Raw genomic sequence first — 111,381 nt, forward strand, 5'->3', positions numbered from 1 at the left:
TGGCGCCGTGATCGGGGCGGCCGGGGCCGAGGTCGGCGCCGCGTTCGCGGAGGCCGGGGTGGCTCCCGCGATCCTGGGCGGCATGCTGCTGGGCGGCACCGAGAACGCGGCATACGCGGGGATCGCCAACGAAACGCCGGAGGGCATCGCCATGGCGGCCTTGACCGGCGCCGTCCTGGGCGGCGTGACCGAGGGGGTGTTCGCCGGCGGCGGCGCGATGATGGCGGAGGCCGGCAGCCGGATGGCCGGCCGAGGTTACTCCAGGCTCGAGAGCGCCGCCGACGTCGATGCTCCGGAGGGAGGCGGCTGGGAGGGGCGGGGGCCGTGCGCCAGCTTCTCCGCGGGAACGCTGGTCGCCACCACCGAGGGGACCGTGCCGGTCGAGCAGGTGCGGCCGGGCACTTACGTGCTGTCCCGGGGCGTCGAGGGGGAGCCGGCCGAGCCCAGGCTCGTCCTGCGCACCTATGAGCGCATGGCTGACGATGCCGTCCGGCTGAAGGCCGGAGGCACCCTGATCCGCACCACCGCCCAGCATCCGTTCTGGGTGGAGGGCAGGGGCTGGACACCGGCGGGCGCGCTCGCGGCTGGCGACATCGTGGCGACGCTGGATGCCGGAGGGGTGGCGGTCGAGCGGGTCGAGACGGTCTCCGGACCGGAACCCGTCTACAATTTCGCCGTCAGCGGCACCCAGTCGTACTTCGTCTCCGGCTTGAAGCTCTGGGCGCACAACGCACCGGCGAAATCCTGCGCCGTGGCCGGTAAGCCGAAGGCCTACAAGGCGGCTGGCAAGGCCAAGCAGGGGACCGGTGCCCCGGCGGCGAACAGCAACGTCCGGGGCTTGACCCTGGAGGCGCTGCCGGCGCCCAAGGCGAAGAGCTACTTCAACGTCAAGACGAGCATGAAGGAGAAGCTGTACTACGACCACGTCTTGTCGGTGAGCAAGTCCGGCTACGGCGAGGCGGCCGAGCACATGAGGCACTATATCGAGGTCCAGAAAGGCGTTCCGGTCTGGTCCGTCGAGCGCACCGGCGCGAAGGTCAGGAGGAAGTTCGCGCTCAAGGGCATTCCGACGAAACCCAAGCTCGACCGGGACGAGATCCCGATGGCGATGTTTCAGCAGGGCGGCGGAAACGGCAGCTATCTCAGCTCGGTCCGGCACATCGATTTCAGCTCGAACAGGTCCCTGGGGTCCGCGATCGGCCAAGCCTTGAAGGGCTTGCCGAACCAGACTCGTGTCCTGATCCGGATGGTCGCCTACCGGCGCCGCCGCTCCGCGGCCGGGGTGCCGCGACGCCCGCGCGTCCGGTACCGCGATGCCGGGTTCCGGCCCGTACGCCGGGCGGCGGGATCATGAGCGGAGAGACGCCCGGAGGAGAGACGCCGGAAGCCGGCTGGGACGATCACCGGCGGGCGTTCGGCGACATGCTCGGCCTCGGCGGCCCCGTGCCGGACGCGGCCCTGCGGGCGGCGCTTTACGACGGGGCCTATGCGCAGAGCCTGTTCGCCGCCCGCGAGGGCGACCCGCGGCATCTGCGCAGGCTGCTCGACGAACCGCCGGAGGTCGAGGAGATCGCGGCGAAGTCGCCCCAGGCGAGGCAGGCGAAGCTGGTCCGCCGGGCCGCCAACGCGCTGGCCCTGTGGGCAAGCGACCTGTTCGCGACCGTCGACGACGAGACGCTGCGACGGCGGCGCGATGCCTGCGCCGCGTGCGAGCATGCCGCCCGTCCGCCGGACCTGCTGGTCTATCGGCTGGCCGGCGGGCTGGAACAGACGATCTGCGAGCTGTGCGGCTGCAACCTGGTCCTGAAGACCCGTTTTCCCGAAGCAAGCTGCCCGGCGCTCCATCCGCATCTGCCCGGCATGACCCGTTGGGGGGAGCCGATCGGCGGCACTTGATCCGGGGCCGTCCCCGTGTTCCACATGCGCCTTCGGCCGCCCGTGGAAACATCCGCTTCATGAAGTACCGCCTCGCCATCTTCGACTTCGATGGAACCCTCGCCGACTCCCTTCCCTGGTTCCGGTCCGTCTTCAGCCAGGTGGCGGAGCGCTACCGGCTGAGGGCGCCGGATGCGGCGGAGTTCGAGACCTTGCGGGGACTGGGCAACCGGGAGATCCTGCGGCACCTGGAAGTTCCGGTCTGGAAGCTCCCCCTGATCGCCAGGCATATGAAGGGGCTGATGGCGGCGGATATCGAGAGCATCCCGCTGTTCGACGGCGTGCCGGAGATGCTGCGCGGCCTGAATGCTGCGGGCGTCGGGCTGGCGGTCGTCAGCTCCAACTCGGAAGCCAATGTCAGGCGGGTGCTGGGGCCTGACAACGCCGCGCTGATCGGCCATTACGGCTGCGGCGCGTCGATCTTCGGGAAGGGGACCCGGTTCAAGGCGGCGCTCCGGCAGGGCGGCGTGGCGCCGGGACAGGCGATCTGCATCGGCGACGAGGTCCGCGACGCCGAAGCCGCCCGCGCCCGGGGCATCCCGTTCGCCGCGGTGGCCTGGGGCTACGCCACGCCCGCGGTGCTGGCCGACCAGGCGCCGCTGGTGCTTTTCGAGCGGGTCGGCGAGATCGTGCCGGCCCTGGTCAGGCGGAGCGGCGGGCCTGCCGGCTGAGGCGGGCGTGGAGGTCGCGCAGGTACTTGGAATCCATGTCGGTGAACTCGCCCTCGGCGATGTCGGACTTGAAGTCCAGCAGCTCCTGCCGGGTGCCGGGCGAGAGCGTGTCGTGGGCGAGGAGCTCCTCGATGAGGGTCAGGTCGTCCGGATAGCCGCCGGGCCGCCGGGGCGGTTCGACCTCCAGGGGATCGTCGTCGGTGAAGGCGCCGTGGTAGTCGTCGTCGACGGCTCCGGGCGGCGGAACCAGCAGGTCGTTCCAGCTCACCCCGCTTTCCTTGACCCGCCGGTCGATCTCTCGCGCGCTTGCCAGGACCCCGGCCTCGTCAGGATCGCCGAGGCGGTTGAGCAGGGCGATGAAGCTGTCGCGGTCGAGATGGGGCATTCCTGGTCTCCTCTGGTGGGGCCTTCCGGCGGAACATCGGTAGAATAGCTGTGCCCTGGCGGCGGTCTTTCAACACTCCGCACAGTATGGTTTTGCCGTCCGGCGTGCTAGGGTCCGGTCGGATTCCAGAAGCACCAGAATACGAGTGGGGCCATGCCGTCGTTTGATATCGTTTCCAAGACTGAGATTGCCGAAGTCGACAACGCCCTTGACGGGGTGACCCGCGAGATCGGCCAGCGCTACGACTTCAAGGGGTCGCACTGCTCGATCGAGCGCAAGGAGAACGAGCTGACCGTCCTGGCCGACGACGACCTGAAGCTCAAGCAGATGCACGAGCTGCTGGTCGTCCACTTCACCCGGCGCAAGCTCGATCCCGGCGCGCTCGACTACGGCAAGCCGGAGAAGGCGGCCGGCAACACGGTGCGCCAGGTGATCACGGTCAAGCAGGGGATCGACAAGGATCTCGCCAAGCAGATCACCAAGGCGATCAAGGACAGCAAGATGAAGGTCCAGGCCTCGATCCAGGGCGACGAACTGCGCGTCACCGGCAAGAAGATCGACGACCTGCAATCCGCCATCGCCCTGGTCAAGGGGCTGAAGATCGAGCAGCCCCTGCAATACATCAATTTCCGCGACTGAGCCGGCTGGGCGGCGTCAGGTCGCCAGGAAGCGGCGGCGGTCGCCCTCCAGCACCAGGCAGGTCAGGTGGCCGCTGGCATAGGCCCCGGTGTCGATGCCGATGCGGTTGCTGCGGATCTCCGGCAGGTCGGTAATGGTGTGGCCGTGGACCACGATCTTGCCGTGGTCCGCGGTCGAGTTCAGGAAGTCGTCCCGGATCCACATCATGTCGTCTTTGTCCTGGCGGTTCAGCGGAACCCCCGGACGCACGCCGGCATGGGTGAAGAAGTAGTCGCCGATGGTCAGGCTGGGCCGCAGGTGGTTCAGGAAGCTGACATGGGACGGCGGGATCACGCGCCGCATCTCCTGCTGGGCGAAGGAGATCCGCTCCTCGGGCGTCAGGCCCGAGGGGATCTGGATGCCGTAGCTGTGCAGCGTCGCCAGGCCGCCATACTTGAACCATCCCGGACCCGCGGCCGGGCTGGTCATGAACTCCTGGAAGGCGGCCTCGTGGTTGCCGCGCAGATGCACCGCCCCGAAGGTCGGCGGCGGATCGCCGATCATCAGGTCGATCACCTGGCGGGAGTGCAGGCCGCGGTCCACGTAGTCGCCGAGGAAGACCAGGTAGTTGACCGGCCCCGGCGAGGCCCTGGCGTCGTCGGCCACCATGTCAAGCAGGCGCATCAGGAGATCCGCGCGGCCGTGGATGTCGCCGACGGCATAGACGCGGATGCCCTTGGGCACCGTCGCCGCCACCTGTTCCACATCCTGGCGCTTGCGCAGAAAACTCAACACCACGTTGCTCGATCTTTCCGGTACGCTCATCAGTCCCCCTTCTGTCACAGAAATAAGCGCTTGGGGGTCCGTGTGCGAGGGTTATGAAAGAGTTTTGCCCAGCTTTGTCGAGGGGCTGCGGCGATCCCCCAAAGCGTTACCGATACCGTGGAAACCGATCGGGCCGACCGAGAGGAAGGAAAGCTCCGCCTGTTGCTTGTCCGAACCGGTCCAGCAAAGTCCGGGCCACCAGCGCGTATCGAGGAGATTCGAGGAATGGCGTACTGCTTTACGCCGGAAGAGACCGTGCCCCAGGGAATCCGCCGCATCGCCCTGGAGCAGATCGACAAGGCCGAGGCGGCCCTGACCGGAGGCAAGGAGCGCCACAAGGCGGTGCACAATGCCCGCAAGGGGTGCAAGAAGGTCCGGGCGCTGCTGCGGCTCGCCCGCGGCGGTCTGGGCAACGCCTACGTCCGGGAGAACGGCTTCTTCCGCGATGCCCAGCGCCGGCTGTCGGCGGTGCGCGACGCGTCGGTCATGGTCGAGACCCTGGACAAGCTGGTCGGACGCCAGGGCAGCGACGGCGCCGGCGGGTTCGGGCAGGTCCGGGGCGTCCTGGTGGAGCGGTGCGAGCGGGCCTCGGCCGAGCATCTGGAGCAGGAGCGGACCACCGAGGAGGTCGCCGGCATGCTGCGCGAGGTGCGCGGGCGGGTCGAGACCTGGACCCTGCGGAACCCCGGCTTCAAGGTGCTGCGGCCCGGCCTGCACAAGGTCTACCGCGACGGGGCGAAGCGCCTGGAAGGGCTGGGCGACGCGCCGAGCGCCCATGACTTCCACGACTGGCGCAAGCAGGCGAAGTATCTGTCCTACCACCTGAGATTGTTGACGCCGGTGTGGCCGGGCACGGTCGGCGCCCTCGCCGGGGAATTCGGCGAACTGGGCAGCCTGCTGGGCGACGAGCACGACCTCGCCGTCCTGCGCGACATGCTGGAGGCCGACGAGCCGGGCTTCGGCGGGCCGACCCTGGTGCGGCCCCTGGCCGGCCTGATCGACCAGCGGCGGTCCGACCTCCAGGCGGAGAGCCGAGTCCTCGGCGCCAAGCTCTATCTCGACAAGCCCAAGGTCTTCACGGACCGGATCGAGACCTGGTGGGACATGTGGAAGGAGGAGTCCGGCCGCCGCGCGGCTTGAGGACTCAGTCCCCCGCCGCGATATGCACCTCCACGTCGTGGGCCGCCAGCACGTCGGCCAGCGGGGCGGGGGGCGCGCGGTCGGTGAACAGGGCCGAGACCTCGCCGATATGGCCCAGCCGCACCATGGCGTTGCGGCCGAACTTGCTGTGGTCCGCGCAGAGGAAGACGGTGCGGGCGTTGCGGATGATCGCCTGGGCGACCCTGACCTCGCGGTAGTCGAAGTCGAGCAGGGTGCCGTCCAGGTCGATGCCGCTGATCCCGATGATGCCGATATCGACCTTGAACTGGTTGATGAAGTCGATCGTCGCCTCGCCGATGATGCCGCCGTCGCGGTTGCGCACCAGCCCGCCGGCCACCAGCACGTCCAGGTCGGTGCCGGCCGCCAGGAAGGCCGCGACGTTCAGGTTGTTGGTGATGACGCTGAGGTTCTTGTGGCCGACCAGTTCCTGGGCGACCGCCTCCGTCGTGGTGCCGATATTGATGAACAGCGAGACGCCTTCCGGCACGTGGCGCGATACCAGCCGGCCGATCGCCCGCTTGGCCTCCGACCCCAGGGCCTTGCGCTCCACATAATCCACGTTGTGGGTGGTGGAGCGGGGAACGGCGCCGCCGTGGTGGCGCTCCAGCAGGCCCTGTTCGCAGAGCTGGTTGATGTCGCGCCGGATGGTCTGGGGAGTCACCTCGAACTGGCGCGACAGCCCGTCGATCGAGACGAAGCCCTGCCGCGCGGCGAGGTCGAGGATGCGCTGCTGGCGGGTGTCGCTCTTCACCGGGCCTCTCCCGCCGAGGGACCGCTGCCGCTGCCGATGCCGCAGCCGCGCAGCACGAACGCGACGACCTCGGCCGTCGCCTCCTCCCACGCCGCGTCGCTCAGGCTCTCCACCTCCATCACCGCCCGGATCTGGACCGCGAAGTCGGCGTAGGTCTGGGTCATGCCCCATAGCATGAAGAAGAGATGCCGGGGGTCGAGCGCCGCCATCCGCCCCTCCGCGATCCAGCCCGCGATGATCCGGGACTTGGCTTCCACCCGCTTCCTCAAGTCGATCTCCAGATAGTCGGTCAGGAACGGCGCGCCGCTCAGCAGCTCGTTGGCGAACACCTTGGACGCCAGCGGGCGGTGCCGGGAATGGCGCATCTTGGCACGGACATAGCCGGATATCGCCTCCGCCGGGTCGCTTTCCGGCCGGATCATGTCGGTGGCGTCCAGCCACAGCTCCAGGATGCCGGTCAGCACCGCCTGGTAGAGCTGTTCCTTGGTGCCGAAATAGTAATGCAGGTTGGCCTTGGGCAGCCCCGCCGCCTGGGCGATCTGCGCCATGGTGGCCCCGGCGAGCCCGGTCTCGGCGAAGACCCGCTCGGCCGCCTCCAGGATGCGCGTCTCGTTCTCCCGCCGGATGCGCCCGCGCGGAGCGGGAGCGGCGCCGGAAGCAGCCGGATTATTCATCACATCGCCCATTCGAGCATCATTCCGTCCCATAAATGGCCATTTTTGAAACAAGTTGACCAAGCGGTCAATTTGTTTATAGCATCCAACCAAAGACGCCGACAAACGGCCCGGCGGACCCGAGCCCAGGAGAGGCCCAGCGGGACCGGAACCAGGAGAGGCCCGGCGGAAAGCAACGAAGCGACCAACGGAACAGGAGCAGGCGGGATGACGAGCGTGATGGACGTGCCGGCGGACATCGCTCCCAGGCGGCTGTCGCCGCGGGAGTACGAGGCCAACTTCGAGGATGCCACGCCGCCGCTGAGCCGCAAGCAGGCGCTGATCGAGGCGGCCCGCTGCTATTACTGCTACGACGCGCCGTGCATGGAGGCCTGCCCGACCGGCATCGACATCCCCAGCTTCATCGCGAAGATCGCCGGGGACAACGTCAAGGGCTCCGCCGTGACGATCCTGGAGGAGAACATCATGGGCGGCATGTGCGCCCGGGTGTGCCCGACCGAGATCCTGTGCGAGCAGGCCTGCGTCCGCACCGCGCAGGAGCACAAGCCGGTCGCGATCGGCGCGCTCCAGCGCTACGCCACGGACTGGCTGTTCGAGCGCGGCATCCAGCCCTTCGAACGGGCGGCGCCGACCGGCCGCAAGGTCGCCGTGGTCGGCGCCGGCCCGGCCGGCCTGTCCTGCGCGCACCGGCTGGCGATGCACGGCCACGAGGTGACCGTGTTCGAGGCCCGGGAGAAGCCCGGCGGCCTGAACGAGTACGGCATCGCCGCCTACAAGGTGACCGACGGCTTCGCCGGGCGCGAGGTGGATTTCATCCTGTCGCTGGGCGGCATCACGATCGAGCACGGCAAGGCGCTGGGGCGCGACGTCACCCTGGCGGAGCTCCGGGCCGGCTATGGCGCGGTGTTCCTGGGGCTGGGCCACAACGCGGTCAACGCGCTGCGGATCGAGGGCGAGGAACTGGACGGCGTCGTCAACGCGGTCGATTTCATCGCCGCCCTGCGGCAGGCGCCGGACAAGTCCGCGCTGCCGGTCGGGCGCCGGATCGTCGTGATCGGCGGCGGCAACACCGCCATCGACGCGGCGACCCAGTCGAAGCGGCTGGGGGCGGAGGATGTCACGATCGTCTATCGCCGCGGCCCCGACTGCATGTCGGCGACGGGCGCCGAGCAGGAATGGGCGCAGACCAACGGCGTCCGGATCAAGCACTGGGCCCAGCCGCGCCGGGTGATCGGGGCGGCCGGCCATGTCCGCGAGGTCGAGTTCGAATACACCGTCCTGGACGAGGCCGGACGCCTGGCCGGCACCGGGGAGCTGTTCCGCATCCCGGCCGACATGGTGTTCAAGGCGATCGGCCAGTGCTTCGTGCCGGCCGCGGCCGGCGACGCCGAGCTGGCCGAGCTTCTGGAGTTCCGGCCCGACGGCCGGTTCGCGGTCAACGAGGATCGGCAGACCTCCCTTCCCAACGTGTTCGCCGGCGGCGACTGCGTGCCGGGCATCGACCTGACCGTGTCGGCGGTGCAGGACGGCAAGGTGGCGGCGGAAGCGATCCACCGCCTGCTGGGCGCGTCGTGACGGCCGGGATCGGAATGGGCGATACCGAATTGGGCGGTATAGGGAAGGGGAGATAGCGTCATGGCAAGTCTGGTCAGCAACTTCGTCGGCATCCGGTCGCCCAACCCGTTCTGGCTGGCCTCCGCGCCGCCGACGGACAAGGAATACAACGTCGTCCGCGCCTTCGAGGCGGGCTGGGGCGGCGTGGTGTGGAAGACGCTGGGGGAGGACCCGCCGGTCGTCAACGTGTCGTCGCGCTACGGCGCTTTCAGCTACAACGGCACCCGCGTCGCCGGGTTCAACAACATCGAGTTGATCACCGACCGGCCGCTGGAGGTCAACCTTCAGGAGATCAAGTCGGTCAAGCAGCGGTTCCCCGACCGGGCCATGGTCGTGTCGCTGATGGTCCCCTGCGAGGAGGAGAGCTGGAAGCGCATCCTGCGCCGGGTCGAGGAGACCGGGGCCGATGGCATCGAGCTGAATTTCGGCTGCCCGCACGGCATGTCGGAGCGGGGCATGGGCTCGGCGGTGGGGCAGGTGCCCGAATATGTCGAGATGGTCACCCGCTGGTGCAAGCAGCACAGCCGGATGCCGGTGATCGTCAAGCTGACGCCCAACATCACCAACATCCTGGGCCCGGCCCGGGCGGCCAAGCGCGGCGGCGCCGACGCGGTGTCGCTGATCAACACCATCCAGTCCATCATGTCGGTGGACCTGGACGCGATGGCGCCGACCCCCACGGTGGACGGCAAGGGCACCCACGGCGGCTATTGCGGCCCGGCGGTCAAGCCGATCGCCATGCGCATGGTGGCCGACATCGCCCGCGACCCGGAATGCCAGGGGATGGCGATCAGCGGCATCGGCGGCGTCTCCACCTGGCGGGACGCGGCGGAGTTCATCAGCCTGGGCGCCGCCACGGTCCAGGTCTGCACCGCCGCGATGCACCACGGCTTCCGCATCGTCGAGGAGATGGCCGACGGGCTGGCCAACTGGATGGACGGCCGGGGCTTCGGGGAGGTGAAGGACTTCACCGGCATGGCGATCCCCAACTATGTCCATTGGGAGGACCTGAACCTCAACTACAAGATCGTCGCCCACATCGACCAGGACAGCTGCATCAAGTGCGGCTTGTGCCACATCGCCTGCGAGGACACCGCGCACCAGGCGATTGGCGCCCTGCGGACGGCGGGCGCCCGGCGCTACGAGGTGATCGAGGAGGAATGCGTCGGCTGTAACCTGTGCATGCATGTCTGCCCGGTCGAGAACTGCATCACCATGGAGCGGCGCGACGAGGGCAAGCCCTTCCTTACCTGGAAGGACCATCCCAACAACCCGATGCGGCGGGAGGCGGCGGAGTAGGGAGCGGGGCGGGCGGCGGGGCGGAGGGTGCCGGGGCGACGGTGACCCTCCGATGAGTACGCCGCAGGGGTCAATGCAGGTCATCATCGGTCATGTCATGTCGGGATGACGTAGGCGCGGTAGAGCGAAGCGGCGGGATTCGCGCGTGGATGGACGGATCAAGTCCACGGCTGTCCGGCACGGTTCTTGCCGGTCAACCATTGAGAACATGTCCAGCGACTGTTTTCTCCTTCGTTTCGTCATCCGCGGGCTTGACCCGCGGATCGCAAGGCACGGAGGCATCGATGCTTCCCGCGGACGATGGCCGGATCAAGTCCGGCCATGACGGGAGAGGGGTGATCACCGTGCCGGAGAGGGGCCGAGGGCGCCGGGGCGACGGTGACGCCCCCCGGGGAAGGCCGCGAATGTCAGCATTCGTCATCATGGCTCATCCCGCCGCGGCGGGAAGTGCGGGCCATTGGCTGCGCGGGAGCAGCCGGCCTTTCCGGTCGAAGTAGCGCAGGGCCTGGCTGGTTTGGGAGAGCCGGCAGGCGATCTCGGGGAGGTGGTCCTCCAGGTAGGCCATGCAGCGCAGCATCCGGCGTGCCGTGGCGACGGCGGACTCGCTGTCCTCGTGGTTGTAGTCGATTTCCTCGGGCGGCGGGGCCGGTTCGGGTTCCGGCTCCGGTGGCGGTTCGGGCGGTGCCGCGGGAGCATCGTCGTCGGCGTCGAAAACGGCGAAGGGATCGCGGGACGTGGGCAGGAGGTTGCGGAAGCGGGCGATCCGATCGACGGCCCGCAGCACGGCGAAGTGGTTCTGCTTTTCCAGGGCGTCAAGCATCACCCTCTTGAGCGCGCCGACCAGTTCGTCCGTCTCCTCGCGCCGGCGGGTGTCTTCGGCGTCGATCAGCTCCGCCACGCGCGCCGCGACGCGGGCATCGCGCATCAGCCGCGACCCGGCTTGGCGGGCACTGTCCCAGGCATAGCCGGAAAGCCGGGCGGCCGCCGTCAGGCTGCGGCCGGAGGCGACATGGCGGGCGAAGGCCTCCTGCCGGTGGGGGAGGTCCTGTTCTGCGGCGGTATCGGGCATGCGGGCGTGCTCCGGGTGGACGGGTGGTGCTTGGGGGTAGGTATATTGTCTTAGACTGTCGAGGATATCAATCCTTTACGGTGGGGGTGTCGCGGGGCGGAAGACGCTGCGGCGGGACGCCGGCCGCCGGACCGCGTGCGGGATGGTGGAGATTTGTTCGACCGGAGCGGGAGGATCGCTTCGACGCCTTCCGATTGCCGCCCCCGTGCGGGGTTGGCCGCGCCGCTTGCGGTTGAGGCGGAGAATACGCCTAAACTTCTCATCAAGATTGACTTATGCGGACTCCCGTCGCAGAGTCCGCATGCCCATGCACCCGCAGGGCGGTCGGACGAGGAGCCTTGGAACTCCTCAGCCCGACCTGACCACCGATCACTCTGCTTAAGGAACGAAATCGATGGCTGCGACCAGCTTTAGCACAACCGGCGCGTATCTGCGCCACTCATTGTTCTCCGCCGCCGCAGTGGTCCCGACCGCTGCGGCGGCGGGAACACCCGTTCCCGATCCGTCCCCGCGCGCCGGCTGAACCGCCGCGCCTGACCCTATCCGGCTGAACGGCGGCGGCTTCCGCCGCGACCGTTTTCCCGTATCCGGACCATGACCGGGCCGCACGGCACGGAACGCCGGCGGCCGCCCGCTCACGGCCCGAACCCGGCACGATTCCGGCCTGTTCCGTACAGCCCGGCGGCGGAGGCACGACTCGACATGCAGCACGACGACGACCTGGACCGGGCGGCGGACGCCCCCTCACGCCTGCTCGACACCGCCCTTGGCATCGTCGAGGCCCTGAGGGACTACAGCATCACCGTGACCGAAGCGGAGCCGACCGACGCCATGGTGGCGGCCGGCATGGCGGTGTCCGGCCTCGGCGCGGAACAGGTCCGCGCGATCTTCAGGGCGATGCTCGCCGCCAACGCGCACCCGCCCGGCCGGATGCAGTAGGCGCCGGCATGGCCCGGCCGTTGGAGACCTTGACCATGGTTGTCCGTTTCGATCCGGTGGAATACCGGTATCCCTGTTGCGCGTGGCTGACCGGCCACCCGCCGCTCGACCATCTGCTGACCGTCTGGCGCGGCAACCAGAACCGGCGCGAGGGCCGGCCGCCGCGCTGGTCGGAGATCCGCAGGCATTTCTGGAACCCCGACGCCGGGGAGCCGGCGTGCATGGACTTCATGCTGGTGTACGATCCCGGCGGCATGCGTCCGCCGGCCTGCGACACCATGATGCCCGTGGCCTCCGCCCTGCTCGGCCTGCCCTTGTTCTTCGCCGGGACGGATTGGCGCGACGGGGCGCGGACGCGCAAGGTCGCCCCGTTCGTCCGCCGGGTGGCGCGGAGCCAACGCGCGATGAGGGGTTTCCTGACGCCGGGGGCGCGCGCAGTGCATGCGCGGGCCGGGAGGCTGCTGGCCGTGGCCGGCGTGCCGCTCGCGCCGGAGGCGGGTGGTGTGGGGGAGGGGGTACGCGGGAGGTTGGTGCTTATGACGGTGGCGTGGGCGGAGAGGTGAAGGGAGGGGCGGAAAAGCACGAGGGGAGGCGCGGGGCGAGGTCTATTCCTGGAGGTCCGGAAGCGGTTTGGTTGGAGCAATGAGCGATCCAATGCCGGAGCGCTTCCGGCCGAAATCACTCTGACCCCATTTTTGAAAAATGACTCTGGCCCCTTTTTTGAGTGCGTTCAGATGATCGGTTTGCCGTAGGTCGGCCTCGGCCGAAGGCCGACCTACGCCGCAACCGCTCCGCTGAAGAAACATCAGTCGCCGTCAAAGCCGATCGACAGGGCGATACGCCGCCTGATTTCCGCCAGTTGAGCGTCGGTTATCCTGGATGCGGTCGTTTGTATCCGCCGCTTCGACGTCGCGGTGACATGGTGGGCGATAGCCCAGGAAACCTTGGCGCACCCATTCTCCGGCGTCGGAGCGATGGACACGGACAGGGACGGCATGGCCAGTTTCGGATCGTCGGTAAGCGGCACCAGAATGACGTTTGGATAGGCCGGGTCGAACAGGTCGCTGTCCTCCACCACGACGGCGGGCCGCTTCTTGTTCGCCTCCTTGGGAAGCGCGTCCCGCCAGTCCGCGATCACGATGGCGCCGGCCGTCACGCTCATCGCTTGCCACCTTCGGCCGTCGGCGTGCCCCAGTCGGCATAGAAAGCCTGCGCCTCGGGCGAGGCGGCCACATACTCGGCCACGTCCCGGCTCTCCGCCCGGATCCGTTCCTTGCGGATCCTCCTGGCCTCTCTCAGGGCTATTTCGCGGAGATATGTCGAAAGGCCGATGCCCCGCTCCCTGGCGGCGGCCTCGAGCACTTCCTGGGCGTCATCGTCCAGGCGCACTGATACGGGCGAGCCCATCCACAACCTCCGAAGCGCTTCAATGGCGTCCTCCCGGAGTGTATGGCGCTGGTGTAATACATTCAAGTGGCGGAATGTGACCGCGCGCAACGCCGGCAGCCCTATCTTCACTCCCCAACGCGGGCGTAGTCGCCCTTGTAGTAGAGCAGGGGCTTGCCGTCCGCCAGGGAGGACAGGCGCTTCACGCGGCCGACCAGGATGACGTGGTCGCCGCCGTCGTGGACGGCTTCGGTGGTGCAGTCGAGGGAGGCGAGGCAGCCTTTCAGGATGGGGGCGCCGGTCTCCCAGGCTTCCCACTCGACGCCGTCCCAGCGGTCGCCGATCGCGGTGGAGAAGCGGACGGACAGGTCGCGCTGGGTCTCGGCCAGCACGTTGACGGCGAACCGGCCGGAGGCGGTGAAGGCGTCCAGGGCGTTGGACGAACGGGCCAGGCAGAACAGGACCAGGGGCGGGTCGAGCGACACCGAGCTGAAGGAGTTGGCGGTCAGCCCGAAAGCCTCCCCGGCGTCGTTCGCCGTGGTGATCACGGTGATGCCGGTGGCGAAGCATCCAAGGGCGTTTCGGAACGCCCGCCGGTCGAAACTCATCGCGCTGGACTCTTTGCCGTGGGCTCGGGGTGCATGTCGCGTGCTTCGGTATAGCAGGCGGGGACCGCGCGCAAGCCTCATGTACCCCGGCGAACCCTGCTCCCGCACGGCCACTAAGGGCTTCTTAACGAAACTGGACGACCCTGCTGGTCGTATTCCCTGACCTTCACGCGGTGGCTGCTCCACGACATGCTGTTCATCATAGGCTCCATCACCGTCCTGGCCTGCGTGCTGGGCGGCTACGCGGCCATGGGTGGGCATCTCGCCGTGCTGTGGCAGCCGTTCGAGGTCGTCATCATCGTGGGCGCCGCGATCGGCGCCTTCATCATCTCCAACCCGAAGACGGTGCTCGGCCGCTGCGGCAAGGCGATGGTCACCCTGCTGAAGGGGTCGCGCTACAACAAGGAAAGCTACCTGGAGCTGCTCAGCCTGCAGTACCAGGTGTTCAAGATCGCCAAGACCCGCGGGCTGCTGGCGCTGGAGCAGCATATCGAGAAGCCCGAGGAGAGCTCGCTGTTCCAGCAGTTCCCCAAGTTCCACGCCGACCACCACGCCGTCGTCTTCCTGTGCGACTACCTGCGCCTGATGTCACTGGGCTCGGACAATCCGCACGAGCTGGAAAACCTGATGGACGAGGAGCTGGAGACCCATCACCAGGAGCATGCCCAGATCTCGGGCGCGATCCAGACCATGGCCGACGGCATGCCGGCGCTGGGCATCGTCGCGGCGGTGCTGGGCGTGATCAAGACCATGGGCGCCATCACCGAGCCGCCGGAAGTGCTGGGCAAGCTGATCGGCGGCGCGCTGGTCGGGACCTTCCTGGGGGTCTGGATCTCCTACGGCTTCATCGCGCCGATCGCCAGCTCGCTGAAGGCGGTGTACGAGGCCGAGGCGAAATATTTCCAGTGCATGAAGGCGGGGCTGCTGGCCCATCTGCACGGCTACGCCCCCGCCGTCTCGGTCGAATACGCCCGCAAGGCGCTGCTGTCCGACGTCCGCCCGACCTTCTACGAGGTCGAAGAGGCGACGTCGGCGCTGCCGCCGGCCTGAGGGGGCGGTCGCCATGGCGCCTCCCCCTTCCCAGTCGTCCGGTGGACAGCAGCCGGTCGTCATCATCAAGCGCAGGAAGAAGTCCCGCCACGACGCCCACCACGGCGGCGCCTGGAAAGTCGCCTATGCCGACTTCGTGACGGCGATGATGGCCTTCTTCCTGCTGCTCTGGCTGCTCAACGTCACCACGTCGGAGCAGCGCCAGGGCATCGCCGACTATTTCAGCCCGGCCAGCGTGTCGCGCTCGACCAGCGGCAGCGGCGGCGTGCTGGGCGGGCTGACCATTACGGTGCCCGGCGCCATGATCTCGCCCGGAGCCCCGCTCAACGTCGCCCAGCCGACCCCCAGCCGGGCCGGAGAGTCCGACCGGGAGCCCGACCAGACCTCCGAGGAGCTGTACGACCGCGCCGGGATCAGCGCCCGGCAGCTGGAGGAGCGGGCGCTGCGCGAGGAGATGGCGCGGCGCGAGCAGCGGCAGTTCGAGGAGGCGGAGAAGACCCTGCGCAAGGCGATCGAGGGCGTGCCGGAGCTGGCCCAGCTCGCCGAGAGCCTGATGATCGAGCAGACGCCGGAGGGGCTGCGCATCCAGATCGTCGATCAGGCGAACTATTCCATGTTCCCGCTCGGCAGCGCCCAGATGTACACGCCGACCCGCCAGCTGCTGGGGCTGGTGGCGCAGGCGGTGGGCCGCCTGCCGAACAAGCTGTCGATCAGCGGCCATACCGACGGGACCCGGTTCGCCCGGGGCGACGTGTACGGCAACTGGGAACTGTCCACCGACCGAGCCAACGCCAGCCGGCGCGCCCTGATCGCCGGCGGCATCGACGAGAGCCGGATCGAGACCGTCGTCGGCCGCGCCGACCGCGAGCACCTGTTCCAGGACGATCCCCAGTCGCCGCGCAACCGCCGCATCAGCATCGTCCTGCTGCGCGACGCCAAGCCGCCGCCGCCCCGGCGCTAGGGCGGGGCGGGCGGGGAGGGAGGGGCTTCAGGCCGCCTTGACGCTCGCGATCACGAAGCCGCTGTTCGGCATCGTGGGCATGCGCGACAGGGGGATGTCGAGGTCCTGGCCGGGCACGTCGTAGCGCATCGCGGTGGTCAGCATCCGCACCGCCCGCTTGATCAGCTCGATCGTGATCCATTCTCCCGCGCAGCGGTGGTCCAGCCCGAAGTCGCCGCCGCCCTGGGGGATGAAGTTGAACGGGCTGCCGTCCCAGCCGACGAACCGTTCGGGATCGAACCTGCCGGGGTCCTTCCAGGTGCGGGCGTCGTGGTTGGTGCCGTAGAGGTCGAGCAGCACCCAGTCGTTCCGGCCGAAGCGGTGGCCGCGCCACTCGAACGGCTCCATCACCCGGCCGCCGACCAGCGGGAAGAAGGGGTAGAAGCGCCGGACCTCCTGGACGAACATCTCCAGGTACCGGTCGTCGCCGGCCGCCTCGCCGCGCGTTTCGGGATACTGGTGGAGGGCCAGCGCCGCGAAGGTGACGAAGCGGTGGACGGCGACCGTCGGCCGCAGGATGTTGAGCAGTTCCACCGCCGCCGCGTCCGGCGGGAGCTGTCCGCCGTCCCGGCCCCGGAAGCGGGCGATGACCTCCAGCGCGGTCCCCGGGGTCACCGGCAGGTCGCCGCGCCGGACCCGCTCGATCAGGTCCCGCGCCCAGTTCTCCGTCCGGCGGCGCAGCATCAGGCCCCGCCAGTTGCGCGGGCCCACGGCACCGGCGCCGTCCACCATGGCGCCGAACTCGCGCGTCCGCTCCGGCAGCTCGGCGTCGTCCAGGGGGACGCCCGCCCAGTCGCAGGCCGCCCGGCACAGCACGCCCTGAACCTCGTCATGGAGCACGACCCTGTCCATGCGCTCCCAGGCGGGCAGCCGGGCGCGCCAAGCCCGTTCCAGCGCGTCGCCCATCCGCCTGACCGCGTCGGGCGACATCAGCGACATGAACATGCGCTTGCGGTCGTGGTGGGCCTCGCCGTCGAGCGCCTGGACGCTGCCCTTGTCCTGGAGCAGCATCAGCGTCGGCTTCGGGATGGCCTGCTTCCGCGTGAACCGGCCCGGGCTGTAGAACTCCCGCGCCGCCTCCGGGCCGCTCATGCACACGGCCGGACGCAGCATCAGGCGCGTCCCGAAGATGTCCGACCCGTGTCGGCGGCAGCGGTTGGGGATGAACCGATAGCCTTCCCTCAGCAGGGAAAGCGTACTGTCCGGGGTCTTGTCGCGGGGGATGTTCGCCATCGGATCTCCATGGGTTCGCGGTAGGGCTGCCCTGGACAACCGGCCGCCGAGGCGACCGTTTCACCTGCCGCCGGCTTTGGCGGCGGAAGGCGCGGCCGCGGCGGTCCCCAGGTAGATTCCCGGCAGGATCAGCGCGATCCCGGCGACATGGTGGAGCCGGGGCTGCTCGCCCAGCAGCAGCCAAGCCAGCCCGGCGATGTAGACCGGGACCAGGTACATCAGCAGCCCGGTCCGGCTCGGCCCGACCATCGCCACCAGCTTGCCGTAGAGCAGGTAGGCGCCGAGGCCCGGCACCAGCGCCAGGAACACCCAGATTCCGACCGTCCGCGCGTCGAACAGCGCCCGCTCGCCCAGCGCCGCCTCGATCCCCAGGAACGGCACCAGCACCAGCACTCCGCCCAGCGTGATCGCGGTGAACCTGGCCGTCAGGTCCAGGCGCGACGGCCGGTGCTTGAGGAGCACCGAGTAGAGCGCCCATCCCAGGGTCGCCAGGACGGTCCACAGGTCGCCCGCGGTGAAGGACAGGGTCGCCAGCGTCGTCGGGTCGCCGCGCGTGACGATCGCCAGAACCCCGCCGAGGCACAGGGCGATGCCGGCCGCCTGCCGGACCGATACCCGCTCGCCCCAGAAGATCCGGCCGAACACCACGATCAGGATCGGCGTGGTCGAGTAGATCAGGCCGATGTTGGTCGCCGTGGTGGTCGCCCCGGCCAGATAGACCGGCGGCCCGCAGACGCCCATGCCGAGCGCGCCCAGCAGCAGCAGCGTCGGCCATTCCGCCGCCACCGCCGACCGGCGGCGCCACAGCCCGCCCGCCGTGAAGGGAAGCAGCAGGAGCGCCGTCAGCAGCCACCGCCCGAAGGCGAGGGCCACCGGCGGGACGCTCCCCTCCACCCAGCGGGCCGCCAGCATGTTGCTGGACATCAGCAGCGGCGCGAACAGCAGCAGGACATAGGCCAGGCGCTGGGGCGTACGGTCCCCCATCAGCCCGCTCCGGTTCGGGACGACCGGGGCGGGCACGACATTATGACGCGGAGCATGGGCGGTTTCGATCTCCTTCAGGTTACCTCGCCTTAGCGAAGCTCGTCTAATTTGATATTTCAGAACAGATATATACACGCGTTGATATGCACGAGGTCGCGATGCCACACCGTAAGAAGCTTCCTAAAGTCTATGAAACCGTCGGACCCCGCGAGGTTTCGCCCCGGCAGGTCCAGGGAAACTTCGCGGTGGCGCTCGGTGGGCTGGCCGGCAACAACGCCCATGGCGCCGGCGTGATCGAGGCGCTTTACCGATGCGGCAAGAAACCCAGGCTGATCTCGTGCACCTCCGGCCAGATCCGTTTCACCTACGCCTACCTGCGCGGCCTGACCCCCGGGTCGGAGGTGAACCCCTATAGCATGCTGCAACGGCATTTCAATTCGGCCCAGCCGTTCAAGGACATGACCGACGTCAACCTGAACTACAAGCTGATGACCTGGCCGTTCCAGCACATCCGGCCCTCGGTGCCGGAGTTCTCGGCCGACATGCTGGGCAACCTGACCCGCTCCATGAAGCATTTCCTCGCCAACCCGCGCGACTTCTCGGTATGGCGCGAGATGTACCGGATGATGCCGGCGCGGACGCTGGTGTCCCAGGACACCCTGTTCGACCCGGACGTCTTCTCCGACATCGCCGCCCTGTTCAACTCCGACGGCGGACCCGACGGGCACGGCATCGGCGTGATGTTCAACGCCTATGATTTCGTCAAGGGCGAGGAATACGTCTTCATGAACGGGACCGCGGCCATCCTGACCGGCCACGCTCCCGGCGTCGGGAGCGCCAGCCGGCCCTGGATCAAGTACGAGGCGATCACCGAGGAAGCGGTGCGCAACGCGCTGCGCCTTTACGAATACGGCTTCCACGAGGAAGGCAACCTGCTCGACGGCGCCTATCTCAGGGGCCTGATCCTCAGCGAGATCCCCAACAAGGGCAACGGGATCGACACCATCGTGGTCGGCCGTCCGCTGGCGGACCGCTGGCTGGGCGACGCGCCGTCGAGCCTGATCGAACTGCGCGACATGCAGACGGAGGTGAATTTCCTGGGCAGCTATCTCGGCGAGAAGGGCCAGATCGAGCTGATCAACCAGCTGCTCCGGACCGGCCGCCCGGTGGCTCCCCCCGCCAACGCGACGCCGATCACGATCCTGGAGGTTGAGATGGACCGCCAGCGCGGCTGGTGGGAATATGTCCTGGAGGACGAGGCGGTCTTCAACAGCGCCTTCCACCGCACCCGGTCCGAGATCTGCCCGCGCCTGGAACTGCCCAAGGCGGCATGACCGTCCGGCGGGCGGATCCTTCCTGCCGGCGCCCGCGTTCCATTCGGATCGAGGCGCCCGGCAGGAGGGATCGACGCCATGGACACCGACGACCGCGAGGAACGGGTGCGGCAGCGCGCCCACGAGATCTGGATCCGCGAGGGCCGCCCGGAGGGCCGGCGGGACCTGCACTGGCAGCAGGCGAAGGAGGAGATCGAGGTGGAGGAGGGCGGCTCCCTCTCCGCCGCCGGCGAGGAGGATCCGGAGCCGATCGCGGTCCCTAGTTTTCCGGGCCGAGACGCCTGAACTCGTCCCGGATGATCCGGTAGCAGTCGCAGGCGACCTCCTCCAGCCCGGCCGGGTCAAGGATCGTGATGTTCCCGCGCGTGTAGCGGATGAAGCCGGCCTTCTGCAGGAGGTTCGCGGTGACCGTCACCCCGGCCCGCCGCACGCCGAGCATGATGGCGAGATATTCCTGCGTCAGCGGAAAGTCGTCGCCGACCCGGTCGCGGGTCATCAGCAGCCAGCGGGCACAGCGCTCGTCGATGGTGTGGAGGCGGTTGCAGGCCGCGGTCTGGGCCACCTGGTTGAAGTGCCCCTGGGCGAAGCGCAGGAGCTTGGCGCGGAGCGTGTCGCTCCGGCGGAGCGCCGTCCTCAGCGCCTGCGCCGGCATCCGCCAGCCGTCGCCCGGGATCTGCATGTCGCACTGCATGGGCATCCGGTCGGACTCCAGAAGGACGGGCGTGCCGACCATTCCCTCGTTCCCGATCGTGCCCACCTCGACCGCGCCGCCGTCGGGCAGGGTATTGATCAGGGAGGCGCAGCCCCGCTCGATGAAGAAGACGTGGGTGATCGCTTGGTCGGCGTGGACGACCGTCATCTTGTGCGGGAGCTTGACGGGCTCCAGATGGGGCCGCACCAGCGCCTCCTCTTCCGGCGAGAGGAGTTTCAGGATGTAGTTGCGGCTTTCCATTCTGCTGCCTCCGGGTCGGACTAAGGAAAACCTTCACTCCTTCAACGGACGGCGCGGCGATTCGGGCCGGCCGTTCGGTCAGGACACGTCGTCCATCAGCTCGGCGGGGTAACCGGCTTCGCGCAGCTTGGCGATTATGGCGTCGACATGGGCGGGGTCGCGGGTTTCCAGGACCACGTCGATATCGGCCATCTTGACCGGGACGTTGTGGAACAGGCGCTGGTGGTAGACCTCCACGATGTTGCCCCCGGCGTCGCCCAGGAACTGTGCGACCTTGGCGAGCGCGCCCGGCGCGTCGCTGAGGCCGATGCGCAGCCGGACCACCCGGCGCTGGCGCACCAGCCCGCGCATCAGGATCGAGGCGAGCACGCGGGCGTCGATGTTGCCGCCGCAGATCACGGTGCCGACGGTCCGGCCCTTGAACCGGGCCGGGTCGTCGAGCAGGGCCGCCACGCCGGCGGCGCCGGCCCCCTCGACCACCAGCTTCTGCTCGGTGATCAGGGTGTAGATCGCCCGTTCCAGGCATTCCTCGCCGACCAGGACGATGTCGTCGACCAGGTCGCGGACGATCTCCCGGGTGAGTTGGCCGGGCGCCTTGACGGCGATGCCCTCCGCGATGGTGGCGCCGGAGCAGGCGACGGGTTCGCCCGCCAGGGTCTGCTTCATGGAGGGGTACATTTCGGCCTCGACGCCGATCACCTCGATGCCGGGCTTCAGCGCCTTGGCGGCCGTGGCGATGCCGGCGATCAGGCCGCCGCCGCCGATCGGGACCACCAGCACGTCCAGGTCGGGGACGGCGTCCAGCATCTCCAGCCCAACGGTGCCCTGGCCGGCGATGATCAGCGGGTCGTCGTAGGGATGGACGAAGGTCAGGCCGTCGCGCGCGGCGATGTCGTGGGCGAAGGCCTCGGCGTCGCTCAGGGTCTCGCCGTGAAGCAGGACGCGGGCGCCGTATGCCTCGGTCCGCTCCACCTTGGTGAAAGGCGTCTGCGCCGGCATCACGATGGTGGCGGGGATGCCCAGCCGGGTCGCGTGATAGGCGACGCCCTGGGCGTGGTTGCCGGCCGACATGGCGATGACGCCCTGGCGAGCCGCCGCCTCGTCCAGGCTGCGCAGCTTGGCCAGGGCGCCGCGCTCCTTGAAGGAGCCGGTGTGGTGCAGGCTTTCCAGCTTCAGGAACAGGCGGGTGCCGGTCTGCTCCGACAGGCGCCGGGCCGCGACGGTCGGCGTTACCGGAAGCTCGCCGGCCAGGATCGCCGCCGCGCGCCGGATGTCGTCGAGGGCGATGGTCATGGACGGCTGCTCCGGTTCGGGTGGATCAGGGCGGACACTTAGGGCGGAGGGACCAGGGTCAGGCGGCCGAGGCCGTCGGTCGCGACCGCGTCCAGCGAACCGCCGATGGTGAAATGCTCCCCGTCGCGCCAGCGTTCCACCAGGTCGCCGTAATGGGGCGACAGCGGGTTGCCGGACTGGCCCGTGGCGATCATGAAGCGGGAGTTCTGCGGATCGGACATGTCGTAGACCGCCCGGTAGCCGGCGCCGTGGATATGGGCGAACGGGGTTTCGGCGTTGCGGATCGCGCTGCCGCCGCGGTTGACCGTCTGGTTGCCGCCGTCGGTCTCGATCCCGATGCCTAACAGGTCCTTGAGAACCGGCACCCGCGAGAGCACCTGGTGGCCGAGCGGCGCCCGGTGCTCCAGGCCCCAGCGCCACGCGGCCGGGTCGTCCCCATGGCGTTCCGCGAGCTCCGCGAGGGTCCGGTCGAGCGAGGCGGCCAGGATGTCGGGGCAGCTCTCCGTCCGGTCCGGGGTGCCGACGTCGTCGCACCAGCGCCGCGCGGTGCGGAGCATGTGGATGACCAGGCGGGGCGAGGACGACCAGACGTCGCCGAACAGCTCGCCCAACTCGTCGGCGTAGAGCGCCCGGTGCAGGTCGCGCAGCCACCATTCGAAGATCAGCGGCTCGGGCCGGTCGCGGGTCAGGGTGCCGTCCCAGGCGCGCAGCAGGTCGAGCGCGGTCCGGGCCTGCGGCGAGGAAGGTTCGATCCGCAGCATCTCCGGCAGCAGATCCTGCGCCGCGACGGAGACGTTGTCCATCAGCAGGGCTTCCGCCGCGTCCACGTCGTGGCGCTGGCCGGACCCGAGGACCTGCTCGATCCGGGCGGCGCGGTACCAGTCGTCCCAGCGGTTGGTCAGGAAATGCGGGTAGTCCGGGCCGACGATGCGGTTGTTGGCATTGACGATCCGCCCGGCCGCCGGGTTGAACGCGTGCGGCATCCGCTCGAACGGGACGGCGCCGGTCCAGCCGTACTCGTCGGTCCAGCCGGGCACCGGCACGCTGCCGTCGCCCTTGCGGCGGATCGGGACCAGCCCCGGGGTGTAGAAGCCTATGTTGCCCTGCACGTCGGCGTAGACGATGTTCTGGAGCGGCGCCTGAAAGTGCCGGAGCGCCGCCTTGAACCCTTCCCAGTCGGGTGCCCGGGCAAGGCGGTAGAGCGCTTCCGGCGTCGTGTCGCGGTCGCTGAGGCCGGTGAAGGCCAGGGCGATGACGTGGCCCTCGGGAGCGGCGCCGAGGGCGTCCGGCTCGATGTCGGACAGCACGGGGCCGTGCCGGGTGGTTCGAACGGTGAAGGTCTCGTCCGGCGCGTCCTTGACCCGGATGGTCTCGCTGCGCTGGACGAAGGGTTCGGGGCCGTCGGGCGTCAGGTACCGGGAAGGATCGGCGGGATCGAGCCGCTCGACGAATAGGTCCTGCACGTCGCCGCCGGTGGTGGTGAAGCCCCAGGAGATGCGGTCGTTGCGGCCGAGCACGTGGAACGGCACGCCGGGAACGGTGGCGCCGGTGACCGAGAAGCCCGGCGCCTCGATCCGGGCCAGGTACCACAGGATCGGGGCGCCGAGTTGGAGGTGCGGGTCGTTGGCCAGCACCGGCAGGCCGGTTCCGGTCCGCCCGCCCGCGACCACCCACTCGTTCGACGCGGTCGCGGGGCCGAGCGGCGGCGGCAGGGCGGCGGCCAGACGGTCGAAGTCCAGGTCGGGCAGGCCGGCGGTCAGGGTGACCGGGGCGGAAGCGGGATAGTCGGGGAACAGGTCGCGGACGCGGTCGGGCGGCAGGCGCCCCATCATCCGGGCGCGCAGCAGTTCCTCGGTGTAGTTGCCGCTGAGCTGGAGCGCCATCAGCTTGCCCCAGACGATGCTGTCGGCCGGGCGCCAGGGTTCCGGCTCGTAGCGGAGGACCTGGAACTCGATCGGGAGGGGGCCGCTCCGGCCGTCGAGCCAGGCGTTGACGCCGGCGGCGTAGGCTTCCAGCGCCAGCCGCACCTCCGGCGCCAGGGCTCGGACGCTGGCCTCGGCGTCGCGGTAGAATCCCAGGGTCCGCATCAGCTTGTCGTAGCGCAGGCCGCCGGCCCCGATCAGCTCGGACAGCCGGCCGGCGCCGATCCGGCGGTTCAGGTCCATCTGCCACAGCCGGTCCTGGGCGTGCACGTATCCCAGGGCGAAATAGGCGTCCTCCTGGGTCTGCGCGAAGATGTGGGGGACCGCGTTGGCGTCGCGCGCGATCTCCACCTTCGACACGAGGCCGGGCAGGGAGATCGTGCCTCCCAGGTCGGGCAGGCCGGAGCGCAGCCACAGCCAGGCCGCCGGAACGCCGAGCAGCGGGACGGCGACGACGATCGCCAGGATTGCCAGGATCGCCCGCCGTAACCGCCGCATCGCCGTCTTCCCCGCCTCAGCCCATGTTCAGGATGATCGTCTTCTTGTGGGTGAAATGTTCCAGCATGGCCTCCAGGGAAGCCTCCTTGCCGAGTCCGGACTGCTTGACGCCGCCATAGCTGAGGCCGGGCTGGACAACGAGATTCTGGTTGACCTGGACGAAGCCGGCCTCCAGCCGCTGGGTGGCGTCCAGCGCGGTGCGCAGGTCGCGGGTCCAGATGGTGGCGGCCAGCCCGTACTCGCTGTCGTTGGCCTGTTCGATCGCGCTGTCGTAGTCGGTGAAGCGGATGATGCAGGTGACCGGGCCGAAGATCTCCTCCCGCGCCAGCCGGCTGTCGTTGCCGAGGCCGGTGAAGATGACGGGGCGGACGAACAGGCCCTTGGCGAGCCTCGGGTCGTCCGGCATGGCCGAGCAGGCGTGCGCGGTGGCGCCGGGGGTCGCGGTGCCGAGCTGGATGTAGGAGTTCACCTTCTCGAACTGCTGGGGCGAGACGATGGTGCCGATGTCGGTGGCCTCGTCCAGCGGGTCGCCCATCCTCATGGCGTCGACGCGGGCCTTCAGGCGGCTGACGAACTCGTCATGGACGCTGTCATGGACGAAGATGCGGCTGGCCGCCGTGCAGCTCTGCCCCTGGCGGGTGAAGCGCATGCCGGCCACGGCGCCGTCGATCGCCTTGTCCAGGTCGGCGTCGCCCATCACGATCATGGGGCTCTTGCCGCCCAGCTCCAGCGTGACCGGGATCAGCTTCTCGGCCGCCGCCCGGTAGATGATCTTCCCGGTCTCGACCGAGCCGGTGAAGGTGACCTTGCCGACCTTGGGGTGGGCGACCAGCGGCCCGCCGCATTCCGGTCCCTGGCCGGACAGGATGTTGAACACGCCCTTGGGCAGGATCGTGTTCATGATCTGGCAGGTGCGCAGCACGGCCAGCGGCGCCTCCTCCGCCGACTTGACCACCACCGTGTTGCCCGCGACCAGCGCCGGCGCGATCTTCAGCGCCATCAGCATCATCGGGACGTTCCACGGGATGATGGCGCCGATCACGCCGATCGGGTCGCGCTGGGTGACGGTCAGCATCTTCGGGTTGAAGGGAACGGATTCGCCCTTCAGCTCGGAGCCCAGGCCGCCGTAGAAGACGAAGGCGTCGGCCAGCACGCCGGACTCGACCCGGCTCTCGGTGCGCAGCGCCTTGCCGGTCTCCAGCGCCACCAGGCGGGCCAGTTCCTCGGCATGGTCGGTCAGGCGGCGGCCGCATTCGGTGACCAGACGGCCGCGCTCGCGGGCGGTCAGCTTCGACCAGGACTTCTGCGCGGCATGGGCCGATTGGACCGCGACATCCACGTCGATCGCCTCGCCCTCCGCCGCGTCCGCGATGGTGGCGCCGGTCGCGGGATTGACCACGGCGAAGGTCCTGCCGGAGCGCGCGGGCACCAGTTCCCCGTCGATCAGCAGCTTGCCCGACAGCTCCCGTGCCAGCGCGTGGGGGTCCAGGTTGGGGGTGAGGGTTTGCGGTGCCACGATCGATCCTCCTGATTTTCTTGGCCTTCGCCGCGCCGTCGCCAGGGATCGGCGAGCGGCCGGCGGCATGGCGTCCTTGTAGCACCCGGCCGGGCTCGCGGAAACGGCTGCATTGCAGCATCACGGTCCCGGCTGTCAAGCGGGGCTATGCCGAAGAGAAGTTCAGGCTTGTGTGTAAAATGAAGTACAAATGCAGGGAGGGTGCCTTATTAACTGAGTCTTTACCCTGGAAAAATCATAAAGCGATCAATATCGCTCCCGTGGCGGGCGAGGCAGGTGACGGTCGGCTCTTTCCGTCATCGACAGAGCATTTTTCCAGTACATCCTGAACGATGGAACGCGCGCCCATGTCTTTGCCCTTCACCGCTCCCCTTGCCGCTCACGAGCATGCCGTCTATGCGGATGCGGCCGCGATGGTCGCGGCGCTTCGGCCGGAACAGCCGGTCTACTGCATCCGCCCGCACGTCCTGAGGGAAGCGGCCCGGCACTTCGTCGAGACGTTCCCCGGCAAGGTCCTCTATGCGGTGAAGTGCAACGCGGAGCCGGCGTTCCTCGATGCCCTGCACGAGGGCGGCATCCGCCACTTCGACACCGCGTCGCTGCCCGAGATCTCGGTCGTCGCCGAGCGGTTCGCCGACACCACCTCCTATTTCATGCATCCGGTCAAGCAGCGGGGCGGCATCCGCGCGGCCTACGGGCAGCACGGCGTCCGCCACTTCGTGGTCGATCATGCCGACGAACTGGCGAAGGTCATGGTGGAGACGGGCGGGGCCGCCGACGCGGTGATCGTCGTCCGGCTGGCGACGGCGCGAGGCGCCGCGATCTATGACCTGGGGGGCAAGTTCGGGGCGTCCCCGGCGCAGGCCGCGGCGTTGCTGAGGCAGGCCCACGGGGCGGGGCGCAGGGTCGGCCTGTCGTTCCATGTCGGCTCGCAGTGCCTGACGCCGGGGTCCTACACGGCGGCCCTGCGGCTCGCGGCGCACACGCTCGACCTTGCCGGCGTGCCGCTGAGCGTGATCGACGTGGGCGGCGGCTTTCCCGTCGCCTATGTCGGCCTGCACCCGCCGCCGCTGGAGGACTATGTCGCCGCGATCCGGGCCGGGCTGGCCGGGATGGACCTGCCGGCGGAGTGCGAGCTGTGGTGCGAGCCCGGCCGGGCGCTGGTCGCCGCCGGCGCGTCGCTGGTGGTCCGGGTCGAGCTTCGCCGCGACAATTTCCTGTACATCAACGACGGCGTCTACGGCAGCCTGTCCGACCTGAAATATGCCGGGCTGCGCTTCCCCATGCGCGTGCTGCGGCCGGCCGGGGACCGGGTCGAGGTGCTGGAGGAGGACCTGGGGGAGTTCAGTCTGTTCGGGCCGACCTGCGATGCGGTCGACGTGATGGAAGGCCCTTACCGGCTGGCGGCCGACGTGCGGGAGGGCGACTATATCGAGATCGGGCAGGCCGGGGCCTATACGCTGGAGCTGCGCACCGACTTCAACGGCTTCTGCCCCGACCGCTTCGTGGAGGTCGGCGACGACGCCTTCCTGCCGACGGCCGGGATGGAGCCGGTTCCGTTCCTGAGCGCCGCCGCCGAGTAGGGCGCCGGCAGGGCCGGCATCATGCCGCATGGGCGGGCAGGCGGAAATCGGGTTCCATCCGGCGCCCCGCCTCCTGCCATGGTATGCGCCGCCCGATGTCCGCCGTCCACGACTCGCTGTTCCGCGCCCTGATCGACGATCCGGTGCGGGCCGGCGTCCTGATCCGCGATTTTCTGCCGCCGGACATCGCCGCGCGGCTGGCCGACAAGCCGCCGACGCTGCTGGACGGCAGCTTCGTCGATCCGGAACTGAACCCGAGCCAGAGCGACCGGCTGTTCAGCGTCGCGCTGCGCGCCGGCGGGTTCGCGCTGCTTTACATCCTGATCGAGCACAAGAGCTTTCCCGACCCGATGACGCCGATCCAGGTGCTGCGGTACCGGGCGGAGATCTGGCGCCGCTTCGCCGAGGCGGCCGGCCGGGGCAAGCTGCGGCTGCCGCCGATCATCCCGATGGTCTTCTACCATGGCAGGGGACCGTGGAACGTGCCGACGTCGGTGACCGCCTGCCTGGACGCCGACGAGGACCTGAAGCAGGTGCCGGGCGACATGGGATACATCCTGTGCGACCTCGGGCCGATCCCCGACGCCGAGCTGTCGTCCGACGACGAGGTCCGTGCCGGGCTGCTGGCGCTCAAGCATGTCTTCCGCTCCGGCGATCCGGAAGCCCTGCTGGGGGAGATCCTGTCCGCGCTGCGCAGCGGAACGACCTTTGAGGAGCAGTTGATCCGCTATATGATCCTGACCTATCCGGCCATCACGGCAGACCTGTTGTCCAGGGTCGCGCGTCGGGTCGATCCGCATCGGGAGGGGAAATTGATATCGCTCGCTGCACAGGAATGGCTCCGCCAAGGTGAGGAGAAGGGGATCGCCATCGGTGTCGCCAAGGGGAAGGCCGATACGATCCTGATGTTTCTTGAGTCGCGGTTCGGACCGGTTCCGCCCGGGGTTGAGGATCGCGTCCGCGGATCGGCGCCGGAGGAAATGGACCGCCTGTTCCGCCGGGCCATGACGGCGTCCTCGCTCGACGAACTGTTCTCCGGCGAACCTCGGCACTGACGCGCACGCGCGCGCGTGTCCCGTCGCGCCGCCGTTGGAACGGCGGCGCCGGTGTGCTACGTTTTTATGTATGCACGCTTATCGAGAAAAGAGCCTTCGCGGGCTGAACGTCGCCGGCTTCCACCGGGTCGGCTATACCGAGTGGGGACCGGAGCGTTCCGACCGGACGGTCGTCTGCGTCCACGGGCTGACCCGCAACTCCCACGACTTCGATTGGGTGGCGCCGGTGCTGGCGGCGCAGGGCTTTCGGGTGGTCTGCCCCGACGTCGCGGGACGCGGGCGGAGCGGGTGGCTGCCGGTCGCGGCGTCCTACGGCTTTCCCCAGTATCTCGCCGACATGACGGCGCTGGTCGCCCGCCTCGACGTGGAGAGGGTGGACTGGGTCGGGACCTCGATGGGAGGCATCATCGGGATGATGCTGGCGGCCCAGCCCGACACGCCGGTCGCGCGGCTGGTGATCAACGATGTGGGAGCCTTCATCCCGGCAACGGCGCTGCAGGCGATCAATGCCTATGTCTCGGAGCAGCCGGCGTTCGACGATGTCGCCGATGTCGAGAGGGAACTGCGGGCGCGGCTGACCGGCTATGCGCCGGTGACCGACGCGCAATGGCGCCGGCTCGCCGAGGTCGAGGCTCGGCGCGACGACGACGGCAGGCTGAGGCTCGGCTACGATCCCGCCATCGGCGCCGCGATGGCGGCGGCCGGGCCGGCCAAGGACGTCGATCTCTGGCCGCTCTACGACCGCATCTCCTGTCCGACGCTGCTCCTGCGCGGCGCCGACAGCGCATTGCTGACGGCCGGCACGGCCCGCGAGATGACGGAGCGCGGACCGCGCGCCAAGCTGGTGGAATTCGCCGGGGTCGGGCATGCTCCGCCGCTCATGTCGGACGATCAGATCGCGGCCGTCCGCGATTTCCTCGTCCAAGGGACGGAGCACCGATGACAGCATTTCCGATACCGAGACCGGCGCAGTCGGCCTGCGAAGGCTTCGACGACGACCAGACCCGCCTGTTCGACAGCCTGGTTGAAATCCTGGCCGAAGAGCCGACATGGAAGCAGCGCCGCGCGGTGTTCTTCCAGATCATCGAGCGGCTGCGCAAGGCCTTCGACCGGAACCGGCAGGACCCGGACAGCCGCGGCGACATTCCGTTCATCGCCGTGCTGCCGCTCCACATCGGCGCGATCCTGGAAAAGATGGGCGAGGAGGAGATGATGTCGGTCGATCAGGCCGCATTCTACCTCCTGTCGATCCATCCCGAGCACCAGCAGGCGGCCGACCAATGGATTCAGGGCGACAAGGCCAACCTGAAGGCCATGACGAAGTTCATCGACACCAATCCCTTCTACGCCGCACTGCACCGCTCCTATGAACAGTATTCCGCCGAACCCGACGACCGCTGAGACCGCTGGCGAAGCCGGCGGCGCCACCGTGCCCGTGGACCTGACGTCCGCCGTGGCCGCGGCACCGTTCGACTTCCCGTCCTTCACGCCGCGTGCCCCCTGGTGGGGCGCCGATCTCCAGACCGTGCGCAGCGTGCTGATGCGGCAGCGCTACCGGCCGGAGGACCACCCGCAGAAGCAGATGCGATTCCGCATGCCGGACGGCACCGGCGACGTGCTCCATGCGACCCTGAACCAGCCGGCCGAACCGGCCGGTGACCTGCCGCTGGCCGTCCTGGTCCACGGGCTGACCGGCTGCACCGAGAGCCATTACATGCGGGCGAGCGCGGCGGTGCTGCTGCGCCGGGGCATGAGGGTGCTGCGCGTCAACCTGCGCGGCGCCGGGCCGTCGCGCCCGTTCTGCCAGGAGCAGTACCATGCCGGCCGGACGGAGGACCTGCGGAGCGTCCTGGCCCAGATTCCCGAGCCGCTGACCCGGTCGGGCATCGTGCTGGTCGGCTACTCGCTGGGCGCCAACCTGACGCTGAAGCTTCTGGGCGAGGGGACGCCCGCCGGGGTGGTCGCCGCCGCGGCGGTGTCGGCGCCGATCGACCTGTCCGAGACCAGCCGGCGCATGATGAGCCGCCGCAACTTCTTCTATCATCGCCGGGTCGTCGCCCGCATGAAGGAGGAAGTGCTGGGCATGCCGATCCCGGAGCAGTACAAGGCGGCCGTCCGCGAGGTGCGGAACTGCTACGAGTTCGACGACCGCTTCACCGGGCCGCGGAACGGCTGGCGCAGCGCCGACGAGTACCACCAGGTGAATTCGGCCGTCCGGTTCATGGGCGGCATCCGGGTCCCGACGCTGGTGATCCACGCGCTGGACGATCCCTGGATCCCGGCCGACGCCTATCTCAGCTTCGACTGGAACTCCAATCCCGGGCTGACCCCGCTGCTGCCGCGAAGCGGCGGCCATGTCGGGTTCCACGGGGCCGGTGCCGACCCCTGGCATGACCAGTGCCTGGTGAAATTCCTGGAGGCAGTCGTCGGCCCGCTCGGCGAGGCGAACGTCCCGCTCAGCGCCGCCGCCCGGGCTGGCTGACGTCGGTCTGGCTGAAGTCGGGCAGGCTGGGCGCCCTGGCGACCAGTCCCTCGACCATCCCGAGCGCAAGCTCCACCGCTTCCAGCAGGCCGGCGGCCTGGAGCGCCGCGTGCTCCGGCTGCGCGGTCACCCGGTCGCGGACTTCCGACAGGGTCCGCAGTTCCGGCAGGAACAGTTCGCGGGCGCCCAGCGGCAGGGCGTTCGACTTTCCAATCAGGGCATAGAAGCGGGTGCTGGTCCGGACCAGCATCACGAGGACGGCGGCGTCGAGCCGCCGGAACTGCTCCCGCAGCTCCTCCGCCTGGTCATCCTCCATGCGGCCCAGCCGCTCCTCGATCAGGGCGATCAGCGCCTGGACCTCGTCCACCTTGGCCCGGAAACGGAAATAGGCGGTGTACGAGTCGCGGCTGGCTTCGCCGTGGGCCCGGTCGGCGAGCGTGGCGGCTTCCTTCGCCTGCTTCTCCAGTGCCGACAGCATCGAGGCGATCTCGCGCCGATCCGGAGCCTTCCTGATGAAGTGTCGCCTCAACTGAACGGATCCCGAATTGCCGATGCCGGACTGCATTCACCAGTCGGTATAGGAGCTTTCAGCAAGGGGTGAAATCGCTGCCGCCTTCGGCATACCGTGGCAAATCAGCGCTCGCGTCCAGGGCCGGAACGGCGGCGCTGCACCAGCTATGGTGCCCTGGCTCGACCGCGTTCGGATCGTCGAGGGTCGCCAGGGTCACGTCGATGTTTTCGGGACCTTCCGTATAGTGGAAGGTGAGCTGGGTCCCGCAGGCGGAGCAGAACCGCCGGACCCCCTTGGGCGAGGATCGATACTCGGCAGGCTCGCCGTCGGTGAACCGGAAATCCGATGTCCGCCAGGTTCCCCAGGCGACCACGGGCGCGCCGCTGGCGCGGCGGCAGAGGCTGCAGTGGCAGAACCCCGCTCCCTCCGCCGTGAGTTCGCCGTCGATCCGGTAGCGCACGGCGCCGCACAGGCACCCTCCCGTCAATACCATCGCTTCCTCCACCAAGGCGGCTCGACATCGCCGAAAATTATCACCCTTCGGGCGTTGAACCCTTTTTGCCTCCTGGGTCGTTCCTCTTCAACGTTCTTGACCGGTCATTCAATCATGTGGGGGGAAATCGGATGCAGTGGCGTGGGCGCCGGCAGAGTGACAACATCGAGGACCGGCGCGGCATGGGTCCGGTATCCGGGTCGGGCCTGCCGGGCGGCATGCTCGGCGGCCGGGGAATGCGGCGGGGCGGCTTCGGCCTCGTGGGGACGGTGGTGATCCTGCTGCTCGGGCTCGTGTTCGGTTTCGACCCCAGCTTCCTGCTGAACGGCGGGTCCGGTGGCCCCGGTGGTGGCTATGTGGAGGCGCCGCAGCCGCGCATGGGCACCGCCCCGGGACCGAGGTCGGGCGGGGACGAGGATCTCGCCGACTTCGTCAGCGTCGTGCTGGCTGAGACGGAAGACGTCTGGGGCGACATCTTCGCCCAGTCGGGCCGGCGCTACGAGGAGCCGGTGCTGGTGCTGTTCAGCGGAACGGTCCAGTCGGCCTGCGGCTTCGCCCAGTCGGCCATGGGGCCGTTCTACTGCCCGGCCGACCGCAAGCTCTACATCGACCTGAGCTTCTACCGGGATCTGCGCACCCGGATGGGAGCGCCGGGCGATTTCGCCCAGGCCTATGTGGTCGCCCACGAGGTCGGGCACCATGTCCAGAACCTGCTGGGCGTCTCCGGTGATGTGCAGGCGGCCCAACGGCAGTCGTCGCGCAGCGACTCCAACGCGCTGTCGGTCCGCCTGGAGCTCCAGGCGGACTGCTTCGCCGGCATCTGGGCCTTCCACATGGCCCAGCAGGGACAGGTGCTGGAGCCGGGCGACATCGACGAGGCGCTGAACGCCGCCAGCGCGGTCGGCGACGACCGATTGCAGGAGCGGGCGACCGGCAGGATCACGCCCGACTCGTTCACCCACGGCAGCTCGGCCCAGCGGGTCGAGTGGTTCCGCCGCGGGCTTGAGTCGGGCGCGCCGACCTCGTGCGACACCTTCCAGGAGGGGTGACATACGGTTGAACGTCTGTCTCCGGCGTCAGTCCGCCAGTTCCAGCACCACGGGGGTGTGGTCGGAGGCTTTCTCCTCGCCGCGCGGGCCGCGGTCGATCCGGCAATCGACAAGGCGGTCGGCGGCCTGGGGCGACAGCAGGAAATGGTCGATGCGGATGCCCTGGTCGCGCGGCCAGCGGCCGGCTTGATAATCCCAGAAGGTATAGGCGCGGGATTCGTCGGGATGCACCGCGCGGAAGGCCTCGGTCAGGCCCAGGTTGAGCAGGGCGCGGAACTGGGCGCGGGTCTCGGGGCGGAACAGGGCGTCGGTCTCCCACGCCTGTGGGTCGTAGACGTCCTCGGGGGCGGGGATGACGTTGTAGTCTCCTCCCAGCACGAAGGGCTGCTCGGTCTTGAGCAGTTCCGCCGCGTGACGGCGCAGCCGTTCCATCCAGCGGAGCTTGTACGGGTACTTCTCGGTCCCGACGGGATTGCCATTGGGCAGGTAGAGCGAGGCGATGCGGACGCCGGCCACGGTGGCTTCGACATAACGGCCCTGGGTGTCCTCGGCATCGCCGGGCAGATGGTCGAGCACGTCCTCGGCCGGCTGCTTCGACAACAATGCCACTCCGTTGTAGCTCTTCTGCCCGACGACGGCGCAGCAATAGCCCAGCGCCTCGAACTCCTGTTTCGGGAAGGAGGCGGTCTCGCACTTGATCTCCTGGAACAGGACGACATCCGGGGATGCGCGCTCCAGCCACGCCAGCACGTTGGGCAGGCGGGCCTTCACGGAGTTGACGTTCCAGGTGGCGATTTTCATGGGGTGTCTTCCTTGTTGGTCAGCGGTCGCAGATCGACCTGGACGGGGTTTACGTCTCGGCCCGGCGCGTCGCGGGGAAGAGCCTTCTGGAACATGACGGTCTGTCCAGTTCCGCGTTGCCGGAACGGCACCCCTTCACGCTTGAGGAGATCGAGCGCGACGACTGGTATCCCGATCCTCTGAACTGAAGGCTGGACGCCCGCAGGCATTCAGGGAGCGTGGAAGAACGGATCATCTCCGTCGTGGGCAAGCTTCCTAGCTGCCCGGGGAAAGCTTCGCAGGTGCTGCTGGTTCGACGTCATTTCGATCAGGTCCGACATAGCGCTCGAATTTCTACAGTGCGGTCGACTCTACAGCTTCACCGTAGAAAACCCCTTGCAACAGTGGGTTAGCTTTTGCTGTCGGGCCTGCGGGCTTCATCGGGGTCTCCGTCTCGGAAGATGCGCGGTAGATCGGCCTTCGCCTGTCAGGGCGAACGCCGACGCCCCGCATCATCGCTCCGGCCATGCTGTCGGCGTCGGCCTTCGGCCGAGGCCGACCTACGGCGGACCGGGCGGAAGCAGCGTGCCGGCACTTATCCGAGGACTTCTCGCTTCGATGAGGTCGAGTGCATCGGCTTGCTCGGGCGCTCGCCTGTGCAAATTCGGGCCTTCGGGACGGCCGCCGGACCGCATCACACCGCGAAGGACGAGCCGCAGCCGCAGGACGCTGTGGCGTTGGGGTTCTTGATCTGGAAGCTGGCGCCCATCAGGTCCTCGACGAAGTCGATGATCGAGCCGTTCAGCAGGTCGAGCGAGACGTCGTCGGTCACGACCGAGGTCCCCAGGTGCTCGAACACGTAGTCGTCCTCGTTGACGGTCTTGTCGAAGCTGAAGCCGTACTGGAAGCCCGAGCAGCCGCCGCCGGATACCGTGATGCGCAGCATCAGGGCGTCGTCGCCTTCCATCTGGCGGAGCACGGCGACCCGCCGGGCGGCACTGTCGGAGATCGAGAGGGACCGGCCGCCCGGGGCCACGGCGGCGGCTGAGTCGGTCTGCGGTGTGTTGAGCGCCGTGTCGGCCATGGTCTTCTCCTTGGGTTCCGCGCGTTCTCCGCGGGAGGTCGGTCGAAAGCGGGCCTAAAAAATGCCCATGTCGGGGAGTTTCACTTGACCCTATGTAAGCAGACCTGACCGTCTGTTCAAAGGGCCGGGCGCGCGGCAGGTCAATAGGTCGCGATGGTGATTGAAATATGAACCCCACTATCGGTAGTGTCCGGGCATGATCGCCGATCAATCCCTTCTCCGGAACGCCGAACCGGGACCGGCCGCCTATGCGTGCCGCCCGGAGCTTACCCGCGGCCGGCTGAAGCCCGAGCCGGAGAGCCCGACGCGGTCGGTGTTCCAGCGCGACCGCGACCGCATCATCCATTCCGGCGCGTTCCGCAAGCTGAAATACAAGACGCAGGTCTTCGTCTACCACGAGGGCGACTATTACCGCACCCGCCTGACCCACAGCCTGGAGGTCGCCCAGATCGCCCGCTCGGTCAGCCGCACGCTGGGCCTGAACGAGGACCTGGCGGAGGCGGTGGCGCTCGCCCACGACCTTGGCCACACCTGCTTCGGCCATGCCGGGGAGGAGGCGCTGAACGAGGCCATGAAGCCCTATGGCGGCTTCAGCCACAACGACCAGACGCTGCGCATCCTGACCCGGCTGGAGCGCCGCTACGCCGAGTTCGACGGGCTGAACCTGACCTGGGAGACGCTGGAGGGAGTGGTCAAGCACAACGGCCCGCTGCTGCCCGAACTGCCCGGCCACGGCCTGCCGACGACGATCCGCGAGTTCCAGCAGGAGCTGGACCTGGAGCTGGGCACCAATCCCGGCATGGAGGCGCAGGTCGCGGCGCTGGCCGACGACATCGCCTACAACAACCACGACATCGACGACGGGCTGCGCGCCGGCCTGTTCACGCTGGAGGAGATCGCGGAGCTGCCGCTTCTGGGCGGCATCATCCGGGGCCTGCACGACCGCTATCCGGGGCTGGACCGGACCCGGCTGGTCCACGAGACGATCCGGCGCATGATCGACCACATGGTGACCGACCTGCTCGCCGAGACCCGGCGGCGGATCGCCGAGGTCGGGCCGCGCTCCGCCGCCGAGGTGCGCGCGGCGCCCCGCGCCATGGTCGCCTTCAGCGACGGGATGCGCGACCATGATCGGGTCTTGCGCGGATTCCTGAAACAGCGCATGTACCGGCATTACAAAGTGAACCGCGTCACCAGCAAGACGCGGCGCGTGGTCTCCGAGCTGTTCTCGCTGTTCATGGCCGAGCCGGAATGCCTGCCGACGGAATGGCAGGCCGACCTGGCCGCGCTGGGCGGCAACGACGAAAGATCGCGCGCCCGGCTGGTGGCCGATTATATTGCAGGCATGACCGATCGCTTCGCCCTGGCGGAGTACGAGCGGATGTTCGACATGGAATCCAAGACCTGATGAATCTGTTCAACGAGTTCGCCAAAGACCTTCGCGTCATCCTGGATGACCTCGCGGCACGCGGGCAGCTTCCGGGCGGGCTCGACCTGTCCAAGGTGACGGTGGAGCCGCCGCGCGACGCCTCCCACGGCGACCTGTCCACCAACGCCGCCCTGGTGCTGGCCAAGCAGGCGGGATTGAAGCCGCGCGCGATCGCGGACATGCTGGTGGAGCGCCTGAAGGGCCTGGACGACGTCGTCTCGGTCGAGATCGCGGGACCCGGCTTCGTGAACCTGCGCCTGTCCGACGACACTTGGCGCCAGCGGATCGGCGACATCCTGGTGGCGGGCGTCACCTACGGCAACAGCAGCGTGGGCGCCGGATCGGCGGTCAATGTCGAGTATGTCTCGGCCAACCCGACCGGCCCGCTGCACGCGGCGCACGCGCGCGGCGCGGTGGTCGGCGACGCGCTGGCGTCACTGCTGGAGAAGGCGGGCTACACCGTCACCCGCGAATATTACATCAACGACGCCGGCGCGCAGGTCGAGGTGCTGGGCCGCTCGACCTACCTGCGCTACCGCGAGGCGCTGGGCGAGACGGTCGAGATCCCGGCCGGCATGTATCCGGGCGAATACCTCAAGGACGTGGGCGCCGCCCTGGCCGGGCGGGACGGGCCGAAATGGCTCGACGTTCCCGAATCGGAATGGCTGCCCGCCGTGCGCGACTTCGCGATCGAGCAGATCCTGGCCGGGATCAAGGACGACCTGGACGCGCTCGGCGTGCGCCGGCAGGTCTTCTCGTCCGAGCGGAACCTGATCGCCAGCGGCGCGGTGGAGGACGCCTATCAGTCGCTGGTCGACCAGGGGCTGATCTATACCGGCGTGCTGGAGCCGCCGAAGGGCAAGAAGCCTGAGGACTGGGAGCCGCGGCCCCAGACGCTGTTCCGCGCCACCCAGTTCGGCGACGACGTGGACCGCCCGCTGAAGAAGTCGGACGGCAGCTGGACCTATTTCGCCAACGACATCGCCTACCACCTGGACAAGTTCCGCCGGGGCAGCCCGATCCTGATCGACGTCCTGGGCGCCGACCACGGCGGCTACGTCAAGCGCATGCAGGCGGCGACAACGGCGGTGACCGGCGGGCAGGGCTCCCTGGACGCCAAGATCTGCCAGCTGGTCCACCTTCTCCAGAACGGCGAGCCGGTCAAGATGTCGAAGCGCGCCGGCACCTTCGTGACCCTGCGCGACGTGATCGACCAAGTCGGCCGCGACGTGGTCCGCTTCATCATGCTGACCCGGCGCAACGACCAGACGCTGGAGTTCGACTTCGCCAAGGTGACCGAGCAGTCCAAGGACAACCCGGTCTTCTATGTCCAGTACGCCCATGCCCGCTGCTGCTCGGTGCTGCGCCACGCCAAGGAAGCCGACCCGGAGCGCAGCCTGAACTCGGACGACCTGGCGGCGACCGCCAACCTGTCCCGCCTGGAGGCGCCGGAGGAGCTGGCCCTGGTCAAGCTGATGGCCAACTGGCCGCGGATCGTCGAATCGGCGGCGCAGGCCCACGAGGCGCACCGCGTCGCGTTCTACCTCTACGACCTCGCGGCGGCCTTCCACGGGCTGTGGAACAAGGGCAAGGACGACACGACGATGCGTTTCCTGCTCGATGAAGACCCTGAGCTGACCACCGCCCGGCTGGCGCTGATCAAGGCGGTGTCGATCGTGATCGCATCCGGTCTGGGTGTGATGGGAGTGGAGCCTGTCGAGGAACTGCGCGGATGAGCCAGTACGATCGCCGAGACCCCTATGGCCGGGACGACCACGGACCGGAGGGCGATGGCCGGGACGAGTATGCCGCCGGCAACGGTCCCGACGCCGAGGATGCCCGGTACATGCCCCGCGACCTGCGGGTCGAGCCGCGGGTCTACCAGCGCGGCTCCTACCGGCCCAATCCCGACGCGCGGCCCGCGCGCGGCCGGCGCCGGCTGTTGGCGCCGATCCTGGCCGGCGTGGGGCTGGTGCTGTTCTTCGCGATCGTCTGGCTGACCTATACCGGCGGCCAGGACGGCGGTACCGACGGCGGCATGCCGCTGATCAAGGCCGACGGGTCCCCGGTCAAGATGCGCCCGGACCAGCCCGGCGGCATGGCCGTGCCGCACCAGGACAAGCTGATCTACGACAGGTTGAAGGCCGAGACCGGCAATACCGAGACCGCGGCGGTCGAGCGGCTGCTGCCCCCGCCGGAGACGCCGCTGCCGCGTCCCGAGCCGCCGCAGGCGGCGCCGGAGCCGGTCCCGCAGCTTCCGCCGGCGGCGGCCGGCGCGCCGGTGCCGCTGTCCCAGGACATGGCGGCGTCGGAGCAGCCGGGCCTGGTCGAGGACGAGGGGCCGGCGGAGGAAGTCCCGCCGCCCGCCGCGATCCCGGCGCCTCCGCCGCCCGTGGCCGCCGCTCCGGCACCGCCGCCGGCGCCGGCTCCCGCGGCGCGTCCGGTGCCGCTTGCACCGCCCGCGGCACCCCCGCAGACGGCGGCCCTGCCGCCGCCGGCACCCCCGGCTCCCGCGGCATCCTCGGGCGGCGGAGGGTTCCGTCTCCAGATCGCCTCGGTGAAGTCCGAGGACGGCGCGCGGGCCGAGTTCCAGCGGCTCCAGCGCCGCTATCCCGAGATCCTGGGAGGTCTGGGCGTCAACTATGTCCGGGCCGACCTGGGTGCCAAGGGTGTCTATTACCGGGTGCAGGCCGGGCCGGTGGACGAGGCCCGCGCCTCGTCGATCTGTTCGTCGCTGAAGGCCCAGAGCGTCGGGTGCATAATTGTCCGCCAGTAAGTCCGTTCTCTCCGGGAAGCGTCCCGCCGCCGTCGTCTATGGCTGTGCCGGCCTGAGCCTGAGCGAGGAAGAGCGGGAGTTCTTCCGCCTCGCCGACCCCTTCGGTTTCATCCTGTTCCGCCGCAATTGCCAGTCCCGAGACCAGGTCCGCGCCCTGGTCTCGGAGCTGCGCGCCTCGGTCGGCCGGGCTGACGCGCCGGTGCTGATCGACCAGGAGGGCGGCCGGGTCGCGCGCATGCGCCCGCCGGAATGGGCTGCCCACCCGGCGGCCCGGCGGATCGGCGACTTGGCGGTCGGCGACCCGGAGGCGGGGGCGGAGGCTGCGTGGCTGAACGCGCGGCTGCTGGCCGCGATGCTTCACGAGGTCGGCATCACGGTCGATTGCGCGCCGGTGTGCGACGTGCCGGTGGACGGCTCCCACGACGTGATCGGCGACCGGGCCTTCTCGGACGATCCGGAGCTGGTCGCGAGCCTCGCCCGGATCTCCTGCACCGGGCTGCTGGACGGCGGCGTGCTGCCGGTGATCAAGCACCTGCCGGGCCATGGCCGGGCGCTGTGCGACAGCCACCTGGAGCAGCCGCTGGTCGAGGCGGGCCGGGCGGAGCTGGCGCGCAGCGACTTCCTGCCGTTCGAGGTGGTGTCGGACATGCCGCTGGGCATGGTCGCCCATGTCGTCTACCGGGAGCTGGACCCGGTCCATCCCGCGAGCACGTCGCGCATCGTCATCCAGTCGGTGATCCGGGAGCAGATCGGCTTCGACGGGCTGCTGTTCTGCGACGACCTGTCGATGGAGGCCCTGGCCGGCACCGTCGCCGAGCGCGCCGCGGCGGTCCTGGAGGCCGGCTGCGACGTGGTCCTGCACTGCAACGGCAGGCTGGAGGAGATGCGCGACCTGCTGGGCGTGGTGCCGCCGCTGACCGACGCCGCCGCCGTGCGGTGGGAGCGGGCTTTGACCTTCCTGAAGCCGCCGGGGCGGGGTGACGTTGATGCCATGCGCGAGCGGCTGGACGGGCTGCTGGAGGGCGATGCCCTGGATCCCGGCGCGGACCTGGTGGCCTGATGCCGGATATCGGGCAGTTCCTGTTCGACGCGTCGGTCTGGGTGATCCCGGTCATCGTGGCGATCACCTTCCACGAGGCGGCCCACGGCTATGTCGCGTGGAAGCTGGGCGACGACACGGCGAAGGTGCTGGGGCGGGTGACCTTCAACCCGCTGCGCCATGTCGATCCGTTCGGCACGGTGGTGCTGCCCGCGATCATGTATTTCACCACCTCCTTCCTGTTCGGCTGGGCCAAGCCGGTTCCGGTCAATTTCAGGCGGCTGCGCAACCCGCGCTACGGCATGGTGCTGGTGGCGCTGGCCGGGCCGGCGATCAACATCGTCCTGGCCTTCTTCTCCGCCTGGGCGCTGCGCTGGGTCGGGCTGCTGCCGGACGAGGCCCTGCTGTGGGTCCAGCAGAGCCTGGTGATCGCGGTCCAGATCAACGTGATCCTGGCGGTCTTCAACATGATCCCGCTGCCGCCGCTGGACGGCGGCCGGGTCGCGGTCGGGCTGCTGCCGCGCCAGCTCGCGATGCCGATCGCCCGGATCGAGCCCTACGGGCTGTTCATCCTGATCGGCGTGCTGTTCATCCTGCCGCTGATCGGGACGCAGCTCGGATATAACCTCAGCGTGCTGCCCTGGCTGCTGGGGCCGCCGGTCGAGTATGTCATCCGGCTGCTCGGCTTCGTGACCGGACACGGCTGACGCCCCATGGCCGACCAAGCGATCCTGGAAGCGGAAGGGCAGCTGGTCCTCGACCTCGACGGGTACGAGGGGCCGATCGACGTGCTGCTGACCCTGGCGCGCGACCAGAAGGTGGACCTGACCCGGATCTCCATCCTCCAGCTCGCCGACCAGTACCTGGAGTTCGTCGCCGAGGCGCGGCGCATCCGGCTGGAGCTGGCGGCCGACTATCTGGTCATGGCGGCGTGGCTGGCCTACCTCAAGTCCCGGCTGCTGCTGCCCGAGCAGGACGAGGAGGAGCCGAGCGGCGAGGACCTGGCCCAGGCGCTGGCCTTCCAGCTCCAGCGGCTGGAGGCGATGCAGGAGGCCGGGACCAAGCTGCTCGACCGGCCCCGGCTGGGGCGCGACGTGTTCGCGCGCGGCGCTCCGGAGGGCATCCGGATCGTCACCCGGTCGATCTTCGACCTGTCGCTGTACGACCTGCTGAGGGCCTATACCGAGCACAAGCGGCGCGAGGAGTTCGGCACCTGGCGCATCCAGCCGACCGAGCTCTATTCGCTGGAGGACGCGCTGAAGCACCTGTCGGAGATGCTGGGCCGGCTGCCGGACTGGACGGACCTCGCCAATTTCGTGCCGGGGGCGGGCGGCGACACGCTGCTGAGCCGCTCGGCCCTGGCCGCCCATTTCGTCGCCAGCCTGGAGCTGACCAAGGCCGGCAAGCTGGAGCTTCGGCAGGAGGGCGTGTTCTCGCCCATATATCTGCGCCGCGTGCGGTCGCCGTCATGAACCCGCAGCTCCGATTGCTGGAGGCCCTGCTGTTCGCCTCGGCCGAACCGCTGGACGCCCGCAGCCTGGGGGCGCGGCTGGGGCAGGGTGCCGACGTTGACGCGCTGCTGGGCGAGCTGGCGGCGCATTACGCCGAGCGGGGCATCAACCTGGTGTGCACCGGCGGGCGCTGGTCGTTCCGGACGGCGCCGGATCTGGCCGAGAAGCTTCGGGTGGATGCCGAGGTGCAGCGAAAGCTGTCGCGGGCGACCGTCGAGACTCTGGCGATCATCGCCTATCACCAGCCGGTGACCCGCGCCGAGATCGAGAGCATCCGCGGGGTCGCGACCAGCAAGGGCACGCTGGACATCCTGATGGAGGCGGGCTGGATCCGTCCCGGCAAGCGCCGCGAGACGCCGGGACGGCCGCTGACCTGGATAACGACCGACGGCTTCCTCGACCATTTCGGCCTGGAGAGCCTGCGCGACCTGCCGAACCTGGAGGACCTCAAGGCTTCGGGCCTGCTGGACTCCCGGCCGGTGCTCGCCGCGGTCGGAGGCGGCGAGGCGCTGCCAGGGCGGGAGGAGGAGGGATAACGACCCCGATAACCCGGTTCCGGCCGATAGTCTGTCGTTCAGTGCGTCAGGTCGTGCATGTAGCCGAGCTTCGCGATGACCGCCGGGGATAGGATGAACGGGTAGAGGTCGGGCTGGCCCATGCTGCGGTTGAGGGCGTTGACCGCGTAGGTCAGGGGCAGCCAGTTGTCGATCAGGTCGTCGATGTCCTTCGCCTTGTGCGGGTCGAAGTCCACCTCGGCCTGAAGCTCGTGGCCCAGCCGGATCCGCGGGCGGATCTTCATGCCGAAGGAGCGCGCCGTCTCCAGCGTGTCGACGATGTGCAGGTAGTGCGCCCAGGTCTCGGCGAAGTCCTCCCAAGGATGGGCGGTCGCGTAGGTGCTGACGAAGTTGTCCTGCCAGTCGGCCGGGGGGCCGTTGTTGTAGTGGGTCTGGAGCGCCTGCCCGTAGTCCGCCCGCTCGTCGCCGAACATCTCGCGGAACTTGGCGAGGCTTTCATCGCCGGCGTCGCGGACCAGCTTGTCCCAGAAGTAATGGCCGACCTCGTGGCGGAAATGGCCGAGCAGGGTCCGGTAGGGCTCCTGCATCTGGGTGCGGCGCTTCTCGCGCTCGGCGTCGTCGGCTTCGGCAACGTTGATGGTGATCAGGCCGTTGTCGTGGCCGGTCAGAACCGTCGTCACGTTGCCGTCGGCGTCAACCTGGTCGGACAGGAAGTCGAAGGCCAGACCGCCCTCCGGGTCGTCGGTCCGGTTCTTCAGCGGCAACTTCAGCTTCAGCATCGTGTAGAACAGGTGATGCTTGGCCATCTCCAGCTTCCGCCAGCGCGCCATGTTCTCCGCGTCGGAAATGTCCGGGATGGTGCGGTTATGACGGCAGGCGGCGCAGTGCGGCTCGGCGGAATCGGCGGGGAGGAGCCAGTTGCAGGCATCCACCTCGGCGTTCAGGCAGAACTTGTACAAGGTGCCAGGGGCGCCCAGCGCGCGCCAAGCTTCGCCTTCCGGCTCCAGCGCCGTCACCTTGTTGACTTCCGGAACATAGCCCAGCCGATGGCCGCAGCTCTCGCACACCGTATTCTCGAAATAGAGCGGCTGGCCGCAGCTCTCGCATTCAAACAGCTTCATGTCACTTTCGCCTTGCCGGAAGATGCCCGCCTTCAGTCGCCCAGCAACGCTCTGGAGCGCGCAGTGTTCCAAGAAATGGCAGCCATGCTTCGAAGAGATGGCCGGTCGGTCGACAATACTGCGCAATAAAGATTTAGACGGCGGGAACGATCAGCGGCCGATCCAGGTCGGCCCGCCGAGACACCAGCACGGGATGGTCGAAGGCGGCGGTCAGGCATTCCGGCGTCATGACGGTCCAGGGGGTGCCGGCCGTCAGGACGCGGCCGTCGCGCATCAGGACGACGGTGTCGGCATGGACGGCGGCGAGGTTGGGGTCGTGCAGCACCGCCATGACCGCCCAGCCCCGGCGGGCCAAGCCATGGGCCAGCCCGAGAAGCTGGGCCTGGTGGCGGATGTCCAGGCTGGAAGTCGGCTCGTCCAGGATCAGGTAGCGGGGGGAAGGGTCGGCGCCGTCGTCCAGCTGGGCCAGCACGCGGGCGAACTGGACCCGCTGTTGCTCGCCGCCGGACAGGGACGGGTAGGAGCGCTTGGCGAGGTGCAGCGCGTCGGCCGCGAGCAAGGCCCTCTCGACCGCCTTCAGGCTTTCGGTCCGGGTCGAGCGGGTCCGGTGCGGCGCCCGGCCCAGCATCGTCACCTCGCCCACGCCGAGCGGGAAGGACAGGGTGACCGACTGGGACAGCACGGCCCGGCGGCGCGCCAGCACTTCCGGCTCCCACTCCGCCAGCGGGCGGCCGTCGAGCGTGACGGTGCCGGCGTCGGGCGCGGTCTCGCCCGACAGCAGGCGGACCAGGGACGACTTGCCGGCGCCGTTCGGCCCGAGCACCGCCGTCAGCGTGCCCGGTTGCAGGTCCAGCGAGACCCGGTCCACCAGCGTCTGGCCGCGGCGCCTGAGCGTCGCGTCGGTCGCCCGGATCATGACAGGGTCTCCCGCCGCCGGCGGATCAGCAGCCAGAGGAAAAAGGGGCCGCCGAGCAATGCCGTGACCAGGCCGATCGGCAACTCGGCCGGCGCCACGACGGTGCGCGCGACGATGTCGGCGAGCAGGACCAGGGTGCCGCCGAGCAGGGCCGAGGCCGGCAGCAGCAGCCGGTGCCCGGCCCCGGCGACCAAGCGGACCAGATGCGGCACGACCAGCCCGACGAAGCCGATCACCCCCGCGACCGCCACGCTGGCGCCGACCGCGGCGGCGCAGACGATCACGATCCCGGTCTTGGCCGGCTCGACCCGGAAGCCCATCAGCGCCGCCTCGCGCTCGCCCAGCAGCAGCGCGTCCAGCACGCCGGCCCAGCGCCCGGCGGCCAGGACGGCGCCCAGGGCGAACGGCGCCAGGGCGAGCACCACCGGCCAGGCGGCCCCGCCCAGGGAGCCCATGGTCCAGAAGGTGATGTCGCGCATCTGCCGGTCGTCGCTGCCGAAGACCAGGTAGCCGGTCCCCGCCGAGGCGATGGCGTTGACCGCGATGCCGGCCAGCAGCAGGGTCGCCACGTCCGTCCTGCCGTCGCCGCGCGCGACCCGCTGGACCGCCAGGATGGTGAGGAGGCTGCCGGCGAAGGCCGCGGCCGGCAGGGCGAAGGGGCCGGCCAGCCCGGCGACCGCGGCGGGAACGCCCAGCACGATCACCGCGACCGCCGCCAGGGCGGCGCCGCCGGAGATTCCGATCAGGGCCGGATCGGCGAGAGGGTTGCGGAACAGCCCCTGCATCATGGCGCCGCTGACCGCCAGCGCCGCCCCGACGCCGAACCCCAGCAGCATGCGCGGCAGCCGGAGCTGGAGCACGATCGCGGCGTCGCGGGGAGCGATGTCGCCCCCGGCGAGCGCCGCGATTACGGTCCCGGGCGGGATGGCGGAGGCGCCGATGGCCAGGCTCGCCACCACGGCGGCGCAGGCCAGCGCCGCCAGTAGCGCGAGAAAGCCCCAATGGCCGAGCGCGGCGGCGCCGTCGCGCGCCGTCAGGCAGGTCACGAGCGGCCCCTGGGCGGCTTCGGGAAGGCGTCGGTCCGGTCCGGGTGCAGCGCGCGGGCGAGGTCGGCCAGGGCGTGGGGCAGGCGGGGGCCGAAACCCAGCAGGTAGAGGGTGTCCATTGCGACCAGCCGGCCGTGCCGCGCCGCCGGGGTCCCGGCGAACTGGGGCATCGCCAGGATCGCGTCGCGCCCGCCGGCGGCCTCCACCGCGTCGGACGGCAGCAGCAGCACGTCGGGAGCCGCCGCCAGGATCGCTTCGCCCGACGCCGGCTTGTAGCCCTCGTATCCCTCCATGGCGTTGATTCCTCCCGCCAGCCGGATCATGGCGTCGGCGGCGGTGTTCTGCCCGGCCGCGGTCGGGGCGCCCCGGCCCAGCCCCATCAGGAACAGCACGCGCGGGCGGTCCGGGATGGTATCGACGACAGCGCTGACCGCCTCCACTCCCTCGGTGATGTCACGGGCCACGGCTTCAGCCTCCTCCTGCCGGTCCAGGAACGATCCGACCGCGCGGACCTTCTCCGCGACGCCCTCCACGGTCGGCCGGTCGGGGACCATCCGGGTGGGAATGCCCAGGCTTCGGATCTGGGCGATCACCGGGGGCGGGCCGGCATTGTCGCTCAGCAGCACCAAGTCGGGGTGGAGCGCCGCGACACCCTCGGCGGACAGCGCCCGCATGTAGCCGATCTGCGGCAGCTCCCGCATGGCGGGCGGATGGAGGCTGGTGCTGTCGACCGCGACCAGGGTGTCGCCCAGGCCCAGTTCGTTGACGATCTCGGTTACGGCGCCGCCGACCGAGACGATCCGCGCGGGCGGGTCGGCCGCGGCGGCGATCGACGCCAGCACCAGGGAGAACAGGACCGGCGGCCATGTCCTCATGGCGCCGCCTCCGGCCCGGCGAGGCCGGCGGCCAGCACGCGCCAGCCGTCCAGCTCGGGTTCGGAGGGCTTGCGGCGGCCGAACACGAAGGCGATGGTCTCCCCCGCGGCGTCGAACAGCTCCAGCGAGGTGACGATGCCGTCGGCCGTGGGCTTGCGCACCACCCAGGCGGTTGCGATGCGGTCTTCCCGGAGATGCAGGTTGAAGCCGGGGTCCAGCACGTTCAGCCACGGCCCCATCGCCTTGATCCGGCGGACCGGCCCGGTATGGATTCCGATGCAGCCCCGGTTGCCGACGAACACCATGATCGGCAGCCCGCTGCCGGCCGCGGAGTGCAGCACGGTCGAGAGCGCCGACGCCGCGACCGGGCGCGCCCGGTCCGGTCCCGCCAGCCGCAGCGCCTGGACGCGGCCCAGCCCGAAGCGGCGCAGCAGGCCGAAGAATTCATGGGTGTCCTCCAGCGCGTCCCAGCCGGCATGGAAGCCTGCCAGGCCGACCCGCTCGTCCTCGGTCGGCGCGGCGGGTTCCCCCGGCGGCTCGGCGTCGAAGGCGGTGCTCTGGTCGTCGGTCTTCCGGGCGGCCACCAGCCGGTCGAACGCCGCGCGGTCGCTGTTCTCGGTCAGGTAGATCTTGTGGACCGCGTTTCCGGCGCCGTCGAAGACCTGGAGGCTGAGGCGGGCGGTGCCGTGGCTGTCCTCCCGGACCATGAACAGGTGGCGCCAGTGGTTGAAGAACAGGCGCAGGTCGATGTCCGGGTCCAGCACCAGCCCCATGGCCGGCCCGCACTCGATGTCGCGGTAGGTGCCCGTCTTCTCGATCACCGCATGCTCGTTGCGGGTCAGCGCCATGACCGGGCCGAGCGTGCCGACCCCTTCCAGGAAGGTGCCCCAGTCGCCGGGGCGCAGGCGCAGGCTGATCCGGCCGCAGCCGCTGGCGATCAGCGCCGCTTCCGGAACCTCCAGTTCGAGCGCCGCGTCGCGGGCGCGGATGCCGGGGCGGTCCTTGCGCAGCACCTGCCAGCAGTCCCACAGCAGGTCGTTGGCGGGCAGCGGCATGCCGGGCAGGGTCTTCAGGTCGGATAGGATGTCGGGACTCATGGCTCACCACTTCACGATGGCATTGACCGCGACGGTGCGGCCGGGTTGGGCATAGCGTTCGATGCTCGTGGAAGTCCGGCTCTGGCCGGTGACATCCTGGGGGTTCCAATAGCGCTCGCCGGTCAGCTTGAGCGTGTCGTGGTCGCCCGCGTTCCAGACCCACTTGCCGGCGCGGCCAGCCAGGGTCGCCGCGGTGGAGAGGCTCCTGTCGGCGCCGTCGTAGGCGGTCTTGGCGCTGGCGAAGACGTCGCGGCCGAATTCCGCCAGGTAATCCGCCGGATCCTTGGTGATGTAGGCGACCACGCCGCCGATCGCATCGCTGCCGTCGAGCGACGAGGCCGGGCCGCGCACGATCTCCACCCGACTGACCGTGTGCAGGTCCACATAGTCGCGGTTGAAGGTCGGGCTGGTCGCGGGGAAGTCCGGCAGCCGCGCGCCGTCCACCTGGACCAGCACCCGGTTCCCGCCGATGCCGCGGATGGTGCAGTTGGTCAGGCCCGAACGCGACGGGTCTTTGCCGATCGACACGCCCGGGCCGTAGCGCAGCAGGTCGCGCGGGCTGGAGACCAGCCGCCGGTCGATCTCCGCGTCGGTGATGACGGAGACGGTGCCGGGCACCTCGTCCACCGGCCGCTCCCCGCAGGTCGCCGTCACGGTGACCGGGTCGAGGCGAAGCACGGAGGCGGGCGGGTCCGCCGCCGGGTCCGGCGCGGCTTCCTGGGCAAGGGCGCCCACGGCGCCGAGAGCGACGATGCTGGTGGACATCAGGACCGTGCGGCTGAGACGGGCACCATGACCCGTCGATCCGATGCTAATGAAATTAGGAATCAGTCGCAATTCGAAAGTCTCCGGGTTGGAGTCGGCGATGCTGCGTGCCTTCCATTTGATAATGATAATCGCTCGCATTAGTCAGCGTCAATTCGGGCGGAAAGGTGACGGCGCTTTCCGGGATCCCAGCCACTCCGGGGCGGCGCCGTGCGGAAATCCGGAAAACCGGCCCCGCAGCCGCCGGCCTGCCGCAGCGTGATTCCATCAACATCAGAGACTTAGCCGCACCACCCGGAATCCCCTGCTTCTGGCACGGAACCTGCTGAACAGCCCTCCAGTTGCACTGCCGCTCGACACGAAGAATGCCCGGCTTCCCAGGTGGGAAGGGACGGCAAAAGCGGTTCAGTCAAGGGAGAAGCACCATGCAGGCCACCGGAAGCGCGGCTGTGACCGCGCCTGTCCCCCACAAGAAAATTTATCACCACCTCTATTTCCAGGTGCTGTGCGCCATCGTGATCGGCGTGCTGGTCGGGTATTTCTATCCCGAGTTCGGCGCCAGCCTGAAGTGGCTGGGCGACCTGTTCATCAAGCTGATCAAGATGCTGATCGCCCCGATCATCTTCTGCACCGTCGTCCACGGTATCGCCAGCATGGAGGACATGAAGAAGGTCGGCCGGGTCGGCGTGAAGGCGCTGATCTATTTCGAGGTCATGACCACCCTGGCGCTGATCATCGGCCTGGTCGTCGTCAACCTGTGGCAGCCCGGCGCCGGCATGAACGTCGACGTCAACTCGCTCGACACGAAGGCGATCGCGGCCTACACCTCGAAGGCGGCCGAGCAGGGCACCATCGAGTACATCATGCACATCGTGCCGAGCACGGTGGTCGGCGCCTTCGCCGAGGGCGAAATCCTCCAGGTGCTGTTCTTCGCGCTGCTGTTCGGCTTCGCGCTGTTCGCGCTGGGCGAGAAGGGCAAGCCGCTGCTGGGCATCATCGACCAGTCGGCCCACGTCTTCTTCAAGATCGTCGGCATCGTGATGAAGGTGGCCCCGATCGGCGCCTTCGGCGCCATGGCCTTCACCATCGGCAAGTACGGCGTCGGCTCGCTGCTGTCGCTGGGACAGCTGATGCTGGCCTTCTACGCCACCTGCCTGCTGTTCATCTTCCTGGTGCTGGGCACGGTGGCGCGGCTGGCCGGCTTCAGCATCGTCAAGTTCATCAAGTACATCAAGGAAGAGCTGCTGATCGTCCTCGGCACCTCCTCGTCGGAATCGGTCCTGCCGCGCATGATCGCCAAGATGGAGCTGCTGGGCTGCGAGAAGTCGGTGGTCGGCCTGGTGATCCCGACCGGCTATTCGTTCAACCTGGACGGCACCTGCATCTATCTGACCATGGCGGCGATCTTCCTGGCCCAGGCGACCGGCACCGACCTGTCGCTCAGCCAGGAGATCGGCATCATCGCCGTGCTGCTGCTGACCTCCAAGGGAGCGGCCGGCGTGACGGGAAGCGGTTTCATCGTGCTGGCGGCGACGCTGGCCTCGGTCGGGACCATTCCGGTCGCGAGCATCGCGCTGATCCTGGGCGTGGACCGCTTCATGTCCGAAGCCCGGGCCCTGACCAACCTGATCGGCAACGGCGTCGCCACCGTGGTGGTCGCCCGCTGGGAAGGGGCCCTGGACACGGAGCGGATGCACCGCCACCTGAACAACGAGACCGACGAGGAAGCCGACAACCCCGAATCCGTCCTGGTGACGGAGGAAGAGACGGCGGGCATCGGCACCGGACACATCGGAACCGGGCAGGGCGTCGGCGCCCGGGCCTATTGATCTTCGCCTTGCCGAGGCGGTCCTGCTGAAGCAGAGTCCGGCGGCGCCAGACCGGCGCCAAAGGAGCGAGCCATGCAGGACACCCTGACCGTGCTGCTGGTCGAGGACGACAACGCGGTCCGCGCGGCCAGCATCCAGACGTTCCAGCTCGCCGGCATCGAGGCCAAGGGCTTCGGTGCCGCCGAGCCGGTCCGCGACATGATCCACCCCGACTTTCCCGGCGTCATCGTCACCGACGTCCGGCTTCCCGGCATGAACGGGCTGGCGCTGCTGGACCACGCCATGCGGGTCGATCCCAAGCTGCCGGTGGTGCTGATCACCGGCCACGGCGACATCGCCATGGCGGTGGACGCCATGCGGGTCGGGGCCTACGACTTCATCGAGAAACCTTTCCCGACCGACCGCCTGGTCAACTCGGTCCAGCGCGCGCTGGAGCACCGCGCCCTTACGCTGGAAGTCGAGACGCTGCGCCGGAAGCTGTCCGACCGCGAGGGGATCGAGTCCATCCTGCTCGGCCAGTCCCCGGCCATCCAGGAGGTCCGGCGGGTCATCCTCCAGGTCGCCGACACGGCGGCCGACGTGCTGATCCTGGGCGAGACCGGCACCGGCAAGGAACTGGTCGCCCGCTGCCTGCACCAGTTCTCCCGCCGCCGCGACGCGAACTTCGTCGCGATCAATTGCGGCGCCATGCCGGAGACCATGTTCGAGAGCGAGATCTTCGGTCATGAGTCCGGCGCCTTCACCGGCGCCAGCCGCCAGCGCATCGGCCGGCTGGAGCATGCCGACGGCGGCACGCTGCTGCTGGACGAGATCGAGTCCATGCCGCTGGCGCTCCAGGTCAAGCTGCTGCGGGCCTTGCAGGAACGTGTGGTCGAACGGCTGGGATCAAACCGGGAGATCCCGATCGACATCCGCATCGTCGCCGCGACGAAGGAGGATCTGGCGGAGCTGAGCCGGCAGCAGCGGTTCCGCAGCGACCTCTATTACCGGCTGAACGTGATCTCGGTGACCCTGCCGCCCCTGCGCGAGCGCAGGGAGGACGTGCCGCTGCTGTTCGAGCATTTCGTGCTCCAGGCGGCGGCCCGGTACCGGCGCGAGGCTCCGGTGCTGTCGAGCGCCCAGCGCCGGCAGCTGATGGCCCATGCCTGGCCCGGCAACGTGCGGGAGCTGCGGAACGTCGCCGACCGCTTCGTGCTGGGCATCCACGGCACTCCGCTCGACCTGGTGGGCGACGCCGCCCCGGGCGAGCCGCCGTCCTTCGCGGAGCAGGTGGACGCCTTCGAGCGGGCGGTGATCTCGGAAGCCATGGCCCGCCACCAGGGCAACATCGGCGCCGTCAGCGACAGCCTGAAGCTGCCGCGCAAGACCCTTTACGACCGCCTGAAGCGCCTGAACCTGCCGATCGAGACCTTCCGGTGAGATCAGGTCGAGGAATCAGAGCAGACTCTGCGCACGTTGACACCCGAGAGGTGACGGGTTACATACTTTCATGATCCGAAGCTTCCGGCATAAAGGCTTGCGCCTGCTTTTCGAGGAGGGAGATCGCCGCAAGATCCAGTCTGCGCATGCAGACAGGATCGAGCGTATCCTCGCCTTGCTGAACCGTGCAGCCGAAGCCAGCGACATGGCGCTGCCGGGCTACAGGCTGCACCCGCTTAAAGGCGAACTGGCAGGCTTCTGGACAGTTTCAGTTTCGGGAAATTGGCGCGTGATCTTTCGCATCAAGGACGGTCACGCCTGGGATGTCGATTTGGTCGATTACCATTAGGGAGCGCGACATGCTGATGAAGAACCCTCCGCATCCGGGTCTGACCATCAAGCACGACTGTCTTGAGCCGTTGGGACTGACGGTGACCAAAGGCGCGGAGATCCTAGGTGTCAGCCGCAAGACACTTTCCGATCTTGTCAACGGGCGAGCGGGAGTTTCTCCCGAAATGGCCATTCGTCTATCCAAGGCGTTCGGCAGTCGGCCTGAAGTCTGGGCGGGCCTTCAGCTCGACTACGACATGGCTCAGGCCATGCGGAAGGAGAGCGAGATCATGGTACAACGAGTCGTCATGCCTGAGGCTGCTCAAGGCTGCTGAAGCAACTTCGAGGAGTGCGGCACGCCGCCAATCGACCCCGCGTCCCTGGCATCCGCCGGGGACGCGATCCGGCTTATCAGGCCTGCCGGCGCTCGATCTCGACGCCGATGCTGGCGGCCTCGGCGAAGACATCCAGTTTCTCGACGCGGACGGTCGCGACGCGCACCCGGCGGTCGATCAGCAGGCGGTCGGCGATGCGCTCGGCCAGCGTCTCGCACAGGTTGACGTGGCCCGCGGCGACGATCTCCTTCACCGTCGCGACCATGGTGTCGTAGGACACCACGTCGGGCAGGTGGTCGCGCGACGGGCCGGGCCGCAGCTCCACCTGGAGGTCGAGGTTGACGCGGATCCGCTGGGGCTTGTCCCGCTCGTGCTCGTACGCGCCGATCATCGCGTCCAGCACGAGGTCACGGATGAAGACACGGGTGAGCGCCCGCTCGGCGGAGGGGCGCGCCACCGGGGCGACGACTTGTGCGAAAAGCTTGTTCATGGCGCGCTGATTTACCATTCCGCCCCCTCTAAGCCAAGCGTCGGCGATGAAACAATAAAGAGCGGATCAGCAATGCAGCTCTGCGAGAACTTTCTGGCGGAGCATGTCGATTGGCCGCTGCTCTCCATTGCCGGTCTCGAAGTGCCAGAAAGTCCAACCGTTGCACGCCGGAAGTCCCTGCATCGCGGCGCCCACCTGATGGATCGAGCCGCAATGGTTGCCCAGGTGGTTGGTGCCGATCAGCATGCCGTCGGCCCGGACATGGGCGGTATGGATGCGCCGCTGGTCGAACAGCGTGGCCCCGGGATTGAGCAGCCCGCGCTCGACCAGCCAGCCGAACGGCACGCGCGGCGCCTGCCGCTTGGTCGGGGCGTACAGCAGTTCCTTGTCCGGAGCCTCCTGCACGGCGGCGATCCGGGCGTTGGCGACCTGGGCATACTGGTGCTCGCGCTCGATGCCGATCCAGGAACGGCCCAGCCGCTTCGCCACGGCGCCCGTCGTACCGGTGCCGAAGAACGGGTCCAGCACCACGTCGCCCGGCTCGGTCGAGGCCATGATGCAGCGGTAGAGCAGGGCTTCCGGCTTCTGGGTCGGGTGGGCCTTGTTGCCGTCGGCGTCCTTCAGCCGCTCCTGGCCGGTGCACAGCGGGAACAGCCAGTCGCTGCGCATCTGGAGATCGTCGTTGAGGCTCTTCATCGCCTCGTAGGAGAAGTGGTAGCGCGCCTCCTTGGACTTGGCGGCCCAGATCAGCGTCTCGTGCGCGTTGGTGAAGCGGCGGCCCCGGAAGTTGGGCATCGGGTTGGTCTTGCGCCAGATGATGTCGTTGAGCAGCCAGAAGCCCAGGTCCTGGAGCGCCGCCCCCACGCGGAAGATGTTGTGGTAGCTGCCGATCACCCACAGGCAGCCGTCGTCCTTCAGCGCGTGCCGGGCGCCCGCCAGCCAGTCGCGGGTGAACCGGTCGTAGGTCGCGAGGTCCGCGAACTTGTCCCAGTCCTCCTCCACCCCATCGACGCGGGAATGGTTGGGACGGAGCAGGTCGCCCCCAAGTTGCAGGTTATAGGGAGGGTCGGCGAACACCATGTCGACCGAGCCGGCCGGCAGGCCGTTCATGACGGTGACGCAATCGCCGACCAGGATACGGTTCTGGTGCATGGGGATCACGGTGGAAGGCGCCTTGGCGGGGGGCCTGCGGAGGGCCTTGGGGGAGGAAAGTGCTTGACTCATTCGCGCAAGATGAGTCGAGCGCGAATCCGCGTCAATCCTTATTTCTTGAACTCGGAGTCGGGACTCACTTTCTCGGTACCCTGAGTCGCCAATGCCACCTTCACCGGACCGAAGCTGCGCCGGTGGTGGGGCGTAACTCCCAATGAAATCAAAGCTTTGCGGTGTTCCGCCGTCGGATAGCCGGCATTCCGCTCCCAGCCGTATCCAGGATGGGCCCGGGCCAGCGCGGCCATGATCCGGTCCCGTTCGACCTTGGCGACGACCGACGCGGCGGCGATCGATAGCGACGCGGCGTCGCCGCCGACGATGGTCCGCACGGGGCAGGGCAGGTCCGGCCCCTTGTTGCCGTCCACCAGCGCCACGCCGGGCCGGAGGCCCAGCGCCTCGACTGCCCGCTTCATGGCGAGCAGGCTCGCGCGGAGGATGTTGAGCCGGTCGATCTCGCCCACGTCGGCGATCCCGATCGCCACGGTCGCGGCGGCGCGGATCAGCGGCGCCAGTTCCTCCCGCACGCCGGGCTTCAGCAGCTTGCTGTCGTTGACCAGGGCGGCCAGGGCGGGGGGCAATCCTTCCGGCGGCAGGATCACGGCGGCGGCCACGACCGGCCCGGCGAGCGGCCCGCGCCCGACCTCGTCCACGCCGCAGACGATGGTTCCGGTGCCGTAGCCGGCGGCGATCTCGTGGGTCAGGTCGGGCACGGGCAGGGTACCGGCAGTGGAAGGGCGTCCGCGAAGGCTCCCGTGATACCCGAACCGCTCCCGTCAGGCCAGCAGGCGCTTCAAATGGTCGGCCAGCCGCAGCGCCAGCGCCACGATGTTGATCGTGACCATGGCGCAGCCGCCGGTCGGAAGGACCGACCCGCCCGCGACGAACAGGTTGGACAGGCCGTGGACGCGGCAATCATGGTCGACGACGCCGAGGCGGGGATCGTCGCTGATCCTCGTGGTGCCCATGTAGTGGCTCGACTGGTGGATCGTGTCGGGCCAGGGCAGGTCCGGTCCCGCCGGATCGAGCTGGAGCCGGCCGGTGCCGCCGGTCCCGTCGCCGGCGCCGATGGCCCGGGCGACGAGTTCCTGGCCGACCGCCCAGGTCCGCTTGTCCTGGTCGGTGGTGCGCCAATCGACCACCATGCGGGGCAGGCCCAGCGGGTCCGGCCTGTCGCCCAGCCTGATCCGGCTGTCGGGGTTGGGAACCTGTTCGAAGAAATGCTGGATCTCGTAGATGCTGGTATCGGCTGCGAACACGCGGTTCCAGCTTCCCTTCAGGGCGGAGCCGAGATCCCCCACCAGGGCCGCCAGATCGTTGCGCAGGTGGTCCGACAGCCGGGCGTGCCTCAGCCGGTACAGCAGATGGCGCAGCGCCTGATAGCCCGCCGTCTGCTCGCCGTCGAAGGTCCTGTTGATGAAGGCGACGTAATTGCCGATGCTGGCAGCCTCCTGCATCTCGGGAGTGGGTTGGAGCCCCACGAGCATCCTGACGGCGGTGGGAGAGGTGCGGTCGGCCCAGCCCTCGGCGTCATAGAAGCGGTAGAGGTCGTCGGCGCCGGGGATCAGCGCCCGGCCGGATACCATGTTGAGATGCTCCATGAAATAGCGGCCGACGACGTCGTGCCGGTTGCCCAGGCCCGCCGGTTCCCTGTCGTTGGACAGCAGGAGCAGGCGGGCGTTCTCGATCCCGGCGGCGAGCACGACGGCGCGGGCCGAGATCGTGTGGGAACGGCCGGTCAGCGTTCGGATTTCCAGCCCGGTGACGGTCCCGGCGGAGTCGTCGGTCCGCAGCCCGACGGCGGTTCCGTTGAGCATGACGGTCACATTAGTGGCGTCGGGTTCCAGCTCGCTCCTGTAGCGGTGGCCGAACTGGGTCCGCGGGCTCCGCTGGAAGACCTTCTCGCGGACGAGCCCGGCATCGAGCGGCAGCCGGACGGCCTCGAACTCCGGCTCGGCCAGGACCCATTCGTCCACGTCGTAGCCGCGGTCCCCCAGCTCGAACAGGGGTTGGGCGCGCTGCCAATAGGGCAGCATCTCGTCGTGCTTGATCGGCCAGCCGGAGAAGGGCACCCAGGGGCGCGGCGCGAAGTCGATCGGGTCGAGCGGCGCGCAATTGCCGCCCCACAGGCTGGTCGTGCCCCCGAACAGGCGGGCCCGGAAGGATTCCAGGTCGAGCTTCAGGTCGGCGGCGTTGTCGGCCTCGTTCAGGGCCGCCACTTCGGCGTCGAAGTCGAAGCCGCCGCTTTCCAGCAGCAGCACCTTGATCGGAAGCCCGAGCATGTCGCGCGCGATCGAGATGCCGGCGGCTCCCGCGCCGACGATGCACAGGTCGGCGTCGAAATGCTGCCCGGTCGGGAACTGCCGGATGTCCAGGATCATGGAAGTGTCATCGAGTCGGATTGGCGGGGGCGCGGCACGCCGCCGTCACTGGGCCGGTGTCAGTGCGCCGGGCCGCCGTGGCTTCCGGCATGGACCGCCTCCAGGATCCGTCGCCCGGCGGAACGCAGGGTGGCGCGGGAACGGACCGCCAAGCCCCGGCCGACCCGCTTTCCAAGGCGGGGCAGGCTGAAGAAGGGATTGAGGGCCAGGGCGGCGGTCAGGCACAGGACGGCACGGAAAGTCCGCCTTTCGGCATTGTGGATGCTGGCGTTGCGGTAGTTCTGCCGCGCCATGCCGTCGACCCATTCGAGCAGCCGGATATAGGCCGGCGCGCTGTCCAGGGCGCGCATGAACTCTGCCGGCGGGCAGATCACACGGCCGGCCAGGACGGCGCGGTTGCGGGCTTCGATATACCGGATCAGGCGGATCTGGTGGGCCGCCTTGCCCGATGTCACGCTGCCGCCATGGACGCGGTAGTCGGTCAGCGCCACCGGCAGGACGCGCGCCGGGCCGAACGCGACCAGCCGGTGCAGCAGTTCGAGATCCTCGGCCGAATTGAAGAACGGGTCGTATCCGCCGATCTCAAGCGCCAAGTCGCGCCGGAACATCACCGTCGGCCCCTGGATCACCAGCAGGTCGCCGGCCGACCGCTTGCTCTCGAACTCCTCCTGCGTCGCCGGTCCGGTCCGCAGGGTGCGCAGGGGCTTGCCCTTGCGGTTCACCAGCCGGGCATGGCTTCCCCACAGGACGACCGAGGGATCCTGTTCGGCCGCCCTCATCTGGAGTTCCAGCCGGTTCGGATGCATGACGTCGTCGGCGTCGAGCCGGGCGATCCAGGGATACCTGGCTTCCCGGAGCCCGATATTGCAGTTCAGGCTGATGTTCCGGCAGTTGTTCAGCAGAAGCCTGATCCGGTCGTCCTGGCCCATCAGGCGCCTGACGATGTCGAGGGTGCCGTCCGAGGAACCGTCGTCGCAGACCAGCAGTTCGAAATGGGGGAATGTCTGTGCCCTGACGCTCTCGATAGCCCGTTCGATGAATTCCGCCGAATTGTAGGACGGCATGACGATCGAAATCATGACCAGTGGACCCCTGTGCTTTTGACCTAAATTTGTCCTCCTGGTTAGCAGGTGGGATGCCCGCCCCGACACGGCCCAAACGGCCCTAGAACATCAACCCTAGAACACCCGGAGCGGAAGCTACTCAGTTCAGATAGCATCAGATTCAGCCGGTTACCCCCAACCGCCCCGGTGTTCGATGAAAGGGAAAAATGTTCCCTTTACGTTCTTTTCGTGGCGGTTTATCGTCGCTTCCATGGACGAGATCAGGCGCAGGGCTCTCAAGGGTCGGGGGGCGATCAGCAACGAAAGCTCGCGTTTCGAGCGCGAGCGGCGCGTGCTCGTGGATGACGGGTGGGGAGCCGACGGTGTCGAGTTGCCGCCGGTCCGGACCACCGTCCTGGACGACCGCGCCCGCAGCGTCATCGCCCGCAACAGCTCGCCGGACATCCCGTTCGAGCAGTCGGTCAATCCCTATCGCGGCTGCGAGCACGCCTGCATCTACTGCTTCGCCCGCCCGACCCACGCCTATCTGGGGCTGTCGCCGGGGCTCGATTTCGAGACGCGGCTGTTCCGCAAGCGGGATGCGGCCGAGCTGCTGGCCCGCGAGCTGCGCGCGAAGTCCTATGCCTGCCGGCCGCTGGCGATCGGCGCCAATACCGACCCTTACCAGCCGATCGAGCGGGAGGAGCGGATCACCCGGTCGCTGCTGGAGGTCTGCCGGGACTTCGGCCAGCCGGTCTGCATCATCACCAAGTCGGCGCTGGTGACCCGCGACCTGGACATCCTGGCTCCGATGGCGGCGAAGCGGCTGGCGAGCGTCGCGGTGTCGATCACCACGCTGGACCGGGACCTCGCCCGCCGCATGGAGCCGCGCGCGGCTACGCCGCCCCGGCGGCTGGAGGCGATCCGGGAATTGACGGCGGCGGGCGTGCCTGTCTCGGTCCTCGCCAGCCCGATGGTGCCGGGGCTCAACGACCACGAGCTGGAGGCCATTCTGGAGGCCGGCGCGGGGGCGGGAGCCGCCGGCGGCAGCTATATCCTGCTGCGGCTGCCGCTGGAGATAAAGGACCTGTTCGAGGAATGGCTGCGCGAGCACGTTCCCGACCGGGCCGACCGCGTGCTGAGCCTGATCCGCCAGGCGCGGGCCGGCGGCCTCTACCAGTCCGAGTTCGGCACCCGCATGACCGGCACCGGCCCGATCGCCGAGCTGCTGTCCCGCCGCTTCAAGCTGGCCTGCCGGCGGCTGGGCCTCGACGGCCGGCGCTGGGACCTGGACTGTGGGCTGTTCAGGCCGCCGCCTGCGCGGGGGGACCAATTGCCGCTGCTGTGAGGGCTGTCGGTATGGGCCGTCATTGCGGATACTTGATTATAGGACGTTGACAACCTGTCTCCCATAGAGGACAGTGATTGATTGAAATTCAGCAGACCGATCTATTCGCCGCATGGATCGAGTCAGTTCGTGACGATCGCGCCCGTCTGCGGGTCGAGACGCGGATTCGGCGACTGCAACTTGGCAATCCCGGAGACGTCAATCCAGTCGGAGAAGGCGTGTCGGAAATGAGGATCGACTATGGGCCGGGCTACAGAGTGTATTTCACCTGCCGGGGCCGGACGGTGATAGTCCTCCTGGCCGGCGGAGACAAGCGTACCCAGGATCTGGATATCGCGGCGGCTATCCGTCTGGCCCGGGAGCTTTGAGGAATCCCGCATGTCCAAGACCGAAACCCGTCCATGGGACATCGTAGACAGCCTCACCAACGAGGAGCGTATCGCTGCATACCTGGAAGCTGTCCTGGAGGACGGCGATCCGGAACTTGTCGCGGCAGCGCTCGGCGATATCGCGCGGGCGAAAGGCATGACGGACATAGCGCGCCGCACCGGGCTGGGGCGACAGAGTCTGTACAAGGCCCTGGCGCCGGGCGGCAATCCGGAATTCGCAACCGTGTTGAAGGTGATCCGCTCGCTCGGATTGCGCCTCACCGTCACCGTGGACCCTGAAGGTCCAGGAACCTGACACGGTGCGGAAGTGATGTTGTGATTCGCAATGTCGCTCCGCGTTGATGGCGTCAGCGAAACGGCAATATGGGAAGTCCTTCATGAAGGCATCTATCCTCGTCCGAGCCGAATGGGACCCGGAAGCCGAGGTATGGGTCGCCACGAGCGACGACGTTCCAGGCTTGGTCACCGAGGCGGAAAACCCTGCCGAGCTTGAACGCAAGCTTCTGGTCATGATCCCGGAACTGCTTGAACTCAATAACGACCTTCTCAATGAGTTTCCGTCGGAAGTCCCGGCGTTCGTCGCTTCCCAGCAGTTCACGAAGGTCCGTTTGAGGGCCTGAATGAACGACTACGGAAGAGCAGGCATACCGCCAACGGCATCATGAAGCAGGCAGGTCTGTCCCATCGCTTTTGAGCAGGTCGGAGACATCACAGGCTGTCTCGCACCCGCCCGACCGTCGCCGGGTCGAAAAAGTCTTCGATCCGCTCGCGGACATGGGCGATGGTGCGCGGGTCGATGCCGGCGCCGAAGGCCGCCGATCCCTCCACCTTCCAGCGGGCCATCCAGGACAGGGTGCGCAGCCAGACCAGACGGCGGGCGATGCCGAACCAGGGACGCACCGCCTCGGCCATGCCCGGCGGGACGGCGTCGCTCCAGGCGGCGTAGAAACGCCGGGTGTCCTCGCGGGAGAGCACCGCCGCCACGTCGGGGTCCCAGGTGGTCGAGGTGTAGAGGCTGGCGTGGGCAAGGTCGATCGCCGGAAGCCCGTCGGTGGCCTTCTCCAGGTCCACGAACCAGGCTTTCCCCCCGCCGTCGATCAGGAAGTTGCCGGGGTGGGTGTCCGTGCCGACCAAGGCTACGGGGGGCTCCGGGGTGGTCGGGAGGGAGCGGACCCACTCCAGCTCGGCGTCGAGGTGGGCCATGGTTTCCAGCGCCAGGCCTGCGCGGGCGAAGCAGGGCGCCTGCCGCTCGATCACCCGGATGGTGGCCTGGATCGGGTTGGCCGCGGGTTCGGCCGGCAGGACGTGGAGGGAGGCCAGCGCGCGGGCGATGGCCGGCATGTCGTCGGGCAGGCGCGGCGGGCGTCCGGCGATCTCCTCGACCAGGAGGGCGCCCATGGGAAGGTCCGCGCCGGGTTCCAGGACGCCGGTCAGGCGCGGCGTGTGGCCGCCGGGGGCGGCCCGGGTGAAGGCCGTCGCCTGGTGGCGCAGGTTGGCGGCGGGATCGAGGCCGATCTGGCTCCAGCGCGGCACCCGCGCCAGCACGCCGCCCGGCAGGCGCAGATGCGCGTGGGCCATTCCCTTGGGCGGCAGCGGTACCGGATCGGAGTCCAGCCCCAGGCGGCGGCGGAGCGCGGCCGGGAGATGCCGGTCAGGCACGGATCCTTCAGGCACCGGCGGGCTTCACATGCTCCATCAAGCGCGGCATCAGCTCGACCAGGTTGCAGGGCCGGTGCCGGTTGTCGAGCTGGAACTTCAGGATGCCGTCCCAGGCGTCGCGGCAGGCGCTGGGCGAGCCGGGCAGGGCGAACAGGTAGGTCCCGCCGGTCACCCCGCCGGTCGCCCGGCTCTGGATCGTCGAGGTGCCGACCTTCTCGTAGCTGATCATGCGGAACAGCTCGCCGAAGCCGGGGATCTCCTTGTCGTAGATCGCGTGGAACGCCTCCGGCGTCACGTCCCGCCCGGTCACGCCGGTGCCGCCGGTCGAGATCACCACGTCGATGCCGGGATCGGCGATCCAGGCCTGGACCTGGGCGATGATCGAGGGGATGTCGTCCTTGACGATGGCGCGGGCGGCGAGGCGGTGGCCGTCGGCGGTCAGTCGCTCGACCAGGGTGTTGCCCGACCTGTCGTCGGCCTCGACCCGCGTGTCCGACACGGTCAGGACCGCGATGTTGACCGCGAGGAAGGGCCGGGAGTCGTCAATCTTTGCCATCGGTGGCCACCTGCTGAACTGCCTTCGGCGCGGGAGCTTCGCCGTCCCTTGCCATATAAACCGGCCACCGGCCGGCCGCAATGGCCTCCAGGGACGGCAAGGGCCGGCCCAGGCGCTGGCTGTAGATCCAGTAGTTGGTCAGCACCTGCTCGACGAAGGTGCGCGTTTCGCGGACGGGCAGGCTCTCGATGAACAGCAGCGGGTCCTTGACCTGGGACAGGCGCCGCCGCCAGCGCTGGAGGTTGCCGGGGCCGGCATTGTAGGCCGCGACGGTCAGGATCAGGTTGTCCTCGATCCCCTTCTGCTCCAGCAGGTAACGCACATAGTGCTGGCCCAGGGTCATGTTGACTTCCGGCTCGTACAGGTCCGGCTTGCCCCGGGTCAGCTCCAGGATGTCGGGCGTCAGCTTGCCGGCGACATAGGAGGCGGTGCTGGGCATCAGCTGCATCAGGCCCCTGGCCCCGGCGCCGCTCCGGGCATCCGGCTCGAACCGGCTTTCCTGGCGCATCAGGGCGAACAGCAGCGCCCGGTCCACGGTGAAGCCGCCGCGCGGCTCCCACGGAGGCAGGGGATAGAGCGCCGAGTCGTAGGCGGTTCCGTCCGAATCGGTCAGCACGCTGCCGAGCCGCATGGCGAGCGACGGCATCCCGGCCATGTCGGCCAGGGCGACCAGCGCCTGTTCCAGGGTCTCGTCGCCGCGCGCCTCGATCCGGCGCAGCTCCTGTTCCGCGCTCTCGCGCCGGCCGGCCTGGACCAGGGCTATGGCGCGCCGGCCGGCCGGATGCTCGGCCAGGACGCGGACATGGCGCCGGGTCAGGATCGGCTCCCGCAGGTCGGCGTCGGAGACGTCGCCGAGGGTCTGGCGGGCGATCAGGCCGTAGAAGGTCCGGGGATGCCGGGCGGCCTCGGCCAGCCACTTTGCGGCCTCGTCGCCGCGCCGCGCGCGCTGGTGCGCCCGGGCGGCCCAGTAGGCGCCTGCGGAGCGGTCCCACGGCGAGGCCGACTCGGCCTGGGCGAACGCCTGGAAATGCCGGGCGGCCTTGTCGTTCTGGCCGATCCGCCAGGCCGCGATGCCGGCGCTCCAGCTTCGGCCGCCGGCCGCCGGGGACGCCGGCTCCGGCTTCGGGAGGGCGGCCACCGCGGCCGATGCGGCGACGGTCACGGCGCCGGCGGGCAGCACGGGGCCGTCCACCGCGACCTTGGCGGCCTGGATCGGTGCCTCGACCGCGAGGCCCCGCCGCGGAGCGGAGGCCTGGAGCCCGCGGTCCGACGCATAGGCGCCGTTCTGCCCGGCGGGGAGGGCTGCCGCTTGGCCCCGCGGGGCCGGCGGCTTGCGCTCGCCCCGGGCCATGCGGCGCAAGGCCAGCTGGTAGACCTTGTCGGCGCCGGGATGGTCGGCGAACCGTTCCAGCCAGCCGCGAAGCTCGTGGTAACCGGCCTTGTAGGAGGGATGCATCAGCCGCTGATACTCGACATGCCCGATCAGCCGCATGTCGGTCACCTCGCCGATCAGCCTGTCGGCGGCGTTCCAGTCGCCGGAATCCTGAAGCTCGAAGATGCGCCGGTAGCGCCCGGCTTCCTGCGCGGTGAGCTGAGAGTCGTGGGTGGCGCGGCTCTGCCGGCTGGGTACGACCGGAACGTCCACCGACCACGGGGCCGACGACTCGTCAGTTTTGTAAGCGGTATCCCGGTCGCGCGCTGAAGCCTGACCGGCACCCGGAAAAGGGGGCAGGACCAGGACGGCAAGGCACAGGAAGGCACCGCTGAGGAGGTGTGAGCGCAGGCACCGAATGGTTAAGCCTGCGTTAACAATCTTCCCGGACATGAGGGACAAATACCGGATGTTTTCCGGACCCACAAGCTTCCTTGTGGCTCCCGGTCCCGCATACCCCGGTCAACCTGCCGGGGCGGGGGGCGGCAGGCCAATGATTCCAGTCCGCTAGGTCACCAGAAATTTTTTCTTGAAGGCCACCAGGTCGCGCCACGCATCGCGCTTCATGGCGGGTTGGCGCAGCAGGAAGGCCGGGTGATAGGTCGGCAGGACGGGAATCGGCCTGGCATTGGCCGAGGGGGCGAACTCGAACCAGCGGCCGCGCAGCCGCATGATGCCGTCGGTCCGGTTCAGCAGGGCGCTGGCCGAGGTGCCGCCCAGCAGCATCAGCCCTTCGGGAGCCACCAGTTCCACGTGCCGCTCGACGAAGGGAAGGCAGGTCTGGATCTCGTTGGGGTTGGGCTTGCGGTTGCCGGGCGGGCGCCACGGCAGGATGTTGGTGATGTAGACCTGGGTGCGGTCGAGTCCGATGCAGGCCAGCATCTGGTCCAGCAGCTTGCCGCTCTTGCCGACGAAGGGGAGGCCCTGGCGGTCCTCGTCCTCGCCCGGCGCCTCGCCGATCAGCATCAGCCGCGCCTTCGGGTTGCCGTCGGCGAACACCAGGTTGGTGGCGGTCGTCTTCAGCGCGCACCCCTCGAACGCCGCCATGGCGGCGCGGAGCGCGTCGAGGTCGCCGGCGTCTGCCGCCATGGCGCGTGCCGTGGCGCCCGCCGCGGGCGTGCCGAGCAAGGGTTGCTGGACCGGGCGGCCTGCCGCGGCCGGGGCGGCGCGGGGCGGCAGGGTGCGGCCTCCGGTCCCGGAACCGGCACCGGAGCCGGGGAGTTGCCGCGCCTGCGCCGGGGCCGTGGAAGCAGGGGCGGGCGCCGCGCGCGCGACGACCTTCGTCCAGTCCGTGGGAGTGTCCGCGATCGCCTCGTCCACGCCGACATCCAGGTGCCAGCGCAGCAGAGCGACGATTTCGCGCATGTCAGATTCGCTCAAAACTCACCTTGGGCGGCGCTCATTCATGGTTTGACCCTAGCATCGAACCTATGTTCTTTCATCGGCCGGAAACGGAGAACCGGAACTAGAGATAGGCAGCCAAAGCCGGATTCGGAGATGCCGTGGCGAGGGCATGGTCTGTTGGACCGGATCCATAGGGCTTGGTAGGGGAAGGAACCATGGAACGCGAGGTAATGGAATACGACGTCGTGATCGTCGGAGCCGGGCCGTCGGGCCTGAGCGCCGCGATCCGGCTGAAACAGCTCGCCGCCGAGCAGGAACACGAGGTGTCGGTCTGCATCCTGGAGAAGGGCTCCGAGGTCGGCGCCCACCTGCTCTCGGGCGCGGTGCTGGAGCCGCGGGCGCTGGACGAGCTGATCCCGGACTGGAAGGACAAGGGCGCGCCGCTCAACACGCCGGCCACCGAGGATTATTTCCTCCACCTGACGGAGAAGCGCTCGCGCCGGCTCAAGACGCCGCCGCAGATGAACAACCACGGCAACTACATCATCAGCCTCGGCGAGTTCGGCCGCTGGCTGGCGGCGCAGGCCGAGGAGCTGGGCGTCGAGATCTATCCGGGATTCGCGGCGGCCGAGGTGCTGTACCGCGAGGACGGCTCGGTCAAGGGTGTGGCCACCGGCGACATGGGCATCGGCAAGGACGGCGAGAAGACCGACGCCTACACGCCGGGCATGGAGCTGCACGCGAAGCAGACCCTCTTCGCCGAGGGCTGCCGCGGCTCGCTGGCCAAGGGGCTGATGGAGCGCTTCGACCTGCGCCGCGACTGCGACCCGCAGACCTACGGCATCGGCATCAAGGAGCTGTGGGAGATCGACCCGGCCAGGCACAAGGAAGGCCTGGTGGTCCACACCATCGGCTGGCCGATGGACGAGAAGACCTACGGCGGCTCGTGGATGTACCACATGGCGGGCAACCAGGTCTCGATCGGCTTCGTCATCGGGCTGGACTACGAGAACCCGCACCTGTCGCCCTTCGACGAGTTCCAGCGCTTCAAGCTGCACCCCGACATCCGCAAGTACCTGGAGGGCGGGCGGCGGATCTCCTACGGCGCGCGGGCCTTGAGCGAGGGCGGGTTCCAGTCGATCCCCAAGCTGACCTTCCCGGGCGGCTGCCTGGTCGGAGACAGCGCGGGCTTCCTGAACGTGCCCAAGATCAAGGGCAACCACACCGCCATGAAGAGCGGCATGGTGTGCGCCGAGGCGGTGTTCGACCTGCTGAGGTCCGAGGCCGGCGAGGTCGAGGCGGTCGCATATCCCGAGCGGCTGAAGGAAAGCTGGCTGTGGGAGGAGCTGTACCATGTCCGCAACATCCGGCCGTCGTTCCGGCGGGGGTTGTGGGGCGGGATCGCGTATTCGGCCTTCGACACCTTCGTGATGCGGGGCAAGGCGCCGTGGACGTTCCACAACCACGCCGACCATCTCCAGCTGAAGAAGGCGAGCGAGATGCCGAAGATCCAGTACCCCAAGCCGGACGGGGTGCTGACGTTCGACCGCCTGTCGTCGGTGTTCATCTCGAACACCAACCACGAGGAAAACCAGCCGGCGCACCTGACGCTGAAGGACCCGACGATCCCGATCCGGATCAACCTGCCGGACTACGACGCGCCGGAGCAGCGCTACTGCCCGGCCGGGGTGTACGAGATCGTGCGGGACGACTCGGGCGCCAACCCGAGGCTCCAGATCAACGCGCAGAACTGCGTCCACTGCAAGACCTGCGACATCAAGGACCCGACCCAGAACATCAACTGGGTCGTCCCGGAGGGCGGCGGCGGGCCCAACTACCCGAACATGTAGGCCGCCGGACCGGCAAGCGGAACCGGGGGCCGCCGTGATCCATGCCGCTTCGGCAAGCGACGGCGATCACGGCGGCCCCCGGCCCCGCGGCGAAACCGCCGCCCGCCACGAGGCCGGGGGCAGGCCGGTGCATCGCTTGAAGGCCCGGCTGAAGGAGGCCTCGGACTCGTATCCGATCCTCACCGCGACGTCCGCTATGCAGGCCGTGTCGTGCAGAAGCATTCCGGCCGCCAGCTGCATGCGCCATCGCGTCAGGTACGTCATCGGCGGCATGCCGAGGCGGGCGGTGAATCGCTCGGCCAGGACCGTCCGGGAAACCCCCGCCTCCCGCGCCAAGCCGGGCAATGTCCAGGGGCGGCCCGGATCCCCGTGGAGCAGCATGAGCGCCCGGCCGACCTGGGGGTCGCGAAGCGCGCCGAGCCATCCCGCCGTCTCCGGGGGAAGGGTTTCCGCGTGCAGGCGCACGGCCTCCATGAAGATCAGCTCGCTCAGCTTTTCCAGCACCCCGACGCTTCCCGCCCCGCTGTTCCGGCTCTCCCTGACCGTCGCCTCGATCAGGCTGCCCAGCCACCCGCCCCTGGCCCCACAGCCGTCGTCGATGTGCAGCAGGCGGGGCAGCGCCTGGAGCAGCGGGTTGAACGGCCTGTTGTCGCATCCCAGGAATCCGCAGATCAGCCGCGTCGCGTCCGGTCCGCCGCCGGCCGGCTCCAGGCGGAACGGCAGGGTTTCGCCTTCCGCCGGCTGGCGATAGACGCCCAGGTCCGGTGCGGCGCGCATCCGGGGCGCGCTGGACAGGACATGGGGGTCGCCGCGCGGAAAGATGATCACGCTCCCGCGGGTCAGGCGGACCGGGTCCGTGTCCGCGTTCACGATGCCCGCCCAGCAGGCACCGTCCGTCACTACATGATACTCGATCACGTGCTGGGCGCCCGGCATCACCAGCGGCGCGACCTCGCTGCTGGGAGGCGCCTCCGCGACCCAGGGCGAGGTCGCGTCGACCTCGAAGAATACGGCGCCCGACAGCCTGACCGAGCGGAGAAGGTCGGATAGGACGTCCGCGATCATCGTGGGTTTCCCTCTTCGCCGTGACCGGTGCCCGATCGGCGACGGATCCGTCACATCCCGGACGATCGGCCAAGTCTGCCGGACGCCGAGCCATTCATGCGGCAGGCCGGCACAGGTATAACCGGTCCCAAGGCACCGGGTCCGAAGACTAGCACATATTTTCGGTGGATGCGCCCGCCGCCGCGGCGGCGCGATCGCAAGACTCTTGCCCGCTGCCATCAAGGAAAGCGCGGAGAGTCCGCCGAGCGGGGCGGGCTGCAACTTTTTGCCGGGAGGAAAAGGATGGATACGTATTCTGAAACTGCCGAGCTGGATCCTCGGAAAGTGGAGCAGTTCGCCGGGAAGATCATGCAGGATATCGGCGGCTCCATGGCCCTGCTGCTCTCCTACATGGGCGACCAGACCGGGGTGTACCGCGCCCTGCGCGATACCGGCCGGTGCGATGCCGGAACACTTGCCGAAGCCGCCGGCGTCGACCGGCGTTACTTGGCCGAATGGCTGGGAGCCCAGGCCGCCGCCGGCTATGTATGCCATCACGAGGAGGACGAGACCTTCTCGATGACGCCCGAACAGGCGATCGTCCTTGCCCAGGAAGGCCATCCGGCCTGCCTCCAGGGATTCGTGCAGATGATCGTGGCCCAGTACGCCACATACGAAAAGGCGGTCGAGGTGTTCAGGTCGGGCGCCGGGCGGGCCTGGGGCGATCATCACGCATGCTGCTTCTGCGGAACCGACCGGTTCTTCCGGCCGGGCTACATGGTCAACCTGGTGGACAGCTGGCTGCCAGCCCTCGACGGCGCCGTGGCGAAGCTGGAGAAGGGCGCCAAGGTCGCGGATATCGGATGCGGCCTCGGATCCTCGACGCTGCTGATGGCGAAGGCGTTCCCGAACTCGGTGTTCCACGGGATGGATTTCCACGCGGCCTCCATCGAGGGCGCCCGGCGGGAGGCGGAGGAGACGGGCCTGACCGCGAACACGAGGTTCACGGCCGTCACCGCGAAAGGCTATGACGAGACGGGATTCGACCTTGCCTGCGTCTTCGACGCCCTGCACGACATGGGCGATCCCGTCGGCGCGGCCCGCCATATCCGGGAAAGCCTGAAGCCGGACGGGACCCTGATGCTGGTGGAGCCGATCGCCGGCGACCGCCTGGCCGACAACCTGAACCTGATCGGGCAGATCTTCTACTCGGCATCGACCCTCGTCTGCACGCCCGCCTCGCGGGCGCAGGAGGTGGGGTTGGCGCTCGGCGCCCAGGCGGGGGAGAAGAGGCTCGCGGAGGTCCTCCGGCAGGCGGGCTTCACCCGCGTGCGCCGTGCCGCGGAGACGGCCACCAACATGGTCCTGGAGGCGCGTCCCTAGGGCATGGGGAGCGGTGCCGCGTCAGTCGGGGCGCGATCCCCGCCGCGGCACCGATTCCAGGAACGCCCGGAGCTCCGCCGCGTAGAACCTGGCCATGGCCGTCGTGCCGTGGCCGCGAGTCTCGTCGCTGGCCGGGATCAGGAACAGGCGTCCGTTCCTGACATGCTTCATCGCCGCTTCCGTTACGCCGGTTTCCGGCGGGTTGCGCTCGTCGTCGGCCGCGTTGATGAAGAGCAGCGGCGCCGTGATCCGGTCCAGGAGCGGCGTCGGATTGTATTCGCCCGAGGACTCCCACGCATAGATGAAGTCGTTGGCATCGGCGTTGAACTGTACCGCCAGCCGCTCCTCGACCATTTTGTCCGCCATCTCGCGCGTCGGGGCCAGCTTCTGGTAGGCCAGGGTGCCGCCGCTGGTGGCCGTGGCGTAGAACACGTTGGCCAGCCTCATCGACTTCGGCTGCTCGGCGTAGTCGCCGCCGTTGTAGCCGGGGTCCTGGCGGATCATCTCGATCATCAGCCGCCGCAGCATCCAGTTGCGGGCAGCCATCTCCGTCGGCTGCGACGCCATCGGCACCAGCGCGTCCATATAGTCGGGATACTTGCCGCCCCAGATCCAGGTATGCATGCCGCCCATCGAGTTGCCCATGATCACGTGGACATGCTCCAGGCCGAGCCCCTCGGTGAGCAGCCGATGCTGTCCTTCGACCATGTCCTCGGAACTGTATTTCGGGAACTTCGCCTTCAGGCCGTCGGACGGTTTCGTGGATTTGCCGTGGCCGATCGCGTCCGGCAGGATGATGAAATATTTCTTCGCATCCAGCGGCTGACCCTCTCCGAACAGTTCGCCGGCGAAGGCGGGCGTCAGCATGCCGGCACCCGATCCTCCGGTCCCGTGAAGCACCACGACGGGCTCGCCGGAGGGTTCGCCGACCGTCCGGTAGTGCAGGCGCACCTCCGGAAGGACCTCGCCGGTATGGAACCTGAAGTCCTTCGCGACGAACGTGGCCTCCTTCGGCGCCGGATAGTCGGCTGCGCCGGCCGCGAAGGAGACGAACGACAGGGCCGCGCCCGCCGCGGCGTAAATCAACGATCTGAAGACCGTCATGGCGACCTCCCTTTTTCTTGATTACAAGTTCCCATGGCATGCGGGACGGGGCGTGTCGTCGCTCCGTCTGCATACCTGCATCATCACCTTGTGCGTGCGAGGGCACAAGCCGCCTCCACGTCCGGTCACGGTCACCGGAATGGGCACCGGGGAGGGCAGGGGGAGCCTGGAGGGTGGAAGAGGATGCTGATCCGGGATTACGACGTCGCCGACGCCCCGGCCCTGGTCGAGCTTTACGGCCGATCGGTCCGCGGCATCGGTCCGAGGGACTATTCGGCCCGGCAGGTGGAAGCCTGGGCCTCCCTCGCCCCGACGCCCGGGCAACTGCACCGGCGAGTGGCGGACGGCCGCAGGGTCCTTGTCGCCGCGGACGACCGGGGGCAACCCCTGGGATTCGGCGACATCGCGGCGGACGGGCACATCGGCTATTTCTACTGCTCCCCGGAAGCCGCGGGCACCGGAGTCGCCGCAGCACTCTATGGAGCCCTCGAGGATATCGCCCTGAAGGCTCTCCTGACCCGCATCCATGTGGAAGCCAGCGAGGCCGCCAGGCGCTTCTTCCTCCGCCAGGGCTTCACCGTCCTCCAGCGCCGCGACCTGCTGATCGGCGACGTCCCCATCCACAACTTCGCGATGGAAAAGCGCTGGCCCCTCGGAAGCCGATGATGCCCCCCAGGAATGGGGTCGGAGTGGATAACCGGCGACGACGGAAGCCTGTCATTACGCAGAAAAAATTAATTAAAATGATCTAGTCCTTGCGGCGTACAAGGCTGCATCGGAAGGTCATCGACATGAGAACCCTGTTCAGCATCGTCTCGCTGGTCGGTGCGGTCCTGCTGGTGTCGGGATGCGCAACGACCGGAGAGTCCTATACGTCCGGCAAGAGCGGTCCGATGGATTGCAAGGATTTCCGCATCCAAAGCGCTCGGGGCGACCTGAAGCCGGCGAGGGAGAAAGACTGCTGGTCGGGCAATGTCGGTTCGGTCGAACATGTCGGGACCCGGTATGGCCGGTATTTCGAAACCAGCACCGGCTATATGAATACCATGCTCGATGTCGCCGGACATGGCACCCTGATAAACCACAGGGAACTCCAGGCGCTTCTGACCGGCTTGAATCGGGTGAAGATGGAGGGCGCGGGGTGGGAGGAACTTCCACCCCTGGAGGCCAACGGCCGGAGATACCGGCTGATGAAATTCTCCCTGGCCGCCTCCCACCATGACTGCATCGGATTTTCCGCTTTCGGCGATTCCGTTCAGCACGGTTATCGCAGCTCCCTGTTCGGCTACTCGTGCAAGCTCCCGAAACAGGGCAGTATGCAGGTGCAGGACCTTCAGAAGGATCTCGACGCCCTGCGCGTCCGCCTGTAGCCCCGGGCAGCCCCTGTTGCGAGGGGCTGCCCGGTGCGTCGTACCGGTTCACGGGAGGCCCGGTCGGGCGGGAACCGGCACCCCGCCCGATCCAAAGCCTGAACCTGAGCCGTCAGGATTTGCCGAGATCGAAGCGGTCCAGCTCCATCACCTTGGTCCACGCCGCGACGAAGTCCCTCGCGAAGCGCTCCTGCGCGTCGCCGGCACCGTAGACTTCGGCGATGGCGCGCAGTTCGGAATTGGCACCGAAGGCGAGATCGACCCGGGTGGCGGTCCACTTCGCCTCGCCCGTGGCGCGGTCCCGCCCCTCGAACAGCATCTCGTCCTCGGACACGGGCTTCCACACCGTCCCCATGTCGAGCAGGTTGACGAAGAAATCGGTGCTCAGCACGCCCGGCCGCGACGTGAAGACCCCGTGCTTCGCATCGCCATGGTTGGCCCCCAGCACGCGCAGGCCGCCGATGAGCACCGTCATCTCCGGCGCGGTGAGCGTCATCAGCTGCGCCTTGTCCACCATCATCTCCTCGGGCGAGACCGGGACCTCGCGCTTGAGGTAGTTCCGGAAGCCGTCGGCGACCGGTTCCATCACCGAGAAGGAATGGACATCCGTCTGCTCCTGCGTCGCGTCGGTGCGGCCGGGGGTGAACGGAACCTCCACCGGGACGCCGCCTTCCTTCGCGGCCTGCTCGACCGCGGCCGAGCCGCCGAGCACGATCAGGTCGGCGAGCGAGACCTTCTTGCCGCCCGGGGCCGCGGCGTCGAACTCCGCCTTGATGCCTTCCAGAACGCCCAGAACCCTGGCGAGCTGCTCCGGCTGGTTGGCCTCCCAGTCCTTCTGCGGGCTGAGGCGGATGCGCGCCCCGTTGGCGCCGCCGCGCCGGTCCGACCCGCGGAAGGTGTTGGCCGACGCCCAGGCGGTCCGGACCAGTTCCGCGGTCGAAAGGCCGGACGCGAGGATCCTCGCCTTCAGCCCGGCGATGTCCTGCGCATCGACCAGCGGGTGATCGACGGGCGGCACCGGGTCCTGCCAGATCAGGTCCTCGTCCGGAACCTCCGGGCCGAGATAGCGGACGCGCGGCCCCATGTCCCGGTGGGTGAGCTTGAACCAGGCGCGGGCGAAGGCGTCGGCGAATTCCCCGGGGTTGGCGTGGAACCGCCGGGAGATCGGCTCGTAGATCGGGTCCATGCGCATCGCCATGTCGGCGGTGGTCATCATCAGCCGGACCCGCTTGCCCGACCCGTCCACCTCCGGCGCGTGGTCCTTCTCCTCCAGCTCCTTCGCAGCCCACTGCCAGGCGCCGGCGGGGCTTTTCACCAGTTCCCACTCGTAGCCGAACAGGACGTCGAAATAGCCGTTGTCCCACGTCGTCGGGTTGGGGGTCCACGGCCCCTCGATGCCGCTGGTGATCGTGTGGACGCCCTTGCCGCTCTCGAAGGTGCTCTGCCAGCCCAGGCCCGCCATCTCGATCGAGGCGCCCTCGGGCTCGCGGCCGACAAGGCCGGGATCGCCCGCGCCGTGGGCCTTCCCGAAGGTGTGGCCGCCGGCGACCAGGGCCACCGTCTCCTCGTCGTTCATCGCCATGCGGGCGAAGGTCTCGCGGATGTCGCGGCCGGAGGCGACCGGGTCGGGCTCGCCGTTGGGTCCCTGCGGGTTGACGTAGATCAGGCCCATCTGCACCGCGGCCAGCCGGTTCTCCAGCACCCGGTCGCCGGTGTAGCGCATGTCGCCCAGCCACTCGGCCTCGGGACCCCACCAGATGTCCTCGCCCGGCTCCCAGGTGTCCGCGCGGCCGCCGCCGAAGCCGAAGGTCTTGAAGCCCATCGATTCCAGGGCGCAGTTGCCGGCGAGGATCATCAGGTCGGCCCAGGAGATCCGGCTGCCGTATTTCTGCTTGATCGGCCAGAGCAGCCGCCGCGCCTTGTCCAGGTTGCCGTTGTCAGGCCAACTGTTCAGCGGGGCGAAGCGCTGCCCGCCGGACGAGGCGCCGCCGCGGCCGTCATAGGTGCGGTAGGTCCCGGCGCTGTGCCACGCCATGCGGATGAACAGCGGACCGTAGTGGCCGTAATCCGCGGGCCACCAGTCCTGGCTGTCGGTCATCAGGGCGTAAAGATCCCGCTTCAGCGCCTGGAGGTCCAGCTTCTTGAACTCCTCGGCGTAGTCGAACCCTTTCCCCATGGGATCGCTGAGGGAAGAGTGCTGGCGCAGGATCCGCAAGTTGAGCTGATTGGGCCACCAGTCCCGGTTCGTCCGGAACATGGTGGGCGTGCGCTTCTGGCTTCCACCCGTGAAGGGGCAGGCGACATCGTCCGGCATGCTTTGACCTCCCTTTGCTACCTCGTTTAGCACATGCTTCATGCCCAGTGCCGTTGTGCGGCATTCTCGATTGACAGGGTCCGGCTGTCGGAAGCCTGGAATGACGACGAAAGCGGTCGCATGCCGTTCCGGGTTGTCGGCACCGATCCCCATGGCGGGACATCCCCGGCATATCCGCTTCGATGTATTCCCGCTCGGACCTCCGGCTCCTCCATACAATGAACTGAAAATGCTGTCGAACGATGATTCATTCAAGCCTGTCGGAAGCGGAGTCGGGCGACAGCCGCAAAATAAGGTTGCGACGAAGGGGTGTGACGCCCGTTACGCCCCAGCTTCGGAAGCCTGTCGATGGCTTCGGCCGAGGCGCAAACGCAGGATTGCCGAGGCTGAGGGCAGGGCAAAGAGCCGCCCGTTCCGGACTGCCGGCGGCGCCATGACTCGGCTGTTGGTGATATGCCGGTGGCTGCTACGATTCTGGAGGGCGCTACCGCTGCACGCAACTGCGCGAGAAATTGGGGTCAGAGTGAATACGTTGACGTTGAAGCCCGGCTTGAGGTCCCGGAAGCATGTCGGGCCGGATAGCCTGGAGATGCCTGACCGTATCGAGTGCCATGGCAAGGACAAGAGCGCCAACAAGGAGCGCCGGCAACTGATCGAGGCATCTTCCGGCTGAGGCGCGCGAATCGCCCTGGAGCGCACTCCGCGCGGCTTTCGTCGTGCTCCCGGCGGCGGGGTAGAGTGCCGCCGGGAGCTTCGAAGGCGAGTCCCTGGGGAGGAGACGAACTCAGGCGCTGCCGGCGGTCCCGTCGGGGCCGGTCAGCAATGCCATGAGTTTCCGTTCGATGCTGGCCCTCTCCTCCAACAGCGACGATCGTACCCGCGCAGTGATCGGTAAAGTGGACGGCGAGTCAATGGCCGACATCCACGACGCTCTTCTCGTTCTATTCAGCATCGCTTGATCGGGACCCGCTGCCAATCGTTGAAGCTGTCGGCAATCCTTTCAGCGACCCATCCGCACGCACGGGGGAGGCCCAGCTTTGGAACGCTCCGGTTGGGATTCTGGAACATATGAAGATAGACGTACTTCCGCGACCGCTTCTAAAGCTTGTCCCGTGCTAGAGATGGTCCGGTCACGACACACCGTTCTTTCCTGAACCGTTGGAATCATCGTTCAGATACTCTCAATCGGAGGAGGACAAGGTGTTTTTCATGCAAGACCACCATGGCTTTTCGCCGTCCCATCACTCGCACGGCCATCATTATCGTTCGTGGGACGGTCGTGATGATTGTCAGGACCGGGATCATCACGGCGGGCGCGGGCCGAAGTTTCATCATGACAAGGTCGAAATCGGGCATGTGTCGGGGCGAGCCACCGCCGACTGGTGGGAATGGGTGCTGTCCTATCCGGAGGTCGAGAACCCGCAACTCGATACCACGGGCGAGTTGGCGGATCTTGGCGATTTCGGCCGCACCTTCTTCGTCGCCGGCACGTTCAGCGGCGATGTCGAGCGAAGCTTCTCCGTCGATTACGGCCAGACGCTGGTCATTCCCTTGATCAACGTCGTGAGCTTCGCGACAGAACCGGACGATACCGCCGCCTCCCTGCGCGAGGATGCCGCCGAATTTATCGACGCGGTCGAGGACCTGACGCTGATCATCGACGGCAAAGTCTATTCCGACGAGAAGCTGTTCGATTTCCGGACGAAATCGACTGTTTTCGATGCCGTCGTGCCCGAAGGCGGCGTTCTTCCCGCAGGCACTTACGATCCCGTGGTGTCCGACGGCTACTGGGTCAAGGTGAAGGGGCTATCGCCCGGAGAGCACACGATCGAGTTCGGCGGCTCGCTGACTGACGACGAGGGCAACACCTTCGATGTCAACATCACCGATAACATCACGGTCGTCGCGGACAGGCACTGGTCGGATTGGTCGTGACGAACGATCCGGTCGAATGGGCCGTGGCGACCGGCTCTTCCTAACCCGCGAACAGGCGCCTCATAAGCAAAAAGCCAGCCGACCCATGGGATCGACCGGCTTTCCGACTGGTAGCGGAGGAGGGATTTGAACCCCCGACACAAGGATTATGATGATGCGTGTGTTACTAGCAATTTCTGTGGCTTAAGGCCGTTTTTCTGGGTTTTTTCTGGAGTCTCAGCATATCTCACTCAGTATCACTGCACCTATAGTCCAACCAAATTCCTCGTCGTCGCCCAAACCAACTCAATTTATACTTCCACTTATACTCCCACATTGAACAGAACAGTTTTGTTCAATGTAGTGCGAGATGATGCTTGGCCGCTCTGAACCGCACCGGGATTCCCGGAGGCCGATTTGGTTGAGTCACGCCGCCCTGGCGCCGTCCTCGGTTTGAGCATAGTAGCGTGCTTCGGCCTCGGCGGGTGGAATGTTGCCGATGGGTTCGAGCAGGCGCCGGTGGTTGAACCAGTTGACCCATTCCAAGGTGGCGAACTCGACGGCTTCCAAGTTGCGCCATGGCCCTCGGCGTCGGATCACCTCGGTCTTGTAGAGGCCGTTGATCGTCTCGGCCAAGGCGTTGTCATAGGAATCGCCGACGCTGCCGACCGACGGCTCGACACCGGCCTCGGCCAAGTGCTCGGTGTAGCGAATGCTGACATATTGCGACCCGCGGTCGGAATGGTGGATGAGGCCGCTGCCTTTGGCCGGACGGCGGTCGTGAAGCGCCTGCTCCAGGGCATCCAGGACAAATCCGGCGTGTGCGGTGCGCGAGACCCGCCAGCCGACAATCCGCCGGGCAAACGTGTCGATGACGAAGGCCACGTAAACGAAGCCTTGCCATGTCGCCACAAACGTGAAATCCGCGACCCACAAGGCGTTCGGGCAGGACGCCTGGAACTGGCGGTTCACCCGGTCGAGCGGACACGGTGCCGCCCGGTCGCTGATCGTCGTCCGCACCGTCTTGCCGCGTGTCACCCCCTTCAGCCCCATAGAGAGTGTCAGGAATTTCGTGTGAGGGCGGGCATACTGGGAGAAAAGGAGATCCCGCATGGCTCGTCGCAAACCACCCGTCATCCCTGACGCCCTGCTCGACCAACTTCTTGCCGGGTCCGACGCGAAGAGCGCGTTCGATCCGAACGGCCTTCTGGACGGCCTGAAGAAGGCACTTGCCGAGCGGGCGCTGAATGCCGAGATGGACCATCATCTCGCCGGCGAGGACGAGGCCGGCAACGGCCGGAACGGCTACGGCCGCAAGACGGTGCTGACCGACACCGGCAAGCTGGAACTGGAGATCCCGCGCGATCGGCGGGCGACCTTCGATCCGCAGCTCATCGCCAAGTACCAGCGGCGCTTTCCGGGCTTCGACGACAAGATCGTATCGATGTATGCCCGCGGCATGAGCGTCCGGGAGATCGTCGGGCACCTGCGCGAACTCTACGGCGTGGAGGTCTCGCCCGACCTGATCAGCGCCGTGACCGACGCCGTGCTGGACGAGATCGCCACCTGGCAGGCCCGGCCGCTGGAGCCGGTCTACCCGCTAGTGTTCTTCGACGCCCTGCGGGTCAAGGTCCGCGACGAGGGACTGGTCCGCAACAAGGCCGTCCACGTGGCCCTCGGTGTGCGGGCCGACGGCACCAAGGAGATCCTCGGCCTGTGGCTGGAGCAGAACGAGGGCGCCAAGTTCTGGCTGCGTGTCCTGAACGAGCTGCGCAACCGCGGCGTGGAGGACATCCTGATCGCCGTGGTCGACGGGCTGAAGGGCTTTCCCGACGCCATCCAGGCGGTGTTCCCGCAGGCCATGGTCCAGACCTGCATCGTGCACCTGCTGCGCAACAGCCTGGAGTTCGTCTCCTGGAAGGACCGCCGGGCCGTCGCAGCCGCCCTGAAGGACATCTACCGGGCGATCGACGCCACGGCCGCCGAGGCCGCGCTGGAAGCCTTCGAGGACAGCGCCTGGGGACGCAAGTATCCGGCCATCGGCCCGTGCTGGCGCCGCGCCTGGAACGAGGTGGTGCCGTTCTACGCCTTCCCGGCCGAGGTCCGGCGCATCCTGTACACCACCAACGCCATCGAATCCTTGAATGCCAAGCTCCGCCGGGCCGTTCGCGCCCGAGGCCACTTCCCGACTGACGATGCCGCCCTGAAGCTGATCTTCCTGGTCTTGCACAGGACCGAGAAACAGTGGACCATGCCGGCACGCGAATGGGCCATGGCAAAGGCTCAGTTCGCCGTCCTCTTCGGTGAGCGCTTCACAAAGGCATTCGCCTGATCATGCGAAACCGCCCGCCCTCACACGAAATTCCTGACACTCTCGCCCCATACGCCGCATCAGCCGGGCCACTGTGCAACGCGCCACGTCAAGGCCTTCCCGCCGCAACTGCCGCCAGACCTTCCTGACCCCGTAGACCTGGAAGTTCCCGTCCCAGATCCGCCGGATAGCCACGCTGAGTTCCGCATCGCTTCGCCAGCGGGCCGGCGCCTTTGACGGGTCAGTCCGCAGGGCGGCATGGGCGTGATAAGTTGACGGGGCGATCGGCAGCACTTTGCAGATCGGCTCGACCCCGTGGACGGCGCGCTGCTCGTCGATGAAGGCGATCATTTCCTGAACGGGCGGTCGAGCTCCGCCTGGGCAAAATACGCCGATGCCTTGCGAAGGATCTCGTTCGCCTGGCGCAGTTCCCGGACCTCGCGCTCCAGCGCCTTGATCCGCTCCTGCTCGTCCGTCGTCGGGCCGGGCCGTTTCCCCTGGTCGCGCTCGGCCTGCCGGACCCAGCCCCGCAGCGTCTCCGCCGTGCAGCCGATCTTCGCCGTGATCGAGCTGATCGCCGCCCACTGCGACGCGTGCTCGCCTTCGTGATCGAACACCATCCGAACCGCGCGTTCGCGGATTTCAGGGGCGTACTTGGGTGATGCCTGTTTCGTCATGATGACCCCAGTCTCTCAAGAAATGGGGCCTCCGGTAAACCCGGCGCGGTTCACACCTCACTGACCAAGATCGCTTTCCACCCCCAGTTCCTCTTCCTCTTATCAAAGCTCTGGACAGCGACTCCAGTCACGACATCCTCGTCATTGATATCACTGGCTCTCACGAGATCAGGCGGAATGAAGATGTTGTCGTCAGTGAAGCCCAGGCCATTCCTTACTTTGACCATACTCCGAAAGGACCGGCAGACCTGAGTGCCAGGCGTTTTGCTCGTCGCTTCGGCCGTCAGGGCGCGCACGCCTCCTCCCTTGCGAGACTGGAACGTGGCCAGCTTGAAGGAGACGAATGCGCCGACAGCGGCTATCCCCTTGTAGTGGGCGAGAGGGAAGGTTCCCTGTGCTTCCCGGCCGGCCGTGAAGTGCATCAAGCCCTTGCTGGGGTTGACGTGGTCGACGATTCCAACCGTTTCAGGGAAGATGTCAAAGGGCGCACCGTCCGGACGGTCGGAGACCGCATGGAGAATGAAGCGCCGCTCGCCCTCAGGGTCGTAGTCGGCCTTCACCCGGATGGGCTGGCCAATCCGCGGCGACTTCAGCTTCAGCCTGTTTTCCGGGATAGACACTTCGGCGGGAAGAAAGGGGGTCTTGAGATAAAGCTTCCGCCTCGGCTTCCCGTCCTGTCCTTCAACAGTGAATGTTTCTCCCACGCAGGCGTCGATCCAAGGGAGGTCAGAGAACAGGAGGTCGTCGGCTGCGGCCGCGAAGCGCGCATAGAAGCCGGCCTTAGGGGGCGTGGCATCGATGGCTGCATACCAGTCCATGGCGGTCATGTCCTGCACGTCGACAGGCACACGATGGCCGGAGCGCTTCTTGTGCTCGAAGATCCGTTCGATCTCCCCCTTTGCCTCGGCCGTATGCCCGGCGTCCAGGAACTCGCGCGCGAGCTTCAGGCGAAGCGGACTCACGAAATTGTCATCCTGCGAGCAGGTCAGAGACTTGCAGTAGCAGGCCAGGCGTGTCCCAGGATCGGCCTGAAGATCTCCGAGAAGCTCCCATGCCCAATACTCCTGGGATTTCGTCTTAGTGAAGGAGAGCGCAAGGTTCCGGGCCTCGTCCTGGCGTCCAAGCGCCCGGAGGAGCTTCACTTTGTTCAGCTCCAACCAGTGGTTGTCCGGGAAGCGCGCCATCATGCGGTCGACGAAGAGCAGCATGTAGTCGAGATCGGCACGGTTGCCGGTCTCGGCGGCTTCCTTTGCGGCCTTCATGACCACCTTCTCGGCGAGCGCGGGGATGCTCTTCCCGTCCTTCGCGGCGAAACGCTCGAAGTCCTCCTGCCGGAGATGCTCGAGCCCCCAGAGACGGGCGAAGGGCAACATCTTGAGATGGTCGCCGGAGGCGAGGCGCGAGGCCATGTACAGCATGCAGCTGTGAAGCTGCGAGGGACGCTCGACCTCGAGTCCCATATAGGCGTTGAGATGGCGCCGAGCCTCGCCCACGACGGCCGGCAGCAACTCCTCTGGGAGCTTCTTCCCCAAAAGGTCCTTTGTCGCTTTGTAGAGATCCCAGCCATAGTTCGTCGAGATCTCGGGGCCAAGCGGCTTGCGGCGGGCAAGATCGGCGTAAATCTTGATCGCGTCGCGGAGGCGCCCAGCTTTGCTGTGCTCCTGCGCCTGGGCGATCTCGCCCGCCCCTTCCTCGAGGAGCGAGAGCGCACGGCCACGCTCCTTGGTGAGGATCTCATCGTTCTCGGGCAGCTCCAGCGCCCGCAGCTGACGGGCATAATCCTCGGCCGCTTCGCTGGAGCCCTTCCGGGCGTTCGCCTTCAGAAGGTCGATGAGGCACCAGGCATAGGCTCGAACGTCCCAGGCATCTCGGTCGGGCGACGTTATGCGCTCCCGCGCCATCTCGTAGGCGGCGTCGATCTGGCGGTCCCGGCGGAGCTTGAAGACCTCGCTCGACGAGCTCATCAGCCTTTCCTAACAGGCAGCAGGTCGATCACCTCAGACAGGAGCGCACGCGGCGCCCGCGATGGGTTGACCGGCTTGCATGTACTGAAGGTGCCCCTTCCGTTGTAATAGATATCGACGACCACCGCGTCGGAGCCACGGGCGAAGGTGTACCGCTGGCACCATGGCAACTCGGCCACGTCCGCGATCTGGATCCCCCGCTCCTTGGCCCGCGAAAGGAGCCATTCGTGGAATGTGCCGAGGAACTCCTGGCTGGGGACATAGATCACATCTTTCGACGAGGACGCTCGATTGGCGGGTGTCAGGATGCGGTCCGACAGGGCACCCAGGCACTGATTCAGCTCGTCGCTCAGCGCGTTGACCTGGGTCGGCATGATCCTCCCGATCTTTCCCTTGCCGTTGTAGGCAATGTTCACTCGGGCGGATTCACCGTCACGGCGGAAGAAATACGCTTCCTGATACTGATTATGGACGATGTCCTCGATTTCGATGTTGGTCCCTTCAAGGACGGCCTGCACATGCCCCAGGATGGCGAAGAGGACCCCATTCTGCTCGGTGAGGCCGAAGCGCTCCGGTGGGGCGTCGGGGCTGCCAATTGAGGCCTCCGGTGACACGGAGATCGTCTCCGCCGACGAGCAGGACGTGGCGAAAGGAGGCATACCTATTACCTTGATGTCCGCGCCCACCTCCCGATGCGGGGGCTTGACCATGTAAAGACGACCCTTCGCTCGTGTCATCGCTGTGTAGAGCCATCGAAAGTAGTCGGATGAGAGTTCGTTTTGGCCGCGCGGGCAGACGACGAAGACGTGCTCCCATTCGCCGCCCTGGGCCTTGTGGCAGGTGACTGCGTAGCCGAACTTGACCCGCAAGGCATTGAAATACGGGTCAGCCCGAAGGACTTCTTGGAAGTGATTGCGGTCCTTCCTCAAATGCTCGTGCCGCATGCAGAAGTCGATATAGAGGGCCTTTTGCTCGTCGGACCCGATGTTCGGGTTGCTGTCGTAGAGCACGTTCTCGAGGATCTTCGTTTGGATGAACTGCGCGCGTCCGTCCGTGTCCCGGACACCCAGCAAGGCCCCCCGGAAGGAAATGGTCACCTCGACGGTCTCCACGGCCTTGGTGTCGGGGTTCTTTCGTCGGATGGATATGCGGCGGGTTTCCACCCGTTCATCCACCTCCTTAGCCAGGATGAAGTCGCCATTCGCGATGAAGAGGCCACTGACGGTGATGTTCGCAACCACCATCAGCTTGTCGCCAGGAACGATCTCCGACTTTCCCGGAAAGAAATGCTCGCGGATCATGCGGTTGTAGCCAGCGGCTTCCGCGTTCGAGCGGGCCACGATGATGGCCTTGTCGTTGATCGCGTGATTGCAGGCCTTGAGGTAGCGGGAGAGGACCCGATCGCCCTCGACCTTCTCGATGTCGGGCACGCTGAAGTCGAAGGTCAGCTTGCAGAATTTTCCGCTCTTCAGGCTGTCGCGAAGCGGCATGACGTTTCGAAGAACGCCGCTGTCCGCCTTCTGCCGGACGACGTCCTCAAGTTCGTAGCTGCGGCAGCTTACGCCGTAGGTTTTGTGGAGGTAGTCGGCATCGAGCGCGGGGGAGAATGACATATCAACTGGGGGCAGCTGCGCCGTATCCCCGATCAGAATGATCTTTTTGTCGTGGTCGTTGTGATCGAGCCGGACGAAGTTGAAGAAATCCTTCAGAAGATATCCGGATCCCGAGCGGAAGAACTCGCTCTCTTGGTAGGCGTCCGAGATGAGCGACGCCTCATCGACCATATAGACTGCGTTCGCCGCGTCGTCGTTGGTCGCGATCTGGGCGTAGTTCTTGAAGGTTTCTGACCCTTTAAGACCCTCGTCGGTATATTCGATTAGTTCCTTGAAGTTATAAATTGTGCGATGGAGCGTCCCGGCTCGGTACCCAGTCTTCCCCTCGATCACTCGCGCGGCGCGTCCCGTGGGAGCACAGAGGCGGAACATACGCCCTTGGGCCGAAAGGTAGTCGGCCAGACCTCTGATGATAAAGGTCTTTCCGGTACCCGCATGGCCCTTGAGCAGAAAGACCTCCGCCTGGGGGGCTGCGAAAAATCGCTCGAGTTCCTCGACTGCCTCCTCTTGGCTCTTCGAGAGGGTCGCACCGGCGAATGCTTCCCTCAGGCTGATAGGGGTCCTGAGCTCCCTCGTGGTGGGATCGACAGCATTGAACGCCTTGTCGGAGGCCTCCCTCTCCTGTCGGCTGTCATCTTGGGACAGGCGCGCAGGTTTGGCGGCGGGGTCGGACGCCTCCTCTCTCCCACCGCCGGTTTCGGCGAGCGCCTCCTCGACGGTCTCGCGGGACGCGCCGGCGGGCCGCGCCCCAGGATCGGGGAGGCGAAACGGCCCCGAGGCATACAACTCTTCGGGTGCGATGAGGCGACAGAACCACTGGGCCAGAGCCCACGCATCCGCGAGAAGGCCTGCCGCCTGCGCCGCCGAGACCGTGCCGCCATGGGCCGCCTTGTTCCCAAGAAGCCTGAGAGTGTGAAGCTTCCCGAGAAGTCGCTCATTCAGAAGGCGGTTGTCTTCGAGGAATCGCAGGCGATCGATCTGCCGGCCGTTCGTGAGTTCTGGCAAGCTTTTCAATTGGAAAAAAGCGGAGATAAGAAGTTCCCCAAAGCACCGAAGGCGGATGGCTGTCACATCCGCATCGACATGGAGTGCGGATTCGGCTTGGACGGCATGCTTATGCAATTCCGGCCAGCGGGTTTGCAGGAACTCAAAACTACTCGTCAAAGCCGAACGTCCCCGGTGTAGCCATTCTCGTACGCAGCGCGAATTTCTAGCAAAGCTCACATCACGCGAGCGTATGGAGCTTCACTGACGCGATAATAGCTATGCATTGACAGGCTGTTAAGCGATGATTGCGTAGCAGGGGCAAAAGTTCGGGCGCTGAGCAGGGCGCCGGGGTTGCACACGACCGATTTGATCCCGATTTGTTCTAGACATGTCGAACCTGGAAAAGCTGTCCCTGTCTGACCTGTCGCGTGGCGACTGAACGGCACCATCAAGTTGGCGGCGGGTTGGGTTGCCCAATCGGTGCGGGTCGGTTATGAGGTGGCCATGACGACCTCAACCAAGCCCCCTACGTCGGCCACCGCTTTCCTCCGGAGCTGATCAGCCACGTGGTCTGGCTATACTTCAGATTTCTACTGAGCCTTCGTATGGTGGAGGAGATGCTGGCCTTCCGGGGCATCGTGGTCAGCCACGAGACGATCCGGCAATGGGGCCTCAAATTCGGCTAGGCGTTCGCCAACATCATCCGCCGGCGGCTGCCCCGGCCGGACGACACGTGGCATATGGATGAGGTTGTTCTCAATATCGCCGGCCAGCCCCATTATCTCTGGCGCGTCATGGATCTTCACCGACGCCCGACGGCCTTGACCCCGCAAGGCCACTGCCAGCTTCTCCAAGCTCTTCGATACCCACAGCAGTGGGCGCTCCGGGCAGCCCAGCGTCATCGGCGCGACCAACTCCAGCAGAGCGCGCTCCAGCGTCGCATCTGTCTCCGTCAGCCGCTTGCGCCCGCCGCCCGGTCAGCGCGGGCGTGGCCCGGACGGCGGCACCCCGTCGGCGATCTCCTTGAGCCCGCGCCAGATCGTGCTGGGGGCGATCCCGATAGTCCGTGCCACGGCGGTGATGCCACCATAGCCAAGCGCCTGGGCTTGGGTGGCGGCAAACAAACGGCGCCTCCGCTGGTCAAGGCTGGGACGCAGAAGGGCGTATTGGTGGCGTAGCGCGGCTTCATCAATCATGAAGTCGAGTCTATCTGCTGCGAGTCCCGCTGAGGATCCCCTCAACACCCCTCGACCGCATTCGATTCATTCATTCGGGCACGCTTCCTTAATTGCACGGCCGCTCCAGCGTGCCGTGTTTTTCGCTGCAAGACTTGACAAAGCCCCAGGGGTACGGAACCGGCGAGGACACCGGGGAACAGCCGGCCGAGACGGGTCCGGAGAGTCCCGGGATGCGCGCGCCGAGCCTGCCGCTCGCCCTTCGTCTTCCCGCCAACCCCTTGCCAGCACGGGTGAATCGGCGCCCTGCAACGGTCCCGTTTTCCTGGAAATCGTTCTGGAAACCCACAGAGACGCCCTGCTAACCCATTGATTCTGCTTGGGACGGAATGAGACGGCGGGAGACAGCTCCGGGCTAGGTTTCAGGCACGAAAAAGCCCGCTAAGGTTTTGACTTAGCAGGCTTTTTAATGGTAGCGGAGGAGGGATTTGAACCCCCGACACAAGGATTATGATTCCTCTGCTCTGACCAACTGAGCTACTCCGCCGCAGGCCCGGTTTGTCGCCGGGAGGCCGTCATATAGTTCGCCGAAGCGGGCACTGTCAAGCGCTTCGCGGCGTTTTTTGCAGCCCCCGATACCCGGCGCGGAAGCTGCATTCCCATAGGAAAACTTTCGTAACCGGCAGCCGTTATGATGCCCCGCCGCACGGTACGGATCTTTGACAATCGCATAGGGGAAACCAGTCCGGCCGGTCGGCGGGGCAGGGCGGTCGGAACGGCTCCGACGCTACGGATGATGACATCCGCTGTCGTCAGACCCCGGCGCGGCGCGACCGCCGCGCCAAGCCACCCCGGAACGCCCCGCCACGTTTGCTGACGTTTGCTGACGTTCGCTGACATGCTCCAGGGGCATCGCGCCTCCCCTCCCGGCAAACCCGGGCCGCCGCTCAGGCCGCCGCCAGCCCGTCTTCCGCCCGGGCGATCCAGCCGCCGCCCAGCACCCGGTCGCCCTGGTAGAACACGCAGGCCTGCCCGGGTGCCACGCCGAACTGCGGCTCGTCCAGCACGACCTCCACGGCCCCGGCCTCCGCCGCCGGGAACACCGTCGCCGCGGCCGCCGGCTGCGCCGACCGCAGCTTCACCTGCACCCGCGTCCCGCCGGCATCCGGCGCGTCGCCGGCGCCCAGCCAGTTGACCTCGCGCACCAGCACGCGGTCGCGTCCCAGCGCCGCGCGCGGCCCGACCACCACCTGGTGCAGGGCCGGGTCCAGCCGGACGACATAGAGCGGGTCGCCGCCGTCGCCCTTCTGGCCGCCGATGCCCAGGCCCTTCCGCTGGCCGATCGTGTAATGGATGATTCCCTCGTGCCGGCCCATCACGCGGCCGTCCACATGCACGATGTCGCCGGGTTCGATGGCGCCCGGCCTCAGCTTCTGGACCACCTCGGCATAGGAGCCGGTCGGCACGAAGCAGATGTCCTGGCTGTCCGGCTTGTCCGCCACCACCAGCCCGAACCGCTCGGCCAGCGCCCGCACCTCCGGCTTGTGCATGCCGCCCAGCGGAAAGCGCAGGAAGTCCAGCTGCTCGCGGGTCGTGGCGAACAGGAAATAGCTCTGGTCGCGGGCCGGGTCGATCGCGCGGTGAAGCTCGGCGCCATCCGCGCCCATCGCCCGGCGCACGTAATGGCCGGTCGCCAGCGCCTCGGCGCCCAGGTCGCGGGCCGTGTCCAGCAGGTCGCGGAACTTGACCCGCTGGTTGCAGCGCACGCAGGGGATCGGCGTCTCGCCGCGCAGGTAGCTGTCGGCGAAATCGTCCATCACCGACTGGGAGAACCGGTTCTCATAGTCCAGCACATAGTGCGGGATGCCGATCCGGTCGGCGACCTGGCGGGCGTCGTAGATGTCCTGGCCGGCGCAGCAGGCTCCCTTCCGGCCCACGGCCATGCCGTGGTCGTAGAGCTGGAGCGTGATCCCGACCACGTCGTACCCCTCCTCGCGCAGCAGGGCGGCGGTGACCGAGGAGTCGACTCCTCCCGACATGGCGACGACCACGCGGGTGTCCGTCGGCGCCTTGGCGAAGCCGAGCGAGTTCAGGGCAGGGGAACCCACGGCGACGCGGCCCGCCGCGGCGGAGTTCGAGGGGTACTTCAGGGGTGAGTCCATGCCCGGCAATATAGGCGACTGCCGCCGCGCCGCAACAGGAGTCGGCGCCTCCAGGGTCAACGTCAAGTCTCCAATGGGGCGGCAGCTTGGTTAATACAAAGGATTGGAGGAATAAGGCCCTGGCAATATCGTTCATGCATATAGAGAAAAGGTGCATCTCGCAGCCATGGCGGTGGCACATTTCGTGCCCTCGCGGTATTCAGCCTGGGTGACCAAGGTCCGAAACTGTCGTGGCTGGAGCGACTATTTAAGGCGAATGCCATTGAAATCCGCTGCACGCCATCGACCCGAAAACTCTAGGTCCCGGCATTACGGACCCGTTGATGATGGATTGAGCAGACCATGGCCAGCATGGACGCGATAGACCGCTCCGAACCCGACCACTCTCAACCGTCCTCATCCAGGCCCCCGGCCTCGTCGGCGCGTACCCGGCCGGTGCCGCTGTGCGTGGACATGGACGGCACGCTGCTCAACACCGACAGCCTGATCGAATGCTTCTTCGCACTGATCAAGGACTGGCGCGTGCTGTTCGCCATGATCGGCTGGCTGATCCAGGGCAAGGCGCATCTCAAGCAGCAGCTGGCGCTCCATGCCCGGCTCGACCCGGCGCTGCTGCCCTACAACACCGGGCTGCTCACCTGGCTTCATGGGCAGAAGCGGCTCGGCCGGCGGCTGATCCTGGCGACCGCGGCGGACCACGTCATCGCCGACTCCGTCGCCCGCCACCTCAGGATCTTCGACGAGGTCATCGCCTCCGACGGGGTCAACAACCTGCGGGGAACGGCCAAGGCGGAAGCCATCGACCGGCACCTCGGCGGCCAGCCCTACGCCTATGCCGGCAACGACTTCTCCGACCTGGAGATCTGGCGGCACGCCGACTCCGCCGTCCTGGTCAACGCACCCAAGAGCGTGTGCAAGGCGGCGGCGGAAGTCACCCAGATCGAAGCCCATGTGGACGACCGCGCGCCCTGGACGCGCGCGCTGCTCAAGGCCCTGCGGCCCCACCAGTGGGTCAAGAACATCCTGGTCTTCGTGCCGATCGTCACGGCCAGCGCGCTGTTCGACCTCGCGGCCTGGGGCGACGCGCTGCTGATGTTCATGGCCTTCTGCTGCACCGCCTCGGCCATCTACATGATCAACGACCTGACCGACCTGGCGGCCGACCGGCAGCACCACCGTAAGCGCAACCGGCCCTTCGCCAGCGGCGCGCTGCCGCTCTACCACGGCCCGATCGTGGCGCCGGGGCTGCTGCTGCTGGGCGGGGCGCTGGCCGCCGCGGCCGGGGCCTTCGGCGTCGTCGTGTTGTACGCCATCTGCTCGATCCTCTACTCGTTCAAGCTGAAGAGCATGGCGCTGGTCGACCTGTTCATGCTGGCCGCCCTCTACACAATCCGGCTGTTCGGCGGCGGCGAGGCGGCCGGCTACCCGGTTTCGCTCTGGCTGCTGGGCTTCTCCAGCTTCGTGTTCCTCAGCCTCGCCATCGTCAAGCGCGTCGCCGAGCTGATGGCCCTGCCGCCGGAGAACAAGGGCAAGCCGGCCGGCCGCGGCTACCGGGCGGGCGACCTGGACATCCTGCGGCTGATGGGCGTCGCCTCGTCCTTCACCTCGTGCCTGGTGCTCGCCCTCTACGTCCAGTCCGACCTGGCGCTCGGCCTCAACACGCTGGACGCGCTCTATTGGGCGATCGTTCCGCTGATGCTGTTCTGGCAGTGCCGCCTCTGGCTCGCCACCTCGCGCGGCAAGATGCACGACGACCCCATCGTGTTCGCCGCCAAGGACCCCGTGTCGTGGGTCGTGTGCGGCGCGGTCTTCGCCATCGTCGCCGTCGCCCACCTGCCCGTATAGAGGTACCGTGACCCCAAACCGGATCCCCAGCCAGACTGGCGCGCCCACCGGATCCCGCTCCATGATGCGGCGGGCGGAATACGGCGCCGTCATCACCGCCGTCGTCTTCGTCGCGGCCATGACCGCCGCCGGCATCTGGTTCGGCCTCGACGAGGTCTGGCACCGCATGTGGGCGCTCAGCCCCGCCGTCCTCGCCGGCCTGCTGCTGCTGTCCCTGGTCAACTACGCCCTGCGGGCGTGGCGTTGGCACCTGTTCGGCCTTCATCTCGGCATCGACGTTCCGGCGGGGCGTACCGGGCTCTACTATGTCGCCGGCTTCGCCATGACCACCACCCCCGGCAAGGTGGGGGAGGCGCTGCGCCTCTGGTTCCTGGAGCGCTGCCATGGCTACCGCTACGAGCGGACCGCCCCGCTGCTGATCGGCGACCGCATGGGCGACGCCGTCGCGGTCACCCTGCTGTGCCTGACCGGGCTGTCGGCGTTCGGTGCCGCCTACGGCGCCGGCACCCTGGTGGCGGCCGCGGCGCTGGTGGGCGGGCTGCTGATGCTGCTGCGGCCCGAGGTGCCGCTGCGCGGGGTGCTGCTGGCCTACGGCCTAGTCGGCCGCTGGCCGCGCCTGTTCGGCGGCGCCCGCACCGTCGTGCGCAAGACCTCGCGCCTGCTCGACCCGCGCATCTTCGCCCTGACCTCGGCCATGGGCGTGGTCGGCTGGCTGTGCGAGGCCTATGCGCTGCACTGGCTGCTGGTCGACATGGGAGCCCACATCACGCTCCAGCAATCCATCTTCGTGTTCGCCTTCGCGATGCTGGTCGGCGCCGTCTCCATGCTGCCCGGCGGGCTCGGCGGCACCGAGGCGACCATGTTCGGCCTGCTCAGCCTGCTCGGCGTGCCCGCCGACACGGCCCTGGCGGCGACCTTGATCATCCGGCTGACCACGCTATGGTTCGCCGTCGGGCTGGGGTTCGTGGCCTTGCCGGCGGCGCTCCGGCTGGCCCGCCAACCCGCGGCGGAGCGTCTGGCGACCGCCGACGGAATCAGGTGAGTTCTTGATATCATGACCTGGAAGACGATGACCCTGACCGGCTGGGGCCGCACCCGCCGGGCCGAAGTCGCCGCCTGCCGGCCGGAGCGCGCTCCCGCCGCGGTGCGGCTGCTTCAGGGCCGGTTCGACCGCGGCATCCTGGCCTACGGGCTGGGCCGGAGCTACGGCGATGCCCCCCTGAACGACGGCGGCCATGTCCTGCTGACCGAGCGGCTGAACCGCATGGTCTCGTTCGACCCGGACGACGGCACCCTGGTGTGCGAGGCCGGCGTCACCTTCGACGACCTGTTCGCCGCCTTCCTGCCCCGGGGCTTCATGCCGCCGACCTCGCCGGGAACATCCTTCGCGACCGTCGGCGGCGCCGTCGCCAACGACGTCCACGGCAAGAACCACGACCGGGTCGGCAGCTTCGGCGACCATGTGCTGTGGCTCGACCTGGTGCTGCCCTCCGGCGAGCAGGTCCGCGTCTCCCCGACCGAGCGGCCCGACCTGTTCGCCGCCACCATCGGCGGCGTCGGGCTGACCGGCGTGATACTCCATGTCTGCTTCCGCCTGCGCCGGGTCGCCTCCGCCTCGGTCGAGGTGCGGGAGCGCCGGATGCCCGACCTGGACGGCTTCATGGCGGGGCTGGCCGAGGCGCGGGAGACCGCCGGCTACAGCGTCGGCTGGATCGACGGCATGGCCCGCGGCGCCGCGATGGGCCGCGGCATCCTGGAAACGGCGGAGACGGCGCCGACGGATCCGGCCGGCACTGCGGCGAAGGCGCCGAGGAAGCGGGCGGTGCCGGTGGACCTGCCCGGCTTCGCGCTGAACCCGTTCAGCATCAACCTGTTCAACCAAGCCTATTACCGGCGCGTGCCGGCCGCCGGGCGGACCCGCACCCTGCCGGTGCGGCAGTTCCTCTATCCGCTCGACGCCATCCACGACTGGAACCGGATCTACGGCAAGCGCGGCTTCTACCAGTTCCAGAACGTGGTTCCCGACGCGGAGGCGCCGGCCGCCCTGCGCAAGCTGCTTGAGGCCATCTCCGACGCCCGGGCCGGTTCCTTCCTGGCGGTCCTCAAGACCCTGGGCGGCGAGGGCAGGGGGCATCTGTCGTTCCCGATGCGGGGCTATACCCTGGCGCTCGACTTCCCCCGGCGCGACGGGGTGGAGGACCTGCTGGCCCGGCTCGCCGCGATCACCCTGGACCATGGCGGCCGCGTCTATCTCGCCAAGGACGCCGTGCTCGACCCCGCCGGCTTCGCCCGCATGTACCCCCGACTGGGAGAGTTCCGCCAAGTGCTCGACAGCATCGATCCCGACCGGCGGATCCAGTCCGACCTGTCCCGCCGCCTGGACATCCGGGGAGCGGTGGCATGAGCGCCCCGACCTGGCTGGTGCTCGGCGCCTCTTCCTCGATCGCCCGCGCCTTCGCGCTGGAGGCGGCGGCCCAGGGCTGCAACGTGATCCTGGCCGGGCGCGACCGCGACGATCTCGACCACGGCGCTTCCGACGTCCGCATCCGCCACAATGTCGCCGTCGCGGTGGTTGACTTCGACGCGGAAGTGGTAGATACCCATGACGCATTCGTGGGAGAAGTGACCGGACTGTCCACGGGCTTCGGCACCGGTCCGTTGAACGTGTTCCTGGCCTTCGGCTTGATGCCGGACCAGTCCGCCATCGACGGCGACCCGGACCAGGCCCAGCGCACCATCATGGCGACATATGCCGGCGCGGTCTCGGTCCTCCACCGCCTTGCCCCGATCCTGGAAAAGCAGGGAAGCGGCCATGTGGTTGCGCTCGGCTCGGTCGCCGGCGACCGCGGGCGGATCAAGAACTACGTCTACGGCTCCGCGAAGGCGGGGCTTCATGCCTATCTGCAAGGGTTGCGCAACCGCCTGTTCCGCTCCGGCGTGACGGTCACCACCGTCAAGCCGGGTTTCATCGACACCACCATGACCTGGGGGATGCCGGGACTGTTCCTGGTCGCCTCGCCGCAAGCCTGCGCCCGCGCCTGCCTGCGCTACGCCGCCAAGGGAGCGGAGGTCCGCTACTTCCCGGCCTTCTGGTGGATCATCATGACGATCATCCGCTCGATCCCGGAACCGATCTTCAAGCGCCTGAGCATTTAGATCCCTGCGGAGGGGCGGCGTCCCGCCGCCCTACGGCCCAATCCTTTCCGGCGTCCCGGGATCGCGGGTCGCCAGCACGTTCAGGCACTCGCCGAAACCGGCGGCACCGTCCCGCGGGGTGCCGTCGGGACCCATGACATGGCAGGCGAAGCCGTGCCCGCGCAGCCGGTCCAGGATCTCGCCGGCGCCGTAGCCGTACCGGGCGGAGTTCCCGTCGAACAACTCGATGTAGACATTCCATGACACGGACAGCACCCGTGCGGCGCCGTCCAGAACGAACTTCTCGAACCCTTCGACATCGATCTTCAGCAGGTCGATCCGCTCCAGCCCGCCCAGCAGGGCGTCCAGCGTGGTCAGCTCGACCGCCACCCCGTCGCCGTCCGCCGACACGAAGTTCATGTCGTCGGCCCGCCGCTGCGAGATCCGGATCGTTCCCGGCTCGGCCCCGACCGCCACGTTGTGGACGGTCACCTGGTCGAAGCCGTTCAGGCGCATGTTCTCCCGCAGGAAGCCCGCGATGGTCGGGTTCGCCTCGATCGCGTGGACGGTGCCGCCGGGTCCGACCCGGGCCGCGGCGGCGGCCGCCAGCGTCCCGACGTTGGCGCCGACATCGACGTATGTCGCCCCGGGGCCGAGCAGGCGGATGACGATCCGCTCGTCCGCCGCCCGCGCGTCCGGGTCGATCCAGTAGGCGCAGGAGACCGACGACGGGAAGAAGCGCAGCCGGTAGCCGTCCTTCGGGATGGTGAAGTGGCGGCACAGCCCGGTTTGCCACAGCAGCCGTCCCGTCAGGTTGCGGACCGGCCTGTCGCCCCGGACCAGTTCGGCCAGCCGGCCGGCATAGCGGGAAAGCGCCATGGCGGGCTCAGTACTCCCACTCGTACAGCACGCCGACCCCGGCGCCCGAGGTCGTGCCCACGTCGGTACGAACCTTCAGGTTGTCGGTGACGTCGATCTCCACCACCACGCGGCTGCCCGCCTCGCCGACCCGCTGTTCCGCCCCGACATAGACGTCGCGGGAGACGTAGCGGCCGGCGGCGACGCCGGCTCCCGCCAGTCCTTCGCCCTCCTCGCCGCTCAGCAGCTCCAGCCGGTCCACGCCCAGCGTGTTCCGCAGGTTGTCCAGGATGCCCGGTCCGCCGCCCACGCCGGCCAGCTGGCCGACGCTCTGGGCGAGCTGCACCGCCTCGATCGCGCTGAGGTCGCTGAACGGCTTGTTGAACAGCACGCGGGCGATCACCTCGTCCTGCGGCAGCTCCGGCGTCGAGGTCAGCTCGATCTTCGGGTTGGACGCCCGGCCGGTCACCGCGACCACCGCCGTGATGTCCTCGGCCTGCGCCTGCGCCGCCACGTCCAGCACCGGATCGGTGCTGCCGTCGCCGACGAAGTCGATGTTCGCCTGCTGGAACTCGAACCGCTTGGTCAGCAGGTCGAGAGTCCCGTTCACCAGCCTCAGCCCGCCGCTGACGATCGGCTCCGCCGCGGTGCCGGTGACCTGGACGTCCGAGGCCAGCTCGACGTTCAGGCCGCGCCCGCGCACGAAGATCTGGTTCTGCGCCTCCACCGTCAGGTCCAGGCGGAGCTGGAACGCGGAAGGAGCATCCTCCGCCGCCCCCGGCGCCGGGGTGTCGGTGGTGCCCGGGCGGTTGATCTCCTCCACCTGGATCTCGACCACGCTGGGGGGAAGCTGTTCCGGCACCTGGATCTCGGCGCGCTCGATCCGCACCGGCCCCTGGAGCAGCGGGTTGTCCAGCGGCCCGGTCAGGCTCAGCAGCGTGTCGAGCCGGACCGTCGCCAGGTCGATCTGGACGAGCTGGGCGTTGCTGGCGCCGACCCGGACGTCGAAGGCCCTGGGATCGGTCGGATCGACATTGACCGACCCGGACGCCTCGACGATGCCGTCGTTCGGCGTCCTGCCGTTGAACTGGTCGATGGTCAGCCGGGTGCCGTCGCCGCGCAGCCGCATCGCGATGTCGCGGATCACGGTCCCGGCCGCCTGGTTCTCGTACCGGCCGTCGTTGAGCGTCGCCAAGCCGCCCAGCTGCGGGTTGCCCAGCGAGCCGCCGAGGTCGAGGTTCACGTCGAGCCGCCCCTGCGCCCGGTCGCCGGTGGTGGCGAGCAGGTCGTTGAAGGTGGCCAGCTCCACGTTGCCGCGCAGCGCCCCGGAGACCGGCGCGTTCATCGGCACCTCGACGGTCAGCGGCTCCTGCCTCAGCACCAGCGGCAGCTCCGCCGCCAGCCTCATGTCGATGCCGTCGCGCTGCCGGGTCACGGCGTTGCCGTCGAGCGCCAGCCGCCCGTTCCGCCAGCGGCCCGTGGTCGAGATGTCGATGCCGCTCAGCCCGGCGGCCTCGCCGCCCTCGACGGTCAGGTTGCTGACCCTCAGGTCCAGGTCGGCGCGGGGGTCGGCGGTGGTCCCGGCGAAGCTGGCATTGCCGTTGAGCTGGCCGTCCAGCCCCAGGCCGGGGGCGGCCAGTTCCGCCAGGGCCAGCGGCACGCGGGTCAGGGTCGCGGACCCCTCGATCGCGTTCCGCACCAGCCCGGCGTCGAGCGCGATGCGCCCCTCGTTGCTGGCGAGCAGCAGGTCGCGGACCTCGTAGCGGTCCGGACCGATCGTCGCGGTCGCCGGATTGACCAGCCGGAACGGCTGTCCGCCATAGGTGCCGTCCAGCCGTTCCAGCCGGAGCCGCTGCAGGTTGCCTTCCTGGCTGAAGCCGCCCGCCAGCGCCACGCGGGCCGGCTGCGCCGGCGCGCCGGCCTGGCCGCTGGTCCGGGCCTGGAACTCCGCCTTGGCCGGCGTGCCGGAGGCCGAGGCGGTCAGGGTCGCGAGGTCGGCGCCGCCGGCCGCGATGCCGGAGCCGTCCAGCTTGGCGTCGAACCGCAGGGCGCCCAGCGCGTCGTCCAGGTCGGCGTTCAGGCTGATCCGGTCGGCGGCCAGCAGCGGGCCCTCGGGACCGGCGACCAGGATGTTCCGGCCCTGGACCGCGGCGGTGGCCGACTGCCGTCCCTGGGGATCGTCCAGCCGGACCTCTATCCTGCCGCTGCCGCCCAGCTTCTGGCCGGCCAGGGGGGAGAAGACGTTGAGGTCGCGCATGTCCCCGGCCAGCCGCCCCGACGCCGTCAGGCGGTCGAGCGCCACCCGGATCGCGCCCGCGATGCGGTTCCGCTCCGCCCCGAGCGAGATGTCGGAAAGGTCGAGCCGCTGGCCTTCCAGCGCGAAGCCGGTGCGGGCGTCCAGAGGCTGCCCGTCCACGATGGCCGACGCGACCAGGGTGCCGCGCGGGGCGCCGGGCACGCGGGTGGCCCGCAGGTCCACATCAGCCGTCGGCACGGTCCGGCCGGCCAGCACGAGGTTCCGGCCGTCCAGGTCGGCGCGCACTTCCAGGGAGTCGAGCGGCCCGGCCGCGGTCCCCTCCAGCGAAGTCGAGCCGGCGATGTCGGTCGCCAGCGGTTCCTTCAGGACGGCGAGGCGCGGCAGGTCGGCACGCCATTTGGCGTCAAGCCGGTTCTCCCGCAGGGCCGCCGCGGCGGTCAGCGCCACGTGCCGGCCGTCGATCTTCAGCCTCGGCATGTCCACCGAGCCGTCGGTCCCGACCGTCACCAGCCCGGCCAGATCGACCTTGTCGCCGGCCAGCGCGTCGGCGGCCGGCGTGCCGGTATCCAGGCCGGTGACGCCGCCGGTCAGGTCGGCGCGCACCAGCGTCTCCCGGTTGCCGCCGCTCAGGTCCGCATGAACCTGCGCGGCACCGGCCAGCGGCGTCCCGGCCACCGCGGACAGGCGGGCCAGCTCGGGCACGGTCAGGTCGACCTTGCCGGCGACGTCCTGGCCGAACTCGCGCACGGTCGCGGTGCCGGTCAGGCTTCCCACCGGCGCGTTCAGGGCCAGTTCGGTCACCTCGACCGTCCGGGCGGCGTCCTGGCTGTTCGCGGCCAGCCGCAGGGTCACGGCGTCCCCCGCCAAGTCGCGCAGAATCGGCTCCAGGGCCGGATCGGTGCTGTTCAGCCCGCGCAGGTCGGCGGTGGCCTCGCCGCGCAGGACCTGTCCGCCTTGTTCCAGGGCGAGGTCGGTCCGCACGCTGGCGGCGCCCGCGACCGGCAGGTCGGGCAGGCGGGCGAGGTCCGGGACGTCCAGAACCACCTGCGCGCCGACGGCCTCGCCCCAGCGCTCGACAAGCGCGGTGGCGCTGGCGGTGCCGGCGGCGGTGTTGGCGCGAAGGTCGGCGACGCGGATCTCGCCCGCGCCGGGCGTCACGACGGCATCGCCCTCGATCGTCACCTCCTGGCCGGCGACCTGGGCGATCCGCGGGTCGGCGGGCGACCGGGGGTTGGTCAGGGTTCCGTTCAGCGTCACGTCGATGGTGGATCCGGGCTGGTCGAGGGGGCCGGAAGGCACCGCTCGGAGCCGCAGCACCGCCCGGTCCAGCGCCGCCTGGGCGGCATCGACGGCCTCGGCCGTCAGGTCGGCCGTGAGGGTGGGCGCCGCGACCGGTCCCTCGGCTGTCCCGGCCAGCCGGACCGACTGCCAGGCGACGTCGGGCGCCAGGGTCCGGAGCGCCGAGTCCGCCCCGGCTTCCAGGGCATAGTCGAGGTCCAGTTCCTGCGGGTCGAACCGGTAGGTGCCGGACAGCTCGGCCGTCCCGGCGGCCAGGGTGACCCGGGCCGGGGAGAGCGTCACCCGGCTGTTGGGATCGATCACGGATTCGGCCGAGAACCCGACCGTCTCGCCGACCAGAGCAGCGGCTTGGGGGTCGAGCAGGCGGGCGAAGGCGGTGTCGCCGCGGATCGTCATCCCGTAACCCCGGACGCCGTCCGCCACGTCCACGCCGCGGATCGTCGCATCGGCGCCGATCCGGGCGACATCGCCGGCATTGCCGTCCAGCCGGCCTTCCCAGCCGGACAGGGGGCCGGAACCCCGCAGCGCGACGTTGACCGGCGGCAGTCCCGGAATGTCGGCGGCCCGCGCGATCACGCCGCCCTCCGGCTCCTCGGCCGTCAGGTCCAGGTCGAGCAGGTTGGTGTCCGGCGCGTAGTTGAGCGCCAGCTTGCCGCGGCCGGGCCTGTCCAGCCGCTCTATGTTCAGGTCGGCACCGAGCCCGGCGTCGCCCCGGCCGAGCCGGGCGCTGCCGTTGATGCCCAGCGTCGCCGCTTCGCCGCCCAGGACGGGGGCGCCCAGGTGCAGCTCGCCGACCGCCAGATGTTGCAGGTCCAGGCCGACCGGCAGGTCGGGGATTTGGGGCAGGGAGAAGGGCTCGTCGCTGGGCGGTTCCTCGGGCTGCCCCGCCGGCAGCCGCTCCACGTCCATCCGGTTGACGTCCAAGCCCGATATCCGGAACTCCCGGCGGAACAGGGCACCGGCGGCCCAGTCCAGCTTGGCTTGGTCGACCTTCAGCCAGACGCCCTCGTCGTCGGCGATGGCGAGGTCGTACAGGGTCACGTCCAGGCTCCAGCTGGAGCTGACCCGGCCGATCGTCACGGTCCGGCCGGGACCGCTCAGCAGGTTCTGGATCTGGCGGGTGATCCATCCGGGATCCTGCTGCCCGGACTCCTCCTGGGCGGTGACGGCGATCGGCGCGCTTGCGAACAACCCCACCAGCAGCAGCGCCGCACCCCACCGACGAACCAGACCTTCCATGAATTCCCGCCTTGCCATAGCTCCGGATCCCAGGGCGAAACACCCCAGGGGAACAGATGTGCCTTCCAAGATGCCGCGGACCAGGTTCCCGGGACGATCCGAACGCGTGCCCCCGATCCCGAAAGGGGCCGGAAACAAAGCCATCGCTGCACGTTTACGGGGTCGGAGAACGGTATCAGGTCCTTGGGATAAAGCATGACACGTCCGTTCCGGATCCTCACCATGGTAATGGCGATCAGCATGTGCGCAGGCTTCGCATCAGCCTCCATCGCGGCGGAGCCGCGGGCCTATGACGGCATCGTCGTGTTCGGCGACAGCCTTTCCGACACCGGCAACGCGGCCGGCGCGCGGTTCAGCAACGGACCCGTCTGGGTCGAGCATCTGGCAAGCCATTTCAGCCTTCCGGTCGAGCCGGCGATCTCCGGCGGGACCAACTACGCGGTCGGCGGCGCGCGCGCCCACGATCCGGGCAGCCCCTACAATCTGCGCGTCCAGGCCGATCGGTACCTGGCGGAGGAGCCGGACCGGAAGACCGTCGGCCGGACCCTGTTCATCGTCTATGGCGGCGCCAACGACCTGCTGGCCGCCGTGTCGGGCCAGGATCCCGTCGTCCTGGCGACGAATGCGGTCCGGGTGCTCGGCGGCATCGTCGACGACCTCGCCTCGGCAGGGGCCGGCACCATCCTGATGCCGAACCTGCCGGACCTCGCGAAGGTCCCGGCCGTGCGGCAGTTCGGCCCGACGGTCGGCCGGATCGCCAGCCAGGTGACGGAGGGGTTCAACCTGGCGCTCGACCGGCTGCTGGCCGGCATCGAGGCGCGCCACGGCATGCGGATCATCCGCCTGGACGTCCACGGCCTGGTCGAGCGGGTCTTCAGGGACCCGCGGCTCCTCGGGAAGCCGGGCGTCAACCTGACCGACCCCTGCGCCTGGGGCGGACGGACCTGTTCCGACCCGGACCGGCACATCTTCTGGGACCAGGTCCATCCGACCGCCTTCGGCCATGCCCGGCTCGCCGGCGCGGCGCTCGACGTGCTGGCCGGGAAGGGACGCCGGTGACCTGACATGGAAAAGGTCGTCATCGCCGAGGAACCGGGGTCGCGCATCCCCAACTGGCTGCGGATCGTGATCTGGGGGCTGGTGATCGCGCTCGGCATCGGGCTGATCGCCGTCCTGGGACGGACGCTGGTTCCCTTCGTGGTCGGTGCCGGCCTCGCCTTCACGTTCGACCCGCTGGCCGGCTGGCTCGGCCGGAAAGGCGTCCGGCGCGGCTGGGCCGCCTTCCTGGTGACGCTGCTCACCTTCGGCATCCTCGCCGGGATCCTGGCGCTGCTGCTGCCGGTGCTGCTGGAGCAGGCGAGCGACCTGGCGGACCGCCTCCCGGACCTGCTCGCCCGCGTCCGCGCCATGCTGACCGGCGCCGCCGCCCAGGTGCCGGGGGCGGAGGTGCTGAACGACACCGACCTGCTGCGCCGGATCGCCCAGCGGACGGCGGAATGGGTGCAGCAGTCGGCCGGCGACCTTCTGGGCTTCGCCGCCACCCTGTTCGACATAGCGCTCCTGCTGGTCCTGACCCCGGTCGTCACCTTCTATCTTCTGCGCGACTGGAACCCGGTGGTGCGCCAGATCCGCCGGCTGGTGCCGCGCCAGTCCCGGGCGGTCGTCTTCGAGCTGGTGGGGGAGATGACCGACCGGCTCGCCGGGTTCCTGCGCGGCATGGCGCTGAGCGCCGCGATCCAGGCGGTGATCCACTCGGTCGGGCTCTACCTGGTCGGGCTCAACTTCGCGATCCTGATCGGCGTGCTGACCGGGCTGCTGGTCTTCGTCCCGGTGGTCGGCAACCTGGTCATGCTGATCGCCGCCGTCACGGTGGCGCTGGTCCAGTTCGACGGCTGGCTGGAGCCGTTCCTGGTCGTGCTGATCTATGCCGGGAGCAACGTGCTGGAGACCAGCGTGCTGGAGCCCGTGCTGGTCGGCAATCGGACCAACCTTCACCCGGTCTGGGTGATCTTCGCGCTGCTGGTCGGCGGCAGCCTGTTCGGCCTGATCGGCGCGCTGCTGGCGCTCCCGGCGGCCACGGTGATCGCCGTGCTGATCCGCTACGCGGTCGACCGCTACACCCACAGCAGGCCGTACGAGGAGTTCTGAACCCGGGGGTCAGAACGACTCCACCTCGACGATCCAGCAGTCCAGCATGCGCTGGGCCAGCGCCACGCAGACATTGTTGACGCCGGTCCGGTCCAGCGGGCCGAACGCCAGCGCGAACGCCATGCCGTCCTTCCCCATCGTCGGGTAGATGAAGTGCGCGTAGGGGGCGTATTGCGGGCCGGCGGCGGCGACGAAGCCGGTCCAGCCGTTCTCCGCCTCCACGGGCGTCAGGAACTCGCCGACGCGCGCCGCGTAGAAGGTCCGGGGCGGGCCGCTGCCCGTGAAGTCGTAGTCGTGGACGCCGATGATCGGCAGCAGCAGGTCGGGCGGCAGCGTGATGCTGGCGATCGAGTCCGACGCCATGCGCGCCTTGCCGCCCTGGACGTCGAGCAGGCCCAGCACGGCGCCGCGCTCCAGCTTGGTCTCCCGCTTCTTGCCGTCCTTGATCTCCGTGCCCGAGGCATTTCCCGCCAGCACGTGGGTGCCGCGCAGGGTGCCGTCGGGGAAGGTCCAGCGCTGCCGCCCGACCACGGCGGCCCGGCTCGCGACCGTGCGCGCGACGAAGATGCTGTCGAGGCTGTCGCTCGGCACGTAGCCCACGTCCCGGCCGCCCAGCCCGATCTGCGTCCAGGAGGTGCGGCGCGGGGTGCCGAACGCCGCGACGGTCTTGCCGCGGGGCAGCGTCATCACGACGCGGCTCGCCTCGTCCGGCGAGACGCGGACCTCCACGTCGCGGTTCAGGATCGTCTCGCCGACCTGGGGAGCGCCGAGATTGGGTCCCCCCTGCGCACGGCCGGGAACCGGCGCACAGAGCAGGAGGGCCGATACCAGGGCCGGCAGAAGGAGCCGGGCGGCCCGCGGCTTAGGCAGAATCTTCATCGCCATCCCCCCGGCATCGGGCAAGTCCTGCCGCGACGTTCCGTCCAAACTGCGTAAAAGGCCCGGAAATCCGCCATTGGCACGGGGCTTGCCATTCCTGGTCACGAACCTGCCCCCCAGAGACCGCACCGTCGGAGACCGCCATGCGTGCAGCGCTGAACACAGGAATGATCGTCGCCTCCCTTGCCGCCGTGCTCGGCTGGAGCAGCCCCGCCCAGGCTTCCGCCTGCGCGGCGGGCGGCGCGGAACCGGACCCCGTCGCCCTGTTCGAGGCGGTGGCGCCGGCCGTTGTGACCATCGAATCCGCCAGCGACGGCGCGAAGACGGTCGGCACCGGGTTCCTGTGGGACCGCGCCGGCCACGTGGTGACCAACGAACATGTGATCCGGCCCGGCCGGCAGCTGACCGTCAGATTCGCCGACGGCCGTACCGTCCGGCCGGCCATGATCGCGGTCGCCGCAGACCTGGACATCGCGGTCCTGCAGGTCGATGCCGCCGCCGCGCCGGCCTCGGTGTCCCGCGGCTCGTCCCGGTCGCTGAAGGTCGGGCAGGGGGTCTTCGCCATCGGCAATCCGTACGGGATCGGCGTCAGCCTGAGCCGCGGCATCATCAGCGGCCTCGACCGGCCGGTCGAGCTCGGCGCCGGCAAGCGCATCGACAAGGCGATCCAGACCGACGCCAGCCTGGACCCCGGCAATTCCGGCGGCCCGCTGCTCGATTCCCGCGGCTGCCTGATCGGCATGGCGACCGCCGTGGTCGCGGCGCCCGCCGGCCTGTCCCGCGTCGGCTTCGCGGTTCCCGTGGACCTGCTGGAGCGAACGCTCGCCGGCCTGATCGGCGGCGCCGGCAGGGTCGCGGACAAGGTCGATGGAAAGGCGGCGGTTCCCGGCACCCGGAACGAGCTGGGCATCATGGCCGAGGATGCCGCGCCAGGGGTGCGGGTCGTCAGCGTGGCGCCGGGGTCGCGCGCCGCCGCCCTGGGCGCCAAGCCGGGCGATATCATCACCCATGCCGGTGACCGGCCGGTCGCCGGGGTCGCCGACCTGACCGCCCGGTTGAAGCACCAGGGGCCGGACGGCGTGCGCCTGACCTTCCAGCGGGGCAAGACCTCGCGCACGGTCGAGGTCCTGCTGACGTCGGCCGGCTCGTGACCGGGCAGGGCGACCGGCCCGGCGGTCACGGGGCGGGCTCCCGCAGGACGACGGTCGGGAGCCGGACGGTGAAGACGATCGGTTCGGTGCCCGCAAGCTCCTCCAGCGTCGGTTCCGGTGCGGCCCGGGGGGTCGCGGGCGCCTCCTCGGGACCGAACACGGTGATGGGGACCACGGCGGTATAGCCGTCCCGGGCCGGAGGCGCGGGAGGCGCCGCCGGGGGAGGGGGAGGCGGAGCCGGAGGTGCCGCCACCGTCGCCGTCATCGTCCCGCCCGGCTTGCGCCGAGGGGGCGGTGGCCAGAAGATCGGCGGCTGATAGGGCGTGACCTTGGCGACGGCGGGAAGCATCGGAGCCGCAGGCGCCAAGGCGTCTCCCTGCAGGTCCGGCGGCGGCAGCGGCTTCGGCGGCAATGGGGGAACCGATGCGGTCAGCCGCCCTTTTCCCGGCGCCGGGATCGAGTAGCGAGCCGGGGTGATGCCCGACGCGACGGAGCCGGAACCGGGCGGCGCCGGCTGCTGGGCGGAGACGGCCTGGACGCTTCCCAGCAGCAGGACTGCCGCGACCCGCGCAGCGGTAGGAAACCGGGGCAGGCTCATTCGGCCGCCGCGGATTTCGGCAGGTCCGCCGGGAGCAGGCGCGGCGCGTGGGTCACCGGATCGATCACGACCCGCAGGATGCCGTCCTCGCCGATCTGAGTCTGCACCGGCCTGCCCGTCGCCGGGTCGAAGGGGCCTTCCGTGTTGCCGGTTCTGGGATCGGTGCGGAAATTGACGGCGATGCTGTCGGGCGGCTGGCCGCCGGGGCGGAGAGTCTCGCAGCCGGCCAGCAGCACCAGCGACAGCGACGCGGCGAACGCTCGCCCGCCGGCTCGCCGGGACGACCGTCCCAAGCCGCCGCCTGCCGACCATTTGCCAGTAGCCTTGTGCGAAACCAACGAGTCCATCCAGTCGATATGGTACCCCTGCCGCCGGGTCGGCCGGGCGGAACCATGATGTCCGGCAGTGGTTTGCTTTCCGTTACTCGAAGGGAACCAAGATGGAATACGTGAACCTCAAGGGGGTGCGGGTGCCCGCGCTCGGCCTCGGAACCTGGCAGCTGTCGGGCGCGCAGTGCGCCGACGTGGTCCGGGCCGGTCTCGCGATGGGGTATCGCCATGTCGATACCGCGCAGGCCTACAACAACGAGGAGCAGGTCGGCGAGGCGCTGGCCGACTCGGGCATCCCTCGCGACGACATCTTCCTGACCACGAAGGTCTGGTACGAGCGCATCGGCGACGGCGAACTCCAGCGCTCGGTCGACGAAAGCCTGAAGAAGCTGCGGACCGACCATGTCGACCTGCTGCTGATCCACTGGCCCAACCCCAAGTTCCCCCTCGGCGAGAGCCTGAAGGCGCTGACGGACGTCAAGTCCGCGGGCAAGGCGCGCAACATCGGCGTCAGCAACTTCCCGACCGCCATGCTGAAGGACGCGGTCGAGCGGCACAAGGCCGACCTGCTGTGCGATCAGGTCGAGTACCATCCCTTCCTGTCGCAGCGGCCGGTGCTGGAGTTCGCCCGCGCCCACGACATGATGGTGACGGCGTACAGCCCGATCGCCCGCGGTGAGGCCGCGACCCATCCCGTCCTGACCCGGATCGGGGAGAAGCACGGCAAGTCGGCCGTCCAGGTTACTCTGCGCTGGCTGATCGACCAGTCCAACGTCGCGGCGATTCCCAAGGCCAGCGGCGAGAAGCACCTGAGGAGCAACTTCGAGATCTTCGATTTCAAGCTGAGCGACGACGAACGGGCCGAGATCGACGCGCTGCGGGGCGACCGCCGGCTGATCAATCCCGGTTGGGCGCCAGCGTGGGACGCCGCCTGACTTAATGGTCCCGCACAGTGTTTCTGATGACGTTCGGCGGAGCGGAGTGCGGTAGGTCGGCCTTCGCCCGTCAGGGCGAACGCCGACGCCCTGGTCAACGCTCCGGCCACGCTGTCGGCGTCGGCCTTCGGCCGAGGCCGACCTACGATAAATCAATCAAGAACGCTTTGCCGAGCCGCTAGTGGAAGACGGTCCTGGGCGGCGGCTCCGTCTGCTCCAGGCGGACGGCGATGGGGCTGGCCTGGTGGTGAACCATCCGCCAGGCGCCGCCCTCGTTCACGAAGATGTTGGTGGCGGCGAGCACGCCGCCCTCCAGTACCTCTTCGCAGATCACCACGGCGACGTCGCCGTAGATGAAGGCATTGTCATTGCGGCTGAAGGCCTTCGGCGTCGCAGGGTTCCTCATGATGTCCCGCAGGCTCGTCAGGACCAGCGTGCGATCGACCAGCGGCGCCCAGCCGGGATGGATGCACAGGACCGGCGCCGCCTGTGCCCACAGCATTTCCATCGCCGCGAAGTCCCGGCTGGAGAAGGCGTGGTAGAAGGCGCGGTTGGCGGCCAGCGCGTCGTCCAGGGTCGGGCCGGCCGCCGCTGAAGTGATAGTCGGGCGAGGGGCCATGGCGGTCGCTTCCGGTAGGAGAGGTGTCGTCCGCCAGCCTACCCCATTCAGATGTCTTCGGCGAGTCTGAAGCCGGAGAACTGCCACCGGGCCGACGGCGGGAAGAAGTTGCGGTACGTCGCCCTGACATGGTCGGACGGCGTGACGCAGGAGCCGCCGCGCAGGACCATCTGGTTGCACATGAACTTGCCGTTGTATTCGCCGACCGCGCCCGGCGGGGCCTTGAAGCCGGGATAGGGCGAGTAGGGGCTGGCGGTCCATTCCCAGACATCGCCGAACATCTGCCAGGGACCCATCCCGGCGCAGGGCGAGGCCGTCGGGTGCAGGGTGCCGCATTCCATCAGGTTGCCGTCGACCTGCTGGGTCCGGCCGAACAGCTCCCACTCGGCTTCGGTCGGAAGCCGCTTGCCGGCCCAGGCGGCATAGGCCGCGGCCTCGTAGAAGCTGACGTGGCAGACGGGGTCGGAGTCCACCAGCGGGCGAAGCCCGGCCAGCGTGAAGACATGCCAGTCGCCGTGCTGCTTCTGCCAGTACAGCGGCGCCCGCCATTGCTGCGCCTCGACCTCGTTCCAGCCGTCGGACAGCCAGTATTTCGGCTTGTCGTAGCCGCCGGCCTCGATGAACTCCCGGTACTCGCCGCAGGTCACCGGCCGCCCGGCGAAGCGGAAGGGCTGGACGTAGGTGTGGTGCCTCGGCGTCTCGTTGTCGAAGCAGAAGCCCGTGGCGTCGGAGTCGCAGCCGGTCTGGACGAGCCCGCCGGCATGCTCGAACCATTTCTGGGGCGCCGTGGTCGCGCCCGGCTGGTTCTGGGCGGACTGGTACGCCGGAAGCAGCGGGTTGGACCAGAAGACATGCTTGATGTCGGTCAGGATCAGTTCCTGGTGCTGCTGCTCGTGGTTGAAGCCCAGCGTCAGGATCTTCGACAATTCGTCCAGCGTGTCGTCCGGAACCTGGCGGATCAGCCGGAGGCAGGCGGCGTTGACATGGTCGCGGTAACGCTGGACCTCGTCCCAGCTCGGCCGCGACAGCATGCCGCGGTGTGGGCGCGGATGGCGGCTGCCGAGATTATTGTAGTAGGAATTGAAAAGGTAGCCGAACCGTTCGTCGAACGCCGTGTAGCCCTGGGCATAACGGTTCAGCACGAAGACTTCGAAGAACCACGTGGTGTGGGCGAGATGCCATTTGGTAGGGCTGACATCGGGCATCGACTGGATGATCTGGTCTTCGGGGGTCAGCGGGGCGGCCAGCCCCACCGTACGGCCGCGAACCCGCATGAACCGGCGGACCAGCCGTTCGCGCACACTCGGGGCGGCTGCGAGTTCGATGACGTCCTGCATGGCCTCGATCATCTTCTTTATCCTCCGGCGCGTCAGCATGTTCGCCATTAAGTAATCTGATGGCGCGCATGAATTTGGGAGATGGAACACCCCTTCCGGGGATTGGGTCAGCATCTCCGAGGGGGCTATGCCGAAGGAGTACCTGCCGAGGTGTCTGTTTCCAAAGGAGGGCATATGCCTTGCGGTGTCGTGCCACCCGCCGGCTGCACGTAAAAGTTAGGCATTCATGAATGCCGTCATTCATACGCCGCGATGCTGCGTTGCAGCAAACAGGGATGGTGCGAGCCCTGAGAATGCTTAGATTCGGAGCGTCTGAACCGAGCTTTGGGACTTCGCATCATGGTCATCCTCTCTCTTTGCGGTGACAAGTACAATCACCCCAGCGAAAAGCTGGAAGATCTCACCCCGCTGGATCGCGCCTGGAAGCGCGTGATGGCGCGCATCCGGCACTTCGGCCAACACCGCGCCGACGCCCCTGCCGTTTCCGCACCCCCGCGGACGGCCCGCACCGCAGCCTGATCCGGCTGCCCGTCCGGCCCGTGCCGGACGAAACCGATCGATGAAGAGGGCCGGACGTTCAGTCGCCGGCCCCGGCGGTCTGGAACATGGCAAGGGTTTCCGGCCCGAGCCATGTCGCGAGCGATCCGCCGCAGACCATCCCGGCCACGAAGATCGCCGCCGCCAGCGCCAATTGCCGGACACGCCCGCCCCGCCGGTCGCCGCCGGTCGCGTCGATCTCCGAGCCGCCGGCCCCCGGCTTTTCCGGATCGGCACCCCCCGCATCCCCCTCGCCATCAGGCGCCAGAGTGGTGAACTCCGGCTTCGCCAGGGTTTCCGTGATCGTCCGGGTCATGTCGTCGAACGAGAATTCGGCGTCCGGCAGACGGCGGTGGCGGTGGATCCGGCCCAGCAGTTCGGCGGTCAGGAATATATAGTCCTGGGTCGAATGGGTGCCGCGGTTGAACAGGGTCGAGGGCGCCCGCTTGACCTCCGCCTTCAGGATTTCCGGATCGAAGCGGATGCGGTTCCGGTACAGCAGGCCGGAGAACTGGCTTCCCAGGTCCTTCAGCGTCTGCTGGTCCCGGCGGGTCCCCTCGAACAGCGATACCAGGATCCCATTGACCACGAGGCCGGGGCTGAGGCCGCCGCGCAGCGCGTTCACCGTCTCCACCGTCCGCTGCACGCCTTGGATCGAGAAGGCGCCCGACGTGGTCGGAATCAGCACGCTGTCCGCCGCGATCAGGGCGCTGAGTGACAGCAGGCCCATGGCCGGAGGGCAGTCGATCACGACGAAGTCGAACCGGTCCTCGGAGAACGTCAGGTAACGCTTCAGCCCGTGGTTGGGCCTGACCCGGTCGTCCAGCCCGGTCTCAAGCAGCGTCAACGCCCGCGTGGACGGGATGATCCACAGGTTCTGCACCACGGTCTCGTGCAGCGCGTCCTCGATCACCGCCTGCTTGCGGATGACATCCACCAGGTTCGGCGACGCGCCCGTGCGCGACAGGACGGTGGTGCTGCTCTGCTGCGGGTCGATGTCGACCAGCAGGCAACGATATCCCGCCGCGGCCAGGCACACGGAAAGGTTAAGCGAAACCGTGGTCTTTCCCACGCCGCCCTTGTGGTTGTAGATGGCGATCGTATGGGTCGGCGAGGTTCGCGGCGAGGCGTTCGGGCTCGATGTCATCAACAGGGTTCCGGAAGGGCGCCTTCAGGCAACACGGGCGGCTGCGGTTTCGTACCGAAGGTTTAACCCGTGCAGCCGGATTGGGCAACATCCCGCCGAACGATTTACCCATAAAGTCACGGAGCCGCCTTGATGCGGCTCCGCCCGTCAATCCGCCTGTGCCTTCCGCGGCATGAAGCCGCGGGCGGGGTTGTAGCCGTAGATGGCGGCGGCCAGGAACACCGCCAGGGCAAGCGCCGTCCAGCCCAGCGACTCCCAGTTGACCTGCACGTAGAGGGCGAACCGGATCAGTTCGACCGCGTGGGTGAAAGGGTTGGCGGCGCAGATCTGGTAGAGCAGCACGCTGGACTCCTGCATCTTCCACAGCGGATAGAGCGCCGAGGACAGGAAGAAGGTTGGGAAGATCACGAAGTTCATGACGCCCGCGAAGTTCTCCAGCTGCTTGATGGTCGAGGACAGCAGCATGCCGACGGCTCCCAGCATCAGCCCGCTGACGACCAGGGCCGGCAGCGCCGTCAGGTATCCCAGGGGCGGCAGCACGATGTCGAAGGCGGCGGCGATCGCCAGGAAGGCATAGACCTGGAGGATCGAGACGGCGGTTCCGGCCAGCAGCTTGGCCGTCAGCAGGAACCAGCGGGGCAGGGGGCTGACCAGCAGCGTCCGCATGCTGCCCATCTCCCGGTCGTAGACCATCGACAGCGAGCTCTGCATCCCGTTGAACAGCTGGATCATGCCGACCAGGCCCGGGACGATGTAGGTCTCGTAGGTGATGTAGGTCTCGTACGGCGGGATGATCGAGAGGCCGAGCGCCGCCCTGAAGCCCGCCGCGAACACCAGGAGCCAGACCAGCGGGCGGACCAGGGCCGCCAGGAAGCGTTCGCGCTGGTGCAGGAACCGCAGCACCTCGCGGGTCACGATGCCGTTGAGGGCGCGCCAGTAATGCAGGTTCATGCCGCCACCTGGTTGATCAGCCGGTGGAAGGTCTGGGTCAGGTTTGCCGAGGCGTTGGTCCGGTTGACCTCGCTGACGCTGCCGTCGGCCAGGATGCGGCCCTTGTGGATCACGACCACCCGGTCGTCGGCATGCACCTCGTCGATCAGGTGGGTCGCCCACAGCACCGCCATCCCCTGGGTCCGGCACAGGTCGTGGACATGCTCGACGATGCCGCGGCGCGCCGGGACGTCCAGCCCCACCGTGGGCTCGTCCAGCACCAGCAGGTCCGGCCGGTGGAGCAACGCCCGCGCCAGTTCGACCCGGCGCCGGTGGCCGCCGTTCAGCTGGCGCACCTTCTCGCCCTCCCGCTCGCCCATGTCCAGGCGCTCCAGCGCATCGTCGATGCGGTCGGCGGCGTCGCGCCGCCCGATGCCGTGCAGGGCCGCGAAATAGTGCAGGTTCTGGCGGACGGTCAGGTCGAGGTCCAGCGTGGGCTGCTGGAACACGACGCCCATCCGGGCCAGCGCGCGGGTCGGCTGGTCGCGCAGCGCGATCCCGCAGACGCGGATGGACCCGCGGGGCGCCTCGAACAGGCGGGTGATCAGGGAGAACAGCGTCGTCTTGCCCGCGCCGTTCGGCCCCAGCAGGGCGGTGAACTCGCCCTCGTTCACACGGAAGGATACGTCGTCCAGGGCGAAGCCTCGGCCATAGCCGTAGCTGAGCCCTTCGATCTCCAATGCGGGTGCGGTCATCTATCCCTTGCGTTTCCTCCGGGCCCGGATCCGGGGCCCCCATTCCCTTATATACTATTCCTTGATCGCCACTCCCCAAGGATAGCGGCCGACCGGGATCGACTTTACCACGCTCATGGTCTCCACATCGATCACCGACACGTCGTTGCTGACCCCGTTCGACGTGAAAAGCCGCTTCTGGTCCGGGGTGAACTCCAGGTGCCAGACGCGGCGGCCGACCAGCAGGTACTTTTCCACCTGGAAGGTCCTGGCATCGACCACCGCGACGTGGTTGGCCGGACCCAGGGCCACGAAGGCGTAGCGTCCGTCGTCGGTCAGCTTGACCCCGACCGGCTGGATATTGTCCTTGGCGATGCCCTTGATCGCGAACTGGACGGTATGCTCGACCTTGCGGGTCGCCGTGTCGATCACGGCCACCGTGCCGCCGATCTCGGCCGAGACCCACAGCTTGGACCCGTCCCTGGAGAACTCCGCATGGCGCGGCCGCGCGTCCACCAGCGTGTTGTCGACCAGGGACCGCTTGGCCGTGTCGATCCAGTGGACCATGTTGGTCGTCTCGGACGTGTTGACCGCCCAGTTGCCGTCGGGGCTGACCGCCATCCCTTCCGGCTCCACCCCGACTTCGATCTGGTAGGCCACCTTCCGCTGCGGAATGTCCACGACGGTCACGACGTTGTCGTCCTCGTTGGAGACGAAGAGATGAGTGCCGTCGGGATGAAGCGCGAACTGCTCCGGGTCTTCGCCCGAGGGAAGGTTATGCAGGATCTTCCCGGTCGCGACGTCGAGCACCTGGACGGTGTCGTCGTCGCTGGCGCAGATGTAGAGAAGGCTGCCGTCGGCGTTCAGGGTGATCCCGCGCGGGCGCTTGCCGACCTTGATGGTCTTCGTCACCTGAAGGGTGCCGGCGTCGATCACGCTCAGCGTGTTGTCCTTTTCGTTCGAAACGAAAACCGTCTGCCCGAGCGCCGGCCCGCCCAGGACCGCCGTCACGATTGCCGCCGCCGACGCAACCTTCACGATCTTCATCGCACCGTTCTCCCTAGACGTCATGGTCGCTGCCAAGGTATCGGCACGGGCGGGGTGCGGCGCATTAGACTTTGGAACCATGCCGGGCCGGCGCAGTACTTAGTGAAAAAAGCCTTGCCGCATCAATATTTGCGTAAATCAGCATCCGCCGGCTGCTACCATAGTCCAATTAGTGTCCAAGCCGGCACTGGATATGATCCGCCGCAACGAAGCGATCACCGCTGTTTGCGAAAGGACCTGATAATGAACGCTCGGTTTGCCCGGCTCTCCGCCGCCGCCCTTCTGCTGGGCGGTCTCGTCGCCGCCTCGACCGGCGCCTTCGCCCATGGCGACGTCACTCCCCAGGCGGTCGATACCAGCGGGCTGGAGCCGCTCGGCAAGGAATGGCGGGACAGCAATCCCTACCGGGGCAACGAGCGGGCCATCGAGATCGGCAAGTCGGCGTTCAACCAGAACTGCGCCCGCTGCCACGGCCTGGGCGCCGTTTCCGGCGGCATCGCGCCGGACCTCCGCTTTCTGGAGCCGGGCGACAGCGGCGACGAGTGGTTCAAGGAGCGGGTGGTCAACGGCGCGATCCGCAACGGCGTGACCTACATGCCGAAGTTCGACGAGGCCCTGGGGCAGGAAGCGCTCTGGACGATCCGCGCCTGGCTCGAAACCGTCGCCGAACAGTGAGCGCGTCCATGGCCGGAACGATCGCTTCCTGGTGCCGCGCCATCGCCGCCGCGGTCGTCCTCGCGGCGGTGACGGCGGCTTCGGCCATGGCCGTGCCGCTTGACGACGTGGTGGCTCGCGGGGTGGTCCGGATCGCCGTCTATCGTGATTTTCCGCCTTTTTCCTACCGCGAGGGCGGTGTCCTCAAGGGGGCCGACGTCGATTTGGGGAAGGCGATCGGCGAGAAGCTGGGGCTGCGGGTCGACTTCATGGAGCTGACCGCGGACGAGACCATGGACGACGACCTGCGCAACGCCGTCTGGAAAGGGCCGATCCTGGGCGGCGGCGTCGCCGACATCATGATGCATGTGCCGGTCAACCGGTCCTTCGCGCAGCGCAACGATCTGGTGGTCATCTTCGGGGCGTACCAGCGGGAGACCTACGCCGTCGCCCGCGACCCGGCGCGCATTTCCGAAACTGCGGGATTTCCCGTGTTCCAGACCGAGAAGGTCGGGGTCGAACTGGATACCGTGCCCGACTTCTACCTGAGCGGCGCCTTCGGCGGACGGCTCGCGGCCAACGTGGTCCACTATGCCACTGTCGCGCAGGCGGTCGCGGGCCTGCGCGCGGGTGCCGTTGCGGCGGTCTTCGCCCCGCTGAGCGAGCTGGAGGGAGCCCTGGGGGCCGACCGGGCCAAGTTCCCGATCGGATCGATGCCGGCGCCGAACCTGGCCCCGGCGGAATGGCCGATCGGCCTTGCGGTGAAGCACGACGCCCGCGACCTGGGCTACCGGGTCGGGGACATCGTGACCGAGCTTCTCGAAAGTGGTAGGGTGGCTGAGATCTACGGGAGCCACGGGCTGACGCACAGCCGGCCCGCCCAATAGGACGCAGGACCCGGAACGGACGCTCCCACGAAGCATGGGGGCGCATAGGATAGGGAGAGCGAGCGTGCTGAAGACCCTTGGCGCCGGTTTGGCCGCGGTGGTGCTGGCGACCTCGGCTGCGACCGCCGTCGCCGCCGAACCCGATCCCCTCCGCTCCGTGATGTGGGACGACATGCATGCCGTTATCCTGGGCGGCGGGCCGGTCCGGTTCGACGAGCGGGTCCGGGTCTCCGCGCCCGCGAGTGCCGAGGACGCGCTGAACGTGCCGGTGTCGGTCGATGCGACGGCCCTGGGCGCGGTGGAGGAGATCGTCGTCTTCGCCGACATGAATCCGATCCCGCGAATCCTCAACTATCGCCCGGTCGCGGCCCGGCCGACCATCGCGCTGCGCCTCAAGCTCCAGCAGGCGACCCCGATCCGGGCGGCGGCGCGGACGCCCGACGGCGTCTGGCATGTGGGCGGGGTGTTCGTCGACGCGGCGGGCGGCGGCTGCACGTCCCCGGCGCTGGCCCATGGCGATCCGACCTGGGAGCGGCATCTGGGGGAGGTGCAGGCCCGCGCCTGGGCCGCGGCCGATGACGGGTTCACCCGCCTGCGCCTGCGCGTGCGCCACCCGATGGACACGGGCCTGGCGCCGGGCATCCCCGCCTTCTACCTGGAGGATCTGGCGATCCGGGACGCCGACGGGCGCGAGCTGGCGCGGATCGACAGCTTCGAGCCGGTGTCGGAGAACCCGGTCTTCACCGTCGAGGTGACACCGTCGCCCGGCAGCCGCTCGCTCGGCATCGACGGCCGCGACAACAACGGCACGGAGATCGAGGCCGAGGTTCCCCTGCCGTGGCGGCAGAGCGCGCTGGACCCTGTCCGGCGATGAGAGGCGCGCTCAAGGGTGCGGTCGGGCTGCTGTGCCTGATCCTGATGCCCGCGGACAGCCTCCTGGCCGCCGGGCGGAACTATGGGCTCGAGCCGCGCCGGATCGCGGCCGACACCTATGTGTTCGAGGGGGCCGCGGAGCATTTCACCGCCGCGAACGGCGGGAACATCCTCAACTCCGGCTTCATCGTCACCGACGACGGCGTGATCGTCATCCAGACCGGGCCCAACCGCCGCTACGGCGAGGAGATGAGGGCCGCGATCGGCCGGGTGACGCCGCGGCCGATCGCGAAGGTGTTCGTCAGCAACCTTCATCCCGACTATTTCCTCGGCTCCCAGGCCTTCGCCGACGTGCCGATCGCCGCCCTTCCGGGCACCATAGACGGCATCCGCAGCGAAGGCCGGGCGGTCACCGAGAACATGTACAGGCTGATCGGCGACTGGATGCGGGGAACCGAGATGGTCGT

General features: G+C 68.3%; 105 protein-coding genes, 1 tRNA gene, 4 pseudogenes and 1 other annotated feature (2 of these 111 cut by a window edge). Of the genes and pseudogenes, 56 read left to right on the forward strand and 54 right to left on the reverse strand.

What is annotated here, in order from left to right; translation table 11 throughout:
- The 3 genes in view from JL101_RS08250 to JL101_RS08260 are tightly spaced (at most 59 nt apart) and all read left to right on the forward strand, a layout consistent with a single transcriptional unit that may run on beyond the window.
- Nucleotides 1-1,354: the final stretch of an FG-GAP-like repeat-containing protein gene (locus JL101_RS08250; RefSeq protein ID WP_203099190.1), read on the forward strand. 5,510 nt of this gene lie to the left of the window's left edge; the window shows 1,354 of its 6,864 coding nt (coding positions 5,511-6,864); its start codon lies beyond the left edge, outside the window; its stop codon occupies nt 1,352-1,354.
- Complete coding sequence (locus JL101_RS08255) at nt 1,351-1,896, forward strand: hypothetical protein (protein ID WP_203099189.1); 546 nt, start codon at nt 1,351-1,353, stop codon at nt 1,894-1,896. The genes JL101_RS08250 and JL101_RS08255 overlap by 4 nt, the downstream gene beginning before the upstream one ends.
- A gap of 59 nt (nt 1,897-1,955) precedes the next feature.
- Nucleotides 1,956-2,606, forward strand: a complete 651-nt coding sequence (locus JL101_RS08260) for an HAD hydrolase-like protein (protein WP_203099188.1) — start codon at nt 1,956-1,958, stop codon at nt 2,604-2,606.
- Here JL101_RS08260 and JL101_RS08265 read toward each other — a convergent pair.
- Nucleotides 2,578-2,991 (reverse strand): hypothetical protein, encoded by a 414-nt coding sequence (locus JL101_RS08265; RefSeq protein ID WP_203099187.1) that lies wholly within the window; start codon nt 2,989-2,991, stop codon nt 2,578-2,580. The genes JL101_RS08260 and JL101_RS08265 overlap by 29 nt on opposite strands.
- 153 nt (nt 2,992-3,144) lie before the next feature.
- On the opposite strand from JL101_RS08265, the gene JL101_RS08270 reads away from it, so the two are divergent.
- Nucleotides 3,145-3,630, forward strand: coding sequence for a YajQ family cyclic di-GMP-binding protein (locus JL101_RS08270; protein ID WP_203099186.1), 486 nt, complete (start codon nt 3,145-3,147; stop codon nt 3,628-3,630).
- 15 nt (nt 3,631-3,645) lie between these two features.
- Here JL101_RS08270 and JL101_RS08275 read toward each other — a convergent pair whose 3' ends face one another.
- Entirely contained in the window at nt 3,646-4,434 is a 789-nt protein-coding gene (locus JL101_RS08275; RefSeq protein ID WP_203099185.1) for a metallophosphoesterase family protein, read from the reverse strand.
- A gap of 225 nt (nt 4,435-4,659) precedes the next feature.
- Between JL101_RS08275 and JL101_RS08280 the strand changes: the two genes are divergently transcribed.
- Entirely contained in the window at nt 4,660-5,574 is a 915-nt protein-coding gene (locus tag JL101_RS08280) for a CHAD domain-containing protein (RefSeq protein WP_203099184.1), read from the forward strand.
- Between the two features lie 4 nt (nt 5,575-5,578).
- Here JL101_RS08280 and JL101_RS08285 read toward each other — a convergent pair whose 3' ends face one another.
- Together JL101_RS08285 and JL101_RS08290 are read right to left on the reverse strand one after the other, a co-directional pair.
- Nucleotides 5,579-6,346, reverse strand: a complete 768-nt coding sequence (locus JL101_RS08285; RefSeq protein ID WP_203099183.1) for a DeoR/GlpR family DNA-binding transcription regulator — start codon at nt 6,344-6,346, stop codon at nt 5,579-5,581.
- Nucleotides 6,343-7,032, reverse strand: coding sequence for a TetR/AcrR family transcriptional regulator (locus JL101_RS08290; protein ID WP_228435354.1), 690 nt, complete (start codon nt 7,030-7,032; stop codon nt 6,343-6,345). Before JL101_RS08290 ends, JL101_RS08285 begins: the two co-directional genes overlap by 4 nt.
- A 195-nt stretch (nt 7,033-7,227) precedes the next feature.
- On the opposite strand from JL101_RS08290, the gene JL101_RS08295 reads away from it, so the two are divergent.
- Both JL101_RS08295 and preA read left to right on the forward strand, forming a co-directional pair.
- Nucleotides 7,228-8,595: an NAD(P)-dependent oxidoreductase gene (locus JL101_RS08295; RefSeq protein WP_203099182.1), complete on the forward strand. Its 1,368-nt coding sequence runs from the start codon at nt 7,228-7,230 to the stop codon at nt 8,593-8,595.
- 60 nt (nt 8,596-8,655) lie between these two features.
- Complete coding sequence (preA, locus tag JL101_RS08300) at nt 8,656-9,933, forward strand: NAD-dependent dihydropyrimidine dehydrogenase subunit PreA (protein WP_203099181.1); 1,278 nt, start codon at nt 8,656-8,658, stop codon at nt 9,931-9,933.
- Between the two features lie 427 nt (nt 9,934-10,360).
- On the opposite strand, the gene JL101_RS08305 is transcribed toward preA, so the two are convergent.
- Entirely contained in the window at nt 10,361-11,002 is a 642-nt protein-coding gene (locus JL101_RS08305; RefSeq protein WP_203099180.1) for a terminase small subunit, read from the reverse strand.
- A gap of 702 nt (nt 11,003-11,704) precedes the next feature.
- On the opposite strand from JL101_RS08305, the gene JL101_RS08310 reads away from it, so the two are divergent.
- Both JL101_RS08310 and JL101_RS08315 read left to right on the forward strand, forming a co-directional pair.
- Entirely contained in the window at nt 11,705-11,941 is a 237-nt protein-coding gene (locus JL101_RS08310) for a hypothetical protein (protein WP_203099179.1), read from the forward strand.
- A gap of 35 nt (nt 11,942-11,976) precedes the next feature.
- Entirely contained in the window at nt 11,977-12,504 is a 528-nt protein-coding gene (locus JL101_RS08315; RefSeq protein ID WP_203099178.1) for a hypothetical protein, read from the forward strand.
- A 242-nt stretch (nt 12,505-12,746) separates the two neighbouring features.
- Here the strand turns inward: JL101_RS08315 and JL101_RS08320 are convergent, their stop codons facing one another.
- The 3 genes from JL101_RS08320 to JL101_RS08330 form a co-directional block, all read right to left on the reverse strand.
- A complete protein-coding gene (locus JL101_RS08320; protein WP_203099177.1) occupies nt 12,747-13,103 on the reverse strand; it encodes a type II toxin-antitoxin system PemK/MazF family toxin in 357 nt (118 codons plus the stop codon).
- Entirely contained in the window at nt 13,100-13,348 is a 249-nt protein-coding gene (locus JL101_RS08325) for a type II toxin-antitoxin system CcdA family antitoxin (protein WP_203099172.1), read from the reverse strand. Before JL101_RS08325 ends, JL101_RS08320 begins: the two co-directional genes overlap by 4 nt.
- A gap of 107 nt (nt 13,349-13,455) precedes the next feature.
- Nucleotides 13,456-13,935, reverse strand: a complete 480-nt coding sequence (locus JL101_RS08330) for a flavin reductase family protein (protein WP_203099170.1) — start codon at nt 13,933-13,935, stop codon at nt 13,456-13,458.
- A 189-nt stretch (nt 13,936-14,124) separates the two neighbouring features.
- On the opposite strand from JL101_RS08330, the gene motA reads away from it, so the two are divergent.
- Both motA and motB read left to right on the forward strand, forming a co-directional pair.
- Nucleotides 14,125-14,985 carry a flagellar motor stator protein MotA gene (motA, locus tag JL101_RS08335; RefSeq protein ID WP_203099168.1) on the forward strand — a complete coding sequence of 287 codons (861 nt, stop codon included), beginning with the start codon at nt 14,125-14,127 and terminating at the stop codon, nt 14,983-14,985.
- Between the two features lie 13 nt (nt 14,986-14,998).
- Nucleotides 14,999-15,946 carry a flagellar motor protein MotB gene (gene motB / locus JL101_RS08340; protein ID WP_203099166.1) on the forward strand — a complete coding sequence of 316 codons (948 nt, stop codon included), beginning with the start codon at nt 14,999-15,001 and terminating at the stop codon, nt 15,944-15,946.
- A gap of 27 nt (nt 15,947-15,973) precedes the next feature.
- Here motB and JL101_RS08345 read toward each other — a convergent pair whose 3' ends face one another.
- The gene (locus JL101_RS08345) at nt 15,974-17,218 is read right to left on the reverse strand and encodes a cytochrome P450 (protein WP_203099164.1); all 1,245 of its coding nucleotides are present in this window, start codon (nt 17,216-17,218) and stop codon (nt 15,974-15,976) included.
- A 60-nt stretch (nt 17,219-17,278) separates the two neighbouring features.
- Nucleotides 17,279-18,202, reverse strand: coding sequence for a DMT family transporter (locus JL101_RS08350; protein WP_203099162.1), 924 nt, complete (start codon nt 18,200-18,202; stop codon nt 17,279-17,281).
- A gap of 158 nt (nt 18,203-18,360) precedes the next feature.
- On the opposite strand from JL101_RS08350, the gene JL101_RS08355 reads away from it, so the two are divergent.
- Nucleotides 18,361-19,536: a hypothetical protein gene (locus tag JL101_RS08355; protein ID WP_203099160.1), complete on the forward strand. Its 1,176-nt coding sequence runs from the start codon at nt 18,361-18,363 to the stop codon at nt 19,534-19,536.
- A gap of 78 nt (nt 19,537-19,614) precedes the next feature.
- Nucleotides 19,615-19,821 carry a DUF2934 domain-containing protein gene (locus JL101_RS08360; RefSeq protein WP_203099158.1) on the forward strand — a complete coding sequence of 69 codons (207 nt, stop codon included), beginning with the start codon at nt 19,615-19,617 and terminating at the stop codon, nt 19,819-19,821.
- On the opposite strand, the gene JL101_RS08365 is transcribed toward JL101_RS08360, so the two are convergent.
- From JL101_RS08365 to JL101_RS08380, 4 genes are all read right to left on the reverse strand, one after another.
- A complete protein-coding gene (locus JL101_RS08365) occupies nt 19,796-20,488 on the reverse strand; it encodes a Crp/Fnr family transcriptional regulator (RefSeq protein WP_203099157.1) in 693 nt (230 codons plus the stop codon). The genes JL101_RS08360 and JL101_RS08365 overlap by 26 nt on opposite strands.
- Before the next feature lie 78 nt (nt 20,489-20,566).
- On the reverse strand, nt 20,567-21,781 hold the full coding sequence (locus tag JL101_RS08370) for a threonine ammonia-lyase (protein WP_203099155.1): 1,215 nt from the start codon (nt 21,779-21,781) through the stop codon (nt 20,567-20,569).
- A 38-nt stretch (nt 21,782-21,819) separates the two neighbouring features.
- A complete protein-coding gene (locus JL101_RS08375) occupies nt 21,820-24,201 on the reverse strand; it encodes a penicillin acylase family protein (RefSeq protein ID WP_203099154.1) in 2,382 nt (793 codons plus the stop codon).
- Between the two features lie 16 nt (nt 24,202-24,217).
- Nucleotides 24,218-25,717 carry an aldehyde dehydrogenase family protein gene (locus tag JL101_RS08380; protein WP_228435355.1) on the reverse strand — a complete coding sequence of 500 codons (1,500 nt, stop codon included), beginning with the start codon at nt 25,715-25,717 and terminating at the stop codon, nt 24,218-24,220.
- Nucleotides 25,718-26,064: 347 nt separating this feature from the next.
- Between JL101_RS08380 and JL101_RS08385 the strand changes: the two genes are divergently transcribed.
- The 5 genes from JL101_RS08385 to JL101_RS08405 all read left to right on the forward strand — a co-directional run bounded on the left by JL101_RS08385 (nt 26,065) and on the right by JL101_RS08405 (nt 30,837).
- Entirely contained in the window at nt 26,065-27,300 is a 1,236-nt protein-coding gene (locus JL101_RS08385) for a type III PLP-dependent enzyme domain-containing protein (RefSeq protein ID WP_203099152.1), read from the forward strand.
- A 95-nt stretch (nt 27,301-27,395) separates the two neighbouring features.
- Entirely contained in the window at nt 27,396-28,355 is a 960-nt protein-coding gene (locus JL101_RS08390; protein WP_203099151.1) for an Rpn family recombination-promoting nuclease/putative transposase, read from the forward strand.
- A gap of 70 nt (nt 28,356-28,425) precedes the next feature.
- Nucleotides 28,426-29,298: an alpha/beta fold hydrolase gene (locus tag JL101_RS08395; RefSeq protein ID WP_203099150.1), complete on the forward strand. Its 873-nt coding sequence runs from the start codon at nt 28,426-28,428 to the stop codon at nt 29,296-29,298.
- Nucleotides 29,295-29,756: a hypothetical protein gene (locus JL101_RS08400; protein WP_203099149.1), complete on the forward strand. Its 462-nt coding sequence runs from the start codon at nt 29,295-29,297 to the stop codon at nt 29,754-29,756. Before JL101_RS08395 ends, JL101_RS08400 begins: the two co-directional genes overlap by 4 nt.
- Nucleotides 29,722-30,837, forward strand: a complete 1,116-nt coding sequence (locus JL101_RS08405) for a YheT family hydrolase (RefSeq protein WP_228435356.1) — start codon at nt 29,722-29,724, stop codon at nt 30,835-30,837. Before JL101_RS08400 ends, JL101_RS08405 begins: the two co-directional genes overlap by 35 nt.
- Here JL101_RS08405 and JL101_RS08410 read toward each other — a convergent pair.
- The gene (locus tag JL101_RS08410) at nt 30,812-31,366 is read right to left on the reverse strand and encodes a hypothetical protein (protein WP_203099148.1); all 555 of its coding nucleotides are present in this window, start codon (nt 31,364-31,366) and stop codon (nt 30,812-30,814) included. The two genes, JL101_RS08405 and JL101_RS08410, sit on opposite strands and share 26 nt — an antisense overlap.
- A 58-nt stretch (nt 31,367-31,424) precedes the next feature.
- Complete coding sequence (locus JL101_RS08415) at nt 31,425-31,841, reverse strand: GFA family protein (RefSeq protein ID WP_203099147.1); 417 nt, start codon at nt 31,839-31,841, stop codon at nt 31,425-31,427.
- Between the two features lie 131 nt (nt 31,842-31,972).
- On the opposite strand from JL101_RS08415, the gene ypfJ reads away from it, so the two are divergent.
- The gene (gene ypfJ / locus JL101_RS08420) at nt 31,973-32,890 is read left to right on the forward strand and encodes a KPN_02809 family neutral zinc metallopeptidase (RefSeq protein WP_203099146.1); all 918 of its coding nucleotides are present in this window, start codon (nt 31,973-31,975) and stop codon (nt 32,888-32,890) included.
- A 27-nt stretch (nt 32,891-32,917) separates the two neighbouring features.
- Here ypfJ and JL101_RS08425 read toward each other — a convergent pair whose 3' ends face one another.
- Both JL101_RS08425 and erpA read right to left on the reverse strand, forming a co-directional pair.
- A complete protein-coding gene (locus tag JL101_RS08425; protein ID WP_203099145.1) occupies nt 32,918-33,691 on the reverse strand; it encodes an exodeoxyribonuclease III in 774 nt (257 codons plus the stop codon).
- Nucleotides 33,692-34,364: 673 nt separating this feature from the next.
- Entirely contained in the window at nt 34,365-34,754 is a 390-nt protein-coding gene (erpA, locus tag JL101_RS08430; protein ID WP_203099144.1) for an iron-sulfur cluster insertion protein ErpA, read from the reverse strand.
- Nucleotides 34,755-34,950: 196 nt separating this feature from the next.
- On the opposite strand from erpA, the gene JL101_RS08435 reads away from it, so the two are divergent.
- Genes JL101_RS08435 through scpB form a run of 7 tightly spaced genes read left to right on the forward strand, consistent with a single transcriptional unit; the run spans nt 34,951 to nt 42,045 of the window.
- Complete coding sequence (locus JL101_RS08435; RefSeq protein ID WP_203099143.1) at nt 34,951-36,162, forward strand: deoxyguanosinetriphosphate triphosphohydrolase; 1,212 nt, start codon at nt 34,951-34,953, stop codon at nt 36,160-36,162.
- A complete protein-coding gene (argS, locus tag JL101_RS08440; RefSeq protein WP_203099142.1) occupies nt 36,162-37,919 on the forward strand; it encodes an arginine--tRNA ligase in 1,758 nt (585 codons plus the stop codon). The genes JL101_RS08435 and argS overlap by 1 nt, the downstream gene beginning before the upstream one ends.
- On the forward strand, nt 37,916-38,959 hold the full coding sequence (locus JL101_RS36490; RefSeq protein WP_267133550.1) for an SPOR domain-containing protein: 1,044 nt from the start codon (nt 37,916-37,918) through the stop codon (nt 38,957-38,959). Before argS ends, JL101_RS36490 begins: the two co-directional genes overlap by 4 nt.
- Complete coding sequence (gene nagZ, locus JL101_RS08450; protein ID WP_203099141.1) at nt 38,946-40,019, forward strand: beta-N-acetylhexosaminidase; 1,074 nt, start codon at nt 38,946-38,948, stop codon at nt 40,017-40,019. Before JL101_RS36490 ends, nagZ begins: the two co-directional genes overlap by 14 nt.
- On the forward strand, nt 40,019-40,705 hold the full coding sequence (locus JL101_RS08455) for a site-2 protease family protein (protein ID WP_203099140.1): 687 nt from the start codon (nt 40,019-40,021) through the stop codon (nt 40,703-40,705). The genes nagZ and JL101_RS08455 overlap by 1 nt, the downstream gene beginning before the upstream one ends.
- Nucleotides 40,706-40,711: 6 nt before the next feature.
- Nucleotides 40,712-41,470, forward strand: a complete 759-nt coding sequence (locus JL101_RS08460; RefSeq protein WP_203099139.1) for a segregation and condensation protein A — start codon at nt 40,712-40,714, stop codon at nt 41,468-41,470.
- Nucleotides 41,467-42,045, forward strand: coding sequence for an SMC-Scp complex subunit ScpB (gene scpB, locus JL101_RS08465; protein ID WP_203099138.1), 579 nt, complete (start codon nt 41,467-41,469; stop codon nt 42,043-42,045). The genes JL101_RS08460 and scpB overlap by 4 nt, the downstream gene beginning before the upstream one ends.
- Nucleotides 42,046-42,083: 38 nt before the next feature.
- Here scpB and JL101_RS08470 read toward each other — a convergent pair whose 3' ends face one another.
- From JL101_RS08470 to JL101_RS08495, 6 genes are all read right to left on the reverse strand, one after another.
- The gene (locus JL101_RS08470; protein ID WP_203099137.1) at nt 42,084-43,145 is read right to left on the reverse strand and encodes a zinc-binding metallopeptidase family protein; all 1,062 of its coding nucleotides are present in this window, start codon (nt 43,143-43,145) and stop codon (nt 42,084-42,086) included.
- Nucleotides 43,146-43,278: 133 nt separating this feature from the next.
- Nucleotides 43,279-44,061: a heme ABC transporter ATP-binding protein gene (locus tag JL101_RS08475; RefSeq protein WP_203099136.1), complete on the reverse strand. Its 783-nt coding sequence runs from the start codon at nt 44,059-44,061 to the stop codon at nt 43,279-43,281.
- Nucleotides 44,058-45,107 (reverse strand): FecCD family ABC transporter permease, encoded by a 1,050-nt coding sequence (locus JL101_RS08480; RefSeq protein ID WP_228435358.1) that lies wholly within the window; start codon nt 45,105-45,107, stop codon nt 44,058-44,060. The genes JL101_RS08475 and JL101_RS08480 overlap by 4 nt, the downstream gene beginning before the upstream one ends.
- Entirely contained in the window at nt 45,104-45,982 is an 879-nt protein-coding gene (locus tag JL101_RS08485) for a heme/hemin ABC transporter substrate-binding protein (protein ID WP_203099135.1), read from the reverse strand. Before JL101_RS08485 ends, JL101_RS08480 begins: the two co-directional genes overlap by 4 nt.
- Nucleotides 45,979-47,079, reverse strand: a complete 1,101-nt coding sequence (locus tag JL101_RS08490) for a hemin-degrading factor (protein WP_203099134.1) — start codon at nt 47,077-47,079, stop codon at nt 45,979-45,981. The genes JL101_RS08485 and JL101_RS08490 overlap by 4 nt, the downstream gene beginning before the upstream one ends.
- Nucleotides 47,080-47,082: 3 nt before the next feature.
- Nucleotides 47,083-47,844 (reverse strand): TonB-dependent receptor plug domain-containing protein, encoded by a 762-nt coding sequence (locus JL101_RS08495; RefSeq protein WP_203099133.1) that lies wholly within the window; start codon nt 47,842-47,844, stop codon nt 47,083-47,085.
- A gap of 425 nt (nt 47,845-48,269) precedes the next feature.
- On the opposite strand from JL101_RS08495, the gene JL101_RS08500 reads away from it, so the two are divergent.
- The 4 genes from JL101_RS08500 (at nt 48,270) to JL101_RS08515 (ending at nt 51,757) form a co-directional block, all read left to right on the forward strand.
- Entirely contained in the window at nt 48,270-49,673 is a 1,404-nt protein-coding gene (locus JL101_RS08500) for a dicarboxylate/amino acid:cation symporter (protein WP_203099132.1), read from the forward strand.
- A gap of 72 nt (nt 49,674-49,745) precedes the next feature.
- Nucleotides 49,746-51,092 (forward strand): sigma-54-dependent transcriptional regulator, encoded by a 1,347-nt coding sequence (locus tag JL101_RS08505; RefSeq protein ID WP_203099131.1) that lies wholly within the window; start codon nt 49,746-49,748, stop codon nt 51,090-51,092.
- Between the two features lie 70 nt (nt 51,093-51,162).
- Nucleotides 51,163-51,441 carry a type II toxin-antitoxin system RelE/ParE family toxin gene (locus JL101_RS08510; protein WP_203099130.1) on the forward strand — a complete coding sequence of 93 codons (279 nt, stop codon included), beginning with the start codon at nt 51,163-51,165 and terminating at the stop codon, nt 51,439-51,441.
- 10 nt (nt 51,442-51,451) lie between these two features.
- A complete protein-coding gene (locus JL101_RS08515) occupies nt 51,452-51,757 on the forward strand; it encodes a HigA family addiction module antitoxin (RefSeq protein WP_203099129.1) in 306 nt (101 codons plus the stop codon).
- Between the two features lie 76 nt (nt 51,758-51,833).
- Here JL101_RS08515 and folB read toward each other — a convergent pair whose 3' ends face one another.
- The 5 genes from folB to JL101_RS08540 all read right to left on the reverse strand — a co-directional run bounded on the left by folB (nt 51,834) and on the right by JL101_RS08540 (nt 56,916).
- On the reverse strand, nt 51,834-52,247 hold the full coding sequence (gene folB, locus JL101_RS08520) for a dihydroneopterin aldolase (RefSeq protein ID WP_203099128.1): 414 nt from the start codon (nt 52,245-52,247) through the stop codon (nt 51,834-51,836).
- Nucleotides 52,248-52,313: 66 nt separating this feature from the next.
- The gene (locus JL101_RS08525) at nt 52,314-53,399 is read right to left on the reverse strand and encodes a site-specific DNA-methyltransferase (RefSeq protein WP_202682586.1); all 1,086 of its coding nucleotides are present in this window, start codon (nt 53,397-53,399) and stop codon (nt 52,314-52,316) included.
- A 110-nt stretch (nt 53,400-53,509) separates the two neighbouring features.
- Nucleotides 53,510-54,169 (reverse strand): ribonuclease HII, encoded by a 660-nt coding sequence (locus tag JL101_RS08530; protein ID WP_203099127.1) that lies wholly within the window; start codon nt 54,167-54,169, stop codon nt 53,510-53,512.
- Nucleotides 54,170-54,232: 63 nt separating this feature from the next.
- Nucleotides 54,233-55,837 (reverse strand): FAD-dependent oxidoreductase, encoded by a 1,605-nt coding sequence (locus JL101_RS08535; RefSeq protein ID WP_203099126.1) that lies wholly within the window; start codon nt 55,835-55,837, stop codon nt 54,233-54,235.
- A 59-nt stretch (nt 55,838-55,896) separates the two neighbouring features.
- A complete protein-coding gene (locus tag JL101_RS08540) occupies nt 55,897-56,916 on the reverse strand; it encodes a glycosyltransferase family 2 protein (RefSeq protein ID WP_203099125.1) in 1,020 nt (339 codons plus the stop codon).
- Between the two features lie 235 nt (nt 56,917-57,151).
- Between JL101_RS08540 and JL101_RS08545 the strand changes: the two genes are divergently transcribed.
- The 4 genes from JL101_RS08545 to JL101_RS08560 all read left to right on the forward strand — a co-directional run bounded on the left by JL101_RS08545 (nt 57,152) and on the right by JL101_RS08560 (nt 59,237).
- Entirely contained in the window at nt 57,152-58,228 is a 1,077-nt protein-coding gene (locus JL101_RS08545) for a PA0069 family radical SAM protein (RefSeq protein ID WP_203099124.1), read from the forward strand.
- Nucleotides 58,229-58,305: 77 nt separating this feature from the next.
- Nucleotides 58,306-58,596, forward strand: a complete 291-nt coding sequence (locus JL101_RS08550; protein WP_203099123.1) for a type II toxin-antitoxin system RelE/ParE family toxin — start codon at nt 58,306-58,308, stop codon at nt 58,594-58,596.
- A 10-nt stretch (nt 58,597-58,606) separates the two neighbouring features.
- The gene (locus JL101_RS08555; protein ID WP_203099122.1) at nt 58,607-58,912 is read left to right on the forward strand and encodes an addiction module antidote protein; all 306 of its coding nucleotides are present in this window, start codon (nt 58,607-58,609) and stop codon (nt 58,910-58,912) included.
- 82 nt (nt 58,913-58,994) lie between these two features.
- A complete protein-coding gene (locus JL101_RS08560; protein WP_203099121.1) occupies nt 58,995-59,237 on the forward strand; it encodes a DUF1902 domain-containing protein in 243 nt (80 codons plus the stop codon).
- A gap of 88 nt (nt 59,238-59,325) precedes the next feature.
- Here JL101_RS08560 and JL101_RS08565 read toward each other — a convergent pair whose 3' ends face one another.
- From JL101_RS08565 to JL101_RS08580, 4 genes are all read right to left on the reverse strand, one after another.
- Entirely contained in the window at nt 59,326-60,276 is a 951-nt protein-coding gene (locus JL101_RS08565; protein WP_228435359.1) for an aminoglycoside phosphotransferase family protein, read from the reverse strand.
- 7 nt (nt 60,277-60,283) lie between these two features.
- Nucleotides 60,284-60,832, reverse strand: a complete 549-nt coding sequence (gene moaB, locus JL101_RS08570; RefSeq protein ID WP_203099120.1) for a molybdenum cofactor biosynthesis protein B — start codon at nt 60,830-60,832, stop codon at nt 60,284-60,286.
- Complete coding sequence (locus JL101_RS08575) at nt 60,819-62,477, reverse strand: lytic transglycosylase domain-containing protein (RefSeq protein WP_203099119.1); 1,659 nt, start codon at nt 62,475-62,477, stop codon at nt 60,819-60,821. Before JL101_RS08575 ends, moaB begins: the two co-directional genes overlap by 14 nt.
- A gap of 294 nt (nt 62,478-62,771) precedes the next feature.
- Nucleotides 62,772-63,629 (reverse strand): uracil-DNA glycosylase, encoded by an 858-nt coding sequence (locus JL101_RS08580; protein WP_203099118.1) that lies wholly within the window; start codon nt 63,627-63,629, stop codon nt 62,772-62,774.
- Nucleotides 63,630-63,823: 194 nt separating this feature from the next.
- Here JL101_RS08580 and JL101_RS08585 point away from each other — a divergent pair, with 194 nt between their 5' ends.
- A complete protein-coding gene (locus JL101_RS08585) occupies nt 63,824-65,458 on the forward strand; it encodes an electron transfer flavoprotein-ubiquinone oxidoreductase (protein WP_203099117.1) in 1,635 nt (544 codons plus the stop codon).
- A 66-nt stretch (nt 65,459-65,524) separates the two neighbouring features.
- Here the strand turns inward: JL101_RS08585 and JL101_RS08590 are convergent, their stop codons facing one another.
- On the reverse strand, nt 65,525-66,523 hold the full coding sequence (locus tag JL101_RS08590; protein WP_203099116.1) for an AraC family transcriptional regulator: 999 nt from the start codon (nt 66,521-66,523) through the stop codon (nt 65,525-65,527).
- Nucleotides 66,524-66,805: 282 nt separating this feature from the next.
- Between JL101_RS08590 and JL101_RS08595 the strand changes: the two genes are divergently transcribed.
- The gene (locus JL101_RS08595; RefSeq protein ID WP_228435360.1) at nt 66,806-67,885 is read left to right on the forward strand and encodes a class I SAM-dependent methyltransferase; all 1,080 of its coding nucleotides are present in this window, start codon (nt 66,806-66,808) and stop codon (nt 67,883-67,885) included.
- A 21-nt stretch (nt 67,886-67,906) separates the two neighbouring features.
- On the opposite strand, the gene JL101_RS08600 is transcribed toward JL101_RS08595, so the two are convergent.
- The gene (locus JL101_RS08600; protein WP_203099115.1) at nt 67,907-68,989 is read right to left on the reverse strand and encodes an alpha/beta fold hydrolase; all 1,083 of its coding nucleotides are present in this window, start codon (nt 68,987-68,989) and stop codon (nt 67,907-67,909) included.
- Nucleotides 68,990-69,172: 183 nt separating this feature from the next.
- Between JL101_RS08600 and JL101_RS08605 the strand changes: the two genes are divergently transcribed.
- Both JL101_RS08605 and JL101_RS08610 read left to right on the forward strand, forming a co-directional pair.
- Nucleotides 69,173-69,655 (forward strand): GNAT family N-acetyltransferase, encoded by a 483-nt coding sequence (locus JL101_RS08605; RefSeq protein WP_203099114.1) that lies wholly within the window; start codon nt 69,173-69,175, stop codon nt 69,653-69,655.
- 125 nt (nt 69,656-69,780) lie between these two features.
- Nucleotides 69,781-70,359: a hypothetical protein gene (locus JL101_RS08610; protein ID WP_203099113.1), complete on the forward strand. Its 579-nt coding sequence runs from the start codon at nt 69,781-69,783 to the stop codon at nt 70,357-70,359.
- A gap of 112 nt (nt 70,360-70,471) precedes the next feature.
- Here JL101_RS08610 and katG read toward each other — a convergent pair whose 3' ends face one another.
- Nucleotides 70,472-72,673 (reverse strand): catalase/peroxidase HPI, encoded by a 2,202-nt coding sequence (gene katG / locus JL101_RS08615; protein ID WP_203099112.1) that lies wholly within the window; start codon nt 72,671-72,673, stop codon nt 70,472-70,474.
- A 550-nt stretch (nt 72,674-73,223) separates the two neighbouring features.
- Between katG and JL101_RS36495 the strand changes: the two genes are divergently transcribed.
- The 3 genes from JL101_RS36495 to JL101_RS08620 all read left to right on the forward strand — a co-directional run bounded on the left by JL101_RS36495 (nt 73,224) and on the right by JL101_RS08620 (nt 74,608).
- Nucleotides 73,224-73,346 (forward strand): hypothetical protein, encoded by a 123-nt coding sequence (locus JL101_RS36495; protein WP_267133551.1) that lies wholly within the window; start codon nt 73,224-73,226, stop codon nt 73,344-73,346.
- A 154-nt stretch (nt 73,347-73,500) separates the two neighbouring features.
- Nucleotides 73,501-73,632, forward strand: a complete 132-nt coding sequence (locus JL101_RS36500; protein ID WP_267133552.1) for a hypothetical protein — start codon at nt 73,501-73,503, stop codon at nt 73,630-73,632.
- Nucleotides 73,633-73,882: 250 nt separating this feature from the next.
- Nucleotides 73,883-74,608, forward strand: a complete 726-nt coding sequence (locus tag JL101_RS08620) for a hypothetical protein (RefSeq protein ID WP_228435361.1) — start codon at nt 73,883-73,885, stop codon at nt 74,606-74,608.
- A 405-nt stretch (nt 74,609-75,013) separates the two neighbouring features.
- On the opposite strand, the pseudogene JL101_RS08625 reads toward JL101_RS08620, so the two are convergent.
- A pseudogene (locus JL101_RS08625) lies at nt 75,014-75,715 on the reverse strand (IS3 family transposase); the annotation flags it as partial.
- Here JL101_RS08625 and JL101_RS08630 point away from each other — a divergent pair.
- Nucleotides 75,699-76,919: an IS256 family transposase gene (locus JL101_RS08630; RefSeq protein ID WP_203104651.1), complete on the forward strand. Its 1,221-nt coding sequence runs from the start codon at nt 75,699-75,701 to the stop codon at nt 76,917-76,919. The pseudogene JL101_RS08625 and the gene JL101_RS08630 sit on opposite strands and share 17 nt — an antisense overlap.
- A 45-nt stretch (nt 76,920-76,964) precedes the next feature.
- Here JL101_RS08630 and JL101_RS08635 read toward each other — a convergent pair.
- The 3 genes and pseudogenes from JL101_RS08635 to JL101_RS08645 all read right to left on the reverse strand — a co-directional run.
- A pseudogene (locus JL101_RS08635) lies at nt 76,965-77,575 on the reverse strand (IS3 family transposase); the annotation flags it as partial.
- Nucleotides 77,175-77,291, reverse strand: a sequence feature (AL1L pseudoknot). (Overlaps the previous pseudogene by 117 nt.)
- 50 nt (nt 77,576-77,625) lie before the next feature.
- Entirely contained in the window at nt 77,626-79,539 is a 1,914-nt protein-coding gene (locus tag JL101_RS08640) for a DUF7017 domain-containing protein (RefSeq protein ID WP_203099831.1), read from the reverse strand.
- The gene (locus JL101_RS08645; RefSeq protein WP_203099833.1) at nt 79,539-82,316 is read right to left on the reverse strand and encodes a DEAD/DEAH box helicase; all 2,778 of its coding nucleotides are present in this window, start codon (nt 82,314-82,316) and stop codon (nt 79,539-79,541) included. The genes JL101_RS08640 and JL101_RS08645 overlap by 1 nt, the downstream gene beginning before the upstream one ends.
- 377 nt (nt 82,317-82,693) lie before the next feature.
- Between JL101_RS08645 and JL101_RS08650 the strand changes: the two are divergent.
- Nucleotides 82,694-82,939, forward strand: a pseudogene (locus tag JL101_RS08650) (IS6 family transposase); the annotation flags it as partial.
- Between the two features lie 6 nt (nt 82,940-82,945).
- Here JL101_RS08650 and JL101_RS37100 read toward each other — a convergent pair.
- The 3 genes and pseudogenes from JL101_RS37100 to mnmA form a co-directional block, all read right to left on the reverse strand.
- Nucleotides 82,946-83,335, reverse strand: a pseudogene (locus JL101_RS37100) (ISAzo13 family transposase); the annotation flags it as partial.
- Nucleotides 83,336-83,784: 449 nt separating this feature from the next.
- A tRNA-Met gene (locus JL101_RS08660) sits at nt 83,785-83,861 on the reverse strand.
- 400 nt (nt 83,862-84,261) lie between these two features.
- Complete coding sequence (gene mnmA, locus JL101_RS08665) at nt 84,262-85,407, reverse strand: tRNA 2-thiouridine(34) synthase MnmA (RefSeq protein ID WP_203100099.1); 1,146 nt, start codon at nt 85,405-85,407, stop codon at nt 84,262-84,264.
- A gap of 411 nt (nt 85,408-85,818) precedes the next feature.
- Here mnmA and JL101_RS08670 point away from each other — a divergent pair, with 411 nt between their 5' ends.
- From JL101_RS08670 to JL101_RS08685, 4 genes are all read left to right on the forward strand, one after another.
- On the forward strand, nt 85,819-87,321 hold the full coding sequence (locus JL101_RS08670) for a UbiA family prenyltransferase (RefSeq protein ID WP_203099835.1): 1,503 nt from the start codon (nt 85,819-85,821) through the stop codon (nt 87,319-87,321).
- 61 nt (nt 87,322-87,382) lie between these two features.
- On the forward strand, nt 87,383-88,363 hold the full coding sequence (locus JL101_RS08675; RefSeq protein ID WP_203099837.1) for a lysylphosphatidylglycerol synthase transmembrane domain-containing protein: 981 nt from the start codon (nt 87,383-87,385) through the stop codon (nt 88,361-88,363).
- Nucleotides 88,364-88,375: 12 nt separating this feature from the next.
- A complete protein-coding gene (locus tag JL101_RS08680; RefSeq protein ID WP_203099839.1) occupies nt 88,376-89,725 on the forward strand; it encodes an FAD-binding oxidoreductase in 1,350 nt (449 codons plus the stop codon).
- Nucleotides 89,722-90,477, forward strand: coding sequence for an SDR family NAD(P)-dependent oxidoreductase (locus JL101_RS08685; protein WP_203099841.1), 756 nt, complete (start codon nt 89,722-89,724; stop codon nt 90,475-90,477). Before JL101_RS08680 ends, JL101_RS08685 begins: the two co-directional genes overlap by 4 nt.
- Before the next feature lie 30 nt (nt 90,478-90,507).
- Here JL101_RS08685 and JL101_RS08690 read toward each other — a convergent pair whose 3' ends face one another.
- Nucleotides 90,508-91,335, reverse strand: a complete 828-nt coding sequence (locus JL101_RS08690; protein ID WP_203099843.1) for an FkbM family methyltransferase — start codon at nt 91,333-91,335, stop codon at nt 90,508-90,510.
- A gap of 7 nt (nt 91,336-91,342) precedes the next feature.
- Nucleotides 91,343-96,109 carry a translocation/assembly module TamB domain-containing protein gene (locus JL101_RS08695; protein ID WP_203099845.1) on the reverse strand — a complete coding sequence of 1,589 codons (4,767 nt, stop codon included), beginning with the start codon at nt 96,107-96,109 and terminating at the stop codon, nt 91,343-91,345.
- Nucleotides 96,110-96,304: 195 nt separating this feature from the next.
- Between JL101_RS08695 and JL101_RS08700 the strand changes: the two genes are divergently transcribed.
- Nucleotides 96,305-97,168, forward strand: coding sequence for an SGNH/GDSL hydrolase family protein (locus JL101_RS08700; protein WP_203099847.1), 864 nt, complete (start codon nt 96,305-96,307; stop codon nt 97,166-97,168).
- A gap of 6 nt (nt 97,169-97,174) precedes the next feature.
- The gene (locus JL101_RS08705) at nt 97,175-98,257 is read left to right on the forward strand and encodes an AI-2E family transporter (RefSeq protein WP_203099849.1); all 1,083 of its coding nucleotides are present in this window, start codon (nt 97,175-97,177) and stop codon (nt 98,255-98,257) included.
- Between the two features lie 9 nt (nt 98,258-98,266).
- Here JL101_RS08705 and JL101_RS08710 read toward each other — a convergent pair whose 3' ends face one another.
- Nucleotides 98,267-99,136: an SH3 domain-containing protein gene (locus JL101_RS08710; protein ID WP_203099852.1), complete on the reverse strand. Its 870-nt coding sequence runs from the start codon at nt 99,134-99,136 to the stop codon at nt 98,267-98,269.
- Nucleotides 99,137-99,279: 143 nt separating this feature from the next.
- Between JL101_RS08710 and JL101_RS08715 the strand changes: the two genes are divergently transcribed.
- Nucleotides 99,280-100,287, forward strand: a complete 1,008-nt coding sequence (locus tag JL101_RS08715) for a S1C family serine protease (RefSeq protein WP_203099854.1) — start codon at nt 99,280-99,282, stop codon at nt 100,285-100,287.
- 25 nt (nt 100,288-100,312) lie between these two features.
- Here the strand turns inward: JL101_RS08715 and JL101_RS08720 are convergent, their stop codons facing one another.
- Both JL101_RS08720 and JL101_RS08725 read right to left on the reverse strand, forming a co-directional pair.
- The gene (locus JL101_RS08720) at nt 100,313-100,885 is read right to left on the reverse strand and encodes a hypothetical protein (protein WP_203099856.1); all 573 of its coding nucleotides are present in this window, start codon (nt 100,883-100,885) and stop codon (nt 100,313-100,315) included.
- Nucleotides 100,882-101,178, reverse strand: a complete 297-nt coding sequence (locus JL101_RS08725) for a hypothetical protein (RefSeq protein WP_203099858.1) — start codon at nt 101,176-101,178, stop codon at nt 100,882-100,884. The genes JL101_RS08720 and JL101_RS08725 overlap by 4 nt, the downstream gene beginning before the upstream one ends.
- A 146-nt stretch (nt 101,179-101,324) precedes the next feature.
- On the opposite strand from JL101_RS08725, the gene JL101_RS08730 reads away from it, so the two are divergent.
- Entirely contained in the window at nt 101,325-102,149 is an 825-nt protein-coding gene (locus JL101_RS08730) for an aldo/keto reductase (protein WP_203099860.1), read from the forward strand.
- 178 nt (nt 102,150-102,327) lie between these two features.
- Here the strand turns inward: JL101_RS08730 and JL101_RS08735 are convergent, their stop codons facing one another.
- Entirely contained in the window at nt 102,328-102,768 is a 441-nt protein-coding gene (locus JL101_RS08735) for a nuclear transport factor 2 family protein (RefSeq protein WP_203099862.1), read from the reverse strand.
- Nucleotides 102,769-102,815: 47 nt separating this feature from the next.
- Entirely contained in the window at nt 102,816-104,117 is a 1,302-nt protein-coding gene (egtB, locus tag JL101_RS08740; RefSeq protein ID WP_228435362.1) for an ergothioneine biosynthesis protein EgtB, read from the reverse strand.
- Nucleotides 104,118-104,444: 327 nt separating this feature from the next.
- Between egtB and JL101_RS08745 the strand changes: the two genes are divergently transcribed.
- A complete protein-coding gene (locus JL101_RS08745) occupies nt 104,445-104,624 on the forward strand; it encodes a hypothetical protein (protein WP_203099864.1) in 180 nt (59 codons plus the stop codon).
- A gap of 58 nt (nt 104,625-104,682) precedes the next feature.
- Here JL101_RS08745 and JL101_RS08750 read toward each other — a convergent pair whose 3' ends face one another.
- The 4 genes from JL101_RS08750 to JL101_RS08765 form a co-directional block, all read right to left on the reverse strand.
- On the reverse strand, nt 104,683-105,789 hold the full coding sequence (locus JL101_RS08750; RefSeq protein ID WP_203099866.1) for a ParA family protein: 1,107 nt from the start codon (nt 105,787-105,789) through the stop codon (nt 104,683-104,685).
- A 147-nt stretch (nt 105,790-105,936) separates the two neighbouring features.
- Complete coding sequence (locus tag JL101_RS08755) at nt 105,937-106,740, reverse strand: ABC transporter permease (protein ID WP_203099868.1); 804 nt, start codon at nt 106,738-106,740, stop codon at nt 105,937-105,939.
- Nucleotides 106,737-107,474, reverse strand: coding sequence for an ABC transporter ATP-binding protein (locus JL101_RS08760; RefSeq protein WP_203099870.1), 738 nt, complete (start codon nt 107,472-107,474; stop codon nt 106,737-106,739). Before JL101_RS08760 ends, JL101_RS08755 begins: the two co-directional genes overlap by 4 nt.
- Before the next feature lie 54 nt (nt 107,475-107,528).
- Entirely contained in the window at nt 107,529-108,500 is a 972-nt protein-coding gene (locus JL101_RS08765; protein ID WP_203099872.1) for a YVTN family beta-propeller repeat protein, read from the reverse strand.
- A 243-nt stretch (nt 108,501-108,743) separates the two neighbouring features.
- On the opposite strand from JL101_RS08765, the gene pedF reads away from it, so the two are divergent.
- The 4 genes from pedF to JL101_RS08785 form a co-directional block, all read left to right on the forward strand.
- Nucleotides 108,744-109,175 (forward strand): cytochrome c-550 PedF, encoded by a 432-nt coding sequence (gene pedF / locus JL101_RS08770; RefSeq protein WP_203099874.1) that lies wholly within the window; start codon nt 108,744-108,746, stop codon nt 109,173-109,175.
- A gap of 8 nt (nt 109,176-109,183) precedes the next feature.
- Nucleotides 109,184-110,041, forward strand: a complete 858-nt coding sequence (locus JL101_RS08775) for a substrate-binding periplasmic protein (protein WP_203099876.1) — start codon at nt 109,184-109,186, stop codon at nt 110,039-110,041.
- A gap of 64 nt (nt 110,042-110,105) precedes the next feature.
- Nucleotides 110,106-110,915 (forward strand): quinoprotein dehydrogenase-associated SoxYZ-like carrier, encoded by an 810-nt coding sequence (locus JL101_RS08780; protein ID WP_228435363.1) that lies wholly within the window; start codon nt 110,106-110,108, stop codon nt 110,913-110,915.
- Nucleotides 110,912-111,381 carry the 5' portion of a quinoprotein relay system zinc metallohydrolase 1 gene (locus tag JL101_RS08785; RefSeq protein WP_203099880.1) on the forward strand. Its footprint extends 475 nt past the window's final position, so 470 of the gene's 945 nt are visible here — the first part of the coding sequence; it begins with the start codon at nt 110,912-110,914; the stop codon falls past the right edge of the window. Before JL101_RS08780 ends, JL101_RS08785 begins: the two co-directional genes overlap by 4 nt.

The organism is Skermanella rosea (assembly GCF_016806835.2).
Taxonomy (GTDB): Bacteria; Pseudomonadota; Alphaproteobacteria; order Azospirillales; family Azospirillaceae; genus Skermanella; species Skermanella rosea.

Coding starts and splice junctions, on each gene's coding strand:
- JL101_RS08400 (WP_203099149.1), top strand. CDS start 29,295: ATGACAGCATTTCCGATACCGAGACCGGCGCAGTCGGCCTGCGAAGGC.
- ypfJ (WP_203099146.1), top strand. CDS start 31,973: ATGCAGTGGCGTGGGCGCCGGCAGAGTGACAACATCGAGGACCGGCGC.
- JL101_RS08730 (WP_203099860.1), top strand. CDS start 101,325: ATGGAATACGTGAACCTCAAGGGGGTGCGGGTGCCCGCGCTCGGCCTC.
- JL101_RS08360 (WP_203099158.1), top strand. CDS start 19,615: ATGGACACCGACGACCGCGAGGAACGGGTGCGGCAGCGCGCCCACGAG.
- JL101_RS08755 (WP_203099868.1), bottom strand. CDS start 106,740: ATGAACCTGCATTACTGGCGCGCCCTCAACGGCATCGTGACCCGCGAG.
- JL101_RS08475 (WP_203099136.1), bottom strand. CDS start 44,061: ATGATCCGGGCGACCGACGCGACGCTCAGGCGCCGCGGCCAGACGCTG.
- JL101_RS08425 (WP_203099145.1), bottom strand. CDS start 33,691: ATGAAAATCGCCACCTGGAACGTCAACTCCGTGAAGGCCCGCCTGCCC.
- JL101_RS36500 (WP_267133552.1), top strand. CDS start 73,501: ATGAGTTTCCGTTCGATGCTGGCCCTCTCCTCCAACAGCGACGATCGT.
- JL101_RS08510 (WP_203099130.1), top strand. CDS start 51,163: ATGATCCGAAGCTTCCGGCATAAAGGCTTGCGCCTGCTTTTCGAGGAG.
- preA (WP_203099181.1), top strand. CDS start 8,656: ATGGCAAGTCTGGTCAGCAACTTCGTCGGCATCCGGTCGCCCAACCCG.
- motB (WP_203099166.1), top strand. CDS start 14,999: ATGGCGCCTCCCCCTTCCCAGTCGTCCGGTGGACAGCAGCCGGTCGTC.
- JL101_RS08670 (WP_203099835.1), top strand. CDS start 85,819: ATGGCCAGCATGGACGCGATAGACCGCTCCGAACCCGACCACTCTCAA.
- JL101_RS08605 (WP_203099114.1), top strand. CDS start 69,173: ATGCTGATCCGGGATTACGACGTCGCCGACGCCCCGGCCCTGGTCGAG.
- JL101_RS08345 (WP_203099164.1), bottom strand. CDS start 17,218: ATGGCGAACATCCCCCGCGACAAGACCCCGGACAGTACGCTTTCCCTG.
- JL101_RS08720 (WP_203099856.1), bottom strand. CDS start 100,885: ATGAGCCTGCCCCGGTTTCCTACCGCTGCGCGGGTCGCGGCAGTCCTG.
- JL101_RS08505 (WP_203099131.1), top strand. CDS start 49,746: ATGCAGGACACCCTGACCGTGCTGCTGGTCGAGGACGACAACGCGGTC.
- JL101_RS08690 (WP_203099843.1), bottom strand. CDS start 91,335: ATGGCGCTTTCCCGCTATGCCGGCCGGCTGGCCGAACTGGTCCGGGGC.
- JL101_RS08620 (WP_228435361.1), top strand. CDS start 73,883: ATGCAAGACCACCATGGCTTTTCGCCGTCCCATCACTCGCACGGCCAT.
- JL101_RS08375 (WP_203099154.1), bottom strand. CDS start 24,201: ATGCGGCGGTTACGGCGGGCGATCCTGGCAATCCTGGCGATCGTCGTC.
- JL101_RS08590 (WP_203099116.1), bottom strand. CDS start 66,523: ATGATCGCGGACGTCCTATCCGACCTTCTCCGCTCGGTCAGGCTGTCG.
- JL101_RS08390 (WP_203099151.1), top strand. CDS start 27,396: ATGTCCGCCGTCCACGACTCGCTGTTCCGCGCCCTGATCGACGATCCG.
- JL101_RS08395 (WP_203099150.1), top strand. CDS start 28,426: ATGCACGCTTATCGAGAAAAGAGCCTTCGCGGGCTGAACGTCGCCGGC.
- JL101_RS08365 (WP_203099157.1), bottom strand. CDS start 20,488: ATGGAAAGCCGCAACTACATCCTGAAACTCCTCTCGCCGGAAGAGGAG.
- JL101_RS08610 (WP_203099113.1), top strand. CDS start 69,781: ATGAGAACCCTGTTCAGCATCGTCTCGCTGGTCGGTGCGGTCCTGCTG.
- JL101_RS08255 (WP_203099189.1), top strand. CDS start 1,351: ATGAGCGGAGAGACGCCCGGAGGAGAGACGCCGGAAGCCGGCTGGGAC.
- JL101_RS08500 (WP_203099132.1), top strand. CDS start 48,270: ATGCAGGCCACCGGAAGCGCGGCTGTGACCGCGCCTGTCCCCCACAAG.
- JL101_RS08415 (WP_203099147.1), bottom strand. CDS start 31,841: ATGGTATTGACGGGAGGGTGCCTGTGCGGCGCCGTGCGCTACCGGATC.
- JL101_RS08680 (WP_203099839.1), top strand. CDS start 88,376: ATGACCTGGAAGACGATGACCCTGACCGGCTGGGGCCGCACCCGCCGG.
- JL101_RS08600 (WP_203099115.1), bottom strand. CDS start 68,989: ATGACGGTCTTCAGATCGTTGATTTACGCCGCGGCGGGCGCGGCCCTG.
- JL101_RS08710 (WP_203099852.1), bottom strand. CDS start 99,136: ATGAAGATTCTGCCTAAGCCGCGGGCCGCCCGGCTCCTTCTGCCGGCC.
- moaB (WP_203099120.1), bottom strand. CDS start 60,832: ATGGCAAAGATTGACGACTCCCGGCCCTTCCTCGCGGTCAACATCGCG.
- JL101_RS08750 (WP_203099866.1), bottom strand. CDS start 105,789: ATGACATCGAGCCCGAACGCCTCGCCGCGAACCTCGCCGACCCATACG.
- JL101_RS08695 (WP_203099845.1), bottom strand. CDS start 96,109: ATGGAAGGTCTGGTTCGTCGGTGGGGTGCGGCGCTGCTGCTGGTGGGG.
- JL101_RS08540 (WP_203099125.1), bottom strand. CDS start 56,916: ATGATTTCGATCGTCATGCCGTCCTACAATTCGGCGGAATTCATCGAA.
- motA (WP_203099168.1), top strand. CDS start 14,125: ATGCTGTTCATCATAGGCTCCATCACCGTCCTGGCCTGCGTGCTGGGC.
- JL101_RS08765 (WP_203099872.1), bottom strand. CDS start 108,500: ATGAAGATCGTGAAGGTTGCGTCGGCGGCGGCAATCGTGACGGCGGTC.
- JL101_RS08490 (WP_203099134.1), bottom strand. CDS start 47,079: ATGAGTCCCGACATCCTATCCGACCTGAAGACCCTGCCCGGCATGCCG.
- JL101_RS08555 (WP_203099122.1), top strand. CDS start 58,607: ATGTCCAAGACCGAAACCCGTCCATGGGACATCGTAGACAGCCTCACC.
- JL101_RS08385 (WP_203099152.1), top strand. CDS start 26,065: ATGTCTTTGCCCTTCACCGCTCCCCTTGCCGCTCACGAGCATGCCGTC.
- JL101_RS08325 (WP_203099172.1), bottom strand. CDS start 13,348: ATGGGCTCGCCCGTATCAGTGCGCCTGGACGATGACGCCCAGGAAGTG.
- JL101_RS08280 (WP_203099184.1), top strand. CDS start 4,660: ATGGCGTACTGCTTTACGCCGGAAGAGACCGTGCCCCAGGGAATCCGC.
- JL101_RS36490 (WP_267133550.1), top strand. CDS start 37,916: ATGAGCCAGTACGATCGCCGAGACCCCTATGGCCGGGACGACCACGGA.
- JL101_RS08295 (WP_203099182.1), top strand. CDS start 7,228: ATGACGAGCGTGATGGACGTGCCGGCGGACATCGCTCCCAGGCGGCTG.
- JL101_RS08485 (WP_203099135.1), bottom strand. CDS start 45,982: ATGAGGACATGGCCGCCGGTCCTGTTCTCCCTGGTGCTGGCGTCGATC.
- argS (WP_203099142.1), top strand. CDS start 36,162: ATGAATCTGTTCAACGAGTTCGCCAAAGACCTTCGCGTCATCCTGGAT.
- JL101_RS08760 (WP_203099870.1), bottom strand. CDS start 107,474: ATGACCGCACCCGCATTGGAGATCGAAGGGCTCAGCTACGGCTATGGC.
- JL101_RS08315 (WP_203099178.1), top strand. CDS start 11,977: ATGGTTGTCCGTTTCGATCCGGTGGAATACCGGTATCCCTGTTGCGCG.
- JL101_RS08350 (WP_203099162.1), bottom strand. CDS start 18,202: ATGGGGGACCGTACGCCCCAGCGCCTGGCCTATGTCCTGCTGCTGTTC.
- JL101_RS08275 (WP_203099185.1), bottom strand. CDS start 4,434: ATGAGCGTACCGGAAAGATCGAGCAACGTGGTGTTGAGTTTTCTGCGC.
- JL101_RS08305 (WP_203099180.1), bottom strand. CDS start 11,002: ATGCCCGATACCGCCGCAGAACAGGACCTCCCCCACCGGCAGGAGGCC.
- JL101_RS08580 (WP_203099118.1), bottom strand. CDS start 63,629: ATGCGCGAAATCGTCGCTCTGCTGCGCTGGCACCTGGATGTCGGCGTG.
- JL101_RS08495 (WP_203099133.1), bottom strand. CDS start 47,844: ATGTCCACCAGCATCGTCGCTCTCGGCGCCGTGGGCGCCCTTGCCCAG.
- JL101_RS08630 (WP_203104651.1), top strand. CDS start 75,699: ATGGCTCGTCGCAAACCACCCGTCATCCCTGACGCCCTGCTCGACCAA.
- JL101_RS08775 (WP_203099876.1), top strand. CDS start 109,184: ATGGCCGGAACGATCGCTTCCTGGTGCCGCGCCATCGCCGCCGCGGTC.
- JL101_RS08715 (WP_203099854.1), top strand. CDS start 99,280: ATGCGTGCAGCGCTGAACACAGGAATGATCGTCGCCTCCCTTGCCGCC.
- JL101_RS08330 (WP_203099170.1), bottom strand. CDS start 13,935: ATGAGTTTCGACCGGCGGGCGTTCCGAAACGCCCTTGGATGCTTCGCC.
- JL101_RS08370 (WP_203099155.1), bottom strand. CDS start 21,781: ATGACCATCGCCCTCGACGACATCCGGCGCGCGGCGGCGATCCTGGCC.
- JL101_RS08560 (WP_203099121.1), top strand. CDS start 58,995: ATGAAGGCATCTATCCTCGTCCGAGCCGAATGGGACCCGGAAGCCGAG.
- pedF (WP_203099874.1), top strand. CDS start 108,744: ATGAACGCTCGGTTTGCCCGGCTCTCCGCCGCCGCCCTTCTGCTGGGC.
- JL101_RS08545 (WP_203099124.1), top strand. CDS start 57,152: ATGGACGAGATCAGGCGCAGGGCTCTCAAGGGTCGGGGGGCGATCAGC.
- JL101_RS08260 (WP_203099188.1), top strand. CDS start 1,956: ATGAAGTACCGCCTCGCCATCTTCGACTTCGATGGAACCCTCGCCGAC.
- JL101_RS08675 (WP_203099837.1), top strand. CDS start 87,383: ATGATGCGGCGGGCGGAATACGGCGCCGTCATCACCGCCGTCGTCTTC.
- JL101_RS08320 (WP_203099177.1), bottom strand. CDS start 13,103: ATGAGCGTGACGGCCGGCGCCATCGTGATCGCGGACTGGCGGGACGCG.
- JL101_RS08355 (WP_203099160.1), top strand. CDS start 18,361: ATGCCACACCGTAAGAAGCTTCCTAAAGTCTATGAAACCGTCGGACCC.
- JL101_RS08705 (WP_203099849.1), top strand. CDS start 97,175: ATGGAAAAGGTCGTCATCGCCGAGGAACCGGGGTCGCGCATCCCCAAC.
- JL101_RS08310 (WP_203099179.1), top strand. CDS start 11,705: ATGCAGCACGACGACGACCTGGACCGGGCGGCGGACGCCCCCTCACGC.
- JL101_RS08455 (WP_203099140.1), top strand. CDS start 40,019: ATGCCGGATATCGGGCAGTTCCTGTTCGACGCGTCGGTCTGGGTGATC.
- JL101_RS08265 (WP_203099187.1), bottom strand. CDS start 2,991: ATGCCCCATCTCGACCGCGACAGCTTCATCGCCCTGCTCAACCGCCTC.
- JL101_RS08405 (WP_228435356.1), top strand. CDS start 29,722: ATGAACAGTATTCCGCCGAACCCGACGACCGCTGAGACCGCTGGCGAA.
- JL101_RS08435 (WP_203099143.1), top strand. CDS start 34,951: ATGATCGCCGATCAATCCCTTCTCCGGAACGCCGAACCGGGACCGGCC.
- JL101_RS08515 (WP_203099129.1), top strand. CDS start 51,452: ATGCTGATGAAGAACCCTCCGCATCCGGGTCTGACCATCAAGCACGAC.
- erpA (WP_203099144.1), bottom strand. CDS start 34,754: ATGGCCGACACGGCGCTCAACACACCGCAGACCGACTCAGCCGCCGCC.
- JL101_RS08640 (WP_203099831.1), bottom strand. CDS start 79,539: ATGAGCTCGTCGAGCGAGGTCTTCAAGCTCCGCCGGGACCGCCAGATC.
- JL101_RS08470 (WP_203099137.1), bottom strand. CDS start 43,145: ATGAAGCTGTTTGAATGCGAGAGCTGCGGCCAGCCGCTCTATTTCGAG.
- JL101_RS08460 (WP_203099139.1), top strand. CDS start 40,712: ATGGCCGACCAAGCGATCCTGGAAGCGGAAGGGCAGCTGGTCCTCGAC.
- scpB (WP_203099138.1), top strand. CDS start 41,467: ATGAACCCGCAGCTCCGATTGCTGGAGGCCCTGCTGTTCGCCTCGGCC.
- JL101_RS08585 (WP_203099117.1), top strand. CDS start 63,824: ATGGAACGCGAGGTAATGGAATACGACGTCGTGATCGTCGGAGCCGGG.
- JL101_RS08735 (WP_203099862.1), bottom strand. CDS start 102,768: ATGGCCCCTCGCCCGACTATCACTTCAGCGGCGGCCGGCCCGACCCTG.
- JL101_RS08270 (WP_203099186.1), top strand. CDS start 3,145: ATGCCGTCGTTTGATATCGTTTCCAAGACTGAGATTGCCGAAGTCGAC.
- JL101_RS08685 (WP_203099841.1), top strand. CDS start 89,722: ATGAGCGCCCCGACCTGGCTGGTGCTCGGCGCCTCTTCCTCGATCGCC.
- folB (WP_203099128.1), bottom strand. CDS start 52,247: ATGAACAAGCTTTTCGCACAAGTCGTCGCCCCGGTGGCGCGCCCCTCC.
- katG (WP_203099112.1), bottom strand. CDS start 72,673: ATGCCGGACGATGTCGCCTGCCCCTTCACGGGTGGAAGCCAGAAGCGC.
- JL101_RS08525 (WP_202682586.1), bottom strand. CDS start 53,399: ATGCACCAGAACCGTATCCTGGTCGGCGATTGCGTCACCGTCATGAAC.
- JL101_RS08700 (WP_203099847.1), top strand. CDS start 96,305: ATGACACGTCCGTTCCGGATCCTCACCATGGTAATGGCGATCAGCATG.
- JL101_RS08595 (WP_228435360.1), top strand. CDS start 66,806: ATGGATACGTATTCTGAAACTGCCGAGCTGGATCCTCGGAAAGTGGAG.
- egtB (WP_228435362.1), bottom strand. CDS start 104,117: ATGATCGAGGCCATGCAGGACGTCATCGAACTCGCAGCCGCCCCGAGT.
- JL101_RS08290 (WP_228435354.1), bottom strand. CDS start 7,032: ATGGGCGATGTGATGAATAATCCGGCTGCTTCCGGCGCCGCTCCCGCT.
- JL101_RS08745 (WP_203099864.1), top strand. CDS start 104,445: ATGGTCATCCTCTCTCTTTGCGGTGACAAGTACAATCACCCCAGCGAA.
- JL101_RS08535 (WP_203099126.1), bottom strand. CDS start 55,837: ATGATCCTGGACATCCGGCAGTTCCCGACCGGGCAGCATTTCGACGCC.